Source organism: Oleidesulfovibrio vietnamensis (assembly GCF_055388115.1).
Genome location: NZ_AP042419.1, coordinates 2775066 through 2890408, shown reverse-complemented (window position 1 = coordinate 2890408; position 115343 = coordinate 2775066). Strand labels below are relative to the sequence as shown.

General features: G+C 56.9%; 98 protein-coding genes, 1 tRNA gene, 3 pseudogenes and 2 riboswitches (2 of these 104 cut by a window edge). Of the genes and pseudogenes, 51 read left to right on the top strand and 51 right to left on the bottom strand.

The genetic code is table 11. The annotated features are described in order from the left end of the window. Nucleotides 1-763: the 3' portion of a carbonic anhydrase gene (locus ACZ5D1_RS12975; protein WP_464555087.1), read on the top strand. 437 nt of this gene lie to the left of the window's left edge; the window shows 763 of its 1200 coding nt (coding positions 438-1200); its start codon lies off the left edge, out of view; its stop codon occupies nucleotides 761-763. A 92-nt stretch (nucleotides 764-855) separates the two neighbouring features. Here the strand turns inward: ACZ5D1_RS12975 and ACZ5D1_RS12970 are convergent, their stop codons facing one another. From ACZ5D1_RS12970 to ACZ5D1_RS12955, 4 genes are read right to left on the bottom strand one after another with little or no spacing between them, the layout of a single operon-like run. Beyond that, nucleotides 856-1428, bottom strand: a complete 573-nt coding sequence (locus ACZ5D1_RS12970; protein ID WP_011368747.1) for a manganese efflux pump MntP — start codon at nucleotides 1426-1428, stop codon at nucleotides 856-858. Beyond that, nucleotides 1428-1844: a MarR family winged helix-turn-helix transcriptional regulator gene (locus ACZ5D1_RS12965; protein WP_011368746.1), complete on the bottom strand. Its 417-nt coding sequence runs from the start codon at nucleotides 1842-1844 to the stop codon at nucleotides 1428-1430. The genes ACZ5D1_RS12970 and ACZ5D1_RS12965 overlap by 1 nt, the downstream gene beginning before the upstream one ends. 56 nt (nucleotides 1845-1900) lie before the next feature. Further along, on the bottom strand, nucleotides 1901-2656 hold the full coding sequence (locus ACZ5D1_RS12960) for an urease accessory protein UreH domain-containing protein (RefSeq protein WP_464555085.1): 756 nt from the start codon (nucleotides 2654-2656) through the stop codon (nucleotides 1901-1903). Nucleotides 2657-2702: 46 nt separating this feature from the next. Next, nucleotides 2703-3524, bottom strand: a complete 822-nt coding sequence (locus ACZ5D1_RS12955; RefSeq protein WP_464555083.1) for an energy-coupling factor transporter transmembrane component T family protein — start codon at nucleotides 3522-3524, stop codon at nucleotides 2703-2705. 96 nt (nucleotides 3525-3620) lie between these two features. Between ACZ5D1_RS12955 and ACZ5D1_RS12950 the strand changes: the two genes are divergently transcribed. The 4 genes from ACZ5D1_RS12950 (at nucleotide 3621) to ACZ5D1_RS12935 (ending at nucleotide 9126) form a co-directional block, all read left to right on the top strand. After that, a complete protein-coding gene (locus tag ACZ5D1_RS12950; RefSeq protein WP_464555082.1) occupies nucleotides 3621-4208 on the top strand; it encodes a LexA family protein in 588 nt (195 codons plus the stop codon). A gap of 81 nt (nucleotides 4209-4289) precedes the next feature. Next, nucleotides 4290-5708, top strand: coding sequence for a Y-family DNA polymerase (locus ACZ5D1_RS12945; RefSeq protein WP_234702975.1), 1419 nt, complete (start codon nucleotides 4290-4292; stop codon nucleotides 5706-5708). Nucleotides 5709-5848: 140 nt separating this feature from the next. Further along, nucleotides 5849-6433: a hypothetical protein gene (locus ACZ5D1_RS12940; RefSeq protein ID WP_011368741.1), complete on the top strand. Its 585-nt coding sequence runs from the start codon at nucleotides 5849-5851 to the stop codon at nucleotides 6431-6433. A gap of 671 nt (nucleotides 6434-7104) precedes the next feature. Continuing rightward, a complete protein-coding gene (locus ACZ5D1_RS12935; protein WP_464555080.1) occupies nucleotides 7105-9126 on the top strand; it encodes a methyl-accepting chemotaxis protein in 2022 nt (673 codons plus the stop codon). A 106-nt stretch (nucleotides 9127-9232) separates the two neighbouring features. Here the strand turns inward: ACZ5D1_RS12935 and rlmN are convergent, their stop codons facing one another. From rlmN to ACZ5D1_RS12910, 5 genes are all read right to left on the bottom strand, one after another. Next, nucleotides 9233-10309 carry a dual-specificity RNA methyltransferase RlmN gene (gene rlmN / locus ACZ5D1_RS12930; RefSeq protein ID WP_011368739.1) on the bottom strand — a complete coding sequence of 359 codons (1077 nt, stop codon included), beginning with the start codon at nucleotides 10307-10309 and terminating at the stop codon, nucleotides 9233-9235. A 165-nt stretch (nucleotides 10310-10474) separates the two neighbouring features. After that, nucleotides 10475-11797, bottom strand: a complete 1323-nt coding sequence (locus tag ACZ5D1_RS12925; protein WP_011368738.1) for an HD domain-containing protein — start codon at nucleotides 11795-11797, stop codon at nucleotides 10475-10477. A 114-nt stretch (nucleotides 11798-11911) separates the two neighbouring features. Next, on the bottom strand, nucleotides 11912-13192 hold the full coding sequence (locus tag ACZ5D1_RS12920) for a dihydroorotase (protein WP_464555079.1): 1281 nt from the start codon (nucleotides 13190-13192) through the stop codon (nucleotides 11912-11914). Continuing rightward, nucleotides 13192-14148, bottom strand: coding sequence for an aspartate carbamoyltransferase catalytic subunit (locus ACZ5D1_RS12915; RefSeq protein ID WP_027182441.1), 957 nt, complete (start codon nucleotides 14146-14148; stop codon nucleotides 13192-13194). The genes ACZ5D1_RS12920 and ACZ5D1_RS12915 overlap by 1 nt, the downstream gene beginning before the upstream one ends. Nucleotides 14149-14194: 46 nt before the next feature. Further along, nucleotides 14195-15421, bottom strand: coding sequence for an amidohydrolase family protein (locus ACZ5D1_RS12910; protein WP_464555077.1), 1227 nt, complete (start codon nucleotides 15419-15421; stop codon nucleotides 14195-14197). 366 nt (nucleotides 15422-15787) lie between these two features. Here ACZ5D1_RS12910 and ACZ5D1_RS12905 point away from each other — a divergent pair, with 366 nt between their 5' ends. Next, on the top strand, nucleotides 15788-16609 hold the full coding sequence (locus tag ACZ5D1_RS12905) for a WcbI family polysaccharide biosynthesis putative acetyltransferase (RefSeq protein WP_011368734.1): 822 nt from the start codon (nucleotides 15788-15790) through the stop codon (nucleotides 16607-16609). 49 nt (nucleotides 16610-16658) lie between these two features. On the opposite strand, the gene amrB is transcribed toward ACZ5D1_RS12905, so the two are convergent. The 7 genes from amrB to ACZ5D1_RS12870 form a co-directional block, all read right to left on the bottom strand. After that, entirely contained in the window at nucleotides 16659-17555 is an 897-nt protein-coding gene (gene amrB, locus ACZ5D1_RS12900) for an AmmeMemoRadiSam system protein B (protein WP_464555076.1), read from the bottom strand. Between the two features lie 26 nt (nucleotides 17556-17581). Then, nucleotides 17582-21028 carry a tetratricopeptide repeat protein gene (locus ACZ5D1_RS12895; protein ID WP_464555074.1) on the bottom strand — a complete coding sequence of 1149 codons (3447 nt, stop codon included), beginning with the start codon at nucleotides 21026-21028 and terminating at the stop codon, nucleotides 17582-17584. 258 nt (nucleotides 21029-21286) lie between these two features. Next, a complete protein-coding gene (locus tag ACZ5D1_RS12890) occupies nucleotides 21287-22312 on the bottom strand; it encodes a sigma-54 interaction domain-containing protein (RefSeq protein WP_011368731.1) in 1026 nt (341 codons plus the stop codon). A gap of 143 nt (nucleotides 22313-22455) precedes the next feature. Then, complete coding sequence (locus tag ACZ5D1_RS12885; protein WP_011368730.1) at nucleotides 22456-22833, bottom strand: flagellar basal body rod C-terminal domain-containing protein; 378 nt, start codon at nucleotides 22831-22833, stop codon at nucleotides 22456-22458. Between the two features lie 206 nt (nucleotides 22834-23039). Beyond that, entirely contained in the window at nucleotides 23040-23810 is a 771-nt protein-coding gene (gene folE2, locus ACZ5D1_RS12880; RefSeq protein ID WP_011368729.1) for a GTP cyclohydrolase FolE2, read from the bottom strand. Nucleotides 23811-23958: 148 nt separating this feature from the next. Beyond that, entirely contained in the window at nucleotides 23959-24378 is a 420-nt protein-coding gene (gene nikR, locus ACZ5D1_RS12875; protein ID WP_011368728.1) for a nickel-responsive transcriptional regulator NikR, read from the bottom strand. Between the two features lie 55 nt (nucleotides 24379-24433). Continuing rightward, nucleotides 24434-25147: a class I SAM-dependent methyltransferase gene (locus ACZ5D1_RS12870; protein ID WP_464555073.1), complete on the bottom strand. Its 714-nt coding sequence runs from the start codon at nucleotides 25145-25147 to the stop codon at nucleotides 24434-24436. A 145-nt stretch (nucleotides 25148-25292) separates the two neighbouring features. Between ACZ5D1_RS12870 and ACZ5D1_RS12865 the strand changes: the two genes are divergently transcribed. Beyond that, nucleotides 25293-25835: a biotin transporter BioY gene (locus tag ACZ5D1_RS12865; RefSeq protein ID WP_011368726.1), complete on the top strand. Its 543-nt coding sequence runs from the start codon at nucleotides 25293-25295 to the stop codon at nucleotides 25833-25835. After that, the gene (locus tag ACZ5D1_RS12860; protein WP_464555071.1) at nucleotides 25832-26563 is read left to right on the top strand and encodes an energy-coupling factor ABC transporter ATP-binding protein; all 732 of its coding nucleotides are present in this window, start codon (nucleotides 25832-25834) and stop codon (nucleotides 26561-26563) included. The genes ACZ5D1_RS12865 and ACZ5D1_RS12860 overlap by 4 nt, the downstream gene beginning before the upstream one ends. Nucleotides 26564-27054: 491 nt before the next feature. Here ACZ5D1_RS12860 and ACZ5D1_RS12855 read toward each other — a convergent pair whose 3' ends face one another. The 6 genes from ACZ5D1_RS12855 to hflK form a co-directional block, all read right to left on the bottom strand. Next, nucleotides 27055-28506 (bottom strand): sigma-54-dependent transcriptional regulator, encoded by a 1452-nt coding sequence (locus ACZ5D1_RS12855; RefSeq protein WP_011368724.1) that lies wholly within the window; start codon nucleotides 28504-28506, stop codon nucleotides 27055-27057. Next, complete coding sequence (locus ACZ5D1_RS12850) at nucleotides 28484-30364, bottom strand: PAS domain-containing sensor histidine kinase (RefSeq protein ID WP_464555070.1); 1881 nt, start codon at nucleotides 30362-30364, stop codon at nucleotides 28484-28486. Before ACZ5D1_RS12850 ends, ACZ5D1_RS12855 begins: the two co-directional genes overlap by 23 nt. Nucleotides 30365-30397: 33 nt before the next feature. Next, nucleotides 30398-32530, bottom strand: coding sequence for a transporter substrate-binding domain-containing protein (locus ACZ5D1_RS12845; RefSeq protein ID WP_051364050.1), 2133 nt, complete (start codon nucleotides 32528-32530; stop codon nucleotides 30398-30400). A 167-nt stretch (nucleotides 32531-32697) separates the two neighbouring features. Further along, nucleotides 32698-33393, bottom strand: a complete 696-nt coding sequence (locus ACZ5D1_RS12840) for a LexA family transcriptional regulator (RefSeq protein ID WP_011368721.1) — start codon at nucleotides 33391-33393, stop codon at nucleotides 32698-32700. A gap of 449 nt (nucleotides 33394-33842) precedes the next feature. Continuing rightward, nucleotides 33843-34691, bottom strand: coding sequence for a protease modulator HflC (gene hflC, locus ACZ5D1_RS12835; RefSeq protein WP_011368720.1), 849 nt, complete (start codon nucleotides 34689-34691; stop codon nucleotides 33843-33845). Then, nucleotides 34688-35767 (bottom strand): FtsH protease activity modulator HflK, encoded by a 1080-nt coding sequence (gene hflK, locus ACZ5D1_RS12830; protein ID WP_011368719.1) that lies wholly within the window; start codon nucleotides 35765-35767, stop codon nucleotides 34688-34690. Before hflK ends, hflC begins: the two co-directional genes overlap by 4 nt. A gap of 104 nt (nucleotides 35768-35871) precedes the next feature. On the opposite strand from hflK, the gene ACZ5D1_RS12825 reads away from it, so the two are divergent. The 10 genes from ACZ5D1_RS12825 to ACZ5D1_RS12780 all read left to right on the top strand — a co-directional run bounded on the left by ACZ5D1_RS12825 (nucleotide 35872) and on the right by ACZ5D1_RS12780 (nucleotide 43516). Further along, entirely contained in the window at nucleotides 35872-37245 is a 1374-nt protein-coding gene (locus ACZ5D1_RS12825) for a phosphomannomutase/phosphoglucomutase (protein ID WP_011368718.1), read from the top strand. A 115-nt stretch (nucleotides 37246-37360) separates the two neighbouring features. Further along, nucleotides 37361-37828, top strand: coding sequence for a 4Fe-4S binding protein (locus ACZ5D1_RS12820; RefSeq protein WP_011368717.1), 468 nt, complete (start codon nucleotides 37361-37363; stop codon nucleotides 37826-37828). Next, nucleotides 37828-39591: an aldehyde ferredoxin oxidoreductase N-terminal domain-containing protein gene (locus ACZ5D1_RS12815; RefSeq protein WP_011368716.1), complete on the top strand. Its 1764-nt coding sequence runs from the start codon at nucleotides 37828-37830 to the stop codon at nucleotides 39589-39591. The genes ACZ5D1_RS12820 and ACZ5D1_RS12815 overlap by 1 nt, the downstream gene beginning before the upstream one ends. Nucleotides 39592-39594: 3 nt before the next feature. Continuing rightward, complete coding sequence (locus ACZ5D1_RS12810) at nucleotides 39595-40104, top strand: TPM domain-containing protein (protein ID WP_011368715.1); 510 nt, start codon at nucleotides 39595-39597, stop codon at nucleotides 40102-40104. A 13-nt stretch (nucleotides 40105-40117) separates the two neighbouring features. Further along, nucleotides 40118-40582, top strand: a complete 465-nt coding sequence (rnhA, locus tag ACZ5D1_RS12805) for a ribonuclease HI (protein ID WP_027182448.1) — start codon at nucleotides 40118-40120, stop codon at nucleotides 40580-40582. A 37-nt stretch (nucleotides 40583-40619) separates the two neighbouring features. Further along, entirely contained in the window at nucleotides 40620-41288 is a 669-nt protein-coding gene (locus tag ACZ5D1_RS12800; RefSeq protein ID WP_011368713.1) for a flagellar brake protein, read from the top strand. 125 nt (nucleotides 41289-41413) lie between these two features. After that, nucleotides 41414-42373 carry a membrane protein gene (locus ACZ5D1_RS12795; RefSeq protein ID WP_011368712.1) on the top strand — a complete coding sequence of 320 codons (960 nt, stop codon included), beginning with the start codon at nucleotides 41414-41416 and terminating at the stop codon, nucleotides 42371-42373. Nucleotides 42374-42581: 208 nt separating this feature from the next. Next, on the top strand, nucleotides 42582-42797 hold the full coding sequence (locus ACZ5D1_RS12790; protein WP_464555067.1) for a hypothetical protein: 216 nt from the start codon (nucleotides 42582-42584) through the stop codon (nucleotides 42795-42797). Between the two features lie 220 nt (nucleotides 42798-43017). After that, nucleotides 43018-43221, top strand: coding sequence for a hypothetical protein (locus tag ACZ5D1_RS12785; protein ID WP_464556572.1), 204 nt, complete (start codon nucleotides 43018-43020; stop codon nucleotides 43219-43221). Between the two features lie 121 nt (nucleotides 43222-43342). Next, nucleotides 43343-43516 (top strand): hypothetical protein, encoded by a 174-nt coding sequence (locus ACZ5D1_RS12780; protein ID WP_464555066.1) that lies wholly within the window; start codon nucleotides 43343-43345, stop codon nucleotides 43514-43516. A 515-nt stretch (nucleotides 43517-44031) separates the two neighbouring features. Here the strand turns inward: ACZ5D1_RS12780 and qrcD are convergent. The 6 genes from qrcD to rfbC form a co-directional block, all read right to left on the bottom strand. After that, entirely contained in the window at nucleotides 44032-45288 is a 1257-nt protein-coding gene (qrcD, locus tag ACZ5D1_RS12775; protein WP_011368711.1) for a menaquinone reductase integral membrane subunit QrcD, read from the bottom strand. Nucleotides 45289-45293: 5 nt separating this feature from the next. Continuing rightward, nucleotides 45294-46061 carry a menaquinone reductase iron-sulfur cluster-binding subunit QrcC gene (gene qrcC / locus ACZ5D1_RS12770; protein WP_011368710.1) on the bottom strand — a complete coding sequence of 256 codons (768 nt, stop codon included), beginning with the start codon at nucleotides 46059-46061 and terminating at the stop codon, nucleotides 45294-45296. 12 nt (nucleotides 46062-46073) lie between these two features. Then, nucleotides 46074-48143 carry a menaquinone reductase molybdopterin-binding-like subunit QrcB gene (qrcB, locus tag ACZ5D1_RS12765; protein WP_027182451.1) on the bottom strand — a complete coding sequence of 690 codons (2070 nt, stop codon included), beginning with the start codon at nucleotides 48141-48143 and terminating at the stop codon, nucleotides 46074-46076. A gap of 16 nt (nucleotides 48144-48159) precedes the next feature. After that, nucleotides 48160-48789: a menaquinone reductase multiheme cytochrome c subunit QrcA gene (qrcA, locus tag ACZ5D1_RS12760; RefSeq protein ID WP_011368708.1), complete on the bottom strand. Its 630-nt coding sequence runs from the start codon at nucleotides 48787-48789 to the stop codon at nucleotides 48160-48162. Between the two features lie 140 nt (nucleotides 48790-48929). Continuing rightward, nucleotides 48930-50372: a mannose-1-phosphate guanylyltransferase/mannose-6-phosphate isomerase gene (locus ACZ5D1_RS12755; RefSeq protein ID WP_455696883.1), complete on the bottom strand. Its 1443-nt coding sequence runs from the start codon at nucleotides 50370-50372 to the stop codon at nucleotides 48930-48932. 20 nt (nucleotides 50373-50392) lie between these two features. After that, nucleotides 50393-50950 (bottom strand): dTDP-4-dehydrorhamnose 3,5-epimerase, encoded by a 558-nt coding sequence (gene rfbC, locus ACZ5D1_RS12750; protein ID WP_011368706.1) that lies wholly within the window; start codon nucleotides 50948-50950, stop codon nucleotides 50393-50395. A 193-nt stretch (nucleotides 50951-51143) separates the two neighbouring features. On the opposite strand from rfbC, the gene ACZ5D1_RS12745 reads away from it, so the two are divergent. Both ACZ5D1_RS12745 and ACZ5D1_RS12740 read left to right on the top strand, forming a co-directional pair. After that, nucleotides 51144-52802: a response regulator gene (locus ACZ5D1_RS12745; protein WP_011368705.1), complete on the top strand. Its 1659-nt coding sequence runs from the start codon at nucleotides 51144-51146 to the stop codon at nucleotides 52800-52802. Between the two features lie 92 nt (nucleotides 52803-52894). Next, nucleotides 52895-52986, top strand: a tRNA-Ser gene (locus ACZ5D1_RS12740). 330 nt (nucleotides 52987-53316) lie between these two features. Here ACZ5D1_RS12740 and ACZ5D1_RS12735 read toward each other — a convergent pair. After that, complete coding sequence (locus ACZ5D1_RS12735; protein ID WP_011368704.1) at nucleotides 53317-53646, bottom strand: hypothetical protein; 330 nt, start codon at nucleotides 53644-53646, stop codon at nucleotides 53317-53319. Nucleotides 53647-53812: 166 nt separating this feature from the next. Further along, complete coding sequence (locus ACZ5D1_RS12730) at nucleotides 53813-56515, bottom strand: DUF927 domain-containing protein (protein WP_464555063.1); 2703 nt, start codon at nucleotides 56513-56515, stop codon at nucleotides 53813-53815. A 58-nt stretch (nucleotides 56516-56573) separates the two neighbouring features. Here ACZ5D1_RS12730 and ACZ5D1_RS12725 point away from each other — a divergent pair, with 58 nt between their 5' ends. The 11 genes and pseudogenes from ACZ5D1_RS12725 to ACZ5D1_RS12675 all read left to right on the top strand — a co-directional run. After that, complete coding sequence (locus ACZ5D1_RS12725) at nucleotides 56574-56819, top strand: hypothetical protein (RefSeq protein WP_011368702.1); 246 nt, start codon at nucleotides 56574-56576, stop codon at nucleotides 56817-56819. Nucleotides 56820-57051: 232 nt separating this feature from the next. Beyond that, complete coding sequence (locus tag ACZ5D1_RS12720; RefSeq protein WP_464555061.1) at nucleotides 57052-57873, top strand: ERF family protein; 822 nt, start codon at nucleotides 57052-57054, stop codon at nucleotides 57871-57873. Nucleotides 57874-57950: 77 nt separating this feature from the next. Continuing rightward, nucleotides 57951-59222, top strand: coding sequence for a hypothetical protein (locus tag ACZ5D1_RS12715; RefSeq protein WP_464555060.1), 1272 nt, complete (start codon nucleotides 57951-57953; stop codon nucleotides 59220-59222). 1 nt (nucleotide 59223) lies between these two features. Further along, nucleotides 59224-60240, top strand: coding sequence for an AAA family ATPase (locus tag ACZ5D1_RS12710; RefSeq protein WP_011368699.1), 1017 nt, complete (start codon nucleotides 59224-59226; stop codon nucleotides 60238-60240). 62 nt (nucleotides 60241-60302) lie between these two features. Continuing rightward, nucleotides 60303-61322 carry a DUF3150 domain-containing protein gene (locus tag ACZ5D1_RS12705; RefSeq protein WP_464555059.1) on the top strand — a complete coding sequence of 340 codons (1020 nt, stop codon included), beginning with the start codon at nucleotides 60303-60305 and terminating at the stop codon, nucleotides 61320-61322. Between the two features lie 4 nt (nucleotides 61323-61326). Then, nucleotides 61327-62970 carry a VWA domain-containing protein gene (locus ACZ5D1_RS12700; protein ID WP_464555057.1) on the top strand — a complete coding sequence of 548 codons (1644 nt, stop codon included), beginning with the start codon at nucleotides 61327-61329 and terminating at the stop codon, nucleotides 62968-62970. A 288-nt stretch (nucleotides 62971-63258) separates the two neighbouring features. After that, nucleotides 63259-63537, top strand: a complete 279-nt coding sequence (locus ACZ5D1_RS12695; protein WP_464555056.1) for a hypothetical protein — start codon at nucleotides 63259-63261, stop codon at nucleotides 63535-63537. Between the two features lie 482 nt (nucleotides 63538-64019). Then, on the top strand, nucleotides 64020-64679 hold the full coding sequence (locus ACZ5D1_RS12690; protein WP_464555054.1) for a YagK/YfjJ domain-containing protein: 660 nt from the start codon (nucleotides 64020-64022) through the stop codon (nucleotides 64677-64679). A gap of 298 nt (nucleotides 64680-64977) precedes the next feature. Beyond that, nucleotides 64978-66006, top strand: a complete 1029-nt coding sequence (gene istA, locus ACZ5D1_RS12685; protein ID WP_011368690.1) for an IS21 family transposase — start codon at nucleotides 64978-64980, stop codon at nucleotides 66004-66006. Continuing rightward, nucleotides 66006-66779 (top strand): IS21-like element helper ATPase IstB, encoded by a 774-nt coding sequence (istB, locus tag ACZ5D1_RS12680; RefSeq protein ID WP_011368689.1) that lies wholly within the window; start codon nucleotides 66006-66008, stop codon nucleotides 66777-66779. The genes istA and istB overlap by 1 nt, the downstream gene beginning before the upstream one ends. A gap of 277 nt (nucleotides 66780-67056) precedes the next feature. After that, nucleotides 67057-67758: pseudogene (locus tag ACZ5D1_RS12675) on the top strand (IS3 family transposase); the annotation flags it as partial. Nucleotides 67759-67801: 43 nt separating this feature from the next. Here ACZ5D1_RS12675 and ACZ5D1_RS12670 read toward each other — a convergent pair. The 7 genes and pseudogenes from ACZ5D1_RS12670 to ACZ5D1_RS12640 form a co-directional block, all read right to left on the bottom strand. Then, nucleotides 67802-68077: pseudogene (locus ACZ5D1_RS12670) on the bottom strand (transposase family protein); the annotation flags it as partial. Nucleotides 68078-68325: 248 nt separating this feature from the next. Continuing rightward, nucleotides 68326-69471 carry a glycosyltransferase family 9 protein gene (locus ACZ5D1_RS12665; RefSeq protein ID WP_464555053.1) on the bottom strand — a complete coding sequence of 382 codons (1146 nt, stop codon included), beginning with the start codon at nucleotides 69469-69471 and terminating at the stop codon, nucleotides 68326-68328. A 6-nt stretch (nucleotides 69472-69477) separates the two neighbouring features. Next, nucleotides 69478-70311 (bottom strand): class I SAM-dependent methyltransferase, encoded by an 834-nt coding sequence (locus tag ACZ5D1_RS12660; protein WP_464555051.1) that lies wholly within the window; start codon nucleotides 70309-70311, stop codon nucleotides 69478-69480. Nucleotides 70312-70359: 48 nt separating this feature from the next. Beyond that, entirely contained in the window at nucleotides 70360-71964 is a 1605-nt protein-coding gene (locus ACZ5D1_RS12655) for a glycosyltransferase family 9 protein (protein ID WP_464555050.1), read from the bottom strand. Then, a complete protein-coding gene (locus ACZ5D1_RS12650; RefSeq protein ID WP_464555049.1) occupies nucleotides 71957-73723 on the bottom strand; it encodes an ATP-binding cassette domain-containing protein in 1767 nt (588 codons plus the stop codon). The genes ACZ5D1_RS12655 and ACZ5D1_RS12650 overlap by 8 nt, the downstream gene beginning before the upstream one ends. A 100-nt stretch (nucleotides 73724-73823) precedes the next feature. Then, nucleotides 73824-74834 (bottom strand): glycosyltransferase family protein, encoded by a 1011-nt coding sequence (locus ACZ5D1_RS12645; RefSeq protein ID WP_464555047.1) that lies wholly within the window; start codon nucleotides 74832-74834, stop codon nucleotides 73824-73826. A gap of 222 nt (nucleotides 74835-75056) precedes the next feature. Then, nucleotides 75057-76219 (bottom strand): IS3 family transposase gene (locus tag ACZ5D1_RS12640; RefSeq protein ID WP_455697365.1). Its coding sequence is split into 2 segments (ribosomal slippage): nucleotides 75057-75941 and nucleotides 75944-76219, totalling 1161 coding nucleotides; the frame shifts between segments, so codons are not numbered across the junction. A 23-nt stretch (nucleotides 76220-76242) separates the two neighbouring features. Between ACZ5D1_RS12640 and ACZ5D1_RS12635 the strand changes: the two genes are divergently transcribed. Both ACZ5D1_RS12635 and ACZ5D1_RS12630 read left to right on the top strand, forming a co-directional pair. Then, nucleotides 76243-76578 (top strand): ArsR/SmtB family transcription factor, encoded by a 336-nt coding sequence (locus ACZ5D1_RS12635; protein ID WP_464555045.1) that lies wholly within the window; start codon nucleotides 76243-76245, stop codon nucleotides 76576-76578. Between the two features lie 21 nt (nucleotides 76579-76599). After that, nucleotides 76600-76758: pseudogene (locus tag ACZ5D1_RS12630) on the top strand (arsenical-resistance protein); the annotation flags it as partial. Nucleotides 76759-76895: 137 nt separating this feature from the next. Here ACZ5D1_RS12630 and ACZ5D1_RS12625 read toward each other — a convergent pair. The 4 genes from ACZ5D1_RS12625 to ACZ5D1_RS12610 form a co-directional block, all read right to left on the bottom strand. Continuing rightward, nucleotides 76896-78251 carry a transposase gene (locus tag ACZ5D1_RS12625; RefSeq protein ID WP_464554701.1) on the bottom strand — a complete coding sequence of 452 codons (1356 nt, stop codon included), beginning with the start codon at nucleotides 78249-78251 and terminating at the stop codon, nucleotides 76896-76898. 59 nt (nucleotides 78252-78310) lie between these two features. Continuing rightward, nucleotides 78311-78916 (bottom strand): protein adenylyltransferase Fic, encoded by a 606-nt coding sequence (gene fic / locus ACZ5D1_RS12620; protein WP_011368658.1) that lies wholly within the window; start codon nucleotides 78914-78916, stop codon nucleotides 78311-78313. Between the two features lie 98 nt (nucleotides 78917-79014). Then, a complete protein-coding gene (locus ACZ5D1_RS12615; protein ID WP_464555043.1) occupies nucleotides 79015-79578 on the bottom strand; it encodes a DUF6933 domain-containing protein in 564 nt (187 codons plus the stop codon). 75 nt (nucleotides 79579-79653) lie between these two features. Further along, nucleotides 79654-80907: a tyrosine-type recombinase/integrase gene (locus ACZ5D1_RS12610; protein ID WP_011368656.1), complete on the bottom strand. Its 1254-nt coding sequence runs from the start codon at nucleotides 80905-80907 to the stop codon at nucleotides 79654-79656. A 766-nt stretch (nucleotides 80908-81673) separates the two neighbouring features. On the opposite strand from ACZ5D1_RS12610, the gene ACZ5D1_RS12605 reads away from it, so the two are divergent. The 4 genes from ACZ5D1_RS12605 (at nucleotide 81674) to ACZ5D1_RS12590 (ending at nucleotide 85972) form a co-directional block, all read left to right on the top strand. Then, nucleotides 81674-81985, top strand: a complete 312-nt coding sequence (locus ACZ5D1_RS12605; protein ID WP_464555041.1) for a hypothetical protein — start codon at nucleotides 81674-81676, stop codon at nucleotides 81983-81985. After that, nucleotides 81982-82932, top strand: coding sequence for a DUF697 domain-containing protein (locus tag ACZ5D1_RS12600; protein WP_464555039.1), 951 nt, complete (start codon nucleotides 81982-81984; stop codon nucleotides 82930-82932). Before ACZ5D1_RS12605 ends, ACZ5D1_RS12600 begins: the two co-directional genes overlap by 4 nt. 544 nt (nucleotides 82933-83476) lie before the next feature. Then, on the top strand, nucleotides 83477-83938 hold the full coding sequence (locus ACZ5D1_RS12595) for a cytochrome c family protein (RefSeq protein WP_011368654.1): 462 nt from the start codon (nucleotides 83477-83479) through the stop codon (nucleotides 83936-83938). A gap of 9 nt (nucleotides 83939-83947) precedes the next feature. After that, complete coding sequence (locus ACZ5D1_RS12590) at nucleotides 83948-85972, top strand: methyl-accepting chemotaxis protein (RefSeq protein WP_464555038.1); 2025 nt, start codon at nucleotides 83948-83950, stop codon at nucleotides 85970-85972. 134 nt (nucleotides 85973-86106) lie between these two features. On the opposite strand, the gene ACZ5D1_RS12585 is transcribed toward ACZ5D1_RS12590, so the two are convergent. Continuing rightward, entirely contained in the window at nucleotides 86107-86970 is an 864-nt protein-coding gene (locus tag ACZ5D1_RS12585; protein WP_464555037.1) for a DMT family transporter, read from the bottom strand. Between the two features lie 110 nt (nucleotides 86971-87080). On the opposite strand from ACZ5D1_RS12585, the gene ACZ5D1_RS12580 reads away from it, so the two are divergent. The 3 genes from ACZ5D1_RS12580 (at nucleotide 87081) to ACZ5D1_RS12570 (ending at nucleotide 90798) form a co-directional block, all read left to right on the top strand. Further along, nucleotides 87081-88265 (top strand): putative sulfate/molybdate transporter, encoded by a 1185-nt coding sequence (locus ACZ5D1_RS12580; protein WP_464555035.1) that lies wholly within the window; start codon nucleotides 87081-87083, stop codon nucleotides 88263-88265. A gap of 19 nt (nucleotides 88266-88284) precedes the next feature. Next, nucleotides 88285-89487 carry a hypothetical protein gene (locus ACZ5D1_RS12575; protein ID WP_464555034.1) on the top strand — a complete coding sequence of 401 codons (1203 nt, stop codon included), beginning with the start codon at nucleotides 88285-88287 and terminating at the stop codon, nucleotides 89485-89487. A gap of 141 nt (nucleotides 89488-89628) precedes the next feature. Then, complete coding sequence (locus tag ACZ5D1_RS12570) at nucleotides 89629-90798, top strand: hypothetical protein (RefSeq protein ID WP_455696843.1); 1170 nt, start codon at nucleotides 89629-89631, stop codon at nucleotides 90796-90798. 272 nt (nucleotides 90799-91070) lie between these two features. On the opposite strand, the gene ACZ5D1_RS12565 is transcribed toward ACZ5D1_RS12570, so the two are convergent. The 4 genes from ACZ5D1_RS12565 to tgt form a co-directional block, all read right to left on the bottom strand. Continuing rightward, nucleotides 91071-92462: an alanine/glycine:cation symporter family protein gene (locus tag ACZ5D1_RS12565; protein ID WP_464555033.1), complete on the bottom strand. Its 1392-nt coding sequence runs from the start codon at nucleotides 92460-92462 to the stop codon at nucleotides 91071-91073. Nucleotides 92463-92612: 150 nt separating this feature from the next. Continuing rightward, nucleotides 92613-92708: riboswitch (glycine riboswitch) on the bottom strand. A gap of 2 nt (nucleotides 92709-92710) precedes the next feature. Then, nucleotides 92711-92804: riboswitch (glycine riboswitch) on the bottom strand. Nucleotides 92805-93030: 226 nt separating this feature from the next. Next, nucleotides 93031-95199 carry a thioredoxin domain-containing protein gene (locus ACZ5D1_RS12560; RefSeq protein WP_273193785.1) on the bottom strand — a complete coding sequence of 723 codons (2169 nt, stop codon included), beginning with the start codon at nucleotides 95197-95199 and terminating at the stop codon, nucleotides 93031-93033. A gap of 239 nt (nucleotides 95200-95438) precedes the next feature. Next, nucleotides 95439-96281 (bottom strand): YdcF family protein, encoded by an 843-nt coding sequence (locus ACZ5D1_RS12555; protein WP_464555031.1) that lies wholly within the window; start codon nucleotides 96279-96281, stop codon nucleotides 95439-95441. 319 nt (nucleotides 96282-96600) lie between these two features. Next, nucleotides 96601-97734 (bottom strand): tRNA guanosine(34) transglycosylase Tgt, encoded by a 1134-nt coding sequence (gene tgt / locus ACZ5D1_RS12550; protein WP_027182460.1) that lies wholly within the window; start codon nucleotides 97732-97734, stop codon nucleotides 96601-96603. A 225-nt stretch (nucleotides 97735-97959) separates the two neighbouring features. Here tgt and ACZ5D1_RS12545 point away from each other — a divergent pair, with 225 nt between their 5' ends. Further along, entirely contained in the window at nucleotides 97960-98349 is a 390-nt protein-coding gene (locus ACZ5D1_RS12545) for a hypothetical protein (protein WP_464555030.1), read from the top strand. An 82-nt stretch (nucleotides 98350-98431) separates the two neighbouring features. On the opposite strand, the gene ACZ5D1_RS12540 is transcribed toward ACZ5D1_RS12545, so the two are convergent. From ACZ5D1_RS12540 to ACZ5D1_RS12530, 3 genes are all read right to left on the bottom strand, one after another. Then, nucleotides 98432-99235, bottom strand: a complete 804-nt coding sequence (locus tag ACZ5D1_RS12540; RefSeq protein ID WP_011368641.1) for an AsmA family protein — start codon at nucleotides 99233-99235, stop codon at nucleotides 98432-98434. Nucleotides 99236-99322: 87 nt separating this feature from the next. Beyond that, nucleotides 99323-100165 (bottom strand): DUF1848 domain-containing protein, encoded by an 843-nt coding sequence (locus tag ACZ5D1_RS12535; protein ID WP_464555029.1) that lies wholly within the window; start codon nucleotides 100163-100165, stop codon nucleotides 99323-99325. 42 nt (nucleotides 100166-100207) lie between these two features. Further along, complete coding sequence (locus ACZ5D1_RS12530) at nucleotides 100208-101464, bottom strand: BPL-N domain-containing protein (protein WP_455696847.1); 1257 nt, start codon at nucleotides 101462-101464, stop codon at nucleotides 100208-100210. A 171-nt stretch (nucleotides 101465-101635) separates the two neighbouring features. Between ACZ5D1_RS12530 and ACZ5D1_RS12525 the strand changes: the two genes are divergently transcribed. From ACZ5D1_RS12525 to ACZ5D1_RS12500, 6 genes are all read left to right on the top strand, one after another. Then, nucleotides 101636-104287 carry a valine--tRNA ligase gene (locus ACZ5D1_RS12525; protein ID WP_011368638.1) on the top strand — a complete coding sequence of 884 codons (2652 nt, stop codon included), beginning with the start codon at nucleotides 101636-101638 and terminating at the stop codon, nucleotides 104285-104287. Between the two features lie 304 nt (nucleotides 104288-104591). After that, on the top strand, nucleotides 104592-106103 hold the full coding sequence (gene cobA / locus ACZ5D1_RS12520) for a uroporphyrinogen-III C-methyltransferase (RefSeq protein ID WP_011368637.1): 1512 nt from the start codon (nucleotides 104592-104594) through the stop codon (nucleotides 106101-106103). A gap of 241 nt (nucleotides 106104-106344) precedes the next feature. Next, the gene (locus ACZ5D1_RS12515) at nucleotides 106345-106773 is read left to right on the top strand and encodes an MOSC domain-containing protein (protein ID WP_464556555.1); all 429 of its coding nucleotides are present in this window, start codon (nucleotides 106345-106347) and stop codon (nucleotides 106771-106773) included. Between the two features lie 76 nt (nucleotides 106774-106849). After that, entirely contained in the window at nucleotides 106850-107524 is a 675-nt protein-coding gene (gene purN / locus ACZ5D1_RS12510; RefSeq protein WP_464555027.1) for a phosphoribosylglycinamide formyltransferase, read from the top strand. Nucleotides 107525-107640: 116 nt separating this feature from the next. Further along, nucleotides 107641-108570, top strand: coding sequence for a LysR family transcriptional regulator (locus tag ACZ5D1_RS12505; RefSeq protein ID WP_027182464.1), 930 nt, complete (start codon nucleotides 107641-107643; stop codon nucleotides 108568-108570). A 40-nt stretch (nucleotides 108571-108610) separates the two neighbouring features. Next, nucleotides 108611-109249: a LysE family translocator gene (locus tag ACZ5D1_RS12500; RefSeq protein ID WP_011368633.1), complete on the top strand. Its 639-nt coding sequence runs from the start codon at nucleotides 108611-108613 to the stop codon at nucleotides 109247-109249. A gap of 7 nt (nucleotides 109250-109256) precedes the next feature. Here ACZ5D1_RS12500 and ACZ5D1_RS12495 read toward each other — a convergent pair whose 3' ends face one another. Both ACZ5D1_RS12495 and ACZ5D1_RS12490 read right to left on the bottom strand, forming a co-directional pair. Continuing rightward, nucleotides 109257-111494 (bottom strand): sensor histidine kinase, encoded by a 2238-nt coding sequence (locus tag ACZ5D1_RS12495; RefSeq protein WP_011368632.1) that lies wholly within the window; start codon nucleotides 111492-111494, stop codon nucleotides 109257-109259. Beyond that, the gene (locus ACZ5D1_RS12490; protein WP_011368631.1) at nucleotides 111491-112618 is read right to left on the bottom strand and encodes an ABC transporter substrate-binding protein; all 1128 of its coding nucleotides are present in this window, start codon (nucleotides 112616-112618) and stop codon (nucleotides 111491-111493) included. The genes ACZ5D1_RS12495 and ACZ5D1_RS12490 overlap by 4 nt, the downstream gene beginning before the upstream one ends. Nucleotides 112619-112730: 112 nt before the next feature. Here ACZ5D1_RS12490 and amrA point away from each other — a divergent pair, with 112 nt between their 5' ends. From amrA to ACZ5D1_RS12470, 4 genes are all read left to right on the top strand, one after another. Continuing rightward, complete coding sequence (gene amrA, locus ACZ5D1_RS12485; RefSeq protein WP_011368630.1) at nucleotides 112731-113294, top strand: AmmeMemoRadiSam system protein A; 564 nt, start codon at nucleotides 112731-112733, stop codon at nucleotides 113292-113294. A gap of 72 nt (nucleotides 113295-113366) precedes the next feature. Next, entirely contained in the window at nucleotides 113367-114557 is a 1191-nt protein-coding gene (locus ACZ5D1_RS12480; RefSeq protein WP_011368629.1) for an MFS transporter, read from the top strand. A gap of 106 nt (nucleotides 114558-114663) precedes the next feature. Next, nucleotides 114664-115167, top strand: a complete 504-nt coding sequence (locus tag ACZ5D1_RS12475) for a hypothetical protein (RefSeq protein WP_011368628.1) — start codon at nucleotides 114664-114666, stop codon at nucleotides 115165-115167. Nucleotides 115168-115181: 14 nt separating this feature from the next. Then, nucleotides 115182-115343, top strand: partial view of a universal stress protein gene (locus ACZ5D1_RS12470; RefSeq protein ID WP_011368627.1) — the 5' end (the start) only. It continues 666 nt past the right edge of the window; the window shows 162 of its 828 coding nt (coding positions 1-162); the start codon lies at nucleotides 115182-115184; its stop codon lies beyond the right edge, outside the window.

The following is a 115343-nucleotide window of genomic DNA, read 5'->3' as shown; positions in this document are numbered from 1 at the left end:
CGTGACCGCAGCGCTGGAAGGACACGGTCATGCGCTGGAACGCAATATCCCCGGTCTGGTCAAGCCCGTCATTCCTGCCGTGCAGCAGGCCATGCAGGAACACCCCGATGTGCACGGTGCGGATCTGGTGCCCTTCGGCATTGAAAATAATGTCTGGCAGAACATCCGTAATCTTTTCATGCTGAGCCCCGCCACCAGAGATCTGGTAAAATCCGGCAAGGTGGCTGTTGTCGGAGCCGTATACGATGTGTCCACCGGCAAGGTTGAATGGCTGCCCGCCGCCCGCGTGGATGAAATTCTTGCCGCAGTGGAAGCAGACCCCGCCCGTGCGACGGAAGCCATGGCTTCCGTGGCCGGCGCCGCACAGCCGGACCATGACGGCGCGCCCGCTGCTGCAGCAGAAAATGAACAGGCCGTATCCGAAGCTGAACACGCTGCTGATGCTGCAGAAGACGCCGCCGGCTCTTCCGGTTCCGGCGCAGAGGTTGAAACCGTTGAAGCCGTTGAGGTTCCCGCGGCCAACGCCACAGACGCAGGCGAAGAGACCGTGACGCAGGAAGCCGCAGTGCCCTGCCCCGGTCAGATGGCCCGCGACACCATGGCCATTCATGCACAGGCTGCGCTGGAACAGGCTGAAATGGCGGGCAAGGCCGCACAGGTAGCCGCCGAAGCTGCCGCAAAGGCTGCCGAGGCCGCGGGAGAAGCCGCCCGTGCCGCCGAAGCCGCTGCACTGGCTGCACAGGCCGCTCAGGCGCAGCAGTAGCCCCGCCGGTTCCGTATACAGATAAAACGCCGGACTCCGCAGAGGAGTCCGGCGTTTTTGTGTCGTTCATGCCGCTGACAGCACGGGAATGGTCAGCCGAACACGCCGCTTTCGTGCAGAATTTTAAAACCAATACCCAGCAGCACTGCGCCGCCCAGTATTTCCGCATACCGCGAAAGCGCTGATGACGCGGCCAGTACTCTGCCCAGCTGCACACCTGCGGCGGTCAGCCCCAGACAGACAAGCCCGATGACCGCGGCGGGCATCCATATGGACAGCCCCAGCATGGAAAGTGTTACGCCCACGGCCAGCGCGTCTATGCTGGTGGCCACGGAAAGCATGATGAGCGACGTTCCTCTGGTGGGGTCGGCCATGCCGCATTCCGCGTCGTCGTGTTCAAAGGCTTCCTTGAGCATTTTCAGCCCGATGAACGCCAGCAGGCCGAAGGCTATCCAGTGCGCCCAGGCATCCACAAAGCTTCGTATGCCCTGTCCCATAAACCACCCCGCAATGGGCATGGCAGCCTGAAAAAGGCCGAAATGCCATGCCAGACGAAGCGTCTGACGGGCCGATACCGTGCGTAATCTGCATCCGGTGGCCACAGCCACCGCCAGTGCATCCATGGCCAGCGCCACAGCCAGTGCAAGCAGTGCCGGTGTTTCCATCAGAACATCCTGTTCATGGAAAGCAGACAGCGCAGCAGAGCGTCTTTGTCTTCATCGGACAATCCGGCGCAGATTTCTTCTGTCAGCCGTATGTGCAGGCGGTCGTGTTCTTCAAATTCGGTACGGCCGCTGTCGGTCAGTTCCACCATGATGGACCGGCGGTCCGTCATGTGCGGGCTGCGTTGCACCAGACCTCTCTCTTCCAGCCTGTCCACCAGCACGGTCAGTGTGCCTGTGGTCACCCCCATTTTTGATGCCAGTTCTTTCATGCGCATGGCGCGGTGTATGCCCAGAATTTCCAGCGTGTGCATCTGGGGCAGGGTAAGTCCCTTGTCCCGCACAACGCAGTGCTCCCATGAAGAAAGCTTTTCATAAAATTCGACAATGGCGTGATTGAGGTCTGAAGAAGCAGTCATTATGCCCTGCCAGATATGCCGCAATGCCGGTGACAACGCGGTTTCTGTGTTGAATGTTAATGAAAATAGCTGAATACGCCGAAAAATACCGTCAGCGCACCGGCTGTGCGCATGATAAGCGGTTCCACCCACGGTCTGCGCAGGGTGCGCATCATGGTGGTCACCTTATAGATGGCAAATATGACAACGGCAAGGCTGAGACCGGTACCCAGTGCATAACTGGCAAAAACGGCCGTGCTGGCGCCGATGCTGCCGGAGTCGAGCGCGTATTTGTACATGATGGCCACCGTGGGGCACGGTACGATCATGTTCATGAAGCCGATGACAAACAGACCGGCCGCCCCTGCCTTTTGCCAGCGCGAAAGAGCCGGTGCGGAGCAGGAGCACGCACTGCCTTCGCGGCTGTGCCCGTGGTGGTCTTTCCCGTTATGTTCATGATGATGGGCATGGTCATGGTCATGGTGATGTTCATGACCGTCCCCGTGCTCATGGCTGTGACTGTGCAGCAGGCCGGGTTTTATGATCAGCACCAGCCCCAGCACGACAAGCACCAGCGCCGTGACCGTGTCGGTCACTTCTTTGATATGCTGGGGAATACCGGCAGAAACCGCTCCCAGCGATGCCCCGATGGCCAGACATGCCAGTGCGGTGCCGCCGAAAAACGACGCGGTGAGCAGCGCAACACGGCTGCCTCTGTGTTCGCCCGCCACAAACGGGGCCAGCACAACCCATGAATGGCCGCAGGGGTTTACTCCGTGTATCAGGCCCAGAAACAGACTGCTTTGCAGCGCCACCAGAAAAATTGTGTCCATAGGTGTACCTTTGTAAGTTTTGTTTGGCTTTCAAAATGAATTGATATTAAAAAATTTGAAAGTCAAGACAAAATGGCAGCCACACAGGCGCGGCAGCAAGCAGAAGGAACAGACCGCACAGGCACCATGCCCCGGGCTGGCGGGGAAAGTCCGGCTCCCACGCATCCGGAGAGTCCAGCCCTCTTGCCGCCACGGCCACGGTCTGGGCCCATGTTTTCTGGCTCATGACGCGCAGGGTGGCCTGCGGGATGAGCAGCCACCGGCGCACAGCCGTACAGCGGGGCGCACGCAGACGTATGGCCTGACGAACCTGCGCCACTGTTTTTTGAATAAGCGGAAGAAAGTGCACCATGAGGGCCAGAGACAGCGCTGCATGCCATGCCCGCCGCCCGAGCACGGGTTTCAGAAACCATGCCATGGCCAGTCCCAGAGAGCGGGGAGAGCCTGTCAGCGTCAGCAGCAGCCCTATGCCGATGAGCACCATCAGACGCAGAGCCATCAGGCCTGCCTGAGGCAGGGCTTCCAGCAGCCGGTCTGCTGCGGGCAGTGCGGTCGCCTGTGCCGCGGGGCCCAGTCCGGCAGTGTCTGCCGCCAGCTTTACGCCAGCCCATAACAGCACAAACCAGAGATACGGCCGGGCCATGGAAAATCCCGCGCGGGTGGCCGTGCCGGAAAAAAGAAACAGGGCAGCCACCAGCAGTGCATAGGCAGCCACGGCAAGGGGCGGAGCCTGCCACACCAGTACGCCCAGCGTGCCTGCGCAGAGCAGCCGGGCGCGCGGGTCCAGCCGGTAAAGGGGAATCTGCCGTGGAGGCGGGGTGTTGCGGTCTGTCTGCTGCTGAAGGTGCGGTGCCGGAAAAGTGTTCATGCGGTGTCCCGTCCGGGCAATGCGTTGCCGGTACTTGTCTGAGGTGAGCCGGAGGATATGCTGTTGTGCCGAAGCACGCAAATACCGGAGGATGACATGTCGTACCACAGCGGACTGCCCCAACAGCCTTACGGGGTCAAGCTTTTTGCGGAAAAGATACCGGCGGCGCATGCATTGCGGCCTTCCCGCACCCGTGACGCCGTTCCGGCACATGCGCACACCGGCGGTGCTGACGGTCTGCATATGCTGGCGGGTGCGGTACCGCAGCATGAGGGGGCGGAGAAAATCCGTCATGCCGCAGCGGACAGACCGCTTATGCTGTCCTGCGTGGCGGCCGGTTTTCCTTCACCGGCAGACGATTACATAGACAGGCGGCTGGACCTGAACGAATATCTGGTGCGTAACCCCGAATCGACATTTTATGTGCGCGTCCACGGTGAATCCATGCGCGATGCCGGTATCTGGGCCGGAGATATTCTGGTGGTGGACCGTGCCGTGCAGCCTGTCACCGGCCGGGTGGTGATAGCCGTGCTGGACGGGGAACTGACCGTAAAGCGGCTGAAAAAAGAAGGAGACCGTCTGCTGCTGGTTCCGGAAAATCCGGATTACAGTCCCGTTGATGTCAGCGGGCGCGAAGATTTTTCCGTCTGGGGGGTGGTAACCTGTGTGTTGCACAGGGTGTGACCTGTTCAGGGCTTCGCGCCGGTGTGCTTACACTTGCGGCAGTACCGGCATGCAGCGCCTGTGCGTGAAGGAGGGACGGCTGTGGATGTGACCGTACTGGGCAGAGCTGCCTGTTCCCGCGTGCGGCATGACGGGGGAACACCGTCCGCACCCGCGGCACAGCGGCAGGGGCGTCCGTTGTATGCGCTTGTGGACTGCAACAGTTTTTATGTTTCCTGCGAGCGGGTTTTCAGGCCCGACCTTGTCCGCCGCCCCGTGGTTGTGCTGTCCAACAACGACGGCTGCATCATTGCACGCTCGGCAGAGGCTAAAGCTCTGGGTATTCCCATGGGGGCCCCGTGGTTCAAGGTGCGCAGACATGCTGAGTCCGCGGGGGTGACCGTGTTTTCGTCCAATTATGCATTGTACGGTGATATGTCGTCACGCGTCATGCGGGTGCTGGAGCGTTTCTGTCCGGATGTGCATGTGTATTCCATTGATGAGGCCTTTATGCGGCTGGACAGCCTGATCATGCCGCCGGGTATGTCGCCGGAGCGGTATGCGGCGTGCCTGCGGCGCGAGGTGTACCGGCGTACAGGCATTCCCGTGTCGGTGGGGCTGGGCTGCACCAAGACTCTTGCCAAGCTGGCAAACAGGCTGAGCAAACAGCAGAATGCCGGAGCCCGGGCCATGGTGCCGGCGGCTTTCCGGTATGCCGGAGTATTCAACTTTGGAGCAGTGACAGATCCTGACGTTATGGATGCGTTGCTGGAAACGCTGGACGTGACGGATGTGTGGGGTGTGGGGGCGCGCCATGCGGGGCGTCTGCGGACATGGGGCATACGCACCGCGCGGGCGCTGCGTGATGCACCGGATGACAGGGTGCGCAGATACATGAGCGTGACCGGTCTGCACACCGTGCTGGAACTGCGCGGCATTTCGTGTCTGCCTCTGGATGATGCGCCGCCGTCGCGCAGGTCGGTTGTCTCTTCGCGGTCATTCGGCACACTGGTGACGCACAAGGAGCATATGCTCGAAGCTGTCACGGCCTATATGACACGGGCCGCCGAAAAACTGCGGCGCGAACAGCTTGAAGCGCACTGCGTGGGGGTTATGATCAGCACCCCGCGCCACGGCGGCGGGCCGCGCTATGCCGACAGCGCACAGGTGCAGCTTGCGGTGCCCACCAGCCATACGCCGCAGCTGATAGTCCGCGCCCGCGCCCTGCTGGAGAGTATATGGCGCGATGGCTACCGGTACCAGAAGGCCGGCGTGATGCTTTCGGGGCTTGAATCTGCGGTATCCCGTCAGGTTTCCATGCTGCCTGCCCTGCAGGGGACAGGGCGGGGACTGGAACGGGGAAGGCGGCTCATGGCGGCGGCCGATGCGGTGAATGCACGTTTCGGAAGGGGAACGCTGGAATACGCGGCGGCCGGTCTGGGAAGGCCGTGGAGCATGAAACAGGAACACCTGTCGCCCCGCTACACTTCGGACTGGAAAAAACTGCCGCTTGTGCGCTGAGCTTTTTTGGGGGAAGTTCCTACCTGACATGGCGTGTGCTGCCGTATACACTGTGCCGTCGCTGCGTACGGTGCGGCGGCTGCGCGGTGACTGCGCGGCAACTGCACGGCAACAGCACGGCAACAGGCAGGAGGATTGATATGTCCGTACCCGGAAAATGCGGCGGATGCGACGGCAGGGAGCTTACGCTGGCCGACGACGGTGTGTTCCGTTTCATCGTCTGCAGACGGTGCGGACGTATAGGCCCCAGTGCGACGGAACCGGAAGACGCCATCGAATTGTGGAACCGCTGCAGTGATGCGTTTTTTATGTATGACAAAGGACCGGAACCTTCGATTCCTGTACGGGAATATGCCGGCGGCGAGCGGCGGCGTTCGGAACGGTATGTTGTGGAGATACGGGCCGTCATGCGGCTGTATCCTTTTACCGGCGCTCCTGTGCCGGTGGTGGTAAAAAATCTTTCCATGTACGGCGCATATCTGGAAGTGGCGGAACAGGGGCTGGATGTCTGGCAGGTTCCCGATGGTACCCTGCCGTATTTCGAACTGGAAATGACACCTTCCGAAGCAGGGTTCCCCGCAGTTTTTCCCTGTAACGCCAGCCATGTAAGTGTCAAGCCTCCCCGTATTGCCGTGGGTACGAGTTTTGTACAGCAGGACGGCAGGCATCTGTATGTTCTGCGGCAGTTGCTGCGCGATGCGCCTTTGCTGCCCCGCGCTTCCTGACGACGACTTCTTTTTTTTCAGTAAATTTTCAGGCGGCCTGCTTTTGCAGGCTGCTTTTTTTATGCGCAGTGGGATATCCGCTGCGCGTTTTTATGCTGCAGCAGGCAGTTACGCGAAAAAGCCCGGAGCAGACAGTCTGCGCGAAAATATGCCTGCACAGGAGGGAGACAGCGTGTTCGCTGCTGCGTACATGTTGCGTATAAGCGGTATTCTGATGGTGTCATGAACTGTGAATCAATATGTGTGTGCCGTTTAGGCAGTGGCTGCACCAGTGGGGTATAAAAAATAATCTATGCACAGATGGCCGGTATTTATAAAAAAAATGTATATGTAACAATGTGCGGTTAGTATACAGTGGGTACCGCACCTTGGCAGATGCTGAGTGTATGCTTATTCACTATGCGGTGTCACTTTTGTGCTGCCGGTGAGACGGGGGGACCGTCCGCGCTTTGCGACGGTATCTGTCTTCCGCAGGGCCGGCTTTATTTGCCGCTGCTCTCCGCATGGTGAAATAATAATGTGAAAGAGGGTTGTAGCAGGCGGCAGGCAGGCTATACTTGCATATTGGCCTGCGTGTTGCCGGTGCCGCGTGGAGTGCGGCGGCTGAGAGGAGCGTCTGATCCGGTTCTGCGGTCAGGCAGGAGCATGTTTTTTTACAATGGGGCAATAGAATGAAGATGAATCTCAGGGCACGCTTTCTGGTGCCGACACTGACTATTCTGGTTATCGGCATGGGGGCCTCGGCATGGCTTACCCAGACATATTCCAAACAGGCGGTCACCGCGGCCGTCAACGCGCATATGACACAGGTTTCCGAATCTGTGGCCGGACTTATAGGCACCTGGGTGCAGGATGCCAAACGCGATCTTACGCTGCAGGCGCAGCGCGATGAGATTACACAGGCTTTTGCAGGTGGCGATATGAATGAAGTCACCCGCGAAATGCAGCAGTTTAAAAAGAACTACCCCGACTTTGACGCTGTCAAACTGGCGGACGCGGACGGAAATATTATTGCCAGCACCTACCCCCAAGAAGTCGGCAGGCTTGATATAAGCAGCCGGAAATACTTCAGGGGAGCCATGAACGGAACCCCTGTGGTTTCAGACGCGCTGAAAAGTCAGTTGACAGGTAACCTGATTTTTGTGGTGTCTGTACCGTGTATGCGTGACGGCCGAGTGGCCGGCGTCTTTCTGGGTACGCTGGAACTGGGCAGCTTTTCGGAACGCTTTGTGGCGCCGGTAACCATAGGAAAGGAAGGCTACGCATTTATTATGGCCTCCGACGGTAACGTGCTGGCGCATCCTGATTCCTCGCGGCTGATGACCAATCTGCTGAAGCAGAACTGGGCCGGAGAAATGCTCAAAAACGATTCCGGCAAATTGAATCATGAGGAAAATGGCCGGTGGAAAGAACTTGTATATTCACGGGAACCGGAAACCGGCTGGGTTGTGGGTGTGACCGCCTTTGAAGATGACATCTACTCTGCTGCTTACGAGCTTGCCAATATCGTGCGGCTCATATCCGTGATTGTGGCACTGCTTGTTGCCGGTGTTCTGTTCCTTATTGTGCGCAATATCGCGGGGGCCATGAGTGAGACCGCGGGATACGCCGAGGCCGTTGCCGAAGGTCAGCTGGACCATTCACTGCACGTTCAGCGGCAGGACGAAATAGGCGTACTGGCTGATGCGCTGCGTAAAATGGTGCAGAATCTCAAAAGCATGATTAAGACGGCGGAAGCCAAGACCATTGAGGCCGAGGAACAGAGCAGAAAAGCCAATGTGGCCATGCAGGAGGCTGAAGAAGCCCGCAAAGCGGCGGATAATGCCAAGCGCGAAGGTATGCTGCAGGCTGCCGCCCAGCTGGAGCACGTGGTTCTGTCACTTTCGTCGGCGTCGGAACAGCTGGCGGCACAGGTGGAAGAAGCGAGCCGCGGAAGCGATGTGCAGCGCGAGCGTACTTCTGAAACTGCCGCTGCCATAGAAGAAATGAATGCCACGGTGCTGGAAGTGGCCAGAAATGCGTCGGAAGCTGCAGGAAGTGCCGACAATGCCAGAAACAATGCCGAAGAGGGACAGGGGATTGTGGAAGCGGTTATCCAGTCCATCACCGAGGTGAAAAACCGCGCCACCAGTCTGAAGGAAAGCCTGAACACGCTGGGCGACCACGCCGAGGGTATAGGCAAGATCATGACCGTTATCAGCGACATAGCCGACCAGACAAATCTGCTGGCGCTTAACGCGGCCATTGAAGCTGCCCGTGCGGGCGATGCCGGACGCGGGTTTGCCGTGGTGGCCGACGAAGTGCGTAAACTGGCCGAAAAGACCATGCAGGCCACCTCGGAAGTGGGCGCAGCGGTAAGCGCCATCCAGCAGGGCACGCGTGAAAACATTGAAGGAATGGACAAGGCGGGCGAGGCCGTTTTGAAATCGACAGAACTTGCCGGTCGTGCTGGCAAGTCACTGGGCAGCATCCATTCCGTGGTGGAAAGCACCGCCGATCAGGTGCGCTCCATCGCCACTGCGTCGGAACAGCAGTCTGCCGCCAGCGAGCAGATAGCCCGTGGTGCGGAAGAAATAAACCGCATTGCGGCGGAAACGTCCGAGGTGATGACGCAGTCCAGCGAAGCGGTAAGCAACGTGGCCCGTATGGCTCAGGAACTGCAAAACGTGGTTGAGCAGCTTAAAAGACAGTAGCGCGAGCTGCGGCTGTCTGTGAAATATGAAGACTCCGTACCGGAGCACCGCAGGGTGGCCGGTACGGAGCCTTTTTTATGGCTGTGCCGCAGAGGGCGGCATCGGATCAGTCGTTCTGCGCGCAGCAGGGGGTGCCGCCGGTTTCGGCGGCTTTCAGCTGACCGCAGGCGGCTTTGATGTCCGCCCCTTTGCTTTTGCGTATGATGGCCGTGACATGCTTTGACCACAGGTATTGCTCAAAAGCCAGAATGCGTTCTTCCGTGGGGGCTGCATAAGGGTCTGCCTCGTCGCCCGACGGGTTGTACACAATGAGATTGAGCTTTGCCTTGGTGCGTGAAACAAGCCGGACAAGCTGTTTTGCGTGCTCCAGCGAGTCGTTGACCCCGCCCAGCAGCAGATATTCAAAGGTTATGCGTTCACGCGTTTTCAGCGGGTAGCTCTGCAGGGCTTCAATGAAGTCATTCAGTTCCCAGCGGGCGGCTTTGGGCATGATGGTGCGCCGCAGTTCCTGCGTGGGCGCGTGCAGTGATACAGCCAGATAGGCAAGCCCGCTTTCGCCCAGCCTGCGCAGCCCTTCGGGGTTTACCCCGCAGGTGGAAACCGTGATGCGCCGCGGAGAAAACTGCAGTCCCAGCTCGCTGTTAAGCGTGTGCAGGCTGCGCATGATTTCGTCCAGATTGAGCAGCGGTTCACCCATGCCCATAAAGACAAGATTGCGCAGGATGGGCCGTTCGGCGACGTCGTTAAGATATTCGCGTGCCACCAGCACCTGCCCCAGTATTTCAGACATGGTCATGTTGCGTTCAAACCCCAGCGTGCCGGTGGCGCAAAAGGTGCACCCCATGGCGCAGCCCACCTGACAGGAAAGACACTGGGTAATCCTGCCCTGTGAACCGGGTATGAGCACTGTTTCCACAAGTGCGCCGTCGGCAAGACGCAGCAGAAATTTTGTGGTGCCATCCTGACTTTTGCTGGTTGTGACCACCTCTGGCCAGAAAATGCGGGCGTGTTCTTTCAGCTGTGCGCGGGTCTGTTTCGATACATTGGTCATCTGGTCAAAATCGCGCACATATTTGTTCCACAGCCACTGCCATATCTGGCGGGCGCGGAATTTTTTTTCGCCGAGCTTTTCCACCAGAAAAGTTTCAAGCTCTTCAAATGTCAGGTTCAGAATATCGACCATGACTGTTTCTCCGGTGAGTGGAATGGCTGACGCACAGGCGCTGCCGCGGCCCGGCGCGCTGTGGCACGACGGGAAAGGCAGCAGCCCGCGGTAAAAACGGGCGGCGTCGACAGGGGGAATATAGGAAGAAGGGCCGGAAGGGGAACCCCTCCGGCCCTGATTTTTTTATCGGGGAGCGCGTTCACTGTACGTTTTGACGTACTCGATGGCTTCTTCCATGCTGGTCACCTCACCCGTAACCTGCGCTTTAAGCAGCGCATCGCGGATAACCCCCACATAGGGGCCGGGCTTCAGACCGGTGAATTCCATGATTTCGTTGCCGTTCAGCAGCGGTTCCAGCATCTGCTCGGGGGTTTCGGCACGTTCAAGGTACTTCATATTGTGGTTGAAGTGCGTGTAGTTGCCGTCGCGGGCTTTAATGTCGGCTCTGGCCATTTCAATCAGGCGCGGGTATTCATCCAGCGCTTTGAACCGGCGTATGCCCTTGTCGGTGAGCATGAAATGGAAACGCATGTGGTTGCGCACCAGATGGCAGATAAGGTCGACATCTTCCGGCAGAAAGTGCAGCCTGCGCAGAATTTTGCGCGTGACTTTGGCACCGATGCGGTGGTGCTGATAGAATGTCCATTTGCCGTTGTAGTATTCGGCGGCATACAGTTTGCCCACATCGTGGAACATGGTGGCCACGGTGCCCAGCCAGTCAAAGGGCAGTTCTTCGGGGTAGCGGCGCATGCATTCTATGGTGTGGTCGAGCACGGTCTCTTCGCCTGCCTCGGGCGTGCGCAGGTGGCGGATGCGCGACAGTGCGGCCAGTTCGGGAATGAGTCCGTGCAGCAGCATGGAGTCAAACATCAGCTGGACGAACTTGTACATGTTTTCGGCTTCCACCTTGCGCCATTCGTCCATGATTTCCGTGACCGGCACATAGTCTAGAATGCGGCTTGCACTGCGTACTATGGCCATCCACGAGTTGGGTTCGATGGGCAGGTCGAAGTTGGCGGCTATGCGCATGGCGCGCACACCCAGTACGTAAGAACGGCGCAGGGTTTCGTCGGGCACGCCCTCGAAGCGTATGTCGCCCTTGGAAAAATCGTCAAAGCCCTGATATGTTTCCGCCGAGCTGGGAATGAACGGACAGGCCAGCGAGGCGGGCAGCGTACCTTTTGCCTCAAGGCGGCGCAGCATGGTGGGGGTCACACGGGCAAGTGTGGCTTCCGGATGCGAAGAATCATCAGTGTCGGTGTGGTAGAAGCGGAAAAGGGTTCCCCCTTCGCGCAGGGTGCCCACCACGCCGTCTTCGCCGGACATTTCAAGACCGGGAAAAATCTTGCCGAGCTCCACATAACCGGGCTCGCACGCGATGTCTATTTCAAGGCAGTCCTGATCGAGAATTTCGGACTGCAGCTGGGTGTTGACCACGTAGGCGTCGTACCCGTTGCGCATTATGGCCTTGCAGATGCCTATGGCATCCTTGAAGGGCTGGGTCATTCTTCCTCCTTATGCATACGCCGGCTTTCGGCGGAAAAGCTGTTCGTTCAGCCAATGCATTTCAAGCTAACCGTGCGTTGTCAAGCCGGAACCGCCCGAAAGGCATTATTGCGGTCATGCTATTCTGTGACCGCCCATCCAGTGGGATGTCACCTTACCGGTAAGCTTCCACCCGGTAAAGGGCGTGTTTTTGCCTTTTGAATGCATCGCCTCAGGGGTCACAGTCCATTCATGCGCAGGGTCGAACAGGAAAAAATCTGCAGGGTCGCCCGCCGTGAAGCGGTTTACCGGCAGACGGAACAGGCTGCCCGGAGCATGGCACCACAGGCGCACCATGTCGGCTTCGGTCAGCAGGCCTTCCTGCACCAGACGCCATGTCAGAGCCACCGCCGTATCCAGACCGGAAATGCCATTGGGCGCTTCATCCAGCGGGGTATCCTTTTCGTGCGCGGCATGCGGGGCGTGGTCTGTCACCAGTATGTCTATGGTGCCGTCAGCCACGGCACGGCGCATGGCCGTCACGTCGTCGGGGGTGCGCAGCGGCGGGTTGACCTTGGCTGCTGTGGAGTACTGTTCCAGTGCCAGATCGTCCAGCAGCAGATAGTGCGGGCAGGTTTCGGCCGTTACTCTTACGCCGCGCTGCTTGGCCCACGCGATAAGCTCCACGGACTGACGGCAGCTGATATGTGCCAGATGGACCGGAATGCCCAGATATTCGGCCAGCAGAATGTCGCGGGCCACCTGTACCGATTCGGCCACCACCGACTGTCCTTTGACTCCCAGGCGTCCGCTGGTCACCCCTTCGTTCATGTGTGTGCCGCGCGCCAGTGAAGGATCTTCGCAGTGATCGATGACTATTTTACCGAAGTCTGCGGCGTATTCCATGCAGCGGCGGAACATTTCGGCACCGCCCACCGGCAGTCCGTCGTTGGAAAAGGCGACGCAGCCCGCGGCGGCCAGTTCGCCCATGGGGGCCAGTTCTTCGCCTTTCAGTCCTTTGGTGGCGGCACCCACAGGATGCACGCGCGGGCCGTGGGGCCATGCCTTGCGGGCGCGTTCCAGCATCAGCTCGGTCACACTGCCCTGATCGTTGACGGGACTGGTATTGGCCATGGGCAGTACCGCCCCGAATCCGCCGTGCGCAGCGGCTGCGAGTCCGGAGGCAATGTCTTCCTTGTACTCAAAACCGGGTTCGCGCAGGTGCACGTGGCAGTCAATAAAACTGGGAAACAGTATCTTGCCCGCCGCGTCCACAGTTTCGGCGTGCTGCGGCGCGGGGGCCGCCCCGTGTTCGCTGACGGCGGCAATGCGTCCGCCCGATACGGTGACATCAACCGTGCGCCCGGAAAGAAGCGCGCCCGAAACAAACAGTGTGCCGGAAATATGATCAGACATCAGCGGTCTCCCGTGTCTTTGCGGGTTGCATGAAGAAACAGAATGGCCATGCGTGTGGCGACGCCGGAAGCCACCTGGTCAAGCACCAGACTCTGGCCGGCGTCGGCAAGGGCGGACGAAATTTCCACACCGCGGTTCATGGGGCCGGGGTGCAGCACCCTGGCACCGGGGGCTGCATGCTGCATATGGTTCAGGTTCAGGCAGTAGCGCGAGGCATACTCGCGCAGGTCGGGCAGCAGACCGGCCTGCTGGCGTTCCAGCTGCAGACGCAGCGCCATGACGGCATCGACCCCCTGAACGGCTTTGTTCAGATTGTCAAAGATTTCGACGGGCCATGTGTCGGCGCCTGCCGGCAGCAGGGTGCGCGGCGCGCACAGGCGCACTCTGGCACCCATGCGGGTGAGCAGATGCACGTTGGACCGTGCAACACGGCTGTGGGCAATATCGCCCAGAATAAGCAGAGTCTTGCCTTCAAATTGTCCGTTCCATGCGCGGTTGAGCGAAAATGCGTCAAGCAGCGCCTGTGTGGGGTGTGCGTGCCAGCCGTCGCCCGCGTTGACCACGGCGCATTCCAGCCGTTCGGCCAGAAACTGTGCCGCCCCGCTGGAGGTGTGGCGGATGACGATGACATCCGGCGACATGGCCTGCAGGGTCAGCGCGGTGTCTTTCAGGCTTTCGCCTTTGACCAGACTGGATCCTGATTTGGCCAGTGAAAACGTGTCGGCTGAAAGGCGTTTTCCAGCCATGTCGAACGATGTTTTCGTGCGGGTGCTCGGCTCCGCAAAGAACAGCACCACGGTTTTTCCTTTCAGGGTGGGAACCTTTTTTACAGGACGCTGGTTTATTTCATGAAACTGTCCGGCAAGGTCCAGCAGATGCCTGACTTGCTCACGGGAGAGTTGCGTGACGTCCAGCAGATCTTTGTGGGGCCAGATGAATCGTTCTTGGTCTTGCATTGTCTTCCGGTCTCATTGCGGGATACATGTCCCGGTTCGTGCCTGCTCAGGCGGGGCAGAGGTCGTCGGGCACTACGGCCCATCCGGCGGCCATACCCGGGGCAAGCGCTCCCAGTCTGTTCAGGCCCAGAGCCTGAGCGCCGCCGGCTGTGAGCATGAACAGCAGATTATCGGGGGCTGCTCCGTGCCGGTCGCGCAGCGCGCGGGCCTCATTCCACAGGTTCAGGTCATGGTTCGAGGCCAGACTGTCCGTGCCCAGACACAGCAGCAGTCCGGCCTGTATAAAACTGTTTACAGGGGCATCACCCGAGCCGATGGCGCTGTTGCTGCGCGGGCACAGACAAACGGCCGTGCCGCTGCGGGCAAGGGTCTGGATGTCGTGCCGGTCGCAGTGCACGCAGTGGACGGCCAGCGTACCCGGACCCAGCAGCCCCAGCGTGTGGGCATGGCTGACAGGCGAACAGCGCGGCGGAGTGTAGTCTGCGGGCAGCACCCGTACGGAAAGCAGATCCCTGAATGCACCGGTACCGGTAGCCAGCATTTCCACTTCGCCCTGATGCTCTGCCAGATGCATGGAAAAAGGCATGTGGTGCGCGCGGCACCAGTCTTTTGCCTGCCGCAGCCGTTCGGGATGGGTGGAATACAGGGCGTGTCCGGCAGGAGCGCAGCATGCCTGCAGCACGGCCTGAGGCAGCTGTGCTGCCGCATCAGGCAGGGCAGGAGCGCCGGACGTGGGCGGCATATGCCCGAACCATTCAAGCAGCAGGTGGTACGAAAGACCGGCCTGCTGCGCGCAGCGTGCCACCAGCGCCGGAGCGCGGCTTGTGATGTCTGCCACGTGTACTGTGCCCGTGCGGTGCATGAATGCCGTGGCATTGAGCACGGCATCTTCCTGCGGTGTCATATCCTGCCGGATCATGTGCCCGACCCAGCTGGTGAATCCTTCTCCCAGCAGGGTTTTGCCGTGCAGATGACTCAGTTCCAGATGATTGTGGCAGTTTATCAGGCCGGGAACCAGTGTAACCGGCCCCAGATCGTGCAGCGGTATGCCCGCGCGGCGGACAAACCGGCTGTGGGGTTCCACACACAGAATGGTGTTGTCGCGCACAATAATAACCCCGTCTTCGAAAACGGGACGGGGTGTTGAAGCAAAACCTGAAAATTGCTGATATTGCGGAGATATGCCGGATGAAAACGGTGTGGCGGCAGCGGCAGCCAGCCGCTTTTCGGTCATGGTTATGATGCGTTTCGCCCGGAAAGCGGTAGGTTTCATCACCGGAAAAGCCTTGTTCATCCGTAGATTGCAGACAGGGACAGGCCGGACGCGGATGATCGTGACGGCATGTGCTGCGCAGCAGAGTACGCTGTTGCGCGAAGCTTGTACACTGTGCGGGCAAAGACGTAAAGCGCGGGGCGGCAGAACGCGGAAAAACAGAGCCGTGCACTGCGGCATGTTTGTGTGTCATGCCGCATGGTTTTGCCGTTGCCGGATGCCTGTGGCTGCAGATTATTTTTTGCCGCCGGAGTATGCGTGTGTTTCATCATGTCCGCTGTGCAGGCGTCTCCGGACCGGCGCAGGTGCATGGCGCACGTGGTGGCGGGGGTTGCCGTAAGCGCCGCTGTGCCCTAGATACCCTGTATGCGAAAGGAACTGTGCATTATACACGCCAACTGTCAGGGCGATCCGCTGGCGCGTCTGCTGTTGTCCTGCGACGCCTTCGCCCGCAGGTTCGAAGTGCGCAAATATACAAATTTTCAGCGGGAGCAGATTCCGGACCGCGAACTGGAATCCTGCCGGCTGTTTCTTTTTCAGCATCTGGGAGAAAAGTGGGCGGAGCAGGCTTCGGCGCATCTGCTGCACCGGTTGGGACCTGCGGCCGAGGTGCTGCGTCTGCCCAACATGCTTTTTAAGGGATACTGGCCGTTGTGGACCAGCCGCAGTCCCAGCGAATTCGGCGATGTATACCTTGACCATCTGATTGATATGGGGCTGGAGAAAAAAGAGATTCTGTACGTGTATCTGCACACGGACCTGACAGCGAAATACGATCTGGACGCCATGCTGCGCGAATCGTTGGCTGTGGAACGTGCCAAGGAAGAGGAAACCGTGGTGCGTACCGTTGATCTTGTGGAGTCATTATGGCGTGGGGAGCTGCTGTTCAACACCATCAACCATCCGGGCCGCAGGCTGCTGCTGCATGTGGCCGGAGGCGTGCTGCGTGCCCTAGGTTTTTCGCAGCTTTCAGCTGACGTATGCGCCGGATTTGCCGACCCCTATCCCGAATTCATCCTGCCGGTGCATCCTCAGGTGGCGGCGTTTCACGGGCTGGCTTTCGGGGGAGAAGACTGGCAGTACCCCGTCTTCGGCAGGCAGAAAACATTTGCCCGGTATGCCGAGCATTATGTGGACTGCCGTCTGCTGGGGCTGGAAAGCCTGAGCGCGTATCTGCATCTGGTGTGAGCCCCGTTGTACCGTTGTGCCGTTGCACAATGCGGCGGCAGCGTCGCGTCTAGGGCACATCCACCAGCGCTCCGGCATAGCCCACCACACTGTCAGTCTTTCCTGTTATATCTCCGGATGTGGCATAGCGTGTCAGGCGTGCGCCCGTGGCACCCAGCAGGCGGCAGGCTTCCAGTGCCGCGGTCATGGGCAGCACCCCGCACATGGAAATGCGCTTCTCGCGCACCGTTGTGTACAGCCCCTGCGGGTTCAGAGCGGTAACCTGTTCCAGCGCCATGGCGTCAAGGCGGCGGGCTTCATCCTGTGGCAGGAAGTGCGTCATGTCCGAACTGACCACCATGGCTATGCGGTTCTGCCCGCCGGGGTCTGCCGTCTGAGCCGCACGGCGTATGATCTGCGCCATTGCGGCGCCCGCGGCAGTAAGCACCGCCAGTGACGGATCGCCGATGGATACAGGCACAATACGTACGCGGGGCACGCGGAACTGCAGAAACGGCAGAACGACCTCCAGCGAGTGCTCGGTACTGTGGGCCAGCGTATCAGGCCGGGCCGGCGCGCAGAGCGCGCAGAATTCGGCGGCCAGCGCATTGTCCACGGGTACATCACCCAGCGGGGTGCGCCAGACGCCTTCCGGCCAGACGGCAATGCCGGATCCCCTGCCGGTATGGTTGGGGCCCAGCACAAACAGCGTCTGCGGCAGCATGGCCTGCGCCAGAGTGCAACCTGCCACCGCACCCGAAAATACATAGCCCGCGTGGGGCACCATGGCGAGCAGAGTCGGCTTCTGCGGCGGTGCGGCAGCTTCGTCCAGATATGCCCGCAGCATGCTTTGCAGTTCGGCGGGCGAATCGGGGTAAAAGCGGCCTGCCACTACCGGACGGCGTATGTGCTGTGCGTCCTGCTGTCCGTCCCGCTGCCCGGATGCGGTGCTGCCGGTGGTGTTCATGAGCTTTTTCCCTCTGCACCCGCGGGTTACAGCCTTCCCGTGGGGGAAAACTGGGCCGCGTCCTGTGAAAGTTCATGGGTTCGCAGTTCCGAAGCGGCCATGCGGCCGTACAGCGACTGCGGGTTGTTGTCCCGCAGTTCGGTCAGAATGGTGCGCCACTGCTCAACGTCTGAAGTCTTTTTATACAGCCGTGCCAGACGGTAGCGCAGTGCAGGATAGTCCACGTCGCCCGGTTTCACATGTTCGGCGTACTGTTTGGCCCAGTCCAGCGATTCCCGTGCTCTGCCGGAGCTTTCGGTGATATCCATAAGCAGGCTCAGCAGGTCTTTGATTTTTCCGTTATCCGCCTGTGCCGGATTTTTTTCGGCCATCTCGGTAAAATTGCGCAGGGCTCCCTGTGCCAGTTTGTAGGCTTCACCAAGATCGCGGCGCTTTTCGGCATCGCGCGCAAGAAAATACTGGGTGTAGGCTTCCTGACTCTGGGGTACATCCTGATCCGTCTTCAGGCGTTTCCACAACGCCGTGGCTTCTTCGGATTCTCCCGTGTTTTCCATGGCCAGAGCACGGGCATAATCAAGCTGGCGCTGCGCTTCCGGATTCAGTTCCCACAGCTCGGTGCGTTTTGCCAGATCTTTGATGTCGTCCCACTGTTCGTGCTGCAGGTATATGGAAAGGGCCAGATTGAGAGCCATTTCGCTGTACCTCGGCACTTTGAGTCCGCGGAAAAACGGGTCGATGATTTCCAGAGCCTTGGCCGGATCACCCCGTTCAGACATGCTCATGCCCAGAGCGATACGGCTTTCCGGAGTCAGCTCGCCTTCCTGCCCGCGCACGATGGGAAACTGATCCCATACCTGCATTATCCGCGCGTAGTTGTTCTGGTCTATGTTGTCGGCCACCTGAATGTTAAAGGCTTTCATGGCCACTTCACGCGCACGGGGCAGCAGCTCGCCCGCGGGGTATTTTTCGGCAAAGTCCGTGGCGGCTGCCATGGCTTCGGGGTACTGCCTGTTCCACAGATACCACATGGCCAGCTTGACCTGTGCCAGCGGCGCAAGATCACTCTGCGGGTGTTCGTTGATTATTTTCAGGTAGATATCCCGAGGACGCAGAGAAAACGGCCTGTCAAACACGGTGAACATGTCACCGATGCTGGGGGTGTCGTATATGCCTTCCTCGGCCAGACGCATGAGCGAGATCAGACCGCCGTCCCTGTCGGGAAATTTGCGCGCCGCCTCTTCATACACTTCACGGGCCGCATCGGTTTTGTCCTGCCGCAGATATATGTCGCCCAGCCTGGCCAGAATCAGGTCGGCCTCTTCACCGTCGGGATCGATGTTATAATATGTCCAGTAATGGATGCGGGCTTTTTCGTACTTCTGCATGCGGTATGACACATCGCCCATCATGTTCAGAAACGGCGGGTACTCCACATAAAAACGCGGCCAGCGTTTTTCGATGTAGTCCACAATCTGGTACGCCTGATCATAATAGCCCAGACGGTAGAGCGCACGGGCCAGCCCCACGGACGATTCGCGGACAAAACGGGAATCCGGATGGTTCTGCACCACAAACTGGAACTGGTCGGCGGCTTTCTGGTACTGGCCTTTATTGAAAAAGTGGTCGCCCCAGTAATAGTAGATGAGCGGAATATTCTCATCGTCGGGGTGTTCGCGCTTCAGTATGTTGAAATATGCTTCCGCCTCGCGGATGTTGCCTATCTTCAGGTTGATAAGCCCCATACGCAGCAGCGCGCCGGGGATGCGTTCGGAAGACAGGTTGTAGTTCATGGCCTCGGTCAGCGCGCTGGTGATGGTGTCGTAACTGGCCAGCAGGTCATCTTTTCCGCGCGAATACAGCACGTCGCTCAGCAGGTAGAGCATTTCCTCCTGCAGTTCCGGCTCCAGATCATTGCGGCGGCGCAGCTCCTCCAGAGTTTCAAGTGCGGTCTGCTGGTCGCCGTTGTTCATGGCGGCCTTGGCCCTGAAAAGCAGCTCGGCCGAAGTGGGCGGCGGGTCCACCGGGTTGCCGTCTTCGTCCACGTAGACGATTTCTTCCTGCGGAGCGGCCTTTTCCGTGCCGGAAACTTTTTCAAGCTCGCGGGGGGGCACCTGTACCGCATCACCTGAAGGGGCGGTGACACTGCCGGTGCTGACATCCGGCGCCGGAGCCTCGGGATAGGGCGGCGCTGTGCGTTCTTCCTGCGATATGGTACCGCCTGCGCTGTCACCCTGCGCCGCGGGCAGCGCAGTATCCGTCACGGGCTGACGGGCTGCGGGAGCGGCCACAGGCGGCTGTGCGGTTTGCGGTGGGGTGCTTTCCGCATTGTCTGCCTGCAGGTTTTGTGCGGCAGATGGCGCGGGTGCAGCCCCCGCCTCGTCAAGGTACGGCCCCGTGGCGGGGCCGATGACGCCGCGTACGGTATTTTCTGCCGTCTGCGGGGGAGCAGTGTCGTCCTCTGCAACGGGCAGCACTTCCACAGGCAGGGTCAGTTTGGGCGGTACCGGTTTCCATGCTTCGGGCCCGCCGGTGTTGATGCGCGAGCGGAATGTGTACGGCACGGAAAAAAACGGCTGAGGAGCCTGTTCCTGTGTCTGCGTACCGGCGGAAGGAGCCTGTCCGCCCCGTTGCTGTATTTCCGTCGGCGTGGCGTTGACGGGTGCGGGGCTGCTCTGCGGCGTGGCATTACGGCCGGAAAGTCCGCTTTTCAGCTGGTCGTTAAGTTCGCCGGAAATTTTCTGTGCGGCTTTGATAAGGTTGTCGGCGGCTGCCTGCAGGGCGGGGCGGTCGTCCAGTGTTTCCTCCGCTACCGGTGAGGAAGGGGCGGCAGCTGCCGGCGGCTGCACAACAGGGGTGCGGGCAGTGCCGGACGGGGCTGTGCTCTGCTGTGCCGCAGGCGGAGTCAGCGCGCGTCCTGCGTTGCCGGAAGAGTTGCGGGCCGATGGTCTTTCTGCCGGAGAGGGCGAGACGGCGCGGGCCGCCGGACCGGCTGGAGATGCGGTCTTTCTGCCCTGTGCGGCGGCCGCGGCAGCGGGAGGCTGTTCCGCGGGGGCGGCTTGTTCCGCCGGGCGCCAGCGTGTACCGACAGGGTCTGCAAAAAAATCGATGACAAGCCTGTTGCCCTGCCGGGGCAGCACTATGTAACCGAAGGCATCTGTGCGTGTGGCAATGGAAATGGTGTTGCCGGCGCTGCGTACCGTGCCGAGCAGCGCTGCGCTGTCCGTGGCGGGGCTGCCGGCGCTGCGGCTCAGCGTTTCGGGTGCGGGCAGCAGTACTGTGACGGTGCGTCTGCCGGTGCGCGAAACGGCGGCAGGGCCTACCGGCCTGTCCAGCTCTATGACCAGCCGTTCTTTTTGCGGGTGGGCGCCCCAATACCACGAAGCGGCCCTGCCTGTGGCGGGCAGAAGCAGGACAAGCCCCAGAGCGGCTGCGAGAAGCCGGATGATACCGGCGGAAAAGCTGCTGCGAATCACACCTTTCTCTTTTGCCATGTTCCGGACCGCAGGGGGCGGGTACCGGATTGTGTGCAGCGGGCTGCGGAGGTTGCCGGTCTGCCGCGCTGCCAGTGCAGGGATGCAAAAGGCGTGCAATGACCGGAGGATGATGCCGCAGCGTCTGCCGTGTGCCTGCCGTCGCTGCGGGCCCGCGGTATTCGGTCAGACGGCGGGGGCTGCAACCGCCGCCTGCAGCCGGATATATGCCGGCGGCGTAATAACGGCCGTGTGCCGGAATTATTTGTCCAGCTGACGTTTTTTCAATTTTTCGATGAGGGTTGTCCGCTTTACCCCCAGTATTTCAGCGGCCTGATTTTTGACGCCGTCCGCTTTTTCCAGTGCTTCCAGCAGCAGGCGTTCCTCCACGGTGTCTATGAACTGTTTCAGGTCCATCCCGCGCTGCTGCATGTCTTCGATGCGCGGCCACGCAAAGCCTTGCGGTGCCGGCGCGGGGGCCGGTTCGGGCACTTCGGGCAGCTGTGCCACATCTCCCACTGCGTCCAGAATTTTGCGGGGCAGGTCGTGGGGGCGCACGCTGTCTTCGTCGCACAGTATGCTCAGCCGCTCCATGAAGTTTTCCAGCTCACGCACGTTGCCCGGCCACGGGTAGGCCGCCAGAATGCGCCGGATGCCGTCGTCCAGCCGGAGAGCCGTGCGTCCTTTGCTGCGGCAGAATTTGCACAGGAAGTGCTCTGAAAGCATGAGAATGTCCGCGCCGCGTTCGCGCAGCGGAGGCAGGTGCAGCGGAATGACGTTGAGGCGGTAGTACAGGTCTTCGCGGAACCGGCCTTCGCGGACTTCTGTTTCCAGATCGCGGTTGGTGGCCGCCACTATGCGTACATCGACTTTGCGGGTGGCTGTGGCGCCGACGCGCTCGATTTCTTTTTCCTGCAATACGCGAAGTATCTTGACCTGCAGCGTCAGGTCCATCTCGCCTATTTCGTCCAGAAAAATAGTGCCGCCGTCCGCCACTTCAAAGCGGCCGGGACGCGTGCGGATGGCGTGGGTGAAGGCTCCCTTTTCGTGTCCGAAGAGTTCAGATTCGAGCAGCTCGCGCGGAATGGCGCCGCAGTTTATGGGCACAAAAGGTTTGTCCGCGCGCTGGCTGTTCATATGCAGCGCACGGACAAGCAGCTCTTTACCGGTACCGGATTCTCCGGTGACCAGCACTGTGCTGTCGGTGGGTGCCACTTTGGCGAGTACGCGAAAAAGATCTCTGAGCGAAGAGCTTTGCCCGATAATGCCGGCTGTCTTTAGCTCCATTGAGCCTCCGAACCCGCATGACTGCTGCGGGGAAATGGTATCACAGGTATCACATCGATGCGTGTCAAAAACATGACGCAAAGTCAACCCAAATCAGAAAAAATCACGGGAAGCCGGAGGGCTGGAACAGGGGACCGGAAAGATCAGACCATTTCGTCGATGAACGTGCCTGTCATTTCGTCCTGCGCGCGTATGGCCGCCGCGTTGGCTTCGTAGGCGCGCTGGTTTTCCATCATGGTCACGCTTTCACGCACCAGATCGGTGTCGCTGGGGGCTGCCGGTTCCTGCGCGCCATGTGTCTCTGCATTGAGAGCCTGCTCGCGCCGCAGTTCGTCCATGGCCTGCGACTCTTGCCTGCGGCGGATGTCGGCCACCTGTACGCCCTGATCCTGCGGGCCGGTTTCCAGAACCACTTCCCGCGATCTGAAGCCGTCGGTGGATGCATTGGCAATGTTGTCGGCAGTAACCGCCTGACGCATGGAAAAGGCGTTGAGCGCCTGAAGATTGCTTTCTATCCGCATGGCTCTGCCCTCCTTTGTGCAGAGTATAGCCACGGCTCTGCAGTTTGTCGATGCGTCTTATGCAGCCCGTTGATTATATAACAAGTGTTTACGGCATGCAGACAAGACAAGGCGCAGACTGCCGGTGTGTGCCGGTGACTGCGCCTGATGGTTGTGCTGCGCCGCTGTCTGCTGCCGGTGCGGTGCTGCGTACCGGCAGCGGCAGGCTATTTGTGTTTTTCAATACGGGCGAATGCGCTGTGGTTGTGTATGGACTCTATGCTTTCCACCTCGACCCGGAACCACGACACACTGGGATGGGCTTCCAGCTGCTGGGCCGCAGCGCGCACCACGTCTTCCACAAAAGTGGGATGGGCGAATGCGTCTTCGGTGACGAACTTTTCATCTTCGCGTTTAAGCAGCGTATACACCGGCGAAGAGGCGGAGCGTTCCGCCAGTTCGATGAATTCTTCCAGCCAGCAGAATTCCTTCATGCGCAGCGAGATGCGCACCAGTGCACGCTGGCTGTGGGCGCCTTCGTCGCTTATGGCTTTTGAGCAGGGGCAAACCGTCATGACAGGCACTTCCACATCAAGCATCATGGCGGGTCTGCCGTCGGCCAGTTCACCCGTAAGGCAGCAGTTGTAGCTTACAAGCCCGGGGCTGCCGGTTGCCGGTGCTTTTTTGGCGATGAAGTAGGGAAAACGGAAATGCACATGGGCTTTTCTGGCCTGCAGCCGCGTTTTCACATCTTCCAGCAGGCTTTTGATGGTACGGTAGTTCAGGTGTTCGTCCCAGTGAGCCAGCGCTTCGACAAAGCGGCTCATATGGGTGCCCTTGAAACGTGCCGGCAGCTCGACCCCGATATCCACCACGGCCACGGTATGCTGGTGTCCGTTGGCCCTGTCGCTGACAATGAGCGGCAGATGCAGGCTTTTTACACCCACGGTGTCAATGGCGAGAGGAACCTGCGAAGGGCTGTTCTGTACGTCTTCCATAATTTTTCCGGTTAGTCTGTTAGCGTGTTGCGTGCCGTGCCGAAAAGAAAAAACACCAAAAACCCCGGCCTTGCGCCCGGAGCTGCTGCCGGATCAGAGGCGGACCAGAGGCGGATCAGATCCGGACCAGAGGCGCATCAGAGCCGGATCAGGCCAGATCCTGTCCGGTGGTGGTCAGGCTCAGTTTGCCGTGTTTTACGCCGCGGGTGGATGTCAGCCTCTGGGCGAGGTTGCGCACGCGTTCTGCGGGGCCTTTGAGCACCAGCACTTCCAGGCAGTTGTCATGGTCAAGATGCACATGCAGCGTGGTGATGATGAGATCGTGCTCATCGTGCTGTATTTCTGTCAGCCGCTGCTGCAGGTCGCTTTTGTGATGATCGAAAACCAGTGTCAGGGTTCCCGCTATATCCCGTCCGGTATCTTCCCATTCCTGCTGGACAAGCGTGTTGCGGATGAGATCGCGGATTGCTTCCGAGCGGGTCTGATAACAGCGTTCATCACACAGGGCGTCGAATTTTTCCAGCAGGTCGGAGTCCAGTGAAACGCCGAATCGGATGGTCTGGCCCATAAGTTGCTCCTTGTGGTGATGCGTCTGGCGGACGGTGCCGCAAAGCGGTGCAGAGTCAGCGTGCGCGGCCTGCGCCGGAGGCGTCGCGGGTCAGTTCCCACAGGCGGACGGGCACCGGACATGTCTGTTCGTACAGGGCAGGGGTGGGCCGGTCTGCCAGCAGGCGGGACCGCCAGCCGCGTTCCTGCAGCGCTGTCTGGAAAAACTTGTACACACTTCGGCCCGGTTCCGCCAGCCATGCGCGTCCGTGCGGGGAAAGAACATGGTCTATGCAGTCGAGTACGGGGCCAACAAAACGTTTTTCGTACATTATGTCACCGCCCCACACCATGTCGATACTGCGGCGCCGTATGGCTGGATGCCGCCAGTCCATGACTGTCCACAGCGGTGCCGCTTCGTGCGGTATGCCGTTAAGGCGCACGTTGCGGCGCGCAAAGCGCAGCGCCTGTTCCTCGTAGTCCATGCCGATGACTCTGGCTCCGGCCCATGCTCCTGCAAGGGCAGTCAGCCCCAGCCCGCAGCCCATGTCCAGACACACTCTGCCATTCAGTTCGTGCCGCGCGGCATGAATCTGTTCCGCCAGAGCAATGCTGGAGGGCCAAAGTTCGGTCCAGTAGGGCAGGCGTTCGTCGTCGTCCAGATCGGCTTCGGACATGGCCTGCCACAGCGTTTCCAGATCGGCGGCGCGCTCCAGCGTCCAGGTGCGTCCGCATATGCGCACTGTGACGCTGGGGGTATAGCCGGTAAGTCGTGTTGTGGGGTTTGTCATGGTTCTCCGCAGGGCAGGATAGTTACCCCATGCCGGACATCACGTCCAGTACGGCGGCGGGTGCATTGACCGCGCAGAGCCCTGCCGCTAACATGTGCCTCTGCGCCGCGGGTTCCGTGCGGCAGTCTTTTTTCCGGAGATATTCATGAATGATTCGCCGCTGTCGTCGCTGCACCGCATGGTGTGGCTTTCTTTGCTGGCCGCACTGATTGCCGCCGGAGCCTTTATGTACGTGCCGGTGGGCCCTGTACCCATGACCCTGCAGGTGTACTTTGTGCTGCTGGCCGGTTTTGTGCTGGGCCCGGTGCACGGTATGCTCGCGGTGCTGCTGTATGTGCTGGCCGGAGCCGTGGGGCTGCCTGTTTTTTCCGGAGGCCGGTCCGGTTTTGCGCATCTGCTTGGTCCCACCGGAGGTTTTCTGGCTGGTTTTGCTGTGTCTGCATGGGCCTGCGGACTGCTGGGCGCGGGGCGGCGGCTGCCTTTTGTGCTGCAGCTTGCCGGTGCGCTGGCTGCACTGGCGCTTACCTATCTGCTGGGCACCCTGCGGCTTGCCGCGCTGCTGGACATGAAATTGACAGGGGCTGTGTCTGTGGCTGTTATTCCCTTTCTGGCAGGTGACTGCCTGAAAGCTCTTGCCGCGGTGCTTTCGTACCGCTTTCTTCTGACCAGAAGGTTGCTGCCGCAGTGATAGATGTGTCTTCTGTCTCGTTTACTTACGCCGGGGCCGGGGAACCGGTGCTGGACGGTGTGTCCTTGCATGTGGAGCGCGGTGCGCTTGTCTGCCTGTGCGGAGCCAACGGCAGCGGCAAATCCACTCTGCTTTATCTGCTGGCGGGACTTTTTTCGCCTGTTCAGGGTACCGTGAGAGTGGGCGGACACAGCAGTCCGGGCGCGGAACGCGCCCTGCGGGCGCAGTCTGCTCTGGTGCTGCAGGATGCCGACCTTCAGATAATCGGCTCCACTGTGGAGGAAGACCTGCTGCTGACCACGGGAACCGCCGGCGCTGCCGTTGCGGCTGCACGCGGTATGGCTGATCGGTTCGGTCTGGGCGGACACTGGAACAGTCCGGTGCAGACGCTGTCATACGGGCAGAAGCGTAAGTTGTGCCTTGCTGCGGCTGCGTTGCGCGCCCCGCAGCTGCTGTTGCTGGATGAGCCTTTCAGCGGCCTTGACTATCCGGCCATGTGTGAACTGCGCGGGCTTTTGCGGCACAATGCAGCAGAGGGGCTGACGCAGATTGTTTCTGTGCATGATGTGGAACCGCTGGCGGACATGGCCGATACCATGGCGGTGCTGCATAAGGGCAGACTGGCACTGGACGGAGCGCCCGAAGCGGTGCTGGAACATGCGGACGCCTATGGTCTGCGGGTACCGTGCTCGTGGCGCACAAACCGGACCATAGCGCCCTGGGCCTAGCCGCCGTTGCGCGCAGGCGAACCGGCGCCTGAAAGGTTGTTCTGCCATGCGGCATGCAAAAAGCCGCCGGTGTATTCCGGCGGCTTTTTGCATGCCGCATACCGCAAGGACTCCGCGCATTCTTGTACGGTCAAGTCCGCAGCGGCCGGCAACGGAGAAAAAAGTGGGGCCTCCGGCGGGTTGGGGGGGAAAGCCCGTCCGGAGGCCCGTGAAAGGTCTGAATTGCTGCCGTCAGAGCACCCTCTGCATTGGGGGGGGATGGGGCAGAGAGGTTGCGGCATTCAGATCCCGGGGAAACAGCGGCCGGCATTGGGGGGGTGAACGCCTGTAACCACAGCAAACTGCGTGCCGGTATGATAATATGCCCTGTATTCTTTTTTATGGTTATATTTTACAGTAAGTTATTCTTTGTGGCGATTTTGATTTCTCCCATGCAACGGGGGAGTGTGCGCAAATGCACGTGCGCTATCGCACGGGTGTGCGCAGGCGCGCTATTTCTGCAGGCGCCTGTGCAGTGCAAAGCGTGAAATGCCCAGATAGGCGGCAGCTTTGCTTTTGTTGCCGTCAAATTTGTCCACGGCCTTGCGCATTATCTGTGTAATCAGCCCTTCCAGGTCAAGACCGCCTTCGGGCAGGGTCAGCGCTTCCGGAGTCAGCGCACAGGTGCATGCAGCAGAGGTGCAGGGGGCTTCCTGCGGTGTATGCTCCTGCAGAAAACGCAGATGCCGCGGCTGCAGCAGGTGCCCGTCGTTGATGAGCACTGCCCGTTCTATGGCGTTTTCCAGTTCGCGCACATTACCCGGCCAGCGGTGCTGTTGCAGCATGGCCAGCGCTTCGGGCGCTATTTCGCGGAAAAGCTTTTTTTTGCGCGAGGCTTCGCGCAGCAGAAACATTTCAGCCAGCAGCGGAATGTCTTCGGGGCGGCTGCGAAGCGGCGGCAGGGTGATGTGTCCCACGGTGAGCCGGTGATACAGGTCGCGCCGGAAGGCTCCCTGCTCCACAAGTTGTGCCAGATTCTGGTTGGCCGCGCATATGACACGGGCTTTGAAAGTACGTTTTTTTACGCCGCCCACACGGTAGAATGTGTGTTCTTCCAGCACACGCAGCAGCTTGGGCTGCAGTTGCAGCGGCAGGTCGGCCACCTCGTCCAGAAACAGTGTGCCTGTGTCGGCTGCTTCCAGCTTGCCCGGCGAACCGCCGGAGCGGCTGCCGGTGTAGGCGCCTTCCTCGTGTCCGAATAGTTCGGCTTCGAACAGGTCGTGGGGAATGGCGGCGCAGTTGATGGCCACAAACGGGGTTTCCGTGCCTGTGTCACCGTAATGGATGAGTCTTGCCAGCACTTCCTTGCCTGTGCCTGTTTCGCCTTCCAGCAGCACCGGCACGGTGGGGTCGCGGTGAAAGATTCTCGCTTCATCCATGGCCCGGCGCATGGCGGGCGCCTGAGCCACCACATTGCCTATGCCTACAACGCGCTTCAGACGGCTGCGCACTTTTTCAAGGTCGGCCTTCAGGGTGCCGGTCACCTTGTCCACACGGGCGTCCAGATTTTGTCTGAGGTCTTTATTTTCCAGCAGCAGGGCCTGATGTTCGGCGCTGCGTTCGACCACGGCTGCCAGTTCGCGCGCATTGATGGGCTTTGCCAGATAATCGTAGGCGCCTTTGCGCAGGGCTTCGACGGCGGTGTGCATGTCGCCGTGGCCGGTGATGAGCACCACATCGCTGCTGCCGGTGGCAGGGTGTGCCTTCAGTTCTGTCAGCAGACTCAGCCCGTCCATTTCAGGCATGCGTATGTCGGTGATGACCAGCGGGTAATACTGCTGACGGGCCTGCCGCAGCGCGTCAACGGGGCTGCTGAACGCGTCTGGGTCGTGCCCCAGATCGCTCAGCACCACACTGAGGCTTTGCAGACTGTTGGTGTTGTCATCTATTATCATTATGCGCATGACAGTCTCCGGCGGGTTGCAGCAGTATGACAAAGCGGGCTCCCCGCTCCGGCGGCGGTCTGTCGCCGGCGTGCACCGACCCGCCCCACGTTTCTATGAAAGCATGTACAATGGAAAGCCCCAGCCCCATGCCGCTGCCGGTTTCCTTGGTGGTGAAAAAAGGGTCGAAAATACGTTCCTGCAGTCCGTTCAGACCGGGGCCGTTGTCTTCCACCACCAGCATGGCCATCCCTTTGGGAGCGGCAGCGGTGTGTATGGTGATGGTTTTTTCTGCAATGTCAACAGAGTCCAGCGCGTGCATGGCGTTGACCACCAGATTGATGACCACCTGTTCCAGCTGTACGGCATTGCCGTAAGCCACAGGCACCTGCCTGCCGAAATCCAGCTGCAGGGTGATGCCGTGTGACTGCAGTTGCGCGCCTACCAGCCCCAGCGCGCTGCGCACGGCTTCTTCCACCATCACCGGACCGCAGTGCGGGGTTTCCTCCTGCATGACCACGGCGCGCATGTGGGCGATTATTTCACGTATTTTGCCTGCCTCGCGCAGAATCCACGAAAGACGTTTGTACAGCACGTCCGGTTCAATGGAACCGTGTTTTTCAAGCATCATTTCCAGCCCGCTGGCATACAGCTGCAACGCGTTGAGCGGCTGGTTGATTTCGTGGGCTATGCCGCCGGCCAGTGTTCCCATGGCCTCAAGCTTGCGTGTGCGCTGCAGGCTCTGTTCCGCCTGACGCCTTTCGGTCACGTCATCCAGCATAAGTACGGATGTTCCCGCCATGTCTTCAGAATCCAGCACAGGGCAGACCACAATGCGGAATGTGCGTTCACCGGAAAGACTTTTCAGGGGCAGTTCCGTTTCCCATGTTGCTCCGGAAAGAATGGCAAGCAGCAGCGACTGTGCGGCGCCGGTGCCGGCGGGGGGGCTTTGCTGCGGCACCGGCGGTGCCGCGCTGCGTATAAGGCTGAAGAGATCATCCACAAACACACCGCCGGAAATGGTGCTGCCGAACCATTCGGTGATTTTGGGGTTCACCGCCTGAATGCATCCGTTGGCATCCACAACGGCTATGCCGGTGGCAAGGTTGTCGGTTATGGCTCTGTAGCGCTGTTCGCTGTGGATAAGCGCCTTCTGCGCCTTGAGGCTTTGCGAGATATCAAGCCCTATGACAAGCACGCATGTGCTGCCGTCATCCAGTGCAAAAGGATAGGCGAAAGTTCTGAATGCCTTGCCCGTGGGCTGGTGCTCCCACTCCGATATGGTCAGGGAATCTGTTTCAAATACATCGAACGGCGCGCATACGTCGCAGGGGCTTTGGCGGCCGTGAATGCACCGGTAGCAGGGACCGTATGCGTCGTCGCCGAACATTTCGCGGAAGGTGCGGTTGGCGTAACGGACGGTGTAATCCTGTCCGATAAGTGCGACAAAGGCCGGAAAGCGGTCAAGCAGAGGCGGTATGGTTCCGGGTGTGTCGGTCTGCGGCAGACGGTTTTCGGCCGGTTCGCAGGTTGCAACCGCAGTCTGCAGGGCTTTTTCTCCCGCTGTTATGCTGCGGCAGTGAACATTCAGGCGAAAGGTTGCACCGCCGTGGCTGAACACGCACGCAAAAGGCTGCGTGCGGTCCGAGCGCAGCCACACCTGCAACGGTGCGAGCGCATCCGCTTCTGCCAGTGCGGCATGCAGTGCGGCAGGCAGCTGCCGTATATCCCATCCTGTGAGCGGTCCGAGCACAGACCGTGCATAGGCCAGTCCGCTGCCTTTTGCGGCATCATCCGCAAGCAGCGACAGCAGGGTTGCCGTTGGTTCCGGCACTTCAAAGCGGACGGAACACGCAGTGGATTGATTTTCTGTGTGCATTCAGCGGCACTATGCGGTTTTTCGCAGGGCAGGTCAAAGGGCGGAGGAGGGCCGGGCATCCTGTCCGGAGGGGGCACCGGGGAAAAGCGGCAGGCGGATGACGAAACGCACGCCGCCGGATTCTGCCGGTTCATGATAAATGCTGCCGTTATGGTTCTGGGTAACGATGAAGTACGCGACGGAAAGTCCGAGTCCGGTGCCCTGTCCCACTTCTCTGGTGGTGAAAAATGGATCGAATATGCGCCGTGCGGTATCTTCATCCACTCCGGGGCCGTTGTCTTCCACCTCTATGCGTATATGGCGGGCATCAAGTGCCGTGCGTATGGTTATGCGCGGGGCTGTTGTTTTTCCGTGGGCAAGCGCCTGAGCGGCGTTGCGCAGCAGATGCAGCAGCACCTGTTCTATTTCTGCCGGACTGCAGGGCACGGGCGGCAGTCCTGATGCCAGCTCGACGTGCAGCGCTATGTCGCTGAAACACAGCTGCTCGGACAGACGGCATTCGCTGCGCACCAGCGTGATGACACGTTCCGTCAGTGCATTGATGTCGCTGGGCATGAGGACAGGAGTTCCTGTCTGGCTGAAGCTGAGCATGCTGCGCACTATGCCCGCCGCCTGTTCACCTGCGCTGCGCACGCTGTGCAGCAATTTGCGTATATTGCGTCTGCGGATATAGTCTTCCAGCCCTTCCGTGCTGATACCGCTGTCTGCCGCAGCCTGTATGTTTGCGGCAAGGCGGGAGTCGAGCCTGCGGCTTATGTTCTGGACCCCCTGCAGGATGGCGCCCAGCGGATTGTTGATTTCATGTGCCATGCCGGAAGCCAGCCCCCCCAGCGATATCATTTTTTCCGTTCTGGCTATAAGCGCTTCCAGTCTGTTACGCGCTGTCACATCGCGTATGACGCCTTCCACGGCCACGGGTTCCCCTGTTGTTTCATCGCGCACGAGCCGTGAATTGGTTTCTATAAGCACAATGCTGCCGTTTTTGTGGAGCATTTCAACCTGAACATTGGCCGCTGCTTCTTCGCGTTCCAGATGGCTGAGCAGTTTCCGGCGTTCATAGGGGTGTCTGTACAGGTCCTGTGCTATGTTTTTTCCTGCCAGTTCCTCCATGGAATAACCCAGCATGTCGGCCGCCGCAGGGTTGCATAATACAACGCGCCCCTGCATGTCGGCCCTGTAGAATCCGTCGCGGATGGTTTCGAAAATGGACCGGTACTGCCGCTCGCTTTCGGCAAGGGCTTTTTCGGTTTCCTGCAGCTTTTCCACCTGTATCTGCAGCTGCAGTGTACGGCGGGCAAGCCGTTTTTTCAGAATAACCAGCCAGCAGAGTCCTGCGGCCATGATGAAAAAAAGCGGGGTGAGCACCCATGCCGCGTAACGGCGCACCACTTCTTCTGCAGCCCTGCGTTCCAGCCGGCCGAACCATTTTTCGTAGATGACGTCAAATTCACCGGTCATTCTGAGATGGGCCAGCCCTTCATTGAAAATGACCATGATGTCTTTTCTGTCCGGTGCAAAACCGAAACACAGCGGGGTGGTGAGCAGTGCTTCTCCCGATACGGTGACGTTGGTGATGTTGTGTTCATACATAAGCTGCAGGGCCATGAGCCTGCCGAGCAGCGCTGCTTCTGCCCGTCCGTCCGAAACGGCCTGCAGAGCCTCCAGACGGGTGGTACAGGGCAGCAGGGTGCTGCCGGTCAGATGCTTCTGCGCGTATTCATGCATGATGTCGTTGCGCTGCACCGCCACCACGGCGCCTTTCAGGTCTTCTGCCGTCATGGCGCGGGAGCCTTTGCGCACGAAAATGGAATGCGAGACCACGGTATAGGGTTCTGAAAACAGAACCTGCCGCGCTCTTTCGCGCGTATAGTACATGCCGGTCAGCGCGTCGGTGTTGCCGGCGTCCAGTTCCGCCTTGATGACATGCCACGGTCCGGGGATGATCTGCACATGCAGCCCGCTGTCGCGGGCGATGGCCTGTACCAGGTCCACGGTGAAGCCCTGCGCCCTGCCGTAGGCCAGAAACTCGTAGGGCGGCAGGCTGTCATCACACCGGAATTCCAGTGTCTGCCCATGCGCGTGCCCTGCTGTCTGCAGGCACAGGCATAGTGCAAGCATCAGAAAAAAGGCGCATGAGCGGCGCATGAGGGCAGAAAAAACACGCATGCTGATTTCCGTCTGTACCGGTTGCCAAGACTCTGCCGGATACCGTGGGGGAACCGGCTGTCGGATAGTTTCTTACAGCGCGGGGGTAAAGGCAAGCCCGCAGCGGAGTTTGACCGTGCGGTGATAAAAAAAGCCGGACGCGGGCGTCCGGCTTTGCGTGCAGGGAATCAGAGCTTCTGGAGTACCCAGGAAACCCGCCCCACGATGCTGGAGTGGTGTTTGCCCAGCGGCAGGTACTGTTCCGGCAGGGCCGGATTTTCTGACCGCAGGATGAACCGCTGGTTCTGCGCGTCAAGAAATACGCGCCTGATGGCGATTCCTTCGTACGGTATGAATACGCCGTACAGCTCGCCGGAGATGATGCTCTTCTGCTGGGTGTCCAGGCAGACAAAAGCTCCCTTGGCGATAAGCGGTTCCATGCTGGTGGCATCCACGCGGAAGACCTGCATGGCGGCTCCGGCAAAGGACTGGGGCACGCTGAGCTTGCTCAGACTTTTATGCGGCAGTTCTTCTTCGGCGGCCTGATCGTCGTGCATGGCGTACACGGTGACCACGGTGCTTTTGGCATCGGGATCGCCGTATTTTGCCGGATCTTCAAAAACCTGCCCGGCGGCAGGCCCGTCCACCGGCTGGTAGCCCTGTTCGGTTCGCAGGTACATGGGGCCGCTGCCCATTTTCAGCCAGTCCGGATTAAGACCGAACTTTTCGAAAAGCTTCATGTACCAGTCCGAAGGCACGCTGTTGCGGCGTTTGGCATCGGAAATGCTGGACTGACGTATGTCCAGCACCTCGGCCAGTTCCACCTGCGTACGCGTGTTGGTGGCCATTTTGATGCGTTCGAAGACTTCATCGAATGTAGACACGATATTCTCCCGCCTTTTGTCGGTCGTGGTAACGGACCGAACGACATGCGCCGGCAAGCGGCGCGGATGTAAAGCGGACAGACCGGTACGCACGGCCCCCCATGGCCGCATCGGCGTATTCTGTCCGCGGTGTACGGTACAAGTTTTCCGGTAGCGGTTGCGTGTCTTAACCCCCTGTCTGGCAGACACAAAAACACACACCGGAAAGACAGCTTTGTTCAGGCGTACAGAACCATGCGACTTTGCTTTGATAACATGAAGTGCCGCTGGAATATGCAGGAGCCTGAAAGTATCTTCGGGGCTGTATATACAAAATGAATGCCATGTTCAATTGCATGGCGGACATTTTGAAGTTTTTTGCGTATAGGCTAGGCAGATGGCCTGAAAAAAGTGTCACATGGTACACTTGTGTCGAGTGACACAAGTGTACCATGTGACGTGGGGACGTATTACTGCAGATAGTTGAAGAAGTCTTCGTCAGAAGACATGATGATACGCGTTTTGCCTTTCAGGCTTTTTTCATATGCTTCCAGACTGCGCTTGAATGCGTAGAATTCCGGCGCCTGCTGCAGCGCTGCGGCATATACGCGTGTGGCTTCCGCTTCGCCATCGCCTTTGATAACTTCGGCGGAGCGCCGTGCTTCGGCCAGCATGACGGCACGCTCGCGGTCGGCCAGCGACCGTATTTTGGTGGCTTCTTCCTGCCCTTCGGACCGGTACTGCTTGGCCTGACGTTCGCGTTCGGCCCGCATGCGGCCGAAAATGGCCCGCTGGTTTTCCGGCGGCAGGTCAGCGCGTTTTATGCGCACATCCACCACTTCCATGCCGTAATCCTTCAGCAGTTCCGAAGACCGTTTGGTCACTTCTTCCATGATTACGGAGCGTTTGGACGAAATGACTTCGCTCAGCGGATAGCGACCCAGAAAGACTCGCATCTGCGAATAGACTATATCGTCAAGACGTGCCTGCGCACTGCGTATGGTGCGCACGGTACGGTAGAACAGCAGCGGGTCGGTAATGCGCCAGCGGGCGTAATTGTCAAGCAGCAGCGCTTTTTTGTCGCTGGTCAGCACTTCTGCCGGATTGGCATCATATTCCAGTATCCGGGCGTCAAGATAGATGATGTTCTGGATGAACGGCATCTTTACATGCAGGCCCGGTCCCATCACTTCGCCTACCGGTTCACCCAGCTGCAGCACTATGGCTTTTTCTGTCTGGTGCACGGTGTACAAAGACTGCACGGCAGCCACTATGACAATAAGGGCCGCGAGCAGTGCCGGAACGGTTTTCTTGCTCATTGCTGCGCTCCCTTTCTGGCGCGGTCCGCGTCCAGCTTGTCCAGCGGCAGATACGGCACTACGCCGCCCGCTTTACCGCTCAGAATAATTTTTTCAAGATCAGGGTTGGAAAGAATGGTTTCCATTGTTTCCAGATACATGCGCTTGCGTGTGATATCCTTGGCTTTGTTGTATTCGGCAAGCACGTTGACAAAGCGCGCCGATTCACCCTTGGCATCACGGATTCTGGTTTCCTTGTATGCCTCCGCCTGGTTGATTATTTCGGCGGCAAGACCGCGTGCACGCGGCAGAATTTCATTCTGATAGGCTTCGGCTTCGTTGATTATGCGGCTTCTGTCTTCGCGTGCGCTTGCCACATCCTTGAAGGCATCTATGACTTCTTTGGGGGGGTGCACATCCTGCATCTGCACGGCAACCACATGCACACCGGCGTTGTAGTTATCAAGAATGCCCTGCAGCAGGTCACGCGACTTGTTCTGTATGTCCAGTTTACCGCCCGTCAGGGCAGAGTCGATGGCATTGTAGCCTATGACCTCACGCATGGCGGCTTCGGCGGCGCTTTTTACTGTCCAAGCCTGCTGCGAGACATTGAACAGAAAGGCCACAGGGTCTTTTATCTGGTATTGCACGATGAACTGCACGTCGACGATGTTTTCGTCGCCCGTGAGCATCAGAGACTCTTCCTTCACCGGACGCAGCTGCCCCTGAGAGAAACCCTCGGAGCTTCTGAAGCCCACTTCCACGCGGCGCACCTGCGACACCTTGGGGGTGTACGCTGTTTCCATGGGGAAGGGCATGTGATAGTGAGGGCCGGGCTGGACGGTTCTGTTGTATTCGCCGAAACGCAATACAACACCGACCTCGTCCGGTTCCACGATGAAGACGCCCGAAAAAAGCCACAGCAGCACCAGCAGTGCCAGAGCAAGCTTACCTACGGGAAAGCGGAACTCACGCAGCTTTTTGATTCCGTCTCCGAGCGGATCGGAGCCGGGGTCCTTGGGGCCCCAGTTGCCGGGCGGTGTTCCGCCCGACTGCCTCTGCCGTTTTTCTTGCAGTTTTTCCCAGTCCCAGTTCATAATACCGAAAAATAGGGCAGTTGCGAGGGGCGGTCAAGTGGGATAGCCATAAAGTTTAGGAATGTCGCAACGCGGACGAAACTGTCGCACCTAACGGAGAACGTATGAAACCGGTTAACAAGGCTGTTTTCAGGGCTTATGATATTCGCGGTCTGGTGGATGTGGACTTTGATGAAGAATGGGTGGAACTGCTGGGCAGGGCCGTGGGCACCTATATGCTGCGGCGCGGCATCGGCGCGGCGGTTACGGGGCACGACTGCCGGCACAGTTCTCCGGGGTACCATGCCGCACTGACCCGCGGCATGCTTTCCACCGGACTGGACGTGACCAGTGTGGGCATGGTGCCTACACCTGTGCTGTATTTTGCGGTCAGGCACCTGAACAGACAGGGCGGGGTTGTCATCACTGCAAGCCATAATCCGCCTGAATATAACGGGTTCAAGGTGTGGGCGGGCCGCACCACCATTCATACAGACCAGATAACAGCCATATACGACATACTGGCCGCACGCGATTTTGAATCGGGCAGCGGCGCAGGGTGCGATGTGGACATTATTCCGGACTATATCGAGGCGGCTTCGCGCGATATAACGCTCAGGCGGCCGGTGCGGGTGGTGCTGGACGGCGGCAACGGCGCCGGGGGGCTGGTGTGTGCGGAGCTGCTGCGGCGTATCGGCGCCGATGTTGTGGAGCAGTACTGCGAGCCGGACGGCAGTTTTCCCAACCATCATCCGGATCCTGTGGTGGAAAAAAACATGGGTGACCTGCAGGCACGCGTGCGGGCTGAAAAAGCCTGCTGCGGCATAGGACTGGACGGTGATGCGGACAGGCTGGGCGTGGTGGACGAAAACGGGCGGCTGCTGTTCGGCGATCAGCTGCTGGCCATGTATGCCCGCGATACGCTGCGCCGTTTTCCCGGTGCGCTGGTAATGGGAGACGTGAAGTGCTCGCACCTGCTTTTCAGAGATATCGAACAGCACGGTGGCCGCCCGCTGATGTGGATAACCGGACATTCGGTCATGAAGGCCAAAATGCTTGAAGCAGATGCCAAGCTGGCGGGGGAAATGAGCGGTCACATGTTTTTCAATGACCGCTGGTACGGTTTTGATGACGCCATTTACGGAGCCGCGCGTTTTCTTGAAATTCTTGCGGCGTCGGATCAGCCTGTTTCGGCCATGCCGGGCTGGCCGGAAACAGCCAGTACGCCGGAACTGCATATGGAATGCCCCGATGCCGTGAAGTTTGACATTGTACGCAGAGCGCAGGAATTTTTCGGCAGCCGGTATACAGTAGATACCATTGACGGTGTGCGGCTGCTGTTTGAAGATGGCTGGGGACTTGTGCGCGCTTCCAACACCCAGCCTGTGCTGGTGCTGCGCTTTGAGGCGCAGACGGCCGAGAGACTGGCACAGATACGTGCCATTGTTGAAAATCCTCTGCGGGACTGGGTAGCACAGGCTGTGAAGGCGCAGGCCTGAAAACGGCGCGGATGCCTGCGGCGCGCGCTGCAGGCGGTGTATCTTTTTACTGCTGCGGGTTGCCCCTGCAGCAGCATTGCAGACCGCGCTTCAGCGGCGGTACGGAGTTACGCGTATGAAGATTTTACGCGCTTCACGCATGGAGCGCTGCATAGGATGTCATTCCTGTTCACTGGCCTGTGCGCGTCTGGTGCACAAAAGGCTTTCATGGAATACGGCAGGAATCAGAATTTCCTCGGCCGGCGGTCTTTCCACGGGGTTCGAGGCGCGCACATGCGTGGCGTGCAATCCCGCCCCGTGTGCCACCGCCTGCCCCACCGGAGCATTTTCACAGCGCAAGGGCGGCGGTGTCAAAGTGGACAGGTCGCTGTGCATCCGCTGTGGCAATTGTGCGGAGGCCTGTCCTGTTGAGGCCATTTATATCGATCCTGAAGAGTCGTTTCCCTACGTCTGCATTCACTGCGGGCGCTGTGTGCCTTTCTGCCCGCATGCCTGTCTTGAGCTGGCAGATGCCGATGAAGGCCGGCAGGAATACGGCGGCGGGCAGGGCACCGGGACCGGTCGCGACCACGGAGGCCAGTGATGCGTATTGATTTCACATCGTCAAGAGTTCTGCATGTGGACATGGAGAGCGGGGCATCGCGGGTTATCAGTTTCGGCACCCGCAGCGCGCATCTGGGCGGCAGCGGTCTGGCGGCGGCACTGTACACCGAATACGGTCTGGCGGACGCTCCCGCCGATGACCCGCGGCAGCCGCTGATTTTCGCCATCGGTCCGCTTACGGGCTTTTTTCCGCTGATGAGCAAGGTTGTCTGCGGATTCCGTTCTCCGTACACCGGCGAATGGTCCGAAAGCCATGCAGGAGGCCGGCTGGCGCTGGCCATGCGGTTTTCCGGTTACGATGCGCTGATGATTACCGGCAGGGCCCGGTCTCTTTCGTGTCTTGTGGTGGGGTCGCGTCGGGTGGAAATGCATGATGTGCACTACATGCGCGGGCAGGATGTGTTTACGGCGGGCAAATATATGCGCAGGTTCGGCGCCGACAGGCACGGACACCGCAGCTCGCTGCGCATCGGCCCCGCGGGAGAAAACGGTCTGGGCTACGCCTGCATCAATGTCGATTCGTTTCGTCATTTCGGCAGGATGGGGTCGGGCGCTGTGATGGGGGGCAAAAAGCTCAAAGGTATCGTGGTGCTGGGTGACGGCAGTTTCACGCTGCCGGAAGGAAAAGCCTATCCCGCTCTTTTCAAAAAGATTTATTCAGATGTCACCGGTACGGACATGATGCGTAAGTATCATGATCTCGGTACGGCGGAAAATCTGCTTGTGCTTAATGAGTTGCATGCGTTGCCGTGGCGCAACCTGCAGCAGACATCGGACCCGCAGATAGACGGCATTTCAGGCGAGCGCTTTGCAGAACAGCTGCTGCTGCGTCAGACTGCCTGCGCCGGCTGTCCCGTGGGCTGCATTCACATAGGGCTGTTGCGCCAGCAATTCGCCAGCGATCATGAATATCTGTACAAGCAGGTGTCTTACGACTACGAACCTATCTTTGCACAAGGCTCCATGCTGGGCATTACCAACGCCTCTGACGTGCTGGCGCTGCTGGATGAAACCGAAAAGGTGGGGCTGGACTGCATGAGCAGCGGCGTGGCGCTGGCATGGGCGGCAGAAGCGCTGGAAAAAGGCGTGATAAGCGAAAAAGAGACCGTCGTGCCGCTGCGGTTCGGCGATGTGCACAGCTTTATTGCCGCCATGGGGCATCTGGTGCGCGGCACCAACGATTTTTACCGTCTGCTGGGACAGGGCGCCGCCAAAGCTGCGGCAGAATACGGCGGCGAAGATTTTACCTGTGTGCTGGGGCAGGAAATGGCCGGGTATGCCACCGGCGAAGTGTTTTTTGTTTCGCAGGCCATGGGGTTCCGTCATTCGCATCTGGATAGCGGCGGGTACGCATACGACCAGTCGGCCAAGGATAAGGACGTCGATAAGGCAATAGATTTTCTGGTGGACGACGAACATAAGCGAGTGCTTATTAACTGTATGGTTTCATGCATGTTCGCCCGCAAAGCCTATACGCCGGAACGCTTGCAGGAGGCGTTGTCTTCACTGGGCATGACTGAGGCTGCCGACGCGCTGACGGACGCGGGACGCATGGTGCAGCGCGAACGGTGGCGGCTGAAGATTGCCACCGGATACGATGTGAATGCGGTGCGTATTCCCAAGCGGTTCAAGGAAGTTGTCACATGGAAAGGGCCTGTGGATGTGGCGTATATGGATGCCCTGAAGCAGCGGTATGCCCGGGCCATACTGGATATGGCCGCCGCAGGCGGCGGGGAGAACTGACAGATGTTTTTCAGAGCGCGGGGCGGCAGACGCAGCCCGCTTGTAAGGGGCGGCAGCTTTGGTGAAAAGCTGTTCAGGCTGCTGCTTTTGCTTGGCGTGTTCGCGCTGTGCGGCTGGGGTTTCTGGTACAATTCCGGCGCGGCACTGCAAAACCTGCAGTCGCGCGGGGCAGTATGGGACGAAACCGGTCTGCTGACTGAAGATGACCTGAAAGGTTTGCGGGTGATGGCTACCAGATTCAATGCCGAATACGGCATTGTGGTGCGCATTCAGGTGCGCAAGGGGCAGGTGACCCTGCCGCAGCCTGATTCCCGCACGCTGTTTATCATTATCAGCCCTGCCCACAATCAGGTGCTGGTCGAGTTTCCCCCGCTGGTGCGCAAGTCACTGGGCGAAGAATTCATGTATTCGTTGCAGAATACCCACTTTATCCCTTATTTTGAAAACGGCCAGTGGGGACTGGCCCTTGCGGATGCACTCAAAAAAATATGGAGCGGCCTTGGCCGCCCTTGACGGCGATACATTTATGAAACAAGTGGATATATTCACGGACGGGTCGTGCCTTGGCAACCCCGGTCCCGGAGGCTGGGCCGCGGTGTTGCGGTATGCCGGCACACAGAAGGAACTGGGGGGCGGTTTTTCGGGTACAACCAACAACCGCATGGAAATACTGGCTGTTATCGAAGGGCTGGAAGCTCTGCAGGAGCCGTGTACTGTTAATTTGTACACCGATTCGCAGTATGTGCGGAATGCCGTTGAAAAAAAATGGCTTGATTCGTGGCAGCGCAACGGGTGGAAAACGGCCGCCCGGAAGCCGGTAAAAAATAAAGACCTGTGGCTGCGGCTGCTGCCGCTGCTTGCCCGGCATACTGTCAAATTTCACTGGGTGCGCGGACACAGCGGGCATCCGGAAAACGAACTGTGCGATACCATTGCCCGCGGGCATGCTTCGCGTGGCGGGCTGCCGCCGGACACGCAGGCTGCAGGCTGAACAACAGACCCGGGTGTTTTCATAAGGGGTGTTTTTTATGCAGGCAGAAGCCATACCGGCACAGGCCAGACGCAGCGCCGGAGTCAGTCTTTCCATCGGAACGGGAACACGTCTGCTCCTGAACTTCAGCGGGATGCGCGAAAATCTTTCGTCGGAACTCATCGGACTGTATCCGTACGAGTTTCTTATTTTCAAGATGCCGCTCATACCGGGCATACGCAACAAGCTGCTGCCGGGCGAAGGTGTGACGGTGCGCTATATGCAGGGGGGCAGCATTTTCGGCTTCAGCACATGCATCCTCAACCATGTGCTAAAACCTGCCTCGCTTGTTTTTGTGGAATATCCGGAGTTTGTGGAACAGCTTGATCTGCGTCAGCACAGGCGGGTCGACTGCCTGCTGCCGGGAAAGGTGCACTGCCGCCACGGAGAATACCGCTGCGTGCTTGCCGACCTGAGCCCCGGCGGCGGAAAAGTGGTGCTGGATGTCAAGGCATCTGATCCGGTTAAAAGTCTGGGTGTGGGCGATATGCTGATTCTGCGTCTGGGACTTTTTGCCGGTAAAGGTGATGTGTCTGTTTCGTGCCTGCTGAAAAATATCGCGCAGGATGCTTCGCGGCTGCAGCTGGGGGTGCAGTTCCGCGATATGGGCGAGGACGAGTGCTGCCAGATACGTGACTATCTGGAACAGGTGTCCACTGCAGTCTGACGGCACGGCCGGAAGACGGGCCTGTCATGCGGGGCTGATACAGGGCGCCGGTCTGCAACGCGTGTGAGCGCGCCGCTACGCTAAAAAGGATACAGGGTGGTCGAGTGCCGCTGGGATTCGAATGGATGGCCGATGCCCATATATGGTGGGCAGGGCTGGTCAAGCCGTTGCTGCGGCTTGTTTTTTTTCTGTCAGTAAGCCTGCTGGCGGCGAATATTATCGAGGCGCTCAACTGGACGCGGGGAGTCGCCAGAGTGGCGGCACCGCTGGTGCAGCTGGGGCATCTGCGGGATGTTTCCGGTGCGGCCTTCTCTCTGGCGTTTGTTTCTTCCATAGCGGCAAACACCATGCTGGCCGAAAGTCACGAAAAAGGGGAACTGTCGCGGCGGGAGCTTGTTTTTGCAAATATTTTCAATTCAATGCCCGCGTATTTTGTCCACCTGCCCAGCATGGGCATGCTGGTTGTTTCTGTTCTCGGCGGAGTGGGGGCCGTGTATGTAGGGCTGACTCTGGCGGCAGCGGTGCTGCGCACCCTGTCTGTCATTGTTTTCGGTCGTATTTTTCTGCCTCCCGTGCCCGAAGGCTGTGTGTCATGCCGTCTGGAAGAATACAGGCCCGCCACATGGGGTGAGGCTGTGCAGCGCAGCCTGCAGCGTTTTCGCCGGCGCATGCCCCGCATTCTGTATATCACTGTACCGGTGTACTGCTGTGTGTTTGTTTTGCAACGCTCGGGCGGCTTTGCGGTTGTCGAGCGGTTTATGCAGGACCATGTGACGTTTCTGGCTTTTCTGGAACCGCAGACGCTGTCTGTGGTTATTCTGCACATTGCGGCCGAGTTCACTCCTGCCATATCGGCGGCCGGTGCGCTGCTGGATTCCGGAACTATCGCATGGCGCGAGATTGTACTGGCTTTGCTGGCGGGCAATGTCCTTTCCACTCCCATGCGTGCCTTCCGTCACCAGTTTCCTTCATATGCGGGGATTTTCAAACCCCGCCTTGCTCTGCATCTCATTGTCATCAACCAGTGTCTGCGCGCGGGCAGCATCGTTGCGGTGGGCGTGCTTTTTTTCTATGCCACGCTGTAGCCTGCACCAAACCGGCGGTCTCGGGCGGTGATCCGGCACTGTGTAGCTACGGAACAGGCGACGGGACACCATAGGTAATTTCTGCTTCTGTGATGTCCGTTTCCGCTCCGGTAGTTAAGGCGATGGACAGCCCGCAGCAGCCGCAGCCCTTTGTGATCTCGGCGATGGACAGTCTGCAGCAGCCGCAGCACTATCCGGCCTCTAGGTTTTGACGCATGGCTTGACCGGCGATGTTTCAAGCCGTCTCGGTGTTGCGGCACCGCATGTACTTGCCACTCCCATGCGTGCCTTCCGTCACCGGTTTCCTTCATATGCGGAGATTTTCAAACCCCGTCTTGCTCTGCATCTCATTGTCATCAACCAGTGTCTGCGTGCGGGCAGCATCGTTGCGGTGGGCGTGCTTTTTTTCTATGCCACGCTGTAGCCTGCACCAAACCGGCGGTCTTGGGCGGTGATCCGGCACTGTGTAGCTACGGAACAGGCGACGGGACACCGTAGGTAATTTCTGCTTCTGTGATGTCCGTTTCCGCTCCGGTAGTTAAGGCGATGGACAGCCCGCAGCAGCCGCAGCCCTTTGTGATCTCGGCGATGGACAGTCTGCAGCAGCCGCAGCACTATTCGGCCTCTAGGTTCTGACGCATGGCTTGACCGGCTATTTTTCAAGCCGTCTCGGTGTTGCGGCACCGCATGCCCTTTCCACTCCCATGCGTGCCTTCCGTCACCGGTTTCCTTCATATGCGGGGATTTTTAAACCCCGCCTTGCTCTGCATCTCATTGTCATCAACCAGTGTCTGCGCGCGGGCAGCATCGTTGCGGTGGGCGTGCTTTTTTTCTATGCCACGCTGTAGCCTGCGCCAAACCGGCGGTCTTGGGCGGTGGTCCGGCACTGTGTAGCCACGGAACAGGCGACGGACACCGTAGGTAATTTCTGCTTCTGTGATGTCCGTTTCCGCTCCGGTAGTTAAGGCGATGGACAGCCCGCAGCAGCCGCAGCCCTTTGTGATCTCGGCGATGGACAGTCTGCAGCAGCCGCAGCCCTTTGTGATCTCGGCGATGGACAGTCTGCAGCAGCCGCAGCCCTTTGTGATCTCGGCGATGGACAGTCTGCAGCAGCCGCAGCACTATCCGGCCTCTAGGTTCTGACGCATGGCTTGACCGGCTATTTTTCAAGCCGTCTCGGTGTTGCGGCACCGCATGCCCTTTCCACTCCCATGCGTGCCTTCCGTCACCGGTTTCCTTCATATGCGGGGATTTTTAAACCCCGCCTTGCTCTGCATCTCATTGTTATCAACCAGTGCCTGTGTGCGGGCAGCATCGTTGTGGCGAGCGTGCTGTTTTTCTATGCCACGCTGCAGCCTGCGCCAAACCGGCGGTCTCGGGCGGTGGTCCGGCACTGTGTAGCCACGGAACAGACAGGACCGGTAGCTGCTGCGTTGCTGCGGTGGATACTCCTGCTTTGCCCGCACAATGTTGTCTGCAGGTACGCATTTCGTTGGAGGATGTCGATGCATGCCCTGAACGGCATGGAGGCGCCAAGGTGAGGGGCCGGAGGACGTGGTGATGATGAAACTTTGTCGCTGCAGACCGTTTGCTGTGCATAAAAAAGCGGAGCGGGACAACCCCGCTCCGCCTGACTTCAAGCTTTCAATTCGACATGACTATTCCGCGTTCAGCTTCTTTTCCTGGGGGAAAACAGGCAGATAGCGGTAGGAGAGGCTCAGGATGATGGCACCGTACGCGATGACCATTGCACTGGCTCCCCACTCGGCCCAGTTCGGGTTGTACGTTTCCCACGTGTCAAAGGGCATGACCGGCATGGCCAGCGCCTGAACGGTGAAGACGTAACGGTTGATGGTGATGCCCACGCAGTCCAGAATGGCAGCCGTATAGAACAGGCCCGGACGGTTGCGCAGACTGGGGGTAAGCAGCATGATGGCAGGAATGACCCCGCACAGGCCCAGCTCGGCCCAGAGCAGCCACTTGCCGTAAATGGTGCCGAAGAAGTTCTGGTCAAATGTCAGACCCGAACGGGGCAGAACATCGGTAGCCCATGCCCATGTGTCGGCGAACTTGAATACCAGATACACAGCCAGCATGGTACCGGCTATTTTGCCCATGAGGGACTTCACTTCCCAGCTGACCAGTTTTTTGCCGGTCATTTTTTCCATCAGCGTGGCCACAAGCACGGTGAACACCGGACCGGAGCCCACTGCGGAAATGACAAACAGGAAGAATGTCCACGGCCAGATGAAGAACCCGTCACGCAGTACGTAGGGGCGGCCGAAAAGCACGCCGTACATACCGCCCAGCGAACCCTGGTGGAACGTGGAAAGGAATGCGCCCACACCTGCAAACAGCGGCATGACAACGTGAAGGTTGTGCGCCAGATGATGCAGGAAGGGGATCTTGTTCAGCTGACGCTGTTCAAGAATCAGGGGAATGTACTCAATTATCAGTACGATGCAGTAACAGGTGATGCAGAAGATAACTTCTGTCAGCATGGAATGGACGTTGGCGTGCCAGTAGCCGAACCATGCCCTGAGCGGCTGCCCGATATCCAGCACCAGAATAAGCATGGCGCCGGAATAGCAGATAAAGCCGATGATAACTGCAAGGTTGATGATGTGTTTGAGCGGATCAATGTTCAGGATGTAGCGCAGTAATCCGGTGAAAAACGCGCCGGCACCCAGAGCGATGACCGCAAGGTCAAAGGTGATCCACAGGCCGAAACCGAAGTAGTCGTCAAGAGCTGTTTCGCCAAGACCGTAGCGCAGTACGCGGAAGGCGGCGTATACGCCCCACGCCAGCACCACACCCACGACAGCCATCCATACGGAGAACTTGCTGAAGGAACAGCGTTTGGTTCCCTCGGGGAACAGCTCGTGATCAACGGGAAGATCGTAGTTCTTTTCCATGAGAGCTACCCCTTGACCTTTTCGTGTTCAAGATAGTTGTCGCCAAGACGGCGGACCCATTCGCGACGGCTGAGGTAGTACACCTGCGTGTCGGCACCCAGACGTTCAAGCAGCCGGAAGGCGTACTTGCTGCGCGACAGTTCATACACCTTGTGGTCAGGGTTCAGCAGATCGCCGAACACTATGGCACCGTTGGGGCATGCCTCGGTGCACGAGGTGATGTATTCGCCATCTTCCAGTGCATCGGGATCACGCCCTTCCACTCTTGCCTTGTCTCTGGCAGCCATCATGCGATGATGGCAGAAGGTGCATTTTTCCACTACGCCGCGGGGTCTTACAGACACATCGGGCGTCAGTGTTTTTTCCATGCCTTCCGGCCAGATGGGATCGTACCAGTTGAAGTAGCGGGCATGGTAGGGGCAGGCGGCCATGCAGTACCGGCAGCCGATACAGCGGGGGGTTACCTGACTGACTATGCCGCCTTCTTCGTTTTTGTCGGTGGCGATAACAGGACATACCGAAACGCAGGGCGGGTTGCCGCACTGCTGGCAGGGCCGCGGCAGGTATGCCACATCGTGGTCGGGAAACGGTTTCTTGTTGGACAGCTCGTACACCACAAGCCAGTTGAGCGTTTTCAGCTTGTTGGTTGCGTCCGGAGCAGGGGCAATGTTGTTTTCTGCCTGGCAGGCGACCATGCACGCGCCGCAGCCCGTGCATTTATCGAGGTCTATTGCCATACCCCATTTGATTTTGAATTCCTTTTTAGAGGACATGACGTACTTCCCTTATGCTTTGGCAATGTTCACGCCGGCGCGGTTCCAGACAGAAAGTCCGGTAACCGGCTCGAATCCTGCTGTAAGCAGATGCATGACGTTGGCACCCTTGCCCTTGCTGAACTCGTCGAATGCCGTGTGTCCGAAACCGAGCAGCACTGCCACGGTATCGGTCATCACACCTTCGAATATGTTCACACGGGCGCGGATGGAGCCGTCCTTGTTGGACAGGGAAACGGCGTCATGCTGCTTAACGCCCAGCTTGCGCGCTGTGGCCGCGTTCATCATCACATAAAACTCGTCGCCCTGAAGTTCCCAGCGGCGGATGGTTTTTGTGTTGAAGGGCGGGGTGGCGGTGTTGCTGGTGCCTATGTTCAGCTTGTGAACAGGAGCGATGGCAAAGGGTTCTGCCGGACTGCTCAGGCTCACGGTCTGTTTGAGCACATCGGGGCGCAGGGCCAGTCCTGTAAGGGGCAGAGCAGCCTTGCTGACATAGGGCGTACCGGCGGAAACCTTGCGGTAGTTGGCACCTATGGCCGCTGCTTTGGCCTTCAGAACACTTTCGAATGATCTGTGCCCCAGATCCATGCCCAGCCGGGCCGCGGTGGAAAGCAGCACATCCCCTGCGGGGCGGGCGTCCACCAGCGGTTCGATGACCTGCTGCGCCATGCAGTACGTCACCTGACCGCAGCCGTAAGGCGTATTCACATCATCCTGACGCTCGATGCCCATGGGAACGGGCAGCACGAGATCGCACATCATGGCTGTTTCATCAAGGAAGGTGGAGAAAGATACCTTGAAGGGAATCTTTTCCATCACCTTGGCCATATCGTCCGCCTGCGGCAGAGCATAGGCGGGGTTGGCTTCGTGGACAATAAGTACCTGCGGTGCCGGGGCTTTACCCGCGTTGATGCGCGACAGGTACGCGATGAAGTCCTGACGGAGCATGCGGGCGCGCGACATGGCACCCTGCACGGCACTGTCAGCCACGGGCAGCGCCTTGACGGAGGCGGCACCCAGCAGCAGGTTGACCGCAAAACCGGCCATGGCCGTAGCGGCGCCTGCGCCCTGATCGAATTCAGAACCGGTGACCACCAGCGGGCGCGATGCCGCGGCCAGTTCGTCCGCAACTCTGGAAAGAGCTTTGGGATCGACACCGGTCAGGCTGGCCACCTTGGCGGGGGTGAATTCTGCTGTGTATGCGCGGAAATCGCCGAAGTCGGGCACGTTGGCCACGGCGCCCTTTTTAATGAGCAGATGGGCAAGCCCCAGAGCGAAGACAGCTTCGGTTCCGGGTTTGATGGGCAGCCACTGGTCGGCGCCTGCCGCGGTATTGTTCTGCACGGGACCGGCATAGACGTAACGCACCGCGGGTTCTTCGCCGTGCGGATGCGCCACGGAGAAAAAGTGACGGTGACGGATGGCCGGTCCCCATGATTCGAGGATGTTGGCCCCTATGCCCAGTACATAATCGCTGTTTTCAAAGTCGTAGCCGGGCTGGCCCTGTCCGCCCATCAGTTCCCATGCGCGCTGTGCGGGCTGTGCCTCGCCGGGCATAAGGAAAAAGTTGGACGAACCGGCTTTGGCCAGCAGGCCGGAAAGCACTTCGTTGATGGTGCCGTTATCGTCGCCGGAAAGGCAGGCCAGCTTATCGCCGGAGCCTTTTACGGCGCTCAGCTGCTCTTCGAGCATGGCAAGCGCTTCATCCCATGTGATTGCCACATAGGCACCGTCCGCAGCTCTGCGCAGGGGGCGCTTCATGCGGGCGGGGCTGTACAGCATCTGCACTTCCGCAGCGGCCACGGCGGATATGCCGCCAAGGCTCAGCGGATGGTCAGGGTCGCCTACAGCGCGTACCGGACGCCCAGATACTGTGCGGACCTTCATGCCGACGGCAGAAGGACACAGCTTGCTGACGGTATGAACAAACTCTGTGGTTCCGTCGATGTTACGCGGAATCCACGGCCAGTTCTGCGTCCATATGCTCACGTCATCGAGCAGTTTCCAGGGCAGGGGCGAAGCCATGATACCGGCGGTGCCGCCTGCGACGAACTTCATGAATCCTCTTCTATCCAGTGCCATTACACCACACCCCTTTTTACTTGTGACACACGAAGCATGCGTTGCTGGAGCGGGTCACACCGTAATGGTCGGGATGGGCGTGACACCGTTCGCATTCCCACATCTTCATGGTTTCTGAGCTGTACTTGGTCAGCTTGTTTTCTTTGTACACCGGCGGATCATCCATTCCGGCGACATCGGGGTGACACTGGTTGCACAGCTCGCGCGTGGAAAAGTCGTGACACTGGTTACACGTTTCTTCGCTGTGCGCGGCATGGCTGAAGAAGACGTTGTCGGGCTGCATCTGATAGACCAGCCATTTGACCTCTTTTCCGGGGGTCACATATTCCTCGACGTAGCGTTCTTCCTCCGGGTCGGAGCCCATGACGTCTGTATGGCAGGAAGCACATTCCTCCGTGGTGGGCAAACCTGCAAAGGTGCCGTCTTCACGGAAGTAATGACAGTCGGAACAGGCCATGCCCACGTTTTCCACGTGGACGGGATGGCTGAACCGTACCGGCTGATGCTTCTGGCTGTACAGCATTCCGGGAAACACCCACCACCCGAAGATGAGCGCAACTACCAGACCGACGAAGAAGGGGGCCGCACTACCGCGGCAGCAACGGGATTTACCGTCGCCTGAACTGTCTAAATGCCTGTCCTCCATAACCCTTCGCCTCTTAGCTATTTGAAAGATGAATAACAAATGCCCACACTTGCCACGTTGAACTAGTACGCGACAGGGTAAAAGGGTGTCAAGGTGAAAAAATTCACGAACTACCGGATGTGTTTTTTCAACATGACGATTTAATTAGATTTGTTCTTACCTCCTTTGGGCCTGCCATACACGTCTTCAAAGCGTTCTATGTCATCTTCTTCCAGATATGGCCCTGTCTGTATTTCTATGATTTCCAACGGGATGCGTCCCGGGTTGGTCAGACGGTGAACAGCGGTTTCAGGTATCTCGGCCCACTGGTTCTGCGAAAGCAGCATTTCCTTGTCCCCCACCTGCACAAGGGCCGTTCCCTGAATGACTACCCAGTGTTCGCTGCGATGATAATGGCGCTGCAGCGACAGCCGCGCGCCGGGGTGTACGGCAATGCGTTTGATTTTGTAGCCGGCGTTTTCTTCAAGCACGGTATAGCTGCCCCACGGGCGGTGCACAGTCAGGTGCACTTCCGTCAGAGGGCTGCCTTCGGCCTTAAGGCGCGAGACAACCTCGCGCACGCGCTGCACCTGGTCTTTGGCGCACAGCAGGGTTGCGTCCCGCGTCTGCACGGCAATGACATCTTTCAGCCCTATGGCCGCCAGCTTGCCCCCGCGTGACAGCAGCAGGCTGTTTTCGCAGTCAATGGCCATGGCGTCGCCCTGAACAACGCAGCCCTGTTCATCTTTTTCTCCCAGCCGGAAAATGGCTTCCCAGCTTCCCAGATCGTCCCATCCGAAGTCCGCTTCAACCACGGCGATGCGCGAAACGTGCTCCATAATGCCGTAGTCGATGGAAAGCGAGGGGATGGCACTGTAGCCCTGACGCAATGACGTGGCGGTGCGGGTGTTCCACCACGCGGCAAGCGCAGGCTGGTAGGTTTCCAGTGCGGCTATCAGGTCTTCGCCGTTGAACACAAACATGCCGCTGTTCCAGAAATGCATACCGCCGCGCAGAAATTCTTCGGCTTTTTCTCTGGGAGGCTTTTCCACAAAGCCCTCAACGGCGTAACAGCCGTCTGCTATGCGGGCGCCGCGATGAATGTATCCGTAACCAGTTTCCGGATGTGCCGGAGGTATGCCGAACGTCACAAAGTGGTTCTGTGCGGCCAGTTCCGCCCCTGCCTGCACGGCATGCTGCCAGCTGGCGGCGTTGTGGATCATATGATCTGAAGGAAAGACCGCCAGCAGGGGGGCGGCATCCTGCTTCATGGCGGCGTTAAGCCCCAGCATGAGGGCCGGCAGGGTGTTGCGTATCATGGGTTCGGCCAGCACATTGTCTTCCAGCGCCGCATCCAGGGCTTTTGCCTGTGCGCGAACCTCGAAAACGTGCTCTTCGTTGGTAACTATATGGATGCGCTGCGGGGGAAAAATATCAAGAGCGCGTTTCACTGTCTGCTGCAGCAGGGTAAGCTCACCGTTCAGCGCCAGCAGCTGCTTGGGAAACAGCGCGCGGGAAAGAGGCCACAGGCGCGTGCCCGAACCGCCTGCAAGAATGACGGCGTGGCAGCGTTCCATGGCGGAAGAGGGGGCTGATTCACTCATAGCTTCTGTACTCCTGTGTTTCAGGGAACATAGACAAAAGGGGAGGCGAAATCGCACAGGCGGGGCAGCTCCGCATCCTTGGGAGACAGCACCGCTTCCATGTCCGGCCACGGGATATCAAGGTCCGGATCGTCCCAGCGTATTCCGGCTTCTGCCTGCGGAGCGTAATAGGCATCGACTTTGTACTGGAACTCGGTGTGGGGTTCCAGTGTCATGTAGCCGTGCGCGAAGCCCCGGGGAATGAACAGGCGCAGAAAGTTTGCGGCACTGAGCACCGCTGTGTAGGCTTTACCGTATGTGGGTGATCCCGTGCGCAGGTCCAGCGCCACATCAAACACGCTGCCCCGCGTCACCCATACCAGTTTGCCCTGCGCCGCGGGGGGCAGCTGCATGTGCAGCCCGCGCACCACGCCTGCCTGTGCAGAACAGGCATGATTGTCCTGTACAAACTCTTCCGGCAGGCCCTGTTCTGCAAAAAGGCGTGCCCGGAATGACTCCAGAAAAAAGCCTCTGCTGTCATGAAAAACCCGTGGACGGATACATGTCAGCCCCGGAAATTCTGTCCGGATGAACTCCATCAACCACTCCTATGCTGGCGGGAAGTATGGCATGCCGCGAGGCATGGCTTGCCCCTGCATACATGAAGAGCAAAGACTTTTGAAGAACAAAGCGTCGGGTCTGTCAGGAGAATTCCGGCCGGCGAGTTGCCCAGTTGCGTACGTATGGTGTAGAACCCTGCTGTCAGATTTCAAACAGAAGGCGGAAACACACATGGCATCACGTCAGGAGATGACTGAAAGCGGAGCGATAGCGGCCTGTGGCGAAGGCGCTGATTCCCGTTCGCTGGAGGCGGAGATTCTGCGCCTGCGCCAGCGTGAAAAGGAGCTGCTGCATGAGCGGCAGATGCTTAAGGATATTCTGAAAGCCATTCCCGACATGCTGACGGTGCATGACCGAGACGGCAATGTCATGTTCAGCAATTGCAAGCCCAACGAGGACTGCTGGCAGCATCATGGCGGAACCAAACACGGTTTGCGCTGTTATCAGTGCCATTTCCACGGCGACCGCAACTGTGAAGACTGTTATATTCCCGATGTGTTCGATTCCGGCGAACAGCGTGTTGTGGAAATGTACAACCCCGACATGAAGAGTTTTCGCTCCATTACTGTGTTTCCCGTGCGTGACGGGCAGGGTGATGTGACCATGGTGGCCGAATATGTGCGCGATGTGACCGCCACCCGTAATCTGGAGCGCGAACTGCGCGTGGCAAAAGAGGCCGCCGAGGCTGCCGACAGGGCGAAAAGTGAATTTCTGGCTTCCATGAGCCATGAGATACGCACCCCCATGAACGGCGTGCTGGGCATGCTTGATCTGGCCATGACAACCAGTCTGGATGAAGAGCAGCGGGAGTACCTCGAAGCAGTGCAGAATTCTGCGGAAGCCCTTCTTTCGCTGATAAACGATATTCTGGATTTTTCTAAGATCGAAGCCGGAATGGTGGAGCTGGATCAGCAGGTCTTCCGTCTCAGCAAGCGTCTTTCTTCACTGCATACCATGTTTGTGCACCGTGCCGCTGAACGGAACCTTGAGTTCGCCATCAACATTTCCCCCGACGTGCCGGACGGATTGTCCGGTGACCCGCTGCGTCTGCGGCAGATTGTGGTTAACCTGCTTGATAATGCTTTCAAGTTCACCGATCAGGGGCAGGTGGTGCTGAGTGTGGAAGTGCTGGAGCGCGGAGCGGAAAATGTTCTGCTGCAGTTCAGCGTGCAGGATACCGGTCCCGGCATTCTGGAGAGACATCAGGAGCGTATTTTCGACAGTTTTGCCCAGGCCGATGCGTCGTTTACCCGCAGACATCAGGGGTCCGGGCTCGGGCTGGCCATCTGCAAACGTCTGACCGGTCTTATGGGCGGCGACATCAAGGTGCGCAGCACGCCTGGAGAAGGCAGTACTTTTGTGTTCTCCGCACGGTTCGGCGTAGCCGTGCTGGACGAGGAACCCGTACGGGTGCGCAGCCGCACAGCAGAACCTGCACCGGTGCGCGGGCGGATTCTTGTGGCGGAAGATCACCCCATGAATCTGATGTTTATCGAAAAATTTCTTAAAAAGCAGGGGTACGAATCTGTCAGCGTGACTGATGGCAGCGAGGTGGTTCCCGCACTCACACGGTCACGGTTTGATCTGGTGCTGATGGACATAGCCATGCCCGCCATGGACGGCATGGAGGCGACCCGCGCCGTGCGTGCTGCCACGGGTATGAAGACCCCCAGTGATGTGCCTATTATTGCCATGACGGCGCACGCCATGAAAGGCGACAGAGAGCAGTTTCTTGAAGCCGGAATGGACGATTACATAGGTAAGCCCATCAACTCCGACAATCTGCGCAGTATGATTATCCGGCACCTGCAGGCCCGGCGCAAAAGCTGATACGGCAACTGCAGGGCAGTGTGACAACAGGGTTGCACTTTTGCCGCCACGGCTGTATATGACGACTCCTGCCGTATGGCAGTTCATATCGCGGAAGGGTGGCAGAGTCCGGTTTAATGCGGCGGTCTTGAAAACCGTTGAGGGTTTGCGCTCTCCGGGGGTTCGAATCCCTCCCCTTCCGCCACAAAATCAAAGGCTTACCAGGTTTTCATCGGGTAAGCCTTTTGTCGTTCCAGAGGGGCGTTTTGCTGCGTTGTCCCCATTCTGTCCCCACTTTTGGGATGATGGTGAAGGGAGCATAGGGCGAACGTGTGAGGATGCGTTTTGAGTAGCCCGGTAATTCCCCCATTTCGACCGGACACCTCGGCCTACTTAGGAGATAGGGCTGGAGGTATGATCAGGCATAGTACTAACTAGTACCCAGCGGTGGAACTGGTGACCAGTGTCTAGCGTCGACGCTGGACACTGGATGAGAAGCTCCGGATCGTGGAGGAATCTTCCCTGTCCGAGGGGATTACCGTACGTCTTTTTTCTCAAACTGCTGTTGAATTACGGCCTCAAGGGCGGCTATACGCTCCTCCAGCTTTACGCACCCGGCACAACATGAGGCTACTTTCTCCCCATCATTGGAAAGAGCGCCTAGAGTCACCATCACCATTCCTTGCAGGTATATTCCCGGCTTCACACCTTCTGCTTTAGCCAAAGCATTCAGCTTGTCTGCATAGCTTGTAGGGATCCGGAGAGTGAACTGTCTCTCCTCTTTTTTGGATTCCTTTTTACTCTCCAAATGTTGCCTCAAGTCATAGGTAATTTCTGAAGCAAATATCTTGTTTTTATTATGCATAACGTGCCTCAAAATTTAATCTTGTTTTATTTGAAAGAGTAATTGATTTAGAATCATTTTAAATTCTGTAAGAAATTACGCTTACAAAAAAAATATAAAAAATATAACACAAATGATTGTCAGGAGATTTTTTGGATATTTGCGCATATGCCTGTGTTGCCTTCCTCTACTTTCTCTTATCGGCTGTGTTATCCTCCTTCTGCTTCACTCTTGCAACTTTGGCTCTTTGAAGACGATCAATGTATTGCTGTCTATAGCTTTGAGGGTCGATTTTCAAAAGCTGCTCCTCTAGCTTTTGAATGGAAATTAAGTATCCTCGAACACTTTTTGCTTTTTCCGAAATGTGGACGACAGATGACGTCTGCCCCCTTTTTTTGCACACTAAAATGTTCCAAGTGAGAAGAAAATGGACAAAGGCCTTCTGGTGCGCTGTATCGCAGCAGTTATGGAAAAGCTTGGTTGGATATAGAAAGAGATGCTTTTTTGAGGGCAGCAAATACGCTGTGCTCTGCCGCGCATGAAGGTTGTGTAGGTACTTTTTGAAATGCTCGTGCGGGTCAAGCATGTCGCTTAAAAGCAGGTTCATAACCTTGTCGGCCATGCCCGTATTATTGCCTAAAATTTTACTGACAAATAGCTGAGGGTATCGTTGCAGCGAATGGAGAGAAAGCGAAAAAATTGCTACAGCTTTCTTTACGTTGTTACTGCATCCTTTAGGCCTGCATTCGTCTTGGATTTTTTTGAACCTGTTTCTGAGTGTGTTTTCGTCATCCTTAGAAAAAGAAACCAAAGCTCTGAGTAGACTTTCTCCATGGGTTTGCACTTGAGAGAGTGTAAGGTCCGGGTCATTGTCGTTATACGGCATTGACAAAACAAGTACGTCACGGGGACCGCGTTTTCCGCTTTGTGATGATACTATTTGGCATCGTCCCACAGTATCACTAGCAGACTTCAATGGCCTTTTACCTACAGCAATTATGACCCCACACTCTTTTCCATCTTTTCCTTTTCGACCGTGTAAAAAGCGTCGGACAAAAGCTAGAAAGTTACCTTCATGTTCGGAATCGGGCAAATCAAGGCAGATGGCAGAGTCTCTGTGGATGCGTTTTAACTCAGGGATATTCTTAGCACTGATGGGGAGTGTGTAGGTTACTGAACCGTAACTTTTTTCCCAGACTGCTGCAGCCGCCTTTAATATATTTTGCCTTTCATTGGCGTTATCTGAATAAAAATACAGGCAGAACCCACGCAGTTTAAGAATGCGAAGCAGCGGAGCAGCGAAAGATGCAGTCTTCGCTAACATGCTGCTAGCGGTTATTCGCACTCGAGACGAGTATGTCGTTTTCGCTGTGTTGGGGGCATGAGTACCGAATTCTGGCAGGCATTTTGTCGGGGCTATATACCGGAAGTCAGGAGAGCGGCTGCTATACGACGTAGAAGGAAGAACAAATACAGTAATGCCGGACGGCACTTGCTGCCATCCGCATGAGCTTACCATAGTAGCATCGCACAGCAATTTTACACGGATGGTTTTCATATATTCCCGCAGCATAGAACGACATTTGGGACTTTTGGGAATTTCTAATCCGTGCTGCTCTAATACCTTAAACAGGGTTGGGCCTAAGAAACTATCATTGGCTATAGTTACCTCACAGTATGATCCCATTGCATTATAGAATGCCAGCTGAAATCCGTTGCCCTGCCCAAGCCCCCCTTTAATTCCGTAAGAAATCCATAGGGGGCGGGATAGGATGAGCTCTCGCTTTTTGCCTGAGGAGGTTGTTTTATACACGCCGTCTGATGCGACTTGAAACAATGTATCATTGGTTGGGCTGTACTTTTTCCTAAACTCTTCGCGAAAAAACGGCTCCTTAAACATTAGTGCTAACGGCGTTGTGACGCCACAGTTGCCAGAACATTGCAAACGAGAGTTTCTTGAGCGTAGCCATTTGTTAATTTCAATGCAGAAGGGCGGATTCCATGTTTTTTTTTGGCCGATAGCCTTTTCAAAAAGGTCGTAAAGAACACCCTCAGGAGCATTGCTTGTACTAAAATTACGTACTAGCCACTGGATATATTTCTTTTTACAGAGTATTGATAATAGCAGCTCAATTTCAGCACTTGATAGTTCTGCAATCTGGCGACCCCCATTATATAGGACAGGGCATAAATTCAATAAATCAAGTCTTTTTTTGTTATCAGGCCAATAGTGCTCGCAAAGCAAGGACCTGTCGTAATTCATGGGTATTGCAGAAACATTCTCAGGCGGCTCTTCATTGAAGATATCAGTTGTTTGCCAAAAAAACTTAGAAGGCAGCTCAGGCGTAGACATAAGAGCTTGTTGACAAGGATAAAATGGCAGACGTTCTCCTTCATGGTCGTAAAATGTTATGTCTAGCTGATAACACCTGAGAAATCTGAAAATGCTAAAATCAACTTCTAATCGTGTGGTCGTATTGCACGGAGTACTGAATGCTTTTTCAGGGATAAAAACATGCACAAGGTGGTTATCGTCGCAGTAGTATCTGGGGTATTCAACAGGTATCGCCATTTGTCGAAAAAAAAGTGCTAGGCGTGTTTTTTCAAAAGGCTTTAAGGTGGTATGTCTGAATTCCCCCTTGAAATCCGTGTAATACTCAAAGCCGCTATACAGGCTCCACCTGAGATGGATATCGCCACATATACGTATAAGCTTGTCTTGCTGAAATATCAGGCTGTGTATGCTGATAAGCACTGCGCTGTAACGCATAATGTTGCGTATTTCATCTAATGTGTCACGGCAGTACATCATTTTTCCGAGAGCATTAATGTAAATACGATAACGTCCATTTTTGGGGGGCATAAAAGCTCCATCGAGAATGAGCGACACGATAAAAAAACATCTCTGCAACGGATTGTATAGACAATACAACTAAGCGGAGATGACTATGAACGAATTAAAGCAGCAACTACAAGAGTACCTTCCACCAATTTTTGCCGGTGTAGAGATTGACCGTCTAACAGGCAATGCTCTCCGGTGGCGTACCATCCAGAATATTCGGGCAAATAAAGATTTACCGGAACATAAAAAAATACCTACGGACTGCTTCTTGCGCGATGGAACCCGCAAAGTTCTTGTAGTTCGTGACAAAATCCTTGAATGGTGGCTGCAGCAGCTTGAAAAAACTAGCTGATATTATAACTGTCCCCGTCCGTTTTTTTCTGTCTCATGATATGAGAACACCGTATAAAACTCAACTGCCTAGAATAAAAGCGCTTGCCTAAGGGTGGTTTCAAACCCGCCATATGTCATTCATCCCGATTTCACGGCTATATTACCTCTTTGGATACGCTGTTCATTTGCCCTTATCCGGCGTTTAAACCGGATGAGGGCTTTTTTATGTCTGCTTCAAGGAGGTATTCCCAATGGAAAATCACATACTAACTTGTTCCGAGAGCATCACGGAGCTTGCCAAGGCCATGTTGCAGGTGCAGCAGAGGCTTGTTCCTGTCATGAAGGATACGACGAATCCGTTTGTGGGGAGTCGGTATGCGAGTCTGAACTCTGTTATGGAGGCGTGCCGGGAGGCGCTGAATGCCAATGGTATTTGGGTTGTGCAATATCCTGTGCAAGTTGCGCCGCCGATTTATGAAGGATCTGGATGCCCGCAAAACCTGTTGGGATTGGTGACCAAGCTGGTTCATGCGGAGTCGGGACAGTGGCAATCCTCACTTATGGTGATGCCGCTGCCAAAGGCTGATCCACAAGGGTATGGTTCGGCGTTGACCTATGCCCGTCGGTACGGCCTTACAACGCTAGTCGGGCTGGTGACGGAAGTAGATGATGATGCGGAAGGTGCCATGTCTCGAAATCAGCAGCCTCGTTCCAGGGGAAAGAGTGCGCCACAGTCGGGAGTCTCGTGGGGTGAGACAAGGTCAGCGCAGGCTTCCCAAGCCGGAAACAATTCCAAGAAATCAGGAAGAGGTGCGAGCACAGGGGCGGCTAAGAAAGCGGTTGAGATAGGCTCTACCGACGCTCTGCAAAATTTATTATCTGCTCAGAACTCGTTACCGCGCATTGATGGTGTCAGCTATCAAACTATCCGGGCACAGGACGGACGTTTCTGTATTACTGCTTCTGGTGATACCAGGTCAAAAAGCACGCTTCTCAAAGAAGCAGGTTTCCGTTGGGATGCTACACGAAAGCTATGGTGGCGCTATGCCCAGCTTCAAGACGATGCAGCCTGACGATCCCAACACAGACATTTAGCACTCAGCACAGCCTCCACAAAGGAGGCTGTGCTGTTTTGTTGCAGGAGGATCGCATGACGAAAGATAGCAAGGGCGTAGCGTTGCTCGCTCAAATCGCAAAGGGACTCATAACATATAGTAAACATCAGACCGCGACACAGCTTGGTGATCGCTCTACGTATGTAGGCATGTCAGATATCGGTAAAGGCGCAGAGTGCCTCAGGGCTGCCGTGGCAGACAGACTGCACCCGGGCCGCACAGCTTCGGCAGAACAAATTGTCCGTTGGTATCAGGACGGAGAGCATGACCGGATTCGTGCAGTATTGCGCCGTCAGCTGACTTTGCAACGCGGGCATTGGATGGAAGCCGGATTTGCCGGAGTTCTTAACTCCAATGGTGCAAACGTGTTGCACCAACTCGAGATTGCAACGGAGCATGAAGGCATTCCTATCAAAGCGCATCTGGACTTCACCTTAGTCTGGGGATGGCCCAGGCCTGCTGTGCGTATTCTCGAGCTGAAAACTGCAGAACGCATCCCGGACACACTGTATACAGGGTATGAAGTTCAGCTCTACGGACAGTTGGGGCTGCTTCATTCCTGCTGGTCACAGCCGGTATTCTCTATGAAGGATGCCGGGGGCAACGCTGTTTTTACAAATCTGACGTTTCCACAGGCTGTGAAAAAAGCATTCGGCATATCGCTTCCGCAGGTGCCGCACTCGGTCGACCTTGAAGGCTGGGTCTTATGTCTTTCCATGTCTGATGCCCGTGCCTTTGGCCCGTATCGGCCTGACACAAACATGCTGCATTTGTGCCGACGTATTGCCAGTGAGCTATGGATGACCACGCAGCGTATTTCAGATGGTGCTGAATCGTCTGAAAAAAATCTCAGTAAGGTTCCTCACTGCACTGGGTTTCATCCGCTTTGCGATTGGTGTGACCATGCAGACGATTGCCCCAAATTTACCGCACAGGAACTCACTGATCCGGCCTACGATGAGGCTCTCACCCGGCTTACAATGTTGAAAGAAAATAAAGCCAGTCTGGAAGCCTCAATAGCTTCAGAAGAAAAACGGATACGCTCTTTTTGCCAATCTGTGGGTATCCCTTCCGGATGGCTCAAAACCAACCGTTTCAGGTTCAGAACCATCACCCAGACAGGACGTAAAACCATCGATACGCCTCTGTTGAGACAGGAGCTGCGGAATGGGCTTGGCGAAGGTGCTGCGGAAAGTCTTCTTACCCGTGTCACCAGAACAGGCGCCCCTTTTCAGCGGCTATATATCAGCCCCCGCATGCCGGAGGTTTCAGCAACCAAGACTCTGCCAACACAAAAGGAAGTATAAGATGATTACACATGAACTTGACACCCTCACCACTACGGATATGGACGCCGGCACTCTGTTCAGCGGCAAAGCATCCGGCCGCATGATACGCGGATATAGCGCTCCATGCAGCTTTACCCCCAGGATTGATCCTGACTATCTGTTCCATGATTCCATGCGGGATATCGTAGTCTGGCTTTTATCAGGAACTGAAGAGAAAGCCGACCCGCTTTACATTTTCGGGCCAACAGGAAGCGGAAAAACAAGCCTTGTGCGACAGCTTGCTGCTCGCCTGAATTATCCCGTCTTTGATGTCACAGGGCACGGCAGACTGGAGTTCCCGGACCTTGCCGGTCACCTGAGCGTGCAGAGCGGAAACATGGTTTATCAGTATGGTCCGCTTGCGCTGGCTATGCGTTACGGCGGTCTTTTCCTGCTCAATGAGGCGGACCTGCTCGACCCTGCCACGGCCACAGGTTTGAATGGTGTGCTCGATGGCGGACCGCTCTGCATCCCGGAGAACGGTGGAGAGATTATCCAGCCGCATCCCATGTTCCGGTTTGTGGCAACCGCCAATACTAACGGCGCATCCGACGAAAGTGGCCTGTATCAAGGAACCCTGCGGCAAAACATCGCCCTGATGGACAGGTTCTACCTCTGCGAGGTTGGCTATCCTGCTCAGGAAACAGAAGTCATGCTTCTTGAACGGATAGCGCCTGATATTCCACAAGATATCCGTGAAACAATGGTAAGCTTTGCGGGAGAAGTGCGTCGACTGTTCATGGGTGAAAGCGAAAAGCAGAAATACGGCGAAACCATCGACATAACCTTTTCCACCCGCACGCTGATCCGCTGGGCCACGCTTGCCAGGCGATTCCAACCTCTGGCAAGGCAGGGAATCCAGCCCATCGGCTACGCTCTGGACAGAGCTCTGGGATTTCGAGCCTCTCGGGAGACACGCGCCATGCTGCACGAGCTGGCGCAGCGCATGTTTCCCACAGCGGAATCGCAACAGACTACAGACATAGAGAACACTTGAAGGGAGCCCTGAGAGATCAGCGGCTCCCTTTCTTATTCAATATACAAAACAGGAGGACTACCATGCATACAGATATCACCGTGCTCGATAACCTTGTGGCTGTGAATTTGTCTGTGACCATCTGGTCAGCCCGGCGCAAACTGACGGCAGAGGATTTCAGCGGCGGCGTGTCCACTGCCAGTCTGCCGCCTGAGGAGCTTGCCTCTCTCGGCAGTAAGCGTATCTGCAACCCTGCGGACCTCCGGGTATTCGGAACACTGAAAAGTCGGGCCACAACATTGCTGGACCGCAACGGTGTACGCTTCTTGGGGGGATGGGCTTTGCCGGAAACGAACGTTCCGGCTGTGCAGGCCGAGCTTGAGGCCATCGCCACAGAATTCATCAAAGAAAAAGAGGCTTTTCTAAGCCGTTATGATGATGCTGTCCGTGACTGGATTCAGGCAAACCCGGGATGGGAATCCATCATAGCCAACTCACTGGTCAGTGCAGACTATGTACGCTCCCGCTTCGGATTCACCTGGCAGATGTTCAAAGTACAGACTTCTGAAAACCATTCAGGTCAGTCTGTTAACACCGGTCTGACGGAAGCCGTTACCAGTCTTGGACAGACCCTGTTCGGCGAAGTGGCCAAATCCGCCACAGAGGCATGGCATAAAAGCTTTGTGGGAAGGCAGGAAGTGACCCGCAAGGCGCTTTCTCCACTGAAAACGATTTATAATAAACTTAATGGCTTGAGTTTTATCGAACCGAGGGTGGCCCCCGTGGCTGACTTACTGTCCACTGCGTTTTCCGCAGTCGGGAAAAAAGGTCACATCACGGGAGCCAATCTTGTCATGCTGCAAGGTCTTGTCAGCATGCTCAGCGATCCTGAAGCGCTATTGTCCCATGCACAATCTATACTGGAAGGTAGCAGCCCCGATATGATCCTGGACAGCTTTAAAAGCGGGCCGCTTCTTTACGACGTCGAGCAACACGTTGATGAGGACCCCGGAGAGGGCTCTGGTAATAACCAGGATGTCCTGCCGCCAAAGGGTAAACTTCTGCCTGCAGGGCCTCGTTTGGACAGTCTGGGGTTGTGGTGATGCCATGACAACCAGCACCAGACACAGACACATCCTGCGTTCGTTACCGCTGTTAGCTTCAGCACTGGGCAGACGATACGGCGTCACCATACGCATCGGTGGCACAGAAGCTTATACGGACGGAAACGTCATTCAGCTTCCTGCACTTCCGGTACAATATGATGAGTCATTTATAAATCTTGTAAGGGGGTACACTGACCACGAAGCCGCGCATATCCGACATACGGACTTTGACGTACTGAAAAGAGTGCAAAGCCCGCTGGAACGACATGTGTTTAATATTCTGGAAGATTGGCGTGTAGAGAACGCCATGTCCACAATCTACCCGGGGAGCCGGAGAAACTTCCGGTGGTTGATCAGGTACCACTTCCTCAATCCGGATCGGGAACCGGGAAATGATAAAGGCACGCTTGTGCTTGACTGGCTGCTGCTGACGGTACGCAGTTGGGATGAACCAGATCTGCATAGTCGCTGCCGGAAGCTGGGCGCGATGATGGATATCGGCTGGCCCTGGCTGCGTCTGCACATTGAGGCGATCCTGCACACCATGCAAGGGCATTGTCCGGATTCCCGGAGTTGCCTGCAGTATGCCCGCCAGGTGATTGATTTGCTGAAGCGCGCCTCATGTGAATGTGGCTCAACTGAGGAAGTGCCACCCAGTGCGCCCTGTAAAAACAAGCAGGCTGCATCCTCTTCCCTGGACTGCGCACCGTCTGAAAGGTCAGCTTCACACGGGGCTCAATCAGGGCCCCCGTTTTCTTCAGATGCACATTATGCCGAGGTGCTACAGAAGCTTCTGCGCGCATCCGAAGACAACCTCCCTGAGGATATGTCCGGTGTGACCGGAAGAAGCATTGCCGCTTCTGTGCAGAACACTCCGGATTCAGCAACACTTGCAGTTGCGCAGGAAGGTGCAAAGACCATAACAAAACTGGCTCCTGACGCGTTATGGGAAGCGGAGCAGGCCACTGCCGGTATGCGGGCTCGTTTTCACGGTCTGTTACAGGCGGCGCACTTTGTACGTGGGAGCAATGCCCGTCGAGGCAGGCTCGATACGCATGCTCTGCATCGGACAGCAGTTGACGATCCGCGCATCTTTCTGCGGCAGATCCAGCGGCCCGGAATTAATACGGCGGTGCATATCCTGATGGACTGCTCCGGCTCCATGCGTAAACGCATTCATCTTGCGTCTCAGGCAACGTATGCTGTTGCGAAAGCTCTGGACCACACCGGTATCAACATCGGCGTTACGGCTTTTCCGGCAACATACCAGAAGCAGATCGGATGGGCGTCTGTCAGGCCGCTTATCCGTCATGGGGAAAGGATGCATACTGAGTTCAGCCTGGCAAGCGGAGGGTCCACCCCTCTGGGGCCAGCTCTATGGTGGGTAATGCAGCAAATGCTTCCTCTACAGGAAAGCCGGAAAATAGTCCTGATAATAACGGACGGCGACCCCGATTGCTCCAGTGCCGCAAAGGAAGCTATTGCAGCTGCACAAAAAACGGAGATTGAGCTATACGGCATCGGTATCATGTCATCTTCGATTACCGAACTGATTCCCCGTAAGAGTCAGGTCATATGGACCCTACCCGGGCTTGCACCTGCCATGCTTTCCATACTCAAGCAAGCTCTGCTTCCCACTTCATAAGTAGTCTGCAGCCGTTATTTTGTGGCTGCAGAGTTCATAACACCCTTACCATAAGGAGAGTTTATGTTCAGACCGATGTTCTGCGTCTGGGGCCCTTTATTGTATTCGCAGGAGTGTCGTTACGGGTTTCGCAGATGCCCTTCGCTGTGCATCATGGCGGCCTGTCCGGTATGGAGACAACTGGCAGGAGGCAATCTATGAGCTGGGGGTCCTGGATCGCCGTGGCCATTATGGTCTTGCAGGCTGTAAAAGAAACATTGGACGAATAAAAACAAGGAGAACAAAATAATGACTACACATGATGATGCGCTGCATACAGTTGAAATGAAGAACACATCATGCATTCAGAGATATTACGAAGAGCCGAGTTTTGCCTCTGCTCAAGTGGTCGTCCCAGCCCCCGGCAAGAGTTCGCTGTATGCCTTTCTCGGAGGATGCCTTGCAGGTGCTGCCGCTGCGGTCACAGCAGCTATTGTTTTGGATGGCGAGCCGGTGCCCCGTTGTACGGACGCTGTTGACGAGTCTAATACAGACGCTCTTGAAGCGGATGCCCCTGCGCAGATATAAGCAAAGACCTACACTGGATGCTTCTGAGTAGCATCATGTGAGAATCTTAGGCCTGCCGATGTCATTGGCAAGACAGATGTCCGAAGTGAGTTCATTCTCGCCTCGGGCATCTGTCGTTTTGGACGTCATGTTGGAAAAATGTGTCCCATAGTATGTGTACTAACTTTCGATAGCAAAAATGGATCATTCTTTGTGTAAATTGCATATTGTGACGTTTAGAAAGGGGGAAAACGTCAGCTATCTAAAGTAGGTGTCTTTGTAATATCTAAATATACTCACTATATTCAACGTATAACACAACTGTAAAATGAAATTATTAAAGAAAGAGATAGTAAGAGTAATAGAAGCTCTTGTTTACTGTTGTGAATACTCAATCATGCACAGATATTTAAATAACAAACATAGCATTTATTTATTTTTTAATCATGAACATAAAAGTATGTTCAGATTCATCTTTTATGAAAATAAAAGGGAATAAACTAATGAGAAGAGAATATTCTAACTCAAGTTACTACAGAATGTACGAGATGAATACAGGCTGTGATCAGCAATATGCATTTTGCCATCAAATTGTTGATCGCATTATAGATAGAATTGAACATATGACACGACGTCACAACAAAGTATTTTTTATACGCTTTGACTTGCGTTTTCCCAGAGACTTCCCTTCTGATGAATCGAACAGCAAGATTTCTCGCTTCTGGAAGATAGTAGGGGAAGACCCGGGACTTGAGGGTATGCACTTCCATTATGTTTGGGTGCGTGAACAAAAGGCAGCAGAGCATCAACACTACCATTGTGTAATCATGCTTGATGGTAACAAGGTGCAAAGCTACCGGAAAGTGCTATCACGCTTCGACGCTATCTGGCGTGGGCTGTTTGACTTCAAAGTGCCCGGGTTGGTTTGGTTTTGTGACCGTGATCGCGAAGGAAACTCTGTTGAAAATGGCATCATGATTCGAAGACCATCACGTCATGCTACAGGAGGGAAAAGAGAAGAACAGGAAGATCAGTTCCGTCGTGATAAGGACAGGTGCATCTCTTGGGGGAGTTATCTTGCTAAGCAAAACCAGAAGGAATTTGCACCCAGAAGAGTCCGGTATTATGGGGCTTCTCAGCTGCCGTTGACAGTAACGCGTTAGCTGGCGTTATTTCATCTCACTTAGATGTGACAATGGGCGTTGCGTGATCTTGTTTTGATCATGCAGCGCTCATTGTTTTGTAAAAATGATTGGCTGCGCTGTTGTGTCGTCGAGAACGCCATGCAGGCTTGATTTTTTTAGAGCTGAAAATGGCTGAATTTGTGATTCCAGTAGAGTCTATCACAGATCAAAAAATGCACATAAGAGAAGGTGTCAGCGGCAATGTAAAAATGACCCACCTCGGCAACTGAAAATTGACCCGCCTTGGAAGAACTGATGCCCTCCGTCAGGAGGCGCGATGCTTACCAAGGAAGGAGTCATGGAAATTCGAATTTTGCGGCGGCAGGGAAAGTCGATCAGGTGGATCGCCAGAGAACTTGAAATTTCACGCAATACGGTTCGTAAATACCTGCGCGATTCAAGCGAGCCGATTTACGAGCGTCAGACGAAACAGCCCGGAAAGCTCGATCCTTTCAAGGATTACATCGACGAACGGGTGCGGCAGGCTTCTCCACACAGGCTGCCTGCGACGGTTATCTTTCGTGAGATTGTCGAGCAGGGATATGCGGGATCCGAGCGTCTTGTCCGATATTATGTCAGCGGTCTGTATCCTGTTCCGGCTCCCGAGCCGGACAATCGGTTCGAGACGGCCCCCGGCATACAGATGCAGGTTGACTGGTGCGTATTTCGGAGAGGGAAGGAACCGCTTTCTGCCTTTGTGGCTACTTTGGGCTTCAGCCGCCTTACGTATGTGGAGTTCGTCACGGACGAGACCTTTGCCAGCCTTCGCAAGTGCCATGAGAATGCGTTTGCCTTTTTTCAGGGTATTCCCCAGGAAGTGCTGTACGACAACATGAAAACGGTAGTTGTTGAGCGGGATGCCTATGGCTCCGGAAAACATCGCTTTCACTCCGCATTCCGGCAGTTGGCGACGGACTACGGCTTCACGCCCCGGCTTTGCAGGCCGTACAGGGCTCGGACAAAAGGCAAAGTCGAGCGTTTCAACCACTATCTGCGAAACAGCTTTTATGTGCCCCTGGTGACAAAGCTCGCCAACTCCGGTCTGAAGCTGGACGCGCTGACTGCCAACCTTGAAGTCGGCAAGTGGCTCCGGGAGGTGGCAAACTGCAGAAAGCACAAGACAACCGGGCAGCGCCCTGACAGGCGGTTCCTCGAGGAGCGAGAGTCGCTTCTGCCGTTGCCGAAAACAATTCGGCAGGACTCTGCCTGCCTTCTGGATGGCACCGGCAAATTGGGAACATGGCCTGTCGAGATGCTTCAGCGTTCCCCAGCGTTTTATGACCGCTTCCTTCAGGGAGGTGCGTAGTGGATAGCCTCCAGCACGAACGAATGGTTTCGGTCTGTGAAAAGCTCAAGCTATGCGCTGTGCCGAACTGCTATGACCAGCTTGCGGAAGCGGCCGTCAGGCAGGAGAAGAGTTACATACAGTTTCTCGAAGAGGTCTTGCGGGCGGAAGAGGCCTTCCGCAAAGAGCGGAGCCGTGAAGTAATGACGCGTATGGCGAAATTCCCGGCACCAAAGACCATTGAGGGATATGACTTTTCCTTTGCCGCAGGGGCTCCGAAGAGACTGATCCAGGAGCTTGCCGGACTGACCTTCCTGAAGCGCAGGGAAAACGTTCTGCTGCTTGGCCCCAGCGGGGTCGGCAAAACGCATCTGGCAATTGCTCTTGGCCTGCGTGCGGCTGAGGCCGGTCTCAAGGTCCGCTTCACGACGGCGGCAGACCTCATTCTCCAGTTGGAGACCGCGATCCGGCAAGGCCGCTACGCACAGACCATGAAACGCTCCGTCAGCGGGCCGAGCCTACTCATTGTGGATGAGGTCGGCTATCTCCCGATGACAGGCGACCAGGCAAACCTCTTCTTTCAGGTGGTGGCCAAGCGGTACGAGTCAGGTTCAATCATACTGACTTCCAACTTAAGCTTCGGCGAATGGGAGACCGTCTTTTCCGGAAATACGGCCCTGACCTCAGCCATGCTCGACCGGCTGCTGCACCACTCCCATGTCATCCAGATCAAGGGAGACAGCTACCGGCTGAAAGACAAAATCAAATCCGGCGTGTTCGGAAAAAACAACTGAGGCAGGTGGGTCAAAATTCAGTTGCCGACCGAAACGAAAAGTGGGTCAGTTTTCAACTGCCGTTGACACTGGCCTGGTGGTTTGAGTTCTACAACAATCGCCGTCCGCACAAGACCTTTGACGGCAGGAAGCCGATGGAGATATATCAACAGTTCAAGCCAGAGGGGGTACCCCCTCTGGCTTGCCCCAGAAAGGCGGCATAGCCAACGAAACTATCCACCTTAGTTTTGCCGCTGACTGGTCCAAAGAAGTGAACCCACTTCTTGAATCCAAGTTTTCCGATGAAAATGATCTTATTGCGGAGTGGTTGATTCGGTTAACACACAACCAGCGAAACTGGGGCTTTGGTCTATGCTTTTTGCATTTGCGTAATGTCCAGAGATTTAAATGGAATCACAAGCGTGTTTACCGAATTTACTGTGAACTTGAACTTAATATGCGTATCAAACCTAAAAAACGAATTATTCGGGAAAAGCCGGAGCCACTTGCACAGCCGCAGCGGGTCAATCAATCGTGGTCAATGGACTTCATGCACGATCAATTACAAAATGGACGCAGCTTCAGGCTGTTTAATGTGATAGACGACTTCAACCGCGAAGGGCTGACCATAGAAGCGGATTTCTCCCTTCCCGCAGAGCGTGTAATCCGCACTCTTGAACAAGTAATAGAGTGGCGGGGAAAGCCAGAGTCAATTCGCTGCGATAACGGACCGGAATATATTAGCAAAAAATTGCTGCTATGGGCTGCCAATCAGGGAATACGCATTGAGCATATTCAACCAGGACAACCTCAACAGAACGCTTACGTGGAGCGGTACAATCGGACCGTCCGCTATGATTGGCTTGGGCAGTTTCTGTTCTCAAGCATTGAAGAGGTGCAGGACCATGCCACCAACTGGCTGTGGACCTACAACAATGAACGACCTAACATGGGAATCGGGGGAATTACCCCTGCCCAAAAACTGAGAATGGCTGCATAGCCTCTACTTTTCAGGCCTCCTAAAAATGGGAGGATTACCCGTTGACCTGAAGGACGCCATGCTCGGGGCAGTCCACTCGGGGAATCCGAGCATGCAGGAACGTCTTGAACTGGCACGTGTCCAGATGGCGCCAGACACGAGGCTCGGCATGGTCGCGGCAAGCCAGCTCTCGACCACAAGTAGGGCAAAACCAGCGAACACCAGGACCATGCTCCACGCGGATGTCTACCCGACCTTCCGCCGTGTCCAGTTCAACAGCCTCAACAAACCAGGGCTCGGTCAGCCCGAGAATCCGAAAATATAGGTCCGTATCCTTCATTGGTGCCCTCCGGGAAGGACATTAGCAGATCAGCTACCCACGGAAAACCCGGAAGAGCCTAACAAAGAAGAGCTCCACTAAAACCCATCCATTTTGTATTAAATCGGGGAAAGCGCTAAAAGGGTATCAGTGTTTTATCTGAAAGAAAATGGCCATAATGAAAAATGACAATTCCTAATGCCCCAATAGCTCTCAAGCCATCGAGCGGCAACAAAAATTGACTTCTTTCGCTAAAAGAGAGCATGGGCTTAACCCAAAATCCTTCTACACGCGTCAACAATGCTATCCTCGCTTATTGAAGACATGCACTCTGCATCTTTTAGACCGCGTACACAGCTGGATTGCCATGTGGGCATAAGCCACATGCAATCAGAACATTTTTTAGATACTATATTAACATTTTCTTTGTATCCATAATATTTCTCCGGTGTTGGCCCAAAAAGAACAATGCTTTTTCCACCAACTGCATGGTTAATGTGGACAAGGCCAGATTCAATATCAATATGGAGAAGAGCATTCTTTAAAATAACAGCAACCTCGGTAAGGTTTGTCTTGCCTAGCAGATTTACATCAACACCAATTATTGGATCAGATGTTTTAATATGCCCAATTTGCACAATTTTTATATTTGGAAAAGCATTATGCAACTTTTGAATGGTAGCATGCCATTTTTCTAAAGGATATGACTTGGTCTGTTTAAAGTTGTAGGCACTATCTGAACCGTTATTTACTGTAATGTAAGGTGTACCAACCAATCCAACATTCTCTAGCAAACCAGGGCAAAGCCTTTCAACATTAAGCACTGGATACGTGAATTGTTTTCCTTTATTGAACGGATAAAAGAGTCCAGAAATTCTATTTAACTTATTTTGTATACAAAACCGTGACCATTGGTGATCGCTATTCGGGAATGTTTCTGTATAAAAAGAAAATTTATTCGAAAAATCAACAAGGTTTATTGCTATGGCTAATGCCTCAGGATGTGGCAAAAATTTCTTAAGATTCAATTGTCTTAAAATTGGAAAGTGGGAAATTTCAATAGAGAGATCATAGCAGTCAAGCCTAGTTGTTAAGGAATAAAGATCATGAGGCCCAAGGTAAGAAAATATTCCTTTATCCTTATAGATAAAATTATAGTGTGATTCTAATCCGTAATAATTATAGATTGAGTTTTTAGGCAGCTTTTGTACCAAAAACTCAATAAGTGGCAATGCCATCAGTGCATCACCAATGCCCCCATTAATTTTTATAGAAACACAAATTTTATCATGCGATAGTTTGCATTTACGACGCCAAAAATGGGCAAGCATTTTTTGTGCATAATTGAACAAGATTGGATTGCATTTTCTAATCACTTTTCGGCATAATACCAGAAAATAAAGGACCTTTTCCATGTGCTTCTACTTTTGATTGTGTACGGTGAGTCGTTTTAAGCAATTTTTAAGAAACCGACGAACTCTCTGAAAATGTTGATAATCTGAAGCGTCTTTCGTGGTAGCGGTTTGGCTCTCCAAGTATTTTATCCTCTGCCGTGCATCTATAAGATTAAAATGCATTTTTTCATATAGCATGGCTAATGTTCCGTTGTCTAGGTTTGTTGCAGCTAAGTTGATATGATTCTTTTCCGCGCAAGAATAAAAATTACTCAAAAAAGATCGATCGCTATTTGACTTCAGCGTTTCGTATAAATCTATCTCTGGCACCATAGGAGCATGCATTTTTTTGCACTCAACATTTAGCTGAAGGGCGTATTTTTCACCATTGTCTCCCACCCCCCATCCATTCGAAGCATCATTAATTGGAGAATTCCAAATATTAAAATCGTCAAAGCCTAAAACCTTAAGCATATCTACCAGCATGTTTTTTGTATATGAGAACTGATGAGCTTCAAATGGATTAGTGCGGCGCCCCCCACCATAAAGCATGCAAATACACATATGCGTAGAGATTCCACGAATAATAAAACTACAAAGCAATTCTAAGTCCGGAATGTTTATTTTTAACGTACCGCCTGGCTGTAGGACTCTCCTCCACTCTACAAGAGCTGCAAAAGAATCTGGCCAAGCTAAATGCTCAAATATGGCACTTGCAAGAACTTCTTCTACGGAATCCTTTTCGACTTTGCCCTGCATGTTGACAACATTTGCGAGGATGTCAGGTTCATTGTTTGCATCAATATCGACTGTCAAATAACCTTCCGGCTTGTAATCCCTGCTTCCCACGTATAATTTCATAGTCAACATCCTTTCAGGCTAAGAGTTGTTCTTTCACTCTATATCTTTTCATTGCTGATAACAGATTTTTTCAACAAGGTATGCCATTTTAATTTCGTTCAGACAACTACTCACACCGCAAAAATTTTTGCAACAGACAACAAATTTATTACGCCAACAGGGATGACAATCTACTGCATCATACCCGTTAACTACCTTGCACTTTTCATAATATTTTGCAAATAAATCCCCGTTTGTTGGTCCAAAGAGAGAAACAGTTTCGAGATGCAATGCTGCAGCAATATGTACAAACGCACTATCTACAGCTACAAGCTTTTTACATTGCGACAACAACGCAATAGACTGCCGCAAAGAGCATTTATCCACCTTAAGGATATTTTCATTTTCATATCTCTGTATTGGAGAACCATGAAAAACTAACACCGGGGTTTCTTTTGCCAATTTTGTGGCAAGAAGTTCCATATGGGGATAATTTTTATATGCAACTGCTGCATAAGGCTGAATCGCTATCGGCTGTCCAGGGGCTATGTTTTTTTGAGCCAAATAGTCAATGGCCCATAGTCGCTCTTCATCGGTGACGGCGTAAACTGGCGTACGCCCAACTACATCTAGTTCTTGCCCCGTTACTCCCATGGCTGCAGCAAAAATGTCTATGCGATTTTGCTTAACATTTGGAAGTGTAGAAGTTTCCACCCGTGACGCAGGGCATTCCGTCAGATTATGCAGAGCGAAGCAATTCTCTTGATATAATTCGAGATGATCAATATCTACGGTTTTGATGCTTTCGAAGCCATAAAACAACTGATGAAATCCTTTGGGGATAGCAAACCATATCTCGCGGCCAGGATGTTTCCGGGCTAATGCCCTGAGACCCGGCGTCATCATCAGTAAATCGCCGATCCCCCCCATAGCACGGGTTACCACAATCGGACAATTGTTATCAGCAGTCGCCCTGGTTTTAACCTTGCCGGGTGTTCGCCGGGGAAGTAATCCAACAAGATTACCCCCTTTGAGACGGCTGACCGAGCGCAAGATATTCACAGCAAAGTGCAAGCCTCGACCTATAACACCAGCAGCCACGCCCTTACCGGCCAGTCGCCGAGCCAAACCAAAAACTCTTAAAAGCATGCGCGTAGAAAAATCAAGAGAACCGGCCGCACGAATCAAGGCATTGATACCACCAGCCTGCTGAATTATGCGAATAAGGTTCGCATCCTTCATACCGGCCTGGGTTTCTACCAGCAGCGTGACACAATGGGCGAGTTTGAGGGCATCATGCGTTGCAAGGCAATGTGCGCTACGGCAAAAAAGGAAATAGCCCAGTTTGTTCAGATCGTCGAAAAGATACGGGCGGGCCCCGTAATACTCGACTAATTCCAATGCTTCGTCCGGATTGCCCGCGTCAAAAAGTGCACGCGTCAGAAGCCGCGCGTGATCCAATCTGTGCCCCAGAAAACGGGCTACACCCATGGAGCTTTCGCTCCGCAGCAGATATACTGCACGCTGCACCTGTCCATTGTCATGCAGATACTCAGCCAAGGCGTGAAGCTGTGGAAAAAAGCCCTCAGGCATATTTTTGCCGCCGAATCTGTTCTGCCATGTATCAGCGAGAGCCAAGGCTTCCGTGATATCCCATACCTGCCCGTCAGGCATTGTTTTCCTCCGAGGCCTGATAGTCAGCCAAGAGCTCAGCGGTAACCCCCTTGCGGTAGACCCTGCCGTCCTCCAGCCAGTAGACCAGATCACAATTTTTCAGCGCTGTAAGCTTGTGGGCGATAATAACACGTGTTATCCCTTGCGGCAACTCGGCAATTGTTCTCCGGATGCTTTCTTCTGTGCGATGGTCCAGTGAACTCGTGGCTTCATCAAAAATTAGCACAGCAGGTCTTGCGTACAACGCGCGCGCGATGGTAACCCGTTGCGCCTGCCCGCCTGAAAGGCCTGCCCCATTTTCACCGATCCCCCGCGAGAGGTTTTCAAAATTTTCTCCCAAAAAATCTATCTGCGCCTGGCGGCAGGCCTCATGCAGCCGCACAGCATCCGGCGGTCTGCCCCACTGACTGAACGCAATGTTTTCAGCCACTGTCCCAGCCATAAGGTATGGGTTTTGCGGCACATAGCCGACGCTCTGGCGATAGGCCAGCACTTGCCCCGGTGTCATTTCGCGCCCATCCACAAGTATTTTGCCCGAAGCAGGTTGCAACAACCCTGACAACACATTGATCAGAGTGCTTTTTCCGGCGCCGGATTTGCCGATAATGCCGACACTGGCTCCTTTGGGGATATCAAGAGTGACGCCTTTAAGGGAATCTTGCTTAGCGCCGGGATAACGGTAATAGATGTTGTCAAGGTGGATCCCATCCTTGATGGCAAAATCTGGATCTTCGGATTCCGCAGCAAGTTGCGGAACGGCTTTAAGCTGTTCCATATATTCAAGGCAGGGCATGCCCATTGGCTGGTTAGCCCGAATATTGACGATAGCACCAACGGCCCGGTTCAAAGAGGGGAGCACGCGCCACGCCGTCAAGGTCAGCATGGCAATATTTGCGGTTATGGCAGCCCGGCTGGCGTCCTGGGCCAATGTCATCCAAGCAAGGGTGAGGCCGATGAGCAGAAAACCCACGCTCTCGAGCACCCATGACGGAATTGGCGAAGCAGTTTGTAAAAAAGCCTGGGGGCGCAACCCGTTGGTCACAGCCTGCGAGATGGCCCGTAAAAATACAGGTTGCTGCTGATAAATTAAAATTTCTCTAATTCCGCGCACCGCCGCCATGGTAGCGCGGGACTCGTCAGCCTGTGCCGCCGCATTGTCCTGCGAGGACCTGTCGATATTCTTGCGGATGGCCCCATACAGCGCACCGGCGGTTACAGCCATAACTCCTAGTACCAACATGGTTAGCCCAGGTGCATAGACAAACAACCCCAGAAATAACAATCCCGCAGTAATGAAATTGCTGTAAGCCACCAGACTTTGAATAAGCACTTGCCCCAAAGCATGACGCCAGGACATTTTGGTAAATGCATCGGCACTCATGGAAGAAATGTGCCAGTCATAGGGCATGTAGACAAAGCGCCGCATGATTTCGTAGCCCACATAGCCGGCCACTTCGCCGCCCAACAGGCCCGTCTTCCAGGTAACATAGGCGGAGAGGACATTCTTGGCCACAATCATCAAAATGGGGACCATAACCGCAACGAGCATCAGCACTCGCGCATCCGCAAAAATGGGTATTAACAATGGGATATACTCGATGAGTCTGGTCGCATATTTTGATTGCTGCACCCGCTCCGGATCGTTAAGCACCCCCACGAACAGCGACAAACTCATGATGCCGCCCAGTTCCAATAAACCGAGAACAATCATGGCAACAAAAAGAGTCGTGGTTGCCCTGCGCAGGCGTGTCGGAAGCACCGCCCATATCCGCGTAAAACTGAAAAAGAGTAGCCGGAGTGTATTCAAACCGCCCCCATCGCGCTCGTGTCAGATATAAGCCTGCCCGTGCGGAGTCCTCTCACGCGGCAGGCCTGTCTTCGGCCAATATCTCCAACCGTAATTTCCGCAGTATCTCTGCGGCGGCCGTTACGTCCGCCTCGGCCCAGCGCGCCTTCAGTCCTTTGAAGGCGCCGTTCTTTTCTTGCATAGGTACAAGTGAATAAGGCACGGCATGCGCCTTGGGCGCATCCATAAAATCCATATTGCCGGACCAGCCTGTGGCCACAGCGTGCAGACCGTAAAGCAAAGCTTCATGGATAGTCAATCCGTACCCCTCTGAGCGGTGTAGGGAAAGATATATGTCATGTTTCAGGTAAAGCTCTTCCAACGCACCGTCATCCAGTGTTTCTGTCATAATACTGACGCCCGGTACCTGTGCACAGGCTTGCTCGAATTTTTTAAAGTTTTCGTAGTCGACTTGAGGTGAACTGACTTTGAACGTCATTTCTGCTTCTCCTGGCTTGAACGCCAAGCGAAAAGCTTCAAGTGCCGCCATCGGGTTTTTTCTGGCGAAAGCAGATCCCATATCAAATATAAAGAGACAGCGAACAATACCGTCACAAGCAAAGGCAGTTTTCTGTTTCTGTGGTGCTTCCAGCACATGCGGCACAACGACAACTTCCTTGTCCGTGCACGGCAACAAGGCCTCCCGTACAAAGGCGCTGGGAACTTCAACTGCGTCAAGATACTGGAGCGCATGCCGCCATACGTCCGGCACGACCGCCAGTTCCCAGGCCCAATAGCCTATAATTTTCTTGTTGTGTAAAAAACGCTTGCCCAACTTGAAAAGAACCAAATGAAATTGAGGAGGGTTGGCATGAATGACCAAAATACACGGCAGCTTCATACTCATAAATTCCTTAAGGGGAATAGCGCCGCTTTCTTCCAGAGAAAAGGTGGGCTGTTGCACCATAGCTTCGGTTATATCTACCCGTATAACAGCGCGCCCCTCCCGTTCAACACGGTTGGCATAAAGCCTTGCTCCTTGGGCCAATCCGCTGCTGCTTCTGAAGGCACCAAGTATTGCCATAAAATTTGTGCAGGTTGGCGTTGGACGTGGGTCCAAGCATGTAGCAGATCGCACCCTCAATAGCCATAGGCGTAAGCCGGGAGGAAACCGTTTCCAAATTTTTTTTAAGAAAAAAAGAAGTGAGGTTTTTTGCAACATCAGTATCAACTACCCCCCTGGGTAGAAGTGGGTTCACTTCTTTGGACCAGTCAGCGGCAAAACTAAGGTGGACAGTTTCGTTGGCTATGCCGCCTTTCTGGGGCAAGCCAGAGGGGGTACCCCCTCTGGCTTGAACTGTTGATATATCTCCATCGGCTTCCTGCCGTCAAAGGTCTTGTGCGGACGGCGATTGTTGTAGAACTCAAACCACCAGGCCAGGGTGCGACGAAGCTCGCTTCCTGTCTCAATTTCCCGCAAATACACGCATTCATACTTCAACGAACGCCAGAGGCGTTCGATCATAACGTTGTCCATCCAGCGGCCTCGACCATCCATTGAGATCTTGGCTCCTGCCTGTCTGAGCGTCCGTGTGAACTCGTAGCTCGTGAATTGCGAGCCTTGGTCGGTGTTGAAGATATCCGGCACGCCGTATCGGTTCATGGCCTCTTCCAGGGCTGCCACGCAGAAGTCAGCGTCCATCGTGTTCGACAAGCGCCATGACAGCACGGCTCGACTATGCCAATCCATGATCGCCACGAGGTACAGGAAGCCACGCCGCATCGGAATGTACGTGATGTCGGCGCACCACACCTGATTCGGCTTCGTGATCGCCTTGCCCCGCAACAGATACGGATACGTCTTGTGCTGCGGGTGTGGCTGGCTGGTTCGCGGCTTTTGGTAGACCGCCATCAGCCCCATCTTGCGCATGAGCCGACGCACACGATTACGCCCGACGAAATGTCCCTCATCTCGCAGGATGTTGCGCATTTGCCGGGAGCCGAAGAACGGCAACTCCATGAACAACTCGTCGATGCGCTGCATCAACGTCAGATTGTACTCGGACTCGCCGATCGGCTGATAGTAATACGTTGAGCGGTGCAGCTTCAGGGCTTCGCACTGCCGCCGAACACTGAGCGCAGGATGGCCCTTGTCGACGATCTCCCGCCTTCGCTCATGGCTCAGATTTTGGCGAAGGCTTGTTGTAAAAAATCCTTCTCCACAGTGAGTTGGCCGATCTTGGCGTGCAGTTCCTTGATCCGGGCCTCATCGCTTTGCTGGACTTTCTGGGCCTTGCCTGAAAAGGAAGCAGCAATGCCTTCTTTGGCCTGCTTTTTCCACTGGGAAACCTGATTGGGATGAACGCCATACTTGCTGGCGATCTCGGAAAGGGTGTGCTCGCCGGACAAAGCGTTCAGGGCGACGCGGGTCTTGAACTCGGCGGTAAACTTTCTTCTCTTCTTGGACATCAAGGGCCTCCTTCGGCTCTTATATGTCCACCTTAGCTACTGGTCCAGTTTTCCGAACCCACTTCTTAATTCACCTGTTGGCAAAAGACGAACTTTGCGTGTGCGATTTGATGGAAGCCTTACGACTTCCACAGTCCACGATCTCGCGCCACATGTCGTCTCTGAAACATGCTAAATGGGCAACAGCAAGGCGAAGTGGAAAATGGATGTATTACCGATTGGCCTTACCTGAGAATCCGCTACAACAGGGGGTTCTGAAATTGCTCCAAGCGGAGCTTCCCTCCCTGCCCATGGCAAAAGAAGATAAACAACGACTTTGTAACCATCTTGCCACCAAGCAATCCGGGGATTGTGCATAATCCCTATACCAAGGAAGTACCATGTCCGAATCCGTAGTAAAAAAACTCTCGTTTCTGGATCGCTATCTTACTTTATGGATTTTCCTTGCCATGTTCATCGGCGTGGGGAGCGGCTACCTGTATCCCGGCGTTAAAGATGTCATCAATTCCTTTCAGGCGGGTACCACCACATTCTCAGTTCTTGGCAGGGGGCATTCATTGATTGTAAGTCGTGCAGACAAATGGTGGCATGCCCCTGCATCTCTTCAGTTACAGTACAAAGCCCCCTCGCTATACCACGGCTAACTGACCGTTGAAAAAGTCACTTTTCGCCGCAATCACCAAACAGCAACTGAGACGACCGCAATCGTCGCCCAACTATCGGGTAGATCTTCGCGAACAGCGAAAATGAGCAATATCCAGTCGATTTCCGTCTGGACTCCGACAAAAACGAGATTCCAGGCCTCGGCAGCCCCCTTCGGAGTGCCGAATCCGATCAGATGTCGCATGAGCAGGCCCAGGTTGAAGCTGGCGACGTGTAACAGATAGCGCTTCTCGACGTTATCATTGCCGCGCAGCCATGTTTTACGCATGCCGCCACGATCGAGGACGTGCTGAAAACTCCGTTCCGCAAGCTCGGTTCGGCGTTTGGCTGAGCAAGCTGCCTTGCCGGAGCCAAGCCGCACTCGATTGTTGTACACCGCCCGTCGCGCATCATGATCACCGTGCCACAGGTTGAGCCCCTTGCGTTTGGGTTCCGTGATTCGCGTTTTCCAAGGACTACCGTCCAGCTCCTTGAGGACGGCCCGGGAATGATAGCCCTTGTCGGCGACAAGCTCCGCCGGTTTGTCGCAGGATGGAGCCTTGCCGATGCATTCCAGATTCGCCTTCGTGGTTTCGAGCGTTTTGCCCAGTGTGGTTGTGTCGCCGGAGTCCGCCGGATGCACCACTACTCCCACAACAGCGCCGGTGTCCAAGTCCACGGCATGCTCCGGCTTGTAGGCCAGACGGGTGCGCCCGTCCTTCATCCGCGCGATCCTCGCATGGGAATCGACCGGCGATTCCCAATCCTTGTTGGAAACCTTCTTGCCTTTGCGTTTGCGATCCATACGCGACAGATCCTCCTTCGTGGGAGTATCCATGCCGCTGTCTTCGGCCATACGATGAAGCATCTGCCGATAGCCTTCGCCTGTATCCTTGCGCACGATGGAACGCATGGCAGCGTTGGCTTCCATGGTGGAAGCATCCACGCCGATACGGTCGCCCTGAACAAGGCCTGCTTCGGTAATAGCGCCGAGTACCCAAGTGAAAACATCATGGTGAAGCTCCAAGGGCAGGCGGGAGCGAATTCGGCTCAAGCTTGAATGATCCGGTACGCCCTGACCAGTGTCCAGCAACAGAAACTCACGCAGGGAAAGGGAGTCCGCGCAACGCCACTCGATACCCCGCTCCGAATCAATGCCTTCGAAATAGCCGACCATATGCATGCGGAAATACCGACCGGGCGGAATGGAAGGACGCCCTTTGCGGGAGGCATAGAACGGGGTGCACAGTTCCTCGACGAAGCGGTCGAATCCAGTCTTGAGCAACACCGATTGAAGCCGATCGTAAAATGCATGCCCTGGTGATTTCGGAATCTCGTCCCACGAGATGAACATCTTTCCGCCTCGATCACCTTGCTTGCCCAATGCCATGGAATCCTCCTGTGCTTCAGAGGAGTGTCACGGATTTGCAGGACTTTTTCAACGGTCAGCTAAAGCTCTTCTGTTTTAAATTCGCTGTATCCTTCATAGTAATAGCTGACATCAATACCTTTCATAAATAGGGTACGATCCTCAGTTACATCTGTCAGCGCAGCTTGCAGCAGAACTTTAATTTCCACATCTTTCACAGGACTGCGTTGCATGGCAGACAGGTAGTCGTCCTTATCTACGGCATTCCAGTCAACCACCAGCTTCATCTCTTTTTTTAGAATCAAATCCAGCCAGATGCGTGTTGCCCGTCCGTTGCCTTCACGGAAAGGATGAGCGACGTTCATTTCCACATATTTTTCGATAATCTGGTCAAAGTTGCTCTGCGGCATAGCGTCAATGTGCTTTAGCGCTGGCTCAAGATACATGACGGGCGCAAAGCGGAAGTTGCCTTTTGCTATATTCACATCGCGGATTTTACCTGCAAAATCGTAGATATCTTCAAAAAGATAGGCATGAATGAAGGCTAGTCCCTTAAATGTACCAACCTCTGCTTTGGCGATGTCGCCAGTGTCAAAAAGCTGTTTTGCCTTTTGCTTGCTGATTTTTTCTTCGGCTTTTGCCAGCTCTATCTGGTTCGTGATTTGTAGTTTATTTTCAAGAATCATGCGCTCTTCCTTTTTGAAGCAGTCAGGACGGATGAAGAAGCTTATATAGGCACGTTGCCTTGAGTTCTTTTGTTTTTTGCACCTTCATCTAAACCATGTTATCCCCTCACCGCTGCAACGCCCAAGTGTTCACACCAGAGCCGCTGAAATTCACGAAGGGGCCAAATATAATTTTTTTCACCATAGCGGGTACGAGGTGTTTCATTGATACGTATATTCATCTGAAATACGTCTTCCTGTCGCGCAAGGTTTATGGGCGGTTCATGCAACAAGTAGCATTCCAAAGTGAGAAAACTGTCTCGAATATGTGCTTGGACACTTCGATTGAGCCCTTTATGATAGATGTTTTCGGAGCACATATCCGTAGTCATGGCTTGAATGCTGCCAAATCGGGCAGTCGGCACGGCGCATAACGAAACAATATGTCGCCAAAGTGTATCTGCAAAAAATTCAGGAAAATTTTTGAAAAAGGGCTGCGTAACCCGGCAAAAAAGTAATGCATAACGCGTGGATTCTTCCATAACAATAACATGCTTGCGTCTTTGCATGGTAACACGATGTACATACCAATGCTGGCGAAAAGCATCAGCACTGCCCGAAAAATCTTCAAACCTGACAATTTTTAAATCGCTAGCTGCATTACCTGAAAGATGAAAGTGCATAATAGTCTTGATTTTATAACTGTTTCTTATGTTGATGAACGTTGGTGTATTAGTTCTCAATATTGCTGTTAACTTTTACCCCTCCCCGCTCAAAGCCGCAGATAACGCTTCCATGGCTTTTCTCTTCGTGGCTGGAATAGCATGTGAATAGCGTTCCAGCATTTTAAGGGTAGACCAACCCATGATGTTTTGTACAGTAACGGGGTCTACACCGTTTGAAAGGAGCAAGGTAGCGGCAGTATGGCGCAGGCAGTGGAAGGTGAGTTTTGTTTTTGCTGTTGCGTGCCCCTCGTTAAGTTTTAAGGCGCTCAGGGCTGATCTGAATGCTGTTGGGGTGTCTGTGCGTAGTCTGCCTTCAATTTCTTTAAAAAAGGGCTTACGGGCTTTGGTGAGAAACACGATCTTTCCGGCAAGTCCGGCAGGGGTGTAGTTCGTGCCTAAAGGTATACCAGAAGTTTTAGCCGAGGACATAGTCATGAGCAGGTCAGAGAACATATCATGCAACTCCGGTGTCATTGGAACAGAGCGGGGGACTCCTGATTTTGTGTGGATGAAGTTGATCTGCCTGTCAGGCAGGTTGACTCTGTCCCATGTCAGATGGGCCAGTTCACCCAGTCGCGCACCCGTGTGGGCAGCGCACAGAGTGATGCGGTAGGTATGTATGTCTTTGCGGTGCAGCCATCCAAGTAGGCTTTGCAGTTCCGCAGCACTGAAAAATCGCTCGCGTGAACCGTCGGGGCGGATGCGCTCCATTTGCGTGACAGGGTTGCGGCCTTCGATCAACTCACGTTTATAGGCCCAGTTCCATGCAGCGCGGAACAAGTCTATGGCATGGGCTGCTGTTTGCTTTGAACGACCGGCAGCGAGAATCTGTTTCTGAATCTGTTCCAAATGGCCAGCGGTCACCTGCCGTATGGGCAGGGGACCGAGGTCTGGCAGAAGCCACTTGTCACCGTATCCTTTCTGCACTGCCAGAACGCGGGTGTTTTTTTTCTCCGTACCCGCCTCAAGGTATCCGGCTAAGATTGTCGCAAAGGTGATGTTCTTTTTTTCTTTCAGTGCTTTTTGGGCTTCCGCTGCTTTGCGTTTTTCTTGCAGGCGAGTTTCGCCTTCTCCGGTGGTGGCAGCTTCGCGCAGCTTGGCCAGTGTCGCCACAGCCTTGTCCAGTGTCCATCCTTCGGATGCCCAGCCGAGACCTTCTTCTACGCGTTGTCCAGATCTTTGGTATCGAATTGTATAGTAACGGTCTTTTTTGATACCATGCTTGCGAGTGTCATGCTCTCTGTAGCGAATACCCTTAATGTTCGTTTTGATCCATTTGAACGCCATGCTACCCCCAAAAAGTTGTCCCCATTCTGTCCCCACTTTTTGCTAAAATCAAGTGAAAAAGAGTGATTTTGGGTGACATTGAAAAGAATGAAATGTTGTCATTACATATTGATTTTTAATTAAAAATGACAACATATGATGACGTGTGAAAATGCGATCAAACGGTCTTGAAAACCGTTGAGGGTTTGCGCTCTCCGGGGGTTCGAATCCCTCCCCTTCCGCCACAAAATCAAAGGCTTACCAGATTTTCATCTGGTAAGCCTTTTGTCGTTCCAGAGGGGCGTTTTGCTGCGCTTTGCCAAGCAGAAACAGGCACCAAAGTTGCCGAATTCTGCCGTAAGATGGGCGTTTGTGAGGCTGCTTTTCAGAAATACGGTAGCTCTGACGTGGCGCTTGACGGAAGTTGTTGTGGGGAGACAAGCCCTGCATGGAGCTTTTCTCACTGCCTGTATGAAGATTCTGCTGTTGAATTGCAGATGGAACACCCTCCACTGGCTCGCACGGTACGTCTTTTTTCTTAAGCTTTTGTTGTATGACGGTCTCAAGGCCAGTTACACGTGCCTCCGGATTGAAGTGTCGGGGTATAACCATTTCATTTCACAACAGCTATGCTGAAGTGCTCTTTTTTTCGGGGAGATGCGGCGTCCGGTTGCCCGCCGGTATCGGTGGTGTTTGACTTGCCTGCTGCCTGAGAGGCACTAGATAGTAATTGCCGTAATCGACAGCTGCCGGTGTGGCGGCTGATTCCGCCGGCAGGAGGAATGTCATGCTGTCTGTGTTGAAGCGTTTTTTCATGGTGGCCGGGATACTGCTGCTTGTGCTTTTTGCCATCTACCTGTGGGGAGCTGTTTCCGCAGTGTGGGATATGGCCGAGCGCATGCACGAGGGGCTGGGGCCGTGGGCCGGCGGTGCGGCAGTGTCTGCCGTGGCGTGGGCTTTGTGGTATGCTGTTGCCCCTTTTTCCGGCCCCGTGCTCTTGTGCTGCCAGCAGAGCCCGATGAACTGCAGCTGGAGGAATACAGGGCCGAGCTGGTCCGCAGGCTGGGTGATAATGCGTTTCTGCGCGGACGCGGTGTGAGTGTGCACAGCCGTGAAGATGCCGATGCGGCGCTGGCTTTGCTGGGCCACGAGGCTGATGAGATGATCCGCAGCGCAGCCCGTCAGGTTTTTACCGGAACTGCCGTGTCGCAGAACGGCAGGCTTGATTCTCTTATCGTGTTTGTGGTGCTGTGCCGGCTGGTCTGGCGTGTGAGCGCGCTGTATAACCAGCGTCCCTCCCCCGCGGAAATGCTGTCGCTGTATTCCAATGTTGCCGTCACGTCTTTTCTTGCCGCCGGTATGGAAGATCTGGGCGGTGAAGAAGCCATGGGAGGCATCATCGGTCCCGCTGTCGCTTCTTCCGCACTGGGGGCGCTGCCCGGAGCAGAAGCCGTTGCCGCCACTGTCACTGCCTCGCTTGTGGACGGTTCGGCCAACGCCCTGCTGACACTGCGGACAGGTATACTCGCGCGCAATTATGTTTCGGGAACACTGCCGCCGGCAGGGTCATACCGCAGAACGGCCACGGCGGAAGCTCTTTCCATGCTGGCAGGCATAACGGGCGAAACCGTGCGGCTGGTGCTGGCGCGCACGGGCCGCGCTGCCGTGCAGGTATGCGGAGATACGGCCGCCGGAGCCGTCAATGCTGGCGTGCGTACAGCCCGCAAGGCCGCCGCGGGTGTGGCGGACGGCATGGGTGGTGCCGCGCGGGCTGTGGGCTGGGGTGTCCGGCGTTCGGTATATGCCACGGGTGCAGGGGTGAGCGGTGGCGCCCGGGTGTTGCGTACCGGTGCGGGACAGGCGGTGTCGGCCGTGGGAGGAACTGCGGCGCTGTTCAGCAGGGCGGTGGGCCGCGGAGCCCTGCGGTCTGCCGAGGTTATCGGAGCGGGTGTCAAAGGCGGCAGCAAAATGGCGTCCGGTGTGTGGACGCGTACCGGCGGCAGGGCTGCATTGTTTTTACGCGGGGCGGTCCGTTTGCGGAAATAGGTTCGCGCATAGATAGCGTGCCTGCCTGTATCCCGCATGCTCTTTTCTGCGTATGTATTGCCCGAAAGCAAAGTGCCCGGGCCCTTTGCCGCATTGTTTCCGCATCGTTTTTTTTCTTTTTCATTTCAAATAAAATATAACATAAGTGCAGTGCCGGTTTTCAACTGCACAGATATATTGCTTTTGCAATTCATTAAGCTGTGCATTGCAAAGTGTGCAGTCTTTTTTTTCATATATTGGTGTTGTTGTATGTCGTTTCAATATTGCTGACACTGTGTACTGTTCATTTCCGATGTGTGCATTGTTTTTGGCATTATGTCCTTAAGTATGCTTTATGCTGTCTTGTCCGATATTGCAGTGTGCACAGCTGCTGAAAAAACACATGCCTGCCTTGTGGTGAGTTGACAGTGTTAAGGTTTTGGCATAGCAGCCGATAGGATGGTAACTGAAGGCATTCCGGCAGTTTCCGGTCAAAGGGGTTCGTTTGAGTGGACAATCGGGAAACGGCGGGGAAGGAATGCGTTGCGGGTAAGCAGGAGGAACCATGAAGAAGGGCTTTGTACCTGTGGCCTTGCTGGCGCTGATTGCGGTGTGCGGTCTGTGCATTGTGCAGCAGGCTGTGGCGGGTGCGTATGTCGGGTCGGCGCGTTGCGGAGAATGCCACGAAACGGAATATGAAACGTTTCAGAAACACTCTGTAAAGGCTAAGTCATGGAAAAGTGTGTCCATTATGGCGTCAGATCTTACGCCGCAGGAGCTTGAGGGCTGCTACGACTGTCATACAACAGGGCACGGTAAAGGCGGTTTTGTAAGCATTGAAACCACACCGGAACTGGCCGACGTGGGGTGCGAGACATGCCACGGTCCCGGAGCGCAGCACGCGGAAACAGGCGATCCGGAAATGATAACCCGTAAGCCGGACATCAAAACCTGTGAAACGTGCCACAACGAAAGCCGCGTACAGGCATTCGGGTACAAGCCGCTGATTTCCAGCGGTGCCCACTAGGAGGTCTGTATGCTGCATTTCATCCGTAAATCCATAGGACTGAAGACGCTTACGCTTATTGCCGGCATATCCGTTGTCGTGTTCACCATACTTATAGGTGTGACCACCCAGCGTCAGTATGACGGCATGCTGGGGCAGATGGACACCGCACTCACGCGGGTTTCTGAGCTTATCAAACTGGCAACTGACGGTCCCATGCTGGTGGGCGATGATGACGGTACAAAGGCTCAGTTCGCTCTGCTTGCAAAACGGTATCCCGATACGCAGGTGTATATAACAAATTTTAAAAACAATATTACCTACAGCACGCGTACGGGCACAGTCCGCAAGGATGTGGAAGATGTTTTTTCCGACCCTTCGGTGCTGGCGCTTACCGAAAAGGCGGTGAAAACAGACGTGCACGAGGGATTGCTGCTCAAGGAGGGCGGAAAATCCTTCATGCTCCGCAGTACCAGCATTCCCAACGACGATTCGTGCCACCACTGTCATGGTTCGTCTCAGCCCATTCTGGGGCAGCTTGTGGTGGTCAAGGATGTCACCCCCATGGTCGCGGGTATCCATCGTCAGGTGCTTGAGACGGTGGCGTTTTCTGTGGGCGGACTGGCAACGCTGATCTGCATCGTGTTCTTTTTTCTACGCAAGACAGTCATCAAGCCCGTACAGGAGATCACCGAGGCCAGCCACAGAATCGCCCACGGCGAGCTGGAGACGCAGTTCACTGTCCATTCGCAGGACGAACTGGGCAAGCTGGAGAGCAATCTCGGCGAGATGGTGGGCAAGCTCAAGGAGCAGCTGGGCTTTTCGCGCGGGATACTGCAGGGCATGACCACGCCGTTTCTGGTTACGGATACGGAAGGCAATGTGACTTTCACCAATAAAGGCATGGTGGACTGTCTGTGCGAACTGGGTGATCCTGACCAGCATGTGGGCAAAGCCGTTGGAGAGTTTTTCTACAACGACGTGAGCCGCGAAACGCTTACCCACAAGGTGCTTGCCAACCGCAAGGCCATTACCGGCGTGGAGGTGGAATTTACCGACCGCGACGGTGAAACCCGCTACAGTGTGCTTGACAGCTCGCCCATATATGATCTGGACGGCAACCTGATGGGAGCCTTTACCGTTTGTACTGACATGACGGAATTCCGCCGCCAGCAGCGTCTGGTGGAAGAGCAGAATTCGCGCATCACCCGCGCGGCGGAAGCTGCGGGAGCCATCGCCGTACAGGTGTCTTCAGCTTCCGAGGAGCTTTCGGCGCAGGTGGAGCAGTCCAGTTCCGGCGCGGAAGAGCAGCGCAGCCTTACTGCCGAAGGGGCCACAGCCATGGAGCAGATGAACGCCACTGTCACCGAGGTGGCGCGAAATGCTTCCAATGCGGCCGAAATGGCGGGAAAAGCACAGGACGTGGCCAAGAACGGGGTTTCCGTGGTGGAAGATACCGTGCGCCACATCAACGATGTTGCACGACAGGCTGAAAGTCTGAAAACGGAAATGGGCGGACTGGCGGACAAGGCGGAAGGCATAGGCGAGATTATCAACGTGATTGAAGATATTGCCGACCAGACCAACCTGCTGGCCCTCAACGCCGCCATAGAGGCTGCGCGCGCGGGCGATGCCGGACGCGGGTTTGCCGTGGTGGCCGATGAAGTGCGCAAGCTGGCGGAAAAAACCATGAGTGCCACCCGTCAGGTCGTGGACTATGTTGGTTCCATTCAGGAAAGCACCCGCAGAAATATGGCTGCCACGGAACAGGCGGTGAAGCTGGTGGAGCAGTCCACGGCCATGGCCGGAGAGTCGGGCCGTACCCTGCATTCCATCGTCCAGATGGTGGTGGAGACGGCGGATCAGGTGCGTGCCATTGCCACCGCCGCCGAAGAACAGTCTGCCGCCAGCGAGCAGATAAACCGCTCCATGGAGCAGATAAGCCGCATTTCTTCGGAAACGGCCGATGCCATGAACCAGTCGGCACAGGCGGTTTCAGACCTTGCGCGGCTGGCTGTGGATCTTAACGCGATTATTACCGACATGCGGCGCTGACCGCCGCCCGATGTATGAAAAAACAAAAAAAGCCGGAGCAATACGCTCCGGCTTTTTGTTTTTGCGGCGGCGGGTGCCGGCTGCCGGAGAAGCCGGAGGACAGCAGACCGCAATGCTCTGCAGACGTCAGGGGCTCAGGCCGTGGCGGTGTTTTTTTCGCGCACCACCACAAATACTCCGGAAAGAACAAGCGCACTGCCCGCCAGTCCCACAGGCGGCAGAATCTCGTTCCACCACCAGTACGCCAGCACGGCAGCGGCCACCGGTTCCAGATTGGCCACTATGGCCGCCCGCGACGCGGCCAGCCGTTTGAGCCCTGCGCAGTAGGCAAGATATGCCAGCCATGTGCACAGAAAGCCTTCCATTATCAGCGCGAACCAGCCCAGCGCACTGTGCTGCGAAAAAGTGACCCACGGCAGCAGAGCCAGTGCCCCCGCAGGCAGGCAGTAGGAATACAGAGTGACTGACGAGTAACGGTGCAGGTAGGTTTTGCCGAAAACGTAGTGCAGCGAATAGCTGAAACCGGCCACAAGTCCCCACAGCACGCCTGCCGTGACCGACCCGCTGCCTGCGCCGCCGGACAGACTGACCAGCATGGTGCCGCTCATGGCCAGCGCCAGCGCAGCCAGCCTGTGCGGCGTAAGTGCCTCGGCAAAGCAGATACGGGCCAGCAGCGCCACCCATGCGGGTGCGGTGTAGAGCATTATGGATGCCAGCGCGGCCCCGCCTTCGCGCACGGAAATCTGATACGAGCCGAAAAACAGCGCTATTCCCACCAGACCGAACGCCGTGAACACGGGGGCATCACGCAGCCCGGCGCGCCACCGGCCGGTCACCGCAGCATGCGCCATGAAAAACAGCGCACCGGTAAGGCACCGCCAGAAGGCCACCTCCATGGGGGTGGTGCCTTCGTTAAAGCATATCTGGGCCAGCGGACCGATAAAGGCCCACATGAGCGCGGCCAGAGCAACATATACATATCCCAGTGCAGACTGCATGGCGGGGCTCCCCTGTGGTTGCCGGCGGCGGAGCAACCTGTTTTCATACTTCATTGTTCTGCAATACAGTGTTAAAAGACACAAAACAATCCTCCAGCAGGAGTCTGCCTATGCAACTGGGACGCTACAGATTTGACAGGATGGAGCTGGCGGGGTCGCTGGGCGATCTGGGCACCCTGCTGCCGCTGGCCGTGGGCATGATAATGGTTAACGGCCTGGATCCCATGGGACTTTTTTTTGCGGTCGGGCTGTATTATATCATCGCGGGTCACTATTACGGCGTTCCCGTGGCCGTGCAGCCCATGAAATCCATCGGCGGTTATGCTGTGGCCACAGGAGTGGGCACAGGTTCGGTCAGCGCTGCCTGTCTTATCATGGGGCTGGGTATGCTGGCTGTGGGCAGGTGGAATCTGGCCGAAGCATTGCGCAGGCATATTCCGCAGGCAGTCATCAGGGGGGTGCAGGCTTCCACCGGGGTGTTGCTGGCAACGCAGGGGGTCCGCTTCATGCTGGGCACCCATTCACTGCAACAGCAACTCAGCGAGCCTTTTCTGGGGCTCGGGGGGCTGGGCCCCGTGCCGTGGAGTCTCATTCTGGGGCTTGCTTTTCTGACCTGCGCGCTTTTGCTGCTTAATAATCCGCGTTTTCCCGCTGCGCTGGTGGTTGTGGGATCCGGTCTGCTGCTGGGGCTGGTTTTTTCCGATGCCACTTTCTCCTTCGGGCTGCATCTGCCGCGTCTGCTGCCGCTGGGGTTGCCTTCGCTGGCTGATTTCGTCTATGCGCTTCCTGTACTTGTCATGCCGCAGCTGCCCATGACGCTGGGCAACGCTGTCATTGCCAATGCCGATCTTTCACACACTTATTTTCCCGAAAGCAGTTCGCGGGTGACACCGCGTTCTCTTTGCTACAGCATGGGAGCGGCATGCACCGGGGCTTTTCTGCTGGGCGGCATGCCCATGTGCCACGGTGCCGGAGGTCTCGCGGCACATTATCGTTTCGGGGCCAGAACATGCGGATCAAACCTGATCATCGGCGCTGTGTTTGTGCTGTTTTCCGTTATGCTGGGAGCGGGTATGCTGGACGCGGTGCGCCTGCTGCCGCTGGCCGTGCTGGGTACGCTGCTGCTGCTTGCGGGCCTCGAATTGTGCCTGACGGTGCGTGATGTGCTGGACCGGAGCGGGTTGTTTGTGGTTTTCTGCATGCTGACATTGACGCTGACAACCAATCTGGCGGTGTCCTTTGTGGCGGGTACCGCACTTGCCCTGCTGATGGCGCGGGGCAGAATAACGCTGTAAGACAGGCTACGGAGAATACATGAGCGATAAAAGACAGTCTCTGGATATGACACCTCCGGCCCGTCGGAAGGGCGGACTGGCTATTCTGGCGGTAATAGTGCTTGTGGTTGCTGCTGCAGGCTATTTCCTGCTGCGTGACGGCGGCAGCGGCATTCCGCCTGTGGGGCAGACCGGCCCGTCCGGCCAGATGCGGCAGGCCGTGCCTGACCGGGAGGCTCCGGCCGGGCAGGGGGCTTTGCCTTCCGCCAATGGCTCGCGGTCGGGGGCGGAAGGGTCTGCCGCGGTATCTGCGGGACAGGCCGCAGGAACCGGACAGGCAGCGCCGGGCGGCATGATGGCCGGTGACAGTGCCGGCGACAGTGCCGGAGCAGGTATGGAACCGGACGCGGCCGCAGTGCCGCCGGTTTCCGAAGATTCCGTCATCGGGCCTGACTTCATCGATGATACGGCCCGCTGGCTGGTGGAAGGGTATTATCCGCGCGGCACATACCCCACTGCCCTTAACGAAGGAGTGGTGGTGCGTGATGTGAAAATGCTCAATACCCACGTGGGCGTGGGCATGCCCGGTATCCGGTGGCAGGGTGACGACATACGCAAGGCGCGCGAGGCCGTGCTGGCCTATGTGCTGTCTCCGGCCATGGTGCGGGGGCTGTATGATTTGTACAGCGGGCAGTTTATGACGGCGGTGGAGCGGCATGCCGACGGTCTCATGCGTGAACGCAGAGGCCGCGAGGTGAATCTTTCCGCCGCGGAAAAAAAGGAAATGTACGCTATTTACAGCCGCCTGATACGGGGGCTGGCCGCCATAGCCGAGAATGTGCTGGATATGCCCGATGCCGGCGGGCGTGTGCAGGGCTGCCTGCAGGCGCGCCGTGCCACGCTGGACGCCAACGCAGCTTTTGCCGAGGCGCTGCATACCTATCAGATGCTTGTGGAACAGAATGCACCATATGCGGAAGTGCAGCAGGCCCTGAAGGATAAAGATGCCGCCGGCAAGGCGTTTCAGCAGGCCATTGTGGAGCGCGAACGCAAGATAGCGGCTCTGGCAGCGGAACTGCGCCGTCCGGGCGTATCGCGCGCGCTGGACGATGAAGGCGCCGTATATGTTGCCATGTGGATAGCCCGCAGGCTGGAGACCGGAGCCGGTGTGGAACCTGCCCTGCGCGAGGCCGTGGACGTGCTGCGTGACGTGGCGCAGGAATTTGAGCGGCGTTCCCGCTGAGTGCGGCGGGCCGTCCTGCAGCGCGCTGCCAGTGGCGCGGCGGAAGAAACGTATCGGTAAGCGGAGGCCGGAGCAGTTGCTCCGGCCTTTTTGTAAACGCGCCGCCGCAGGAATGCGGCGGAATGTGACGGGGGAGAGCGCATGGCCTCGATGATTGTTCTGGAAGATTCTCCTGCGGTGCTGCGCATCGGGCCCGGTGCGGAGCACCGCGTCTCGGTGGCGGTGGTGGCTTTGCTGGGCACCGGAATGATGGGGGGCGCGGTGCTGGCAGCAGGCGATCCGGCGCTTACGGCTGTCTGCATTATCGGCGGGGTGGTGCTGGGGCTGGTGGCTTTGATGCTGCATAATCAGTCGCGGCAGCTGGAATGGAATCTGGACGAGCGTATGGTGTATGTTCTGGGCAGGCAGGCTTCGGACATGTATGCAGTGCCTTTTGCCGATATCGCCTGCCTGCGTCTGACAAAACGAAGGGTGGCCCGCAGTCTGGCGGGGGCTTCCATCACCTCGCAGCCGCCGGGCGGCCGTCGCGGGCGGGAACGCTATTATCTGGAAATGGCCATGCGTGACACCGGGTATGAAGGTATTGACCAGTCGTTCAACGAGTCCGAGCTGCGCGGGCTGTGCACGGTGCTGTGCCGGCGCACGGGGCTTGCGCTGTGTGACGAAACAGACGGGACCCGTAACCGTCCGGCCGCGGGCGATGCCGTGTCCTCTGTGGTGCTGCCCCCGCGCGAACCTTCACCTGCTTCGGTGCTGCGCAGAACGGCACAGGGAGTCGAATGGCCGCTTTCGCCGGGGTGGCCGGCCGTGGGGGTTATGTTCATGGTGCTTGCCAGCCTGATGGCCGGTGCGGGCTCCGCCTATATGCATGTCGCGGCGGGAGGGGACGCCAGCCCCGCGCTGATGATCATGGCGCTGGGCATTTCGTTTTTTTTCATGGTCATAGTGCTGGCGCGGCTGGCCCATGCCTTTACGGGGCGCGGCAGAATAACGGTACGCGGCGGGGTGCTGGTGCGGGAGCTGCTGAGCCCGCTGGGTAACAGAAGTCTGGAAGTTTCGCTGCGCGAAGTGGTGGCGTTGCGCGTCATTGCCCCGCGCACGGCTGTCTGTCAGCTTCAGGTGCTGGGCCGTACGGGACAGGCGGCAGTGCTGGCCAGTGTTTCCAGCGGGGTCACGCCGCTTACGGTGGGCGACCTGTACTGGCTGCGCGGTACGCTCAACCGTATGCTCGACCTGCAGCGCGCGGCAGAGCATGAAGAGCACCGCAGAAAGCAGGTCATGGAACAGGATTCTTCCGGCCCGCTGCAGTAGCGGCTGCACGGGGCTGCCGTCGGGTGTTGGCCGCCGCGGCTGTCCGGCCGCGGTGCTGTGCCACAGGCCGCAGTGTTCATCCGGGCAGATTTTTACGGGGTGCGTGTGCCTGTGTACACGGCCGCGGTACTTGTTTTTTCCGGCAGGTACGCTGCCGCGGCGGCGCGGCAGCGGCCGTCACCGTCTGCCGGATGTTCCGGCTTTGTAAAACGCGGAAAGGCCGGACCCGATGTCCGGCCTTTCACCAACCACACACTTTCTATGGAGAAGGCCTAACGCTCCTGCGGGAGCGCGGCCGAATCCGCTTCAGCGGTACGCTCTGCCTCGCGGTCTGCGAAGTAGGCGCGTGTTTCTGCCACAACAACACCGGAAAGACCGAGCAGACCGATGAGGTTGGGCACAGCCATCAGGCCGTTGACGATGTCGGCAAGCAGCCAGATGAGGTCCAGATGGACAAAGGCGCCGATGGCCACCAGTCCGATGTATATCAGCCGGTATGGCAGAATGCCTTTGACTCCGAACAGATAGGTTGTGCAGCGCTCACCGTAGTAGTTCCAGCCGAGAATGGTGGTGAACGCAAAGAACATGAGCCCCACGGTAACAACCTGCGGTCCCATGCCGCCCATGCCCAGAGCAAAAGCCGTGTTGGTCATGGCCGCTCCGGCCAGAGCACCGTCATTCCATACGCCGGTCATCACCAGTACAATGCCGGTCATGGAGCATATGACAATGGTATCGAAGAAGGTGCCTGTCATGGCGATAAGTCCCTGCCGGACGCAGGAGTCCGTGCGGGCTGCCGCCGCGGCGATGGGAGCGGAACCGAGACCCGATTCATTGGAAAAAACGCCGCGCGCGATGCCGCTGCGCATGACCATGAGCACAGACATGCCTGCTGCTCCGCCGAATGCCGCCGAAGGATTGAATGCCGATTCGACGATGAGTGAAACGGCGGCGGGCACCTGACCGAGGTTGAGCATGAGCACGATGAGCGAGGCGCCCAGATAGAACGCAGCCATGAAGGGGACAACACGCTCGGCCACTCTGGCTATGGAACGGATGCCGCCCAGTGTGACCATGGTGACCAGCGTGGTAAGCACGGCCGCGGTGCCCCATGAGGGAATGCCGAAAGTCAGCTGTGCGGCGTCTTTGATGGCGTTGACCTGAGCAAAGGTGCCGATGCCGAAAAAGGCCACCAGAATGCCGAACAGCGCAAACATGCGTGCCAGCAGACGGCTGCCCAGCCCCCGCTCAAGATAGACCATGGGGCCGCCGGTCATCTGTCCGTTGGCGTCTTTTACGCGGTACTTAACCGCCAGCAGGCATTCTGAGTATTTTGTGGCCATGCCGAAAAACGCGGCTATCCACATCCAGAAAAGCGCACCGGGACCGCCGGCCGCAATGGCCGTTGCCACGCCCACGATGTTGCCCGTGCCGATGGTGGCCGACAGAGCGGTGCACAGTGCGGCAAAAGGGGAAACATCCCCCTCGTTCTGGTGTCCCTTGTCGCGGCTGAAGACCAGCGAAAGCGCCATGGGCAGGCGCCGTATCTGCATGATGCCCAGTCTGAGGGTAAGGTAGATGCCGGTGCCGACCAGCAGGGCCAGCAGTGGCGGCCCCCACACGAATGCATTGATAGATTGCAGTAGAACAGTAAGGTCAGTCATCTCTATTTCCTTGAAATTGTTAAATTCCCAGGTAGAGACGGACTTCGAGTCTACTTGAAGAGGAAGCGGCGCTGCGCGTTGCGCAAAGCGCAATGAAGGCTAAGTGGTCCCTGACGCACGGCCGTGAGGGTGCACTGCGTCATAAAGGGCCCTCTGTCCTTTTACCTGAGAGTTTCACCGGTCGTGGAGGAGATCTACGACCGGCTTGCTCCTTCGGTGCTCCCACAGGGGGAGTCTCTCCAGAGGCTCGTCAAACAGCAGTCCTTTTGCCTGAAAGATTTACTTCTTCGGCGTTTCCGTCCGGGGGTGTGGAACGGCGGAAATCTCTCCTGCTGTCGTCATCCGAATCCAATACAGGGACAGTCTGTTTACTCAACCGGAAAAAAGAAGGCAAGAGGAAAACGCATTTTTTGCATAATGTGCTGTTTTTATAAAGATTGAACGGGGCAGGAAGTGGCGTGGGCATCTGCGGCGGCTGCACAGAGGGCTGTGCGCATGTGCACTGTGCAGCCGCTGCAGTGGACATTTTGTGTACCGGTACGGCGCTGCCGTTGTGCGGCATGCGCCCTCAGTCCAGACTGCCGCCTGCGGGCTTCACGATATGTTCCAGCAGTTCGCGCGGGTCTGTCACAGGCTGCGAACAGGTGTAATTTTCGCACACATAGGCACACGCCGTGCGTCCTTTGTGTGTAAGATGCCGGGTGAAGGGCGCGGCCTGAGCCAGTTGTCCGGCATTCATGGGCGTGCGCAGCAGCAGGCATGTATCCGGACTGTATGCCGAAGCCACCGTGGTCAGCAGTGCTTCCGTGTCGGGAGAGTCCTGCTCGCCGCTTACCACCACGGTGCGTCCGCCGCCGGAAAGAAAATCCACTCCGCACAGCAGCATGGTGTAGCCTCCGGGCATGTGGCGGACCTGTGTGGAAAGCCCTTCCAGCAGACGGCGGGCACTGTGTTCATGTTCCTGATTGCCCGTCAGCCGTGCCAGCCGTGCCAGATTGAGCAGCGTGACGGAGTTGCCCGAAGGGCAGGCGGCGTCATACGCTTCCACCGGTCGCATCAGCAGGTCGGGGGCATCCGCCGCGGTCAGGTAGTAAACGCCGCTTGTCCCGTCTCTGTGCAGGGTATCCTGCACCTGCTGCAGCGCCGCGGCTTCGCGCAGCCAGCGGACTTCGTGTGTGGCTTCGTACAGTGCCGTCAGACCGGCAATGAAGAATGCGTAATCATCCAGACAGGCAGTTACCGATGCCTTGCCGTTGCGCCAGCGGTGCAGCAGCCTGCCGTTGCTGTCGCGCATGGCTGACAGAATGAAATCGGCGGCACGGGCGGCGCATTCGGTGTAATGCGGTGCATCAAACGCCATACCCGCCGTGGCCATGGCTGTTATCATCAGTCCGTTCCAGTCGGTCAGCACCTTGTCATCCAGATGCGGGCGCGGACGGCGGCTGCGGGCCTGTATCAGCGTGGCGCGGATTTCGTCCACCAGCTGGGTCAGGGTATGTTTCTCCATTCCCAGCTGACCGGCAAGAGCGGAAAGCGGCGCCGGAAGATGCAGAATATTCAGGCCGGTTTTCCGACCGGTGGACTCGTCGTGGTAATTACCTTCTTCCTGCAGGTTCCATATCTTTTCCGCCAGCAGCGCGTCTTCCCGGGAAAGCAGTCCGCGGATTTCCTGCAGCGTGAAAAGGTAGAAAAAACCTTCGCCTCCGGGCGGCAGCCCCATGGCGGCAAAATGAGGGGGCGCGTCGCTGTCGGCATCTTCTGCTGCGTAAAAGGCTCCCTGAGGCGAGGTCAGGTCGCGCATCACATACATCATTATTTCTTCTGCGGTGCGCCTGAACAGAGGTCTGCCCGTCAGCTGCCAGCCGCGGGTATAGGCCAGCACATGCATGGCCTGATCGTAGAGCATTTTTTCAAAATGCGGCAGCAGCCATTCCTTGTCGGTGCTGTAGCGATGAAAGCCATAGCCCGCATGGTCAAAAATACCCCCGAGCCGCATGGCTTCGAGTGTATGGGAAACCATGCCGGTCAGCTGTGCGCGCCGGGCGGCATCCTGTGTGCGGTGCGCGTGGCGCAGCAGCAGTAGCAGCGAATGCGGCGCAGGAAATTTGGGCGCGGACCCGAACCCGCCGTGGCGGGCGTCATATCTCTGGCACAGGGTATCCACTGCCTGCCGCACGGTGGTGTCGTCAGGCGCGCCGCCGCCGGAAGGGCGCAGCAGTCCTTCTGCATGCCGTCGCATGTGTTCCGCCACAGAGTCTGCCGATGCGGTGACATCGGCGCGTTGTTTGCGCCATATGTCGCGGATGCGCGGCACCAGCTCAAGCATGCCGGTGCGTCCGCCGCGGGAAAGGCGCGGAATGTAGGTGGCGGCAAAAAAAGGCCTGCCGTCCGGCGTCATGACAATGGTCAGGGGCCACCCGCCGGAGCCGGTAAGCATCTGACAGGCTGCCATATATATGCTGTCTATGTCGGGACGGTCTTCGCGGTCGACCTTGACGTTGATGAAAGCTTCGTTAAGCAGAGCGGCTACGGCTTCATCCTCAAAGGATTCGTGCGCCATCACATGACACCAGTGGCATGTGGAATAGCCGATGGAAAGAAACACGGGTTTATCTTCGCTGCGGGCCAGCGCAAAAGCTTCTTCACCCCAGGGATGCCAGTCCACGGGATTGCGGGCGTGTTGCAGCAGATAGGGGCTGGACTCGTTGATCAACCGGTTGGGGCGCTGTGCTGTCATCGGGCACTCCCTTTGGCGTCTTCGCTGTGCGTGAAAAGCATTAACCGGATTATTCTGCCTGTGTCACGGGTGCATGCAAAAATCATCCCCGTGCAGGGCGGGACGGCAGTGCGGTCTAGTCACGGTGTGCCGTACTGCCGGAAACAGAAGACACTGCGTCCATGGCCGTAATATAATGCCCCCGGTGCAAATGACCAGTGCCGAGCCGCGCACCGGTGCTGTAACAGCGGTGGCGCAGGCTACTGCAGACCGCCGGTACGGAATGCTCCGCCCGCAAGGTAGAAAAGGGTTTTGATGCCTTCCAGCAGCAGATTGCGTGCCGCGTCCTGATCGTTCCACCAGCGCTGCGGAAAGGGATCATACGGACTGCCGGCGGTCAGGATGCTGCAGCGGGGCAGGGCATGGCGGAAGACCATGCCCGCACGCGGGGCATGGACCGGTGCCGTCACCACCAGAACGGTAAGTTTCCGGTCACCCAGTATACCGGCCAGCGCTTCTGCCTCGCCCACGGTACTGATAAGATCATAGCCGTACATGCGGATATCGCGCATGGGCACGCCCTTGTCCGTCAGAATGCGGACATACATTTCCGGCTCGTCCGGCACCCGGTAACCGTGCTGCTTCATTACTCCGGCTTCGCGGCGGGGACGCGTGCGCGAAACATACACGACCGGCGCATAGCCCCTGTTGTACAGGTCGGCCGCAAACATGGCGCGGTGCAGTCCGCCGCCCAGCACAACCATGACATCGGCTTTGCGGGGGGGATATTCTGTTGTGGCATTGCCGGCAATCCACAGCAGCCCGCCCGCGCCCAGCACGCACAGCAGTATGGCGGCTGCGCCCGCGACGGCAAGGAACGTTTTTACAGCGTGCAGAGTGCGCTGCCGGCGGGATATGTGGCGGACCCTGCCGCCCGCGCCCGATGTGTTGCCGTCGGCGGCAGGGCGCGTGCCCTGCTTTTGCCGCGGGGCGGAAGAGACCGCCCGTCCGGCTGAAGAAGCCGCGGCGGCAGACGGAATTTTCTGTACAGCGTTGGAGCGGGATGAGTGTTTGCGGCGTTTGTCATCGGCGGAGTCTGGCATGGCTGCAACCTGTGGGCATGAATTGTTGAAGCGGGTGAACAGTCTGCGCGATGGTATACTGTCGCGCCGCTGCGGGCAATGCATGGCTGCGGTGTGCGGGAACAGCGGCTGCACCTGTGTACCGCATGATGTAGAAGCGCTGTTTAAGCCGGTGCGGCGCGCAGACCTCCGGCAGCATACGGTATTGCGGCTGCGGGGAGAAGAGCGCGGAAGTGCAGGGGAATGAAAAAGGCCGCACGGGGTATGCCGTGCGGCCTTTCACTGTATGAGCTGGCAGGGTCATCAGGCACAGATGCCCGACGCGTCCGCTGCGGCGGGTTTACGGGCAGAGCGCGGCTTCCTGCGGGTAGATGGCATCATAGCGGCTCTTGTATTCCGCAAAGGTTCCCTGTGCGATGGCTTCACGCGCACCGCGTACAAGGTCGAGAAAGTACGTCAGGTTGTGAATGGAGTTGAGTCTGTATGACAGGATTTCCTGCGCATGGAAGAGATGGCGCAGGTACGCCCTGCTGAACGTGCGGCAGGTGTAGCACGAACAGTTGGGGTCAAGCGGTCCGTCGTCTTCTGCAAACTCGCGTCGTTTGATGTTTATTTTACCGGCCGATGTATACAGCGTGCCGTTGCGGGCATTGCGGGTGGGCAGCACACAGTCGAACATGTCTATGCCCGCGTTGATGCCGTTGATGATGTCCAGCGGGGTGCCCACACCCATGAGATAGCGCGGTTTGTGCGCGGGCAGCATGGGGGCGGTATGATAGAGAATATCCATCATTTCCGTTTTGCTTTCTCCCACCGACAGCCCGCCCAGTGCAAAACCGTCAAAGTCGATGCGGGTCAGCTCGCCTATGGATTCCTCGCGCAGGTCTTTAAAAAAGCCGCCCTGCGTGATGCCGAACATCAGGTTGCCGCCGCTGCCCGCGGGATAAGCATCGCGGCAGCGCTGCGCCCAGCGGGTGGTCATTTTCAGCGAGCGGGCTGTGTAGTCTTTGTCCGCGCCGTAGGGCACGCATTCGTCAAGCACCATCATGATGTCGGAGTTGAGATTGCGCTGGATGGAAACGACTTTTTCCGGCGTGAAAAGATGCTTGGAGCCGTCCAGATGCGAGCGGAACTCCACGCCTTCTTCGGAAATACGCCGCAGACCGCTGAGGCTGAAAACCTGAAAGCCGCCGCTGTCGGTAAGTATGGGCTTGCGCCATGCGTTGAATTCGTGCAGCCCGCCGCGCCGCGCCACCAGCTCGTCACCGGGGCGCAGATACAGGTGGTATGTGTTGCCGAGAATTATTTCAGCGCCGATGGCATCCAGATCGTCCGGAGCCACGCCTTTCACACTGCCCACCGTGCCAACCGGCATAAAGATGGGCGTGCGCACCGGTCCGTGCGCTGTCTGCAGCACACCGGTACGCGCCTTGCCGTCCGTCGCGTGTAGCGTAAATTCACCAATTGTTGCCATGGCGCGCACCATAGCCGCGACAGGGAGTCTTGAAAAGTCAAAAACGCCGCCCGAAGCCGGAGTGCCGGAAAAATGTCATGGCAAAGTAAAAAATAATTGCCCGTTATGAACTAAAAAAACAATACAATGAAAGTAGGACTCCAAGTACCGCCCAGGGCGGCGCACAGTGCGATGCCGTTTTTACCATTATGATTTCTGTACCAACTTTCCCGAGGGGGTTTCATCATGAACGAAATCAAGATTAAACGTAACGGCAAGGATGACCTCGTTTTTACCGGTGAAGAGCTTGTGACCGTTGATGACCGCGAATGGATGGGCGTTGCGCCCAACTGGTGGGAATTGAAACTGTACCGTTCTGCCGTGGGCAAATACATTCTGGCTTCAACCTTTCATCTGAACTACCCCAGCAGAAGCCGGATGTACGGTGCTGTGGTTTTTTCATCTAAAAATGACGTGGCGGAATATCTGCGCGAGTGCAACAGCCCCAACATGATAGTGGACGCCTTGATGCGTCGCGCCAGTCTGCACGAACGCCGCGCGGAAGAGCGCAGCACGGCCATGCACATGCCTTTCGTGGAGGCACTGCTGGAAGCGGGCGCCGGTGCCGCATCCTGAATTTTACGCCATGAAGCATGAAAAAGGCGGCCTGAATTCAGGCCGCCTTTTATAAGCGGGTAAGCAGGTGCGCAAAGGGCGGTCAGTTAAACAGTCCCTTCACCGCGTTACCGACTTTGTCGGTCTGCTCTTTTACTGCATCACCGGCGGTGCCGGTTTGCTCCTTAAGCGTTTCTGCGCCCTTGCCCAGTCCTTCCGTAATGCTTTTGGCTGCCTCGCGCATGCCGCTTGTGGCTGCCTTGCCCACGGCATCGTTCAGCGCGTTGAATATCTGTTCAAGAGCCTGTGCGGGGCTGGTGCCCTGCTTTTCACGGCCGATATCCTGCAGACTGATGACGGGCAGGGGAACGGTAATACCTTTGCCGCCCAGTTCTGTCAGTGCCAGACTTACCTGACCGCCGCGCACGACGAATTTATCGATGATCACTTTGCGCTGGCTGCCGGATTCGGCAGGCTGTTCCTGTGCCGGAGTCTGTCCGCTGCCGGAGGCTACGGCCTTTTTAACGTTGTTCAGCAGCGCGGTGAAGTTGTCCGTCCTGCCTGATTTTTCGTAGATGATGTCAGGATTAACTATTTCCACAAGGTTGATGACGATGGTGTTGCTGGTCAGCGTGTCCTTGTTGATTTTTACCAGCACGCTGTCCACTTTCATGGCGTGATCGCTCTGGAATCCTGAGGGGTTGCCCAGCACAAATCCTTTGAGCGAGCCTTCTCCGGACATGAACGACACATCGGCACCGGACAGCGAAACCTTGGCCTGTGTCAGTTTGGGGCCGAATGTGTTTACGGCTTTTTCAATAATGGGATTGATGGACAACACCAGTGTGACCACAAGACCTGCAATGATAACGCCCAGTACGGCCACAAGGGCCAGCAGTTTTTTCATGGCGATTCTCCTCGGATGGTGTGAAAAGGCAGCTTTGAATATTGTATAGGGTAAATATGCCGTCGGGGCAACCGGTGGCGGTGTTTTTCAGCGGCGGGCATAGCAGTATACGCATCCGAACCGGCAGGTGCCGTACCTGCCTATGTCTGTACTGGGGGCGCACAGACAATGCTCTCTCTGGTTTTTGTCAGTGGCGGATGCGCCGGTCGCGTTGCCGCCGATGCGCTGCAGCAGGGCTGCATCCACGCAGGGTGCTGCCAGCGGCAGTGATGCATGTATGCCGGTGACCGGTGTGCAGCAGGTTTGCAGCGTGATGTTATGATTTGCCGCTATGCTGTGCAGTGCGGCCGCCATGGCGGCTTTGGCGTGTTCACCGGGCAGGTGCGTGTGCACTCCGCTGCGGGCCAGCGCGGCCAGCGCCCTGCGGGTTTTGACGTATGGTTCCACAAAACTGGTTATGCATCGCTGCGTGCAGCCTTTCAGGGCAGCGCACAGCCGGGCGAAATTTTCTTCGTGCCATTGCGCCGGAGTTATGTCGGTAATGATGACAGGGTCGTACCGCCATATCACTCTGGCCGGACCCAGCCGCACAGCCAGCGAGCGGAAACTGTCGACCGCCTGCTGCATATCCGGCGTGCGGGCTTCCAGAGCGCGGGGATATCCGGTGATGGTCCATAAAAAATAATAGGGAATCTGGCGTGCATCCACTTCATGCAGCCACGGTGCAAGCGGGGCTGCGTTGCGCGTCCAGAACACGATGCCGTCCACGTCCTGCGGCAGCAGCGAAATGATGCGCTGCCGGGCGGGATTGAACGGGTCGGGCACCTGACACCGCCCCTGCCGCAGGCTTTCGATGAACCATGCGGTATGGAATGCGGGCAGGTCGGTGCGGCGCGATGCCGAAATGATGCGCGGGTGTCTGGTGTCCATGGCTGCAGCCGCGGTGCGGCACCGCGGCGTGTTTTCCGCTGTCTACAGGCCGTGGGGCAGCTGCCGGTACAGCAGTTCGTCCAGTGTATCGAGCAGTTCCTGATACAATCCGCCGCTGTCCATGGGAGGCCCGAACAGCGCTGCACGCTGGTTGCGCAGCGATTCACGCGACACGGTTTCCGGAAATGTTTTGGAAAGCGTCATGGCAAGTCGTTCTGCCAGCAGGTATCCTTTCACTCCTTCGTGGAACAGGGCCAGCTTGCGCATGAACGGCTGCCGCTGTTCCTGCCAGAATGCAGTGCATTCGGCGGTGGGCGGGTTGGATACTGCTGTGACCACAGCGGCATACAGGTTGTTGAGGTTTGCGCCGGGTATGCCCGCACGCCAGCCTATAAGCCATGCGTTGCGTTTGAAAAACAGACAGTGGTTGCGTCCTATGGTGACAATGTCGTCAAAGATGCCGCGGGCATGCAGCAGGTCGGGGTCTAGCCATGCGGCCTGCTGGTTTTCCAGATCCCATGCGGGAACGCGCTGCAGAGGCGGTTCTATGCCCCCCAGCGTGCGGATGATGTGCAGCAGCCAGCGGTTTGCCGTGGGTGAATCAGGCGTTTCCAGATGTGTGTAGCTGAGCACATAGCGGCCTTTGCCGTACCGTCCGGAAAGTATGCAGGGCTGATCTTCCAGAAAAGTGGGCCGCAGCCGGATGTCGTACAGTGATTCCCACTCTGAAAACGTGCCGGGGGGCAGCGTATCCAGCGGCAGGTCTGCCACCCAGAAATCGTCGCAGGGAGTGGTGTATGTGGCCAGTACTTCCACGTCGCCGGTTTTTTCCGGCGCAAATCTGCCCGGCCACCAGATGGGCACCGGCGGCTCGGCGCAGGCATCCGTGCACAGGTCTGCGGGAACAAGGTCATGGCCCCGCGCCACGCGGGCATGCACATGGCCGCTGACAAAATGCTGCATTCTGTCGGTAAAGCGGGCACGCCCCCACGGGCACAGCCCCAGCCCCTCGCTGCCGGAAAGCCCCAGACCGGCCCCGCCACAGAACCCAACATAAGCCCCGCCGCCGCGGACATAGTCGCGGATGGCCTGCATTCCGGCGGCTCCCAGCGCCACGGATTTCATGCGGGCGTTGCCGCCGGGAACCAGCAGCAGTGCGGGCGGCTTGCCAGAAAGCAGTCCCTGCGCTATTTCTTCCCCCCTGACAAGCCGGTAGGGCAGGTCGAGGGACTGCGCAGTGCGCCACGCCAGCAGCCCCCAGATATGCGAGGCGTCCCACAATATATAGATGCTTGACATCGTTCTTCCGCTCATTAAGAATTGACCACTTGGCTGCCGTCAGGCGCAGCCATACGGTTTGTCTGTATATTCGGGTATCTTACCAATCCCCGCCGGTAATTGCAAAAGGCTCACGCATCCCTTTGCGGGTGCGTACCACATACCAATAGTATAGTTCCGGAGTTTTTCAAAATGGCCGAAAACGCGCTACCCAAAGGCTACGAGCCGCAGGATATAGAAAACCGGTGGCGGACCCACTGGGAGGAAAACAAGACGTTCACGCCGGACCCCGATGCCCCGGGTGAACCGTATTCCATTGTCATTCCTCCGCCAAACGTCACCGGCGCACTGCACATGGGGCACGCGCTCAACCTTACCCTGCAGGACATTCTGTGCCGTTTTCACCGCCAGAAAGGGCGCAAGGTGCTGTGGGTGCCCGGTACCGACCACGCGGGCATAGCCACCCAGAACGTTGTGGAACGGCAGCTTGCCAGAGAAGGCAAGGGACGTCACGACCTGGGACGCGAAAAATTTATCGAACGCGTGTGGCAGTGGCGTGAAGAATACGGCAACCGCATTCTGAGCCAGATACGCAAGATGGGTGCCTCCGTGGACTGGACGCGTGAACGCTTCACCATGGATGAAGGGCTCTCGCGCGCTGTCAGACAGGTTTTTGTCAAACTGTACGAAGACGGCCTGATCTACAAAGGCAACTATATCATCAACTGGTGTCCGCGCTGCCATACCGCGCTGGCCGACGACGAAGTGGATCATTCCGCCGAAAAGGGTGCCCTGCACTATGTCAGGTATCCTCTGGAAGACGGTTCCGGTCATCTGACCATAGCCACCACCCGTCCGGAGACCATGCTTGCCGATACCGCCATTGCCGTGCATCCCGAGGATGAACGGTTCAGCCATCTTATCGGCAAATACGCCATACTGCCTCTGGTGGGCCGCAAGCTGATAATCATCGGCGATAAATATGTCGACCGTGAATTCGGGACAGGCTGCCTCAAGGTAACCCCAGCCCATGACCACAATGACTGGGAACTGGGCCGCAAGCACGGGCTTGAGGTGCTGAACATCCTTACCGACGACGGTGTGCTGAGCGAAGATGCCGGTCCCGACTTCGCCGGGCTGGACTGTGCCGCCGCGCGCAAGAAGATTCTTGTCATGCTGGAGGAAAAAGGCTTCCTCGACCGCATAGAGCCGCACGAACACAATGTGGGCCACTGCTACCGCTGTAAGACCGTGGTGGAACCGTATGTTTCCACCCAGTGGTTTGTGGCCATGACTAAACTGGCCCCCCGCGCCCGCGCCGCGGTGCCTGCCCAGACTCAGATTTATCCCGAAAACTGGGAAAAAACGTACTATAACTGGCTCGATAACATCCGCGACTGGTGCATATCCCGCCAGATATGGTGGGGGCACCGCATTCCCGCGTGGACCTGCGAAGACTGCGGCGAGCTTATTGTCGCCATGGATGCGCCGCAGGCCTGCAAATGCGGCAGCACCAGACTGACACAGGACGAAGACGTGCTGGATACGTGGTTCTCTTCGGCGCTGTGGCCTTTCAGCACGCTGGGCTGGCCTGACAGTACCGAAGAACTGAAGCAGTTTTATCCCACCTCCGTGCTGGTGACCGGTTTTGACATCCTGTTTTTCTGGGTGGCCCGCATGATGATGATGGGTCTGCAGTTCATGGACGAGATTCCGTTCCACCATGTGTACATCCACGCGCTGGTGCGCGACGAACACGGCAAGAAAATGTCCAAATCCACGGGCAACGTCATTGACCCCGTGGAAATGATAGACAAGTACGGCACAGACAGCCTGCGGTTCACCCTGACCGCGTTTGCCGCCATGGGGCGCGATATAAAACTGTCGGAAGCCCGCATCGAAGGCTACAGACATTTTATCAACAAAATCTGGAATGCCGCACGGTTTGCTTTGATGAACCTGCCGGAAGAACAGCCCGCGCCCTGCGACCTTGCCGCAGTGCAAGAGCTGCATCACCGCTGGATTCTGCACCGTCTTGAAGAAGTTAAAAGTTCTGTGGACAGCGCGTTTACCGGTTACCGGTTCAACGAGGCTGCGCAGACGCTGTACAAGTTCTTCTGGAACGAGCTGTGCGACTGGTACCTTGAGCTTTCCAAGCCGGACATGCAGGCCGGCGGTGAACGCCGTGCCCGCGCACAGTTTGTTCTGTGGACCGTGCTTAAGGAAGTGCTGGTGCTCATGCATCCTGTCATGCCTTTTGTCACTGCGGAAATCTGGAACGTGCTGCCCGGTGTGGCCGGTACCGACATTGCCTGCGCAAGCTACCCCGAGACCCGCCCCGCATGCGTTTCACCTGATGCGGAAAAGCGCATGGCGCTGGTGCAGGGAGTCATTTCCGCCATCCGCACCATCAAGGCGGAACTGAATATCGCGCCCACCACACGCCTGAACGCGCTGGTGCGCACGGTTTCTGATGCGGCGCTGGAAGAACTGGAAGCCAGCCGTGAGGTCATAAGCGTGCTTGCACGCCTTGAAGGGCTGACCATGGGCGCCGATGCTGCGGGCCCGAGAGCTTCGGCTTCCGCCGTGGTTGAAGGCAATGAAGTCATTGTTCCGCTTGCCGGACTGGTGGACTTTGAAGCCGAACTGGCGCGGCTGGACAAGGAGCTTGGCAAGGTGGGCAAGGAAAAGGAAAAGCTGGAGGCAAAGCTGGCCAATGAAAGCTTTGTGAGCCGCGCCCCTGCCGACATTGTTGCCAAGGAGCGTGCCCGCTCGCAGGAACTGGCCGAAACGCAGGAAAAGCTTGAAAGTCTGCGCAAGCGCCTTGCGGATGCCATGGATTAGCCCTAAAACAGGGCAGCTTATGTGATTATGCTGCGGGTGCGCCGCGCCGGTACCGCACCGCCTCGGCGCCCCGCTTTTTTTTACGGGCCGCGGCCCGCATGATGTGTCCGTTTCTGTGCTCCGCCGGAACGTTTTCTGCCGTCAGTCAATGGCGTCAGGCATGGTTCCGGCCCTGTGGTGCGGCTGCGCCGCAGGGCCGCCGGTCAGGTCGGACAGACCGTTCCGGACGCAAGCACCGCGCGGGGCATACGCCGCACAGAGCATTTTATAGACGCCGGAGCGCTCCGGCCCATACGGAGGAAGGATGAAAGTTTACCTGATCGGTGCCGGTCCCGGCGACCCCGGACTGCTGACCATCAAGGGCCGTGATATTTTGAAGCGCGCCGATGTCATTGTGTACGACTATCTGGCCAACGACGCTTTTCTGAATTACGCGGCCCCCGGCGCGGAAATCATCTATGTGGGCAAAAAAGGCGGCGACCATACCCTGTCTCAGGAAGGCATCAACAGGTTGATTGTTGAGAAGGCCAGAGAAGGCAAGGTGGTGGCGCGTCTCAAGGGCGGCGATCCCTATGTGTTCGGACGGGGTGGCGAAGAAGCGGAAGAGCTGCTTGACGCCGGCGTGAACTTCGAGGTTGTGCCGGGAGTCACTTCGGCTGTGGCAGGCCCCGCATACGCCGGTATTCCGCTGACGCACCGCAGCTATTCCTCCTCCGTTTCATTCATAACCGGCCACGAAGATCCTTCTAAGCCCGAATCGGCTCATAACTGGAAGGCGCTGGCCGCCAGTGCCAGCACGCTGGTGTTCTTTATGGGCATGAAAAATCTGCCCGAAATTTCGCGCAAGCTCATTGAGGCCGGCATGGACCCCGATACGCCTGCGGCGCTTGTGCGCTGGGGTACCACATCGCGCCACCGCAGTCTGGCAGCCACCATTGCCACCCTGCCGGAAGAAGGCAAAAAAGCGGGATTTTCTTCTCCCAGCCTTATTGTTGTGGGGCATGTGGTCAAACTGCGCGACCGGCTGAACTGGTTTGAGCAGCTGCCGCTGCTGGGCAGGGGCATTGTGGTTACCCGCGCCCGCGAACAGGCCAGCGGACTGGCAGCCAGCCTGACGCAGCTGGGAGCGGAGGTCATTCAGTTTCCCACCATTCTCATCCGCCCGCTGGAAGATTATGCTCCCGTGCATGACGCCATTCGCAGGCTTGCCGAATATGACTGGCTTGTTTTCACTTCTGTGAACGGCGTGAAACATTTCTGGCAGCAAATGGGCCTGCTGGGGCTGGACAGCAGAGCGCTGGGCGGTGTGAAAGTGGCTGCCATCGGACCGGCAACGGCGGACGTGCTGCGTGAAAAAGGGATAGAGCCTGATTTTATTCCTGAAAAATATGTGGCCGAAGGCGTGGTCAAAGGAATGATAGAGCGCGGAATGGACGGCAGCAGGGTGCTGCTGCCCCGTGCGCGTGTGGCTCGCGAAGTGCTGCCGGAAGAGCTTGCCCGTGCCGGTGCGCGTGTGGATGTGCTGCCGGTATACGAAACCGTGCCGGGCGACGCCAACCGCAGTCACGTGCTTGAAATGCTGGAAGAGGGCCGCATTGACTGCATCACCTTCGGCAGTTCTTCCACTGTGGACAATTTCTTTTCACTGGTTGAACCGGAAGCCATGCGCCGGTACGAACATGTGCATATGGCCTGCATAGGACCGGTAACCCGTAAGACTCTGGAACGCTACGGTTTCACCTGTTCCATCCAGCCGGAAGATTATACCATTCCGGCACTGGTGGATGAACTGGTGCGTCAGCTTGGCGCGCAGTAGCGCATCGCTGCTCAGCTGTCTGGCGGGCCGGTTTTCCGGCCCGCTTTGTTTTAACAGCCTGCAACTGCGGCGCGGCTGCCTTTTTCTTGCGGCCCGGGCCGAAGCAATCTACCCTGTGCTGAACTGACAGGTAGCCCGCACCGGCTGGCGCCGGACTGCGGTCTGGTGCATCATGCTCCGTCATCTCTGCAGCGGAGATGCTTCGGTAAGCAATCAACACAGCGAGGACTTCATGAACCGTATAGGAACAGTGCGCGCGGTATGCATCAGTGAACGCAAGGGAGAACGCAAGCAGGTGGTCGATGCCATCGAGCTGCGCGAAGATTACGGTGTTGCGGGTGATGCCCACGGCGGTTCGGGAAGGCAGGTGAGCCTGCTTGCGGTGGAAAGCGTGGATAAAATGCGTTCGCGCATGCCCTCGCTGGCTGCAGGTGATTTTGCCGAAAATATTCTGGTGGAAGGTATCGCGCTCACCCGTCTGTTGCCGGGGGCCAGGCTGCGCATCGGTTCCGGTGTTGAGCTGGAAATCACGCAGATAGGCAAAAAATGTCATAACAAGTGCAATATTCATAAAACCGTCGGGTTCTGCATCATGCCTACAGAAGGTGTGTTCGGCCGCGTGTTGTGCGGAGGCACTGTGAAAGACGGTGATCCCGTGCATGTGTTGTGATACGAGATGATGTTGTTACGGCTGCCCGTCATGTGCGGCGTGCAGTGTCTTTGATTATAGCAGGACAGGAGGCATTATGCCGCTGCAACTGGCGGTGCTGGCATCGGGCAACGGGTCAAACCTGCAGGCCGTGCTGGACCGCGCTGCACAGGGTGTGCTGGATGTACAGGTGCGCCTTGTGGCGTCCAACAAGGAAGACGCCTGCGCCCTTGATCGGGCGCGGTGTGCAGGCATTCCCGTGTGGGCGCGCAATCACGGCAGTTTTGCCGGCAGAGAGGAATTTGACGCGGCGCTGGTGGACGCCATACGGGCCAGCGGGGCCGACACCATCATGCTGGCGGGATACATGCGTCTGCTTACACCGTATTTTCTCAATGCCTTTCCGGGCAGGGTGCTCAATGTGCATCCGGCCCTGCTGCCCAGCTTTCCCGGAGTAAGGGGAGTAGCCGACGCCGTGGAGTACGGTGTGCGTGTGGCAGGGTGCACAGTGCATTTTGTTGATGAAATAATGGACCACGGACCGGTGATCATTCAGGCGGCTGTTCCCGTGTCTGCCTGCGATTCCCGCGATGACGTGCTGCAGCGGGTGCATGCGGCAGAGCACCGCATTTATCCTCAGGCATTGCAGTGGCTGGCCGAAGGCCGGCTGTCGCTGCAGGGCCGGGTGGTGCATCTGGCACCGTCACGGCGTCCTGCGGCCGGTGCAGCGGCGGATATGCTGGTTTCGCCCGCGCTGGAACAAGGTTTTTAACTCTTCCGGGCAGAGTGGCTGCCGCGGTGTGCCGTGGCGGCATGTGCACCCGTGCGGCCGCTGCGGCCGAGGTCCGGTGCCGTTTGCAGCGGTGCATGGTATAAAGAAGGCGGACAATGGATATATCTTCCGTGAATCTGAATCTGCTTGTGGCGCTTAAGGCGCTGCTGGACGAAGGCAATGTGACCCGCGCGGCGGAACGGCTGCATATCACACAGTCCGGCATGAGCAAAAATCTTGCGCAGCTGCGTGAACTGTTTGACGATCCGCTGCTTGTGCGCTCCGGCAATGCGCTGGTGCTTACCGAGCGTGCCCGCGAGCTGGAAGGGCCGCTTGAGATGGTGCTGGGCAATGTACATGCTCTTTTCGAGGCACAGCGGTTTGACCCTGCAACCTGCCGCCGTTCGTTTACTCTGGCGGTGACGGACTATGTGGCGCAATACATTCTGCCGGATGCGCTGGGGGCCATTCTTGCCGCCGCGCCGGGCATCGACATTCAGGCCATCGGGTGGGAGCCTGACAGCATGCGTGCACTTGCCGAAGGCAAAATCGATATGGCCACATGCCTGACAGAAGGCGTGCCTGCCTCTGTGGAGCAGCTGCGTGTGGGGGAAGACCGCTTTGCCTGTCTTATGCGCGCGGGGCACCCTCTGGCAGCTGCAGGAGCCATGAGACTTGACAGATATGTGCAGGCGGACCATGCGGTTATCACCATAGGCGGCGACAAGGTGCGCATAATCGACAGGGTGCTGGGCAAGCTGGGGCATTCCCGCAACATCAGGCTGCGGGTGCCGTTTTATGCCTCTGCCGTGGAAATAGTTTCGCGGACGGATCTGCTGCTTACCCTGCCGGCGCATGTGGCGCGCAATGTCATTCAGGCGCGCAACCCCAGTGAACCGGCCCTTGCCTGGGCTCCGCTGCCGTTTGCCGTGGATTCGTTCGAATATTCCATCATATGGCACGCCCGTTTTCATGGCGATCCCGGACACCGCTGGGTGCGCGAGATGCTTTTTGCGCAGATGCAGTCCTCACTTTTTGCACATTGATATGCGGCGGGATACCGCCGTGCAGTATTCAGGAGCTAGTATGACAGAGTCGGTGCTGACCCTGCTGACCATCTGTTTTTTTGCCCGCATGACTCCGGGACCGGACATGCTGCTGATCATCCGTCATGCCACGGCCGCCCCGCGGGGCGGAGCGCCGCGTGCTGCCTATGCCTGCGTTCTGGGTGTTTGCGCCGGGCTCAGCGTGCACGTTGCGCTTTCTGTGCTGGGGCTTGCACTGGTGCTTAAGACGTATCCTCTTGTGTTCCGCGGTATCCAGATAGCCGGAGCTTTGTACCTTTTGTATATAGCGGCACGGTGTCTGGCTGCCGCCCGCGGGGGCGGCGGTTCGCTGTTCGCCGCGCGCAGCACGGCACCTCAGGCCGGCATGGCACAGGGATTCCGTGACGGGCTGTTCTGCAACCTGCTCAACCCCAAAGTCACGTTGTTTGTGCTCAGCGTGTTCACCCAGTTTGTTTCGCCGGAATCAGCCATGGGTGACAAGGCCCTGTATGGCGGTGTCATTGTGGCGGAAGCTCTGGTCGGATGGGCGCTTTTTGTCCGTTTTCTGGATACGCCTTTCGTACGGCGGGTCTACGACGGCAGGCAGGGCGCGCTGAATCTGGTAACAGGCCTGCTGCTGGGTGGACTCGGCTCCGTGATGCTGCTGGGGCGCGACTGAACCCCGTTTAGGTGAAGCTGTCCTGCGTGCGCACGGCGGCCGGTCCGTTTACAGGAATGCGGATGGTGAAGGTGGTTCCTTCTCCTTCCTGCGAATCCACCGTCAGGGTGCCGCCATGGTTTTTGGTAATGATGAAATATGAGACCGAAAGCCCCAGTCCGGTGCCCTGACCCGCCTGCTTGGTGGTAAAGAACGGCTCGAATATGCGCCTCCGGGTGGCGGCGGACATGCCGGTGCCGTTGTCTTCTATTTCGATGACTGCCCAGTCGTCTTCTCTGCGTGTGCGCAGGTGTATGGTGGGCCTGTACTCTTCCGCGCCCGTTTCTTTCAGTGCCGCTCCCTGCGTGGCCACGGACTGGGCGGCATTGCGCAGCAGGTTGAGCACCACCTGCTCCAGCTCAATGGGGTGACAGATGATGTCTCCCACATCGTCCGCAAACTCGCGGACGATGTGCACCTGCCTGAAGTCGTATTTTTTTTTCAGATCATAGTCGCTGGAAGCCAGCTGTACCGTGCGGTCCAGCGCCGCATGCAGATTGGCTGTGGTGGGGCTGGCATCGCTGCGGCGTGAAAATGTAAGCATATTTGATACTATGTTGGCGGCACGCTGGCCGGATTCCTGTATGCCCTGCAGAAAATCGGGAATTTTTCTTTCGTGCATATAGGCCTGAACGGCCTGCATGGAGCACCCCGCCTTCTGTGCGGCAGCGATATTTGCAGGCAGCGTGTCGGTGATGCGCCTGCGGATATTCTGGGTTCCCTGCAGTATGGCACCCAGCGGGTTGTTGATCTCGTGGGCCATACCCGCTGCAAGCCCGCCCACAGACATCATTTTTTCAGTCTGAATCATCATTTCTTCCAGCTGGATGCGCTGCGTCACATCGTCTATGCGCAGTACGCCGCCTTCGGATTCGCCGGGCAGCGGGGCCAGCTGCACTTCTTCATGCACGGTGCTGCCGTCGGCGTCTTTGCCTGTCAGGTGCAGCTCAAGGGGGGTGCGGGTGTGCAGGGCATGGTGCAGCTGCGGCAGAAACGGTGAAATCTGCGGGGCAATGGCTTCGATGGGCAGCAGGGTTTTGCCGGCGGGTGCGTTGTGCTGCATGCGTTCTGCCGCGCGCCTGTTCATATGGGTGACATGCCCCTGTGTATCCAGAGCCACAACAACGGAAGGCATGGCGTCTATGATGTTCTGGACAAAAAGGTGCGCCCGGGTGAGATCCGCCTCGCGTTCCTCCAGCGCTGCGGACATGTTGTCAAATTCAAGGCGCATTTCCTGAAATTCATCATAGGTTTCCGGGCTGCCGGATCTGCCCGGCCATGCTCCCACAGAAATGTCCTTGATGGTTCTGGTGAATTCTCTGAGCGGGCGCGCAAGCCCGCGCTGCAGCTCGTACAGCAGCGATGCGGCGAGAACTGTATACAGCGCGGCAAACACCGCCACAAAGGCCAGTATGTCGCGCGCGGTGCCCGTGATCACATTCATGGTGGGCATTATGTGCAGAATGACCCACCCTGTGGAAGCGATGCGCATGGCCGAAACCTGCAACAGGCGGCCTTCGGATTCCGTCTTGCCGAAGAATGATCCCGTGTCGCGGGTGGCATGAAAGACCGGCTGCAGACCTATGTTGGCAAAACGCCGCACCATGGCCCAGTCGGGGTGCACCATGGTGTTGCCCCATGCATCTGTCAGTACCAGCAGACTTGATTCTTTGGGAAACAGCTCTGCAAGATGCTTCTGCACGGCCCGCAGGTGCAGCTCGGCCACCAGCATGGAGCCGTCCTGCTGCTTTACGCCCAGATACACCCCCATGTCTCCGGCATCGGTCATGCCCTGCGGCTGGCTGATGACTCCGCCGGCCACAGCAACCGGCAGCAGAGGGACAGCCAGTTCCTGCCCCGGCAGTGCCGGGGGCACACTGGTGGTTATTTTGCGGTTGCCGTCCACCAGCATGACTCTGGTGAACTGCGGGTACAGCCTTTTCAGCATGGTCATGGTGTGCGGCAGTGTGCCGTCGGGTTCGTCCATGGTGTTTTGCAGCGCGGCGTAGGCACCCTGCATATATTCATTGATGTAGTTGGCGATGATTCCGGCGTTGTAGCGGCTGCGCGCTTCGAATTCGCTGATGCGGCTCTGGTAGGAGAATGCGGCCAGAAAAAGCGCGCAGAGCATTCCCAGCACGCACATCCAGCGGATAAGCTTGACAGACATGGTCCGCGAAAGCGAAGGCAGCTGGGTGGTTTTCATCGTACCGGCTCGAATGCGCCGTTGCGCACTGTGGAAATGAAGAACGGCATGTGTGCGTCTCCGTATGCATCCAGCGTGATGGGGCCGCACAGACCATCCAGTTGTCTGATACTTTTCAGGGCTTCACGCAGGCCCGCCGTCCGTCCCTGTGTTTTTTCCAGCCCGCGCTGCAGCAACCGCACGGCGGTATAGGCAAACAGGCCCGGAAAGCTCGGTTCCCAGCCGAACCGCTCGCTGAACCGGCTGATGAAGTTGCGGTGGGCGGGCAGTTCGGCCAGTGTGGGATAAGGATGGCAGAAGAACGTGTCTTCCACTGCGGTACCGCCCTGTGCTATCAGCGCGGGAGTCAGTGCCCATGTGGAGGAGAACTTCGGGCCCGAGAATCCGTTCTGGGCCATCTGGGCCAGCACAAACGCGGTGTCACGCGCAGAAGCCGCCACAAATACGGCCTGCGCGCCGGAATCAGCGGCCGAGGCGGCGGCATCCAGCAGCGAAGAAGGAACGGACGAGGAAAACGGAATGATGTTGACTACCGTGCCTCCCGCCGAGGTGAAGCCTCTGGCCGCAGCGTTGATAAACGTCCGTGAAAAATCTTCATTCACCGTGTCCAGCAGGGCCACGGCCGTCTGCACCCCGCGGGAGGCGGCAAACAGGCCCAGATCACGGGCTGTGGCGTCGTTGTCTGCAATGACACGGAAAAAATTGTCATCCATGCCGGTAAGCTGATACGTGGAGACCGTGGGCGAGACATAGACCACAGACCTGTGTACGGCCATCACGGCCAGCTGCTGGCTGCTGGTCATGTGCCCTATGACGGCGGCCACCCGCTGTCCGGCAAGATGGCTGTCGGCCTCCACCGCGTCTTTTTGCGTGTAACCGTCATGTGCGGTGACAAGGCGCAGCCGCCGCCCGTCAATACCGCCTGCGGCGTTGATGTCTTCGATGGCCAGCTGCGCGGCGTTACGGCCTTCCACGCCGAGGTCGGAGAATTTTCCTTCCAGCGGGCCGGAAAAGCCCACCAGAATGTCACCGGGAGGCGTTGCCAGATACAGGGCTGCCGCCATCAGCAGGCATGCTGCCCCCAGTGTGAGCGCAAACAATGTTCGGCCGCGAGGATATGGCATACTTTTTCCCCCTGTGCTCCGGCACCGGCCGGATGGCTGTGGCTGTATACTTATAGTATCACTTTGATGCACCGCTTTTGCAACCCCTTATAACCGGACAGCCGGAGGGTATATGAGCGATTTTGTACTGGCGCCTGCGGACGCCGACAAAGAATTTCTGCTGCGGACAGCCCGTGGCGCCGTTGCGGACGGACTTGCAGGACGCGAGGCGCATCCCGCAGCTCCCCCGCCGGAATGTTCGGCCGTGCCGCAGATGGAACTGGGGGCTTTTGTCACACTGGAACTGGACGGCGTGCTGCGCGGCTGTATCGGGCAGCTTACGGGCAGCGGTCCGCTGTACGTCACGGTGGCACGCATGGCGCAGGCTGCGGCCTTCGGCGACAGCCGCTTTGCACCGCTCACCGCGGCAGAGGCCGGTCGTGTGACATATTGCGTGTCTGTAATGGGACCGGTGACGCCGTGTCCTGACCCCGCGCTTATAGAAACGGGCAGACACGGGCTGGTTGTCCGCCGGGGGGCGCATGCGGGGCTGCTGCTGCCGCAGGTGGCCGCAGAGCACGGCTGGAACCGCGAAACATTTCTGGAGCATACCTGCCGCAAGGCGGGGCTTGCCCCTGATGCGTGGCGCAGTGCCGGCACACAGATTTTCTGGTTCGAGGCCGTCATCATCCGCTGACGTCTTTGCTGCAGAAGCGCAGGCACTTCAGCAGGGACCTGCGCATCATGTTTTTTTACGGAGCAGACTTATATGTCCAGTGTTCTTCCTGTCTCTCCCGCCGAGGAGAGAAGCGCGGTGGATAACCGCCGCATGCTTGTTTTTCTTGTGGTTCTTGCATTGTGCTCCGCATTTGCCTTTCAGGGCTGGCGTACCCTTTTGAACAACTATGCTGTCGAAACCGCAGGGCTTTCTGGTCTGCAGATGGGGATTGTACAGTCTCTGCGCGAGGTTCCCGGCTTTATGGCGCTGGGTGTGGTTTTTCTGCTTTTGCTGGCGCGCGAACACCGCCTTGCGGCGGTTTCGGTGTGCATCATGGGGGGCGGCGTCATGCTGGCGGGGCAGTTTCCCACATTCGGGGGAGTTGCGGCCACCACCATGTTGATGTCCTTCGGGTTTCATTATTACGAAACCCTTAATCAGTCTCTGACCCTGCAGTATTTCGGCAAAAAAGAAGCCCCTGTCATCATGGGGCGCATACGCGGGTTCACTGCCGGAGCAAACCTGGCTGTGGGCGGCACCATCGCGCTGCTTTCTCTGTGGCTGCCCTACAGCGCCATTTTTGTGGTGGTGGGCGGTGTGGCAGTGTGCGGAGGGGTGTGGGCGCTGCGGCAGAATCCGGCCAGCCCCACGGCGCCCAGACAGAACAAAGGGATCGTTCTGCGTGGCCGGTACTGGCTTTTTTACCTGCTTACCTTTCTGAGCGGGGCGCGCAGGCAGATTTTTGTCGCGTTTGCCGTATTTCTGCTGGTTGACCGTTTCGGTTTCGGTATCGGCGAAATCACGGCGCTGTTTATTGTGAACAACGTGGTCAACTGGTTTCTCAGCCCTGCCATAGGGCGGGCAGTGAACCGGTACGGCGAGCGCGCTGTACTGACTCTGGAATATGCCGCGTTGCTTTTTGTTTTTCTGGGATATGCCGTGGCGTGGAGCAAGTGGCAGGTGGCCGCACTGTATGTGATAGACCACATATTCTATAATTTTGCGCTGGCCATCAGAAGCTATTTTCAGAAAGTGGCCGATCCGGCGGATATCGCGCCCAGCATGGCGGCCAGCTTTACCATCAACCATATAGGTGCGGTCATTCTGCCCGCGCTGGGCGGTTATCTGTGGATGGTCGATTACCGCATACCGTTTCTGGGGGCTGCCGGACTGGCGTTGTGCTCGCTTGTTTTTGTTCAGCTTATTCCGCACAGTATGCGCAAGGCCGGTGTAGCTGCCTGACGGGGCGGCGTCATGCGGCCGGTTTGCAGGCCGGGGGATTCTTGTCTCGAAACCGGCATGGGGCTATTGTTATGCTGCGGTGCGGTTTAATCACAAGGAGTGTGCGATGAACCATATGCGTACTGTCCCGTTGTACCTGCGGGCCGCCTGTATTGCGGTGGCCTGTGTGGCTTTTGCGCTGCTGTTGCACCATGGTGCGGCAGCTGCCCCGCCCGCCACGGGCAAGACCCTGCCGGATAAACCCGCCGCACTGCCGGACAGAAGCGTGCCCGTGGCCGTGGAGCATGACGGTGTGGATACCGCCGGTACCAGACTGGCTTTTGAACTGAAGGAGCTGTTCAACGGTTCGGGCCTGTTCACCCTGACGGACAAGGATGTGCCCAAGTACCGTGTGCTCATTTCATCGGTGGCGGAGTTTCCTTCCCGCCCCGAAGTCGGGTCGGTATATTCCGTCATCTGGGTATATTCAGAAAGTGAAGAAACCCTGCGGCACTATCTTGCCCGTGATGTGGGAGTGGTGACACAGGATACGGCGAAAGCGCTGGCACTGAAGCTTGCCGAGCGCACAGACGGTATCGGCGTGAAGTATTCATATCTGTTCGACCGCTGATGCGGAGGTGACGCATGGACAAGCATCTGCTGGTGGCGGTGAGCGAACACAGGGAATCTTCGGCCGGAGTGCGTTTTGCCTGCAGTCTGTTTAATGGTTCCGCCGGAGTGCGCATGACGCTGCTGCATGTGCTGGGTACGGCAGGACAGGATGCGGCAGCGGCTGCCGCCATGCAG

Coding starts and splice junctions, on each gene's coding strand:
- nikR (WP_011368728.1), bottom strand. CDS start 24,378: ATGGGCCAGACCATCCGATTCGGCGTTTCACTGGACTCCGACCTGCTG.
- ACZ5D1_RS12950 (WP_464555082.1), top strand. CDS start 3,621: ATGTCGTACCACAGCGGACTGCCCCAACAGCCTTACGGGGTCAAGCTT.
- ACZ5D1_RS12970 (WP_011368747.1), bottom strand. CDS start 1,428: ATGGAAACACCGGCACTGCTTGCACTGGCTGTGGCGCTGGCCATGGAT.
- ACZ5D1_RS12535 (WP_464555029.1), bottom strand. CDS start 100,165: ATGGACACCAGACACCCGCGCATCATTTCGGCATCGCGCCGCACCGAC.
- ACZ5D1_RS12605 (WP_464555041.1), top strand. CDS start 81,674: ATGCTGTCTGTGTTGAAGCGTTTTTTCATGGTGGCCGGGATACTGCTG.
- ACZ5D1_RS12910 (WP_464555077.1), bottom strand. CDS start 15,421: ATGAAACCTACCGCTTTCCGGGCGAAACGCATCATAACCATGACCGAA.
- ACZ5D1_RS12545 (WP_464555030.1), top strand. CDS start 97,960: ATGAACGAAATCAAGATTAAACGTAACGGCAAGGATGACCTCGTTTTT.
- ACZ5D1_RS12960 (WP_464555085.1), bottom strand. CDS start 2,656: ATGGACACAATTTTTCTGGTGGCGCTGCAAAGCAGTCTGTTTCTGGGC.
- qrcC (WP_011368710.1), bottom strand. CDS start 46,061: ATGTCCTCTAAAAAGGAATTCAAAATCAAATGGGGTATGGCAATAGAC.
- qrcD (WP_011368711.1), bottom strand. CDS start 45,288: ATGGAAAAGAACTACGATCTTCCCGTTGATCACGAGCTGTTCCCCGAG.
- ACZ5D1_RS12540 (WP_011368641.1), bottom strand. CDS start 99,235: ATGAAAAAACTGCTGGCCCTTGTGGCCGTACTGGGCGTTATCATTGCA.
- ACZ5D1_RS12885 (WP_011368730.1), bottom strand. CDS start 22,833: ATGCGGATAGAAAGCAATCTTCAGGCGCTCAACGCCTTTTCCATGCGT.
- ACZ5D1_RS12905 (WP_011368734.1), top strand. CDS start 15,788: ATGCGAAAGGAACTGTGCATTATACACGCCAACTGTCAGGGCGATCCG.
- ACZ5D1_RS12655 (WP_464555050.1), bottom strand. CDS start 71,964: ATGCCTGACGGGCAGGTATGGGATATCACGGAAGCCTTGGCTCTCGCT.
- hflK (WP_011368719.1), bottom strand. CDS start 35,767: ATGAACTGGGACTGGGAAAAACTGCAAGAAAAACGGCAGAGGCAGTCG.
- ACZ5D1_RS12710 (WP_011368699.1), top strand. CDS start 59,224: ATGATTACACATGAACTTGACACCCTCACCACTACGGATATGGACGCC.
- ACZ5D1_RS12825 (WP_011368718.1), top strand. CDS start 35,872: ATGAAACCGGTTAACAAGGCTGTTTTCAGGGCTTATGATATTCGCGGT.
- ACZ5D1_RS12870 (WP_464555073.1), bottom strand. CDS start 25,147: ATGACAAACCCCACAACACGACTTACCGGCTATACCCCCAGCGTCACA.
- ACZ5D1_RS12660 (WP_464555051.1), bottom strand. CDS start 70,311: ATGAAATTATACGTGGGAAGCAGGGATTACAAGCCGGAAGGTTATTTG.
- ACZ5D1_RS12735 (WP_011368704.1), bottom strand. CDS start 53,646: ATGCATAATAAAAACAAGATATTTGCTTCAGAAATTACCTATGACTTG.
- ACZ5D1_RS12925 (WP_011368738.1), bottom strand. CDS start 11,797: ATGACCCAGCCCTTCAAGGATGCCATAGGCATCTGCAAGGCCATAATG.
- ACZ5D1_RS12855 (WP_011368724.1), bottom strand. CDS start 28,506: ATGCGCATAATGATAATAGATGACAACACCAACAGTCTGCAAAGCCTC.
- ACZ5D1_RS12795 (WP_011368712.1), top strand. CDS start 41,414: ATGGCCGATGCCCATATATGGTGGGCAGGGCTGGTCAAGCCGTTGCTG.
- amrA (WP_011368630.1), top strand. CDS start 112,731: ATGAGCGATTTTGTACTGGCGCCTGCGGACGCCGACAAAGAATTTCTG.
- ACZ5D1_RS12700 (WP_464555057.1), top strand. CDS start 61,327: ATGACAACCAGCACCAGACACAGACACATCCTGCGTTCGTTACCGCTG.
- rnhA (WP_027182448.1), top strand. CDS start 40,118: ATGAAACAAGTGGATATATTCACGGACGGGTCGTGCCTTGGCAACCCC.
- ACZ5D1_RS12665 (WP_464555053.1), bottom strand. CDS start 69,471: ATGGAAAAGGTCCTTTATTTTCTGGTATTATGCCGAAAAGTGATTAGA.
- ACZ5D1_RS12635 (WP_464555045.1), top strand. CDS start 76,243: ATGTCCACCTTAGCTACTGGTCCAGTTTTCCGAACCCACTTCTTAATT.
- ACZ5D1_RS12850 (WP_464555070.1), bottom strand. CDS start 30,364: ATGCACACAGAAAATCAATCCACTGCGTGTTCCGTCCGCTTTGAAGTG.
- ACZ5D1_RS12755 (WP_455696883.1), bottom strand. CDS start 50,372: ATGAGTGAATCAGCCCCCTCTTCCGCCATGGAACGCTGCCACGCCGTC.
- ACZ5D1_RS12530 (WP_455696847.1), bottom strand. CDS start 101,464: ATGTCAAGCATCTATATATTGTGGGACGCCTCGCATATCTGGGGGCTG.
- ACZ5D1_RS12615 (WP_464555043.1), bottom strand. CDS start 79,578: ATGCACTTTCATCTTTCAGGTAATGCAGCTAGCGATTTAAAAATTGTC.
- folE2 (WP_011368729.1), bottom strand. CDS start 23,810: ATGGAAGACGTACAGAACAGCCCTTCGCAGGTTCCTCTCGCCATTGAC.
- ACZ5D1_RS12495 (WP_011368632.1), bottom strand. CDS start 111,494: ATGAAAACCACCCAGCTGCCTTCGCTTTCGCGGACCATGTCTGTCAAG.
- ACZ5D1_RS12815 (WP_011368716.1), top strand. CDS start 37,828: ATGCGTATTGATTTCACATCGTCAAGAGTTCTGCATGTGGACATGGAG.
- ACZ5D1_RS12595 (WP_011368654.1), top strand. CDS start 83,477: ATGAAGAAGGGCTTTGTACCTGTGGCCTTGCTGGCGCTGATTGCGGTG.
- ACZ5D1_RS12480 (WP_011368629.1), top strand. CDS start 113,367: ATGTCCAGTGTTCTTCCTGTCTCTCCCGCCGAGGAGAGAAGCGCGGTG.
- ACZ5D1_RS12705 (WP_464555059.1), top strand. CDS start 60,303: ATGCATACAGATATCACCGTGCTCGATAACCTTGTGGCTGTGAATTTG.
- ACZ5D1_RS12490 (WP_011368631.1), bottom strand. CDS start 112,618: ATGCCATATCCTCGCGGCCGAACATTGTTTGCGCTCACACTGGGGGCA.
- ACZ5D1_RS12505 (WP_027182464.1), top strand. CDS start 107,641: ATGGATATATCTTCCGTGAATCTGAATCTGCTTGTGGCGCTTAAGGCG.
- ACZ5D1_RS12940 (WP_011368741.1), top strand. CDS start 5,849: ATGTCCGTACCCGGAAAATGCGGCGGATGCGACGGCAGGGAGCTTACG.
- ACZ5D1_RS12820 (WP_011368717.1), top strand. CDS start 37,361: ATGAAGATTTTACGCGCTTCACGCATGGAGCGCTGCATAGGATGTCAT.
- ACZ5D1_RS12725 (WP_011368702.1), top strand. CDS start 56,574: ATGAACGAATTAAAGCAGCAACTACAAGAGTACCTTCCACCAATTTTT.
- ACZ5D1_RS12585 (WP_464555037.1), bottom strand. CDS start 86,970: ATGCAGTCTGCACTGGGATATGTATATGTTGCTCTGGCCGCGCTCATG.
- ACZ5D1_RS12715 (WP_464555060.1), top strand. CDS start 57,951: ATGACGAAAGATAGCAAGGGCGTAGCGTTGCTCGCTCAAATCGCAAAG.
- ACZ5D1_RS12590 (WP_464555038.1), top strand. CDS start 83,948: ATGCTGCATTTCATCCGTAAATCCATAGGACTGAAGACGCTTACGCTT.
- ACZ5D1_RS12625 (WP_464554701.1), bottom strand. CDS start 78,251: ATGGCATTGGGCAAGCAAGGTGATCGAGGCGGAAAGATGTTCATCTCG.
- ACZ5D1_RS12580 (WP_464555035.1), top strand. CDS start 87,081: ATGCAACTGGGACGCTACAGATTTGACAGGATGGAGCTGGCGGGGTCG.
- rfbC (WP_011368706.1), bottom strand. CDS start 50,950: ATGGAGTTCATCCGGACAGAATTTCCGGGGCTGACATGTATCCGTCCA.
- qrcB (WP_027182451.1), bottom strand. CDS start 48,143: ATGGCACTGGATAGAAGAGGATTCATGAAGTTCGTCGCAGGCGGCACC.
- ACZ5D1_RS12865 (WP_011368726.1), top strand. CDS start 25,293: ATGAATGATTCGCCGCTGTCGTCGCTGCACCGCATGGTGTGGCTTTCT.
- ACZ5D1_RS12780 (WP_464555066.1), top strand. CDS start 43,343: ATGGACAGCCCGCAGCAGCCGCAGCCCTTTGTGATCTCGGCGATGGAC.
- ACZ5D1_RS12810 (WP_011368715.1), top strand. CDS start 39,595: ATGTTTTTCAGAGCGCGGGGCGGCAGACGCAGCCCGCTTGTAAGGGGC.
- amrB (WP_464555076.1), bottom strand. CDS start 17,555: ATGAACACCACCGGCAGCACCGCATCCGGGCAGCGGGACGGACAGCAG.
- ACZ5D1_RS12575 (WP_464555034.1), top strand. CDS start 88,285: ATGAGCGATAAAAGACAGTCTCTGGATATGACACCTCCGGCCCGTCGG.
- hflC (WP_011368720.1), bottom strand. CDS start 34,691: ATGAGCAAGAAAACCGTTCCGGCACTGCTCGCGGCCCTTATTGTCATA.
- qrcA (WP_011368708.1), bottom strand. CDS start 48,789: ATGGAGGACAGGCATTTAGACAGTTCAGGCGACGGTAAATCCCGTTGC.
- rlmN (WP_011368739.1), bottom strand. CDS start 10,309: ATGGTCGATATTCTGAACCTGACATTTGAAGAGCTTGAAACTTTTCTG.
- ACZ5D1_RS12720 (WP_464555061.1), top strand. CDS start 57,052: ATGGAAAATCACATACTAACTTGTTCCGAGAGCATCACGGAGCTTGCC.
- ACZ5D1_RS12915 (WP_027182441.1), bottom strand. CDS start 14,148: ATGCAAGACCAAGAACGATTCATCTGGCCCCACAAAGATCTGCTGGAC.
- ACZ5D1_RS12890 (WP_011368731.1), bottom strand. CDS start 22,312: ATGGAGCTAAAGACAGCCGGCATTATCGGGCAAAGCTCTTCGCTCAGA.
- ACZ5D1_RS12555 (WP_464555031.1), bottom strand. CDS start 96,281: ATGCCAGACTCCGCCGATGACAAACGCCGCAAACACTCATCCCGCTCC.
- ACZ5D1_RS12500 (WP_011368633.1), top strand. CDS start 108,611: ATGACAGAGTCGGTGCTGACCCTGCTGACCATCTGTTTTTTTGCCCGC.
- cobA (WP_011368637.1), top strand. CDS start 104,592: ATGAAAGTTTACCTGATCGGTGCCGGTCCCGGCGACCCCGGACTGCTG.
- ACZ5D1_RS12920 (WP_464555079.1), bottom strand. CDS start 13,192: ATGTCTGATCATATTTCCGGCACACTGTTTGTTTCGGGCGCGCTTCTT.
- fic (WP_011368658.1), bottom strand. CDS start 78,916: ATGATTCTTGAAAATAAACTACAAATCACGAACCAGATAGAGCTGGCA.
- ACZ5D1_RS12955 (WP_464555083.1), bottom strand. CDS start 3,524: ATGAACACTTTTCCGGCACCGCACCTTCAGCAGCAGACAGACCGCAAC.
- ACZ5D1_RS12965 (WP_011368746.1), bottom strand. CDS start 1,844: ATGACTGCTTCTTCAGACCTCAATCACGCCATTGTCGAATTTTATGAA.
- purN (WP_464555027.1), top strand. CDS start 106,850: ATGCCGCTGCAACTGGCGGTGCTGGCATCGGGCAACGGGTCAAACCTG.
- istA (WP_011368690.1), top strand. CDS start 64,978: ATGCTTACCAAGGAAGGAGTCATGGAAATTCGAATTTTGCGGCGGCAG.
- ACZ5D1_RS12560 (WP_273193785.1), bottom strand. CDS start 95,199: ATGACAGCACAGCGCCCCAACCGGTTGATCAACGAGTCCAGCCCCTAT.
- ACZ5D1_RS12845 (WP_051364050.1), bottom strand. CDS start 32,530: ATGCGTGTTTTTTCTGCCCTCATGCGCCGCTCATGCGCCTTTTTTCTG.
- ACZ5D1_RS12610 (WP_011368656.1), bottom strand. CDS start 80,907: ATGGCGTTCAAATGGATCAAAACGAACATTAAGGGTATTCGCTACAGA.
- ACZ5D1_RS12570 (WP_455696843.1), top strand. CDS start 89,629: ATGGCCTCGATGATTGTTCTGGAAGATTCTCCTGCGGTGCTGCGCATC.
- ACZ5D1_RS12565 (WP_464555033.1), bottom strand. CDS start 92,462: ATGACTGACCTTACTGTTCTACTGCAATCTATCAATGCATTCGTGTGG.
- ACZ5D1_RS12525 (WP_011368638.1), top strand. CDS start 101,636: ATGGCCGAAAACGCGCTACCCAAAGGCTACGAGCCGCAGGATATAGAA.
- ACZ5D1_RS12645 (WP_464555047.1), bottom strand. CDS start 74,834: ATGGCAATACTTGGTGCCTTCAGAAGCAGCAGCGGATTGGCCCAAGGA.
- ACZ5D1_RS12695 (WP_464555056.1), top strand. CDS start 63,259: ATGACTACACATGATGATGCGCTGCATACAGTTGAAATGAAGAACACA.
- ACZ5D1_RS12935 (WP_464555080.1), top strand. CDS start 7,105: ATGAAGATGAATCTCAGGGCACGCTTTCTGGTGCCGACACTGACTATT.
- ACZ5D1_RS12690 (WP_464555054.1), top strand. CDS start 64,020: ATGAGAAGAGAATATTCTAACTCAAGTTACTACAGAATGTACGAGATG.
- ACZ5D1_RS12745 (WP_011368705.1), top strand. CDS start 51,144: ATGGCATCACGTCAGGAGATGACTGAAAGCGGAGCGATAGCGGCCTGT.
- ACZ5D1_RS12800 (WP_011368713.1), top strand. CDS start 40,620: ATGCAGGCAGAAGCCATACCGGCACAGGCCAGACGCAGCGCCGGAGTC.
- tgt (WP_027182460.1), bottom strand. CDS start 97,734: ATGGCAACAATTGGTGAATTTACGCTACACGCGACGGACGGCAAGGCG.
- ACZ5D1_RS12475 (WP_011368628.1), top strand. CDS start 114,664: ATGAACCATATGCGTACTGTCCCGTTGTACCTGCGGGCCGCCTGTATT.